Origin of the sequence: Haloglomus halophilum (genome assembly GCF_024298885.1) — an archaeon.
In the GTDB taxonomy this organism is placed as follows: Archaea; Halobacteriota; Halobacteria; order Halobacteriales; family Haloarculaceae; genus Haloglomus; species Haloglomus halophilum.
This window is the reverse complement of sequence record NZ_CP101166.1, coordinates 1236269-1347570: the sequence shown is the minus strand read 5'-3', so window position 1 is coordinate 1347570 and position 111302 is coordinate 1236269. Positions and strand designations below refer to the sequence as shown.

The 111302-nt window shown below is 70.3% G+C and carries 105 protein-coding genes and 2 tRNA genes (2 of these 107 running past the window's edge); 60 read left to right on the top strand and 47 right to left on the bottom strand.

Annotation, left to right across the window (positions count from 1 at the left end; translation table 11 throughout):
- The 6 genes from hemL to hemB form a co-directional block, all read right to left on the bottom strand.
- On the bottom strand, window positions 1-767 hold the 5' portion of the coding sequence (hemL, locus tag NL114_RS06605) for a glutamate-1-semialdehyde 2,1-aminomutase (protein WP_254823999.1). The gene continues 574 nt to the left of window position 1, outside the view; 767 of the gene's 1341 nt are visible here — the first part of the coding sequence; the start codon lies at window positions 765-767; the stop codon falls past the left edge of the window.
- Window positions 768-1424: 657 nt separating this feature from the next.
- Entirely contained in the window at window positions 1425-3167 is a 1743-nt protein-coding gene (locus tag NL114_RS06600; RefSeq protein WP_254823998.1) for an ammonium transporter, read from the bottom strand.
- A gap of 547 nt (window positions 3168-3714) precedes the next feature.
- Complete coding sequence (locus NL114_RS06595; RefSeq protein ID WP_254823997.1) at window positions 3715-4194, bottom strand: Lrp/AsnC family transcriptional regulator; 480 nt, start codon at window positions 4192-4194, stop codon at window positions 3715-3717.
- 3 nt (window positions 4195-4197) lie between these two features.
- Window positions 4198-4563 (bottom strand): nitrogen regulatory protein GlnK1, encoded by a 366-nt coding sequence (glnK1, locus tag NL114_RS06590; RefSeq protein ID WP_254823996.1) that lies wholly within the window; start codon window positions 4561-4563, stop codon window positions 4198-4200.
- The gene (locus tag NL114_RS06585) at window positions 4556-5986 is read right to left on the bottom strand and encodes an ammonium transporter (protein ID WP_254823995.1); all 1431 of its coding nucleotides are present in this window, start codon (window positions 5984-5986) and stop codon (window positions 4556-4558) included. Before NL114_RS06585 ends, glnK1 begins: the two co-directional genes overlap by 8 nt.
- A gap of 378 nt (window positions 5987-6364) precedes the next feature.
- A complete protein-coding gene (gene hemB, locus NL114_RS06580; protein WP_254823994.1) occupies window positions 6365-7363 on the bottom strand; it encodes a porphobilinogen synthase in 999 nt (332 codons plus the stop codon).
- Window positions 7364-8243: 880 nt separating this feature from the next.
- Here hemB and NL114_RS06575 point away from each other — a divergent pair.
- From NL114_RS06575 to metG, 4 genes are all read left to right on the top strand, one after another.
- On the top strand, window positions 8244-8957 hold the full coding sequence (locus NL114_RS06575; RefSeq protein ID WP_254823993.1) for a phosphoribosyltransferase: 714 nt from the start codon (window positions 8244-8246) through the stop codon (window positions 8955-8957).
- Window positions 8958-9037: 80 nt separating this feature from the next.
- Window positions 9038-10045, top strand: a complete 1008-nt coding sequence (locus tag NL114_RS06570; RefSeq protein WP_254823992.1) for a prenyltransferase — start codon at window positions 9038-9040, stop codon at window positions 10043-10045.
- A 196-nt stretch (window positions 10046-10241) separates the two neighbouring features.
- A complete protein-coding gene (locus tag NL114_RS06565; RefSeq protein ID WP_254824686.1) occupies window positions 10242-10784 on the top strand; it encodes a YqaA family protein in 543 nt (180 codons plus the stop codon).
- A 78-nt stretch (window positions 10785-10862) separates the two neighbouring features.
- Entirely contained in the window at window positions 10863-12959 is a 2097-nt protein-coding gene (gene metG / locus NL114_RS06560) for a methionine--tRNA ligase (protein ID WP_254823991.1), read from the top strand.
- A 10-nt stretch (window positions 12960-12969) separates the two neighbouring features.
- On the opposite strand, the gene NL114_RS06555 is transcribed toward metG, so the two are convergent.
- Window positions 12970-13719, bottom strand: a complete 750-nt coding sequence (locus tag NL114_RS06555) for an enoyl-CoA hydratase/isomerase family protein (RefSeq protein ID WP_254823990.1) — start codon at window positions 13717-13719, stop codon at window positions 12970-12972.
- 60 nt (window positions 13720-13779) lie between these two features.
- Here NL114_RS06555 and NL114_RS06550 point away from each other — a divergent pair, with 60 nt between their 5' ends.
- From NL114_RS06550 to NL114_RS06535, 4 genes are all read left to right on the top strand, one after another.
- Window positions 13780-14514 carry a DUF7114 family protein gene (locus NL114_RS06550; protein WP_254823989.1) on the top strand — a complete coding sequence of 245 codons (735 nt, stop codon included), beginning with the start codon at window positions 13780-13782 and terminating at the stop codon, window positions 14512-14514.
- 96 nt (window positions 14515-14610) lie between these two features.
- A tRNA-Thr gene (locus NL114_RS06545) sits at window positions 14611-14682 on the top strand.
- A gap of 52 nt (window positions 14683-14734) precedes the next feature.
- Window positions 14735-15991, top strand: coding sequence for an RNA-guided endonuclease InsQ/TnpB family protein (locus NL114_RS06540; protein WP_254823988.1), 1257 nt, complete (start codon window positions 14735-14737; stop codon window positions 15989-15991).
- A gap of 101 nt (window positions 15992-16092) precedes the next feature.
- A complete protein-coding gene (locus NL114_RS06535) occupies window positions 16093-16299 on the top strand; it encodes a hypothetical protein (RefSeq protein ID WP_254823987.1) in 207 nt (68 codons plus the stop codon).
- A 181-nt stretch (window positions 16300-16480) separates the two neighbouring features.
- On the opposite strand, the gene NL114_RS06530 is transcribed toward NL114_RS06535, so the two are convergent.
- Window positions 16481-17155 carry an apolipoprotein A1/A4/E family protein gene (locus NL114_RS06530; protein WP_254823986.1) on the bottom strand — a complete coding sequence of 225 codons (675 nt, stop codon included), beginning with the start codon at window positions 17153-17155 and terminating at the stop codon, window positions 16481-16483.
- Between the two features lie 303 nt (window positions 17156-17458).
- Between NL114_RS06530 and NL114_RS06525 the strand changes: the two genes are divergently transcribed.
- Complete coding sequence (locus NL114_RS06525) at window positions 17459-17632, top strand: hypothetical protein (RefSeq protein WP_254823985.1); 174 nt, start codon at window positions 17459-17461, stop codon at window positions 17630-17632.
- A gap of 23 nt (window positions 17633-17655) precedes the next feature.
- Here NL114_RS06525 and NL114_RS06520 read toward each other — a convergent pair whose 3' ends face one another.
- Both NL114_RS06520 and NL114_RS06515 read right to left on the bottom strand, forming a co-directional pair.
- A complete protein-coding gene (locus NL114_RS06520) occupies window positions 17656-18429 on the bottom strand; it encodes a phytanoyl-CoA dioxygenase family protein (protein WP_254823984.1) in 774 nt (257 codons plus the stop codon).
- An 83-nt stretch (window positions 18430-18512) separates the two neighbouring features.
- Entirely contained in the window at window positions 18513-19163 is a 651-nt protein-coding gene (locus NL114_RS06515) for a helix-turn-helix domain-containing protein (protein ID WP_254823983.1), read from the bottom strand.
- 226 nt (window positions 19164-19389) lie between these two features.
- Here NL114_RS06515 and NL114_RS06510 point away from each other — a divergent pair, with 226 nt between their 5' ends.
- A complete protein-coding gene (locus NL114_RS06510) occupies window positions 19390-20373 on the top strand; it encodes a ferritin family protein (protein ID WP_254823982.1) in 984 nt (327 codons plus the stop codon).
- A gap of 173 nt (window positions 20374-20546) precedes the next feature.
- On the opposite strand, the gene NL114_RS06505 is transcribed toward NL114_RS06510, so the two are convergent.
- The 4 genes from NL114_RS06505 to NL114_RS06490 form a co-directional block, all read right to left on the bottom strand.
- Window positions 20547-20837, bottom strand: coding sequence for a hypothetical protein (locus NL114_RS06505; RefSeq protein ID WP_254823981.1), 291 nt, complete (start codon window positions 20835-20837; stop codon window positions 20547-20549).
- Window positions 20838-20919: 82 nt separating this feature from the next.
- Complete coding sequence (locus tag NL114_RS06500) at window positions 20920-21213, bottom strand: hypothetical protein (protein ID WP_254823980.1); 294 nt, start codon at window positions 21211-21213, stop codon at window positions 20920-20922.
- A gap of 114 nt (window positions 21214-21327) precedes the next feature.
- A complete protein-coding gene (locus tag NL114_RS06495; protein ID WP_254823979.1) occupies window positions 21328-21984 on the bottom strand; it encodes a ribonuclease H family protein in 657 nt (218 codons plus the stop codon).
- Between the two features lie 124 nt (window positions 21985-22108).
- Entirely contained in the window at window positions 22109-22777 is a 669-nt protein-coding gene (locus NL114_RS06490; protein ID WP_350355402.1) for an HAD family hydrolase, read from the bottom strand.
- 80 nt (window positions 22778-22857) lie between these two features.
- On the opposite strand from NL114_RS06490, the gene pyrF reads away from it, so the two are divergent.
- Complete coding sequence (gene pyrF, locus NL114_RS06485) at window positions 22858-23676, top strand: orotidine-5'-phosphate decarboxylase (protein ID WP_254823978.1); 819 nt, start codon at window positions 22858-22860, stop codon at window positions 23674-23676.
- An 18-nt stretch (window positions 23677-23694) separates the two neighbouring features.
- Window positions 23695-24819 carry a hypothetical protein gene (locus NL114_RS06480; RefSeq protein ID WP_254823977.1) on the top strand — a complete coding sequence of 375 codons (1125 nt, stop codon included), beginning with the start codon at window positions 23695-23697 and terminating at the stop codon, window positions 24817-24819.
- Here NL114_RS06480 and NL114_RS06475 read toward each other — a convergent pair.
- The 3 genes from NL114_RS06475 to NL114_RS06465 form a co-directional block, all read right to left on the bottom strand.
- Window positions 24816-25028 (bottom strand): hypothetical protein, encoded by a 213-nt coding sequence (locus NL114_RS06475; protein WP_254823976.1) that lies wholly within the window; start codon window positions 25026-25028, stop codon window positions 24816-24818. The genes NL114_RS06480 and NL114_RS06475 overlap by 4 nt on opposite strands.
- 63 nt (window positions 25029-25091) lie before the next feature.
- Complete coding sequence (locus tag NL114_RS06470; protein WP_254823975.1) at window positions 25092-26108, bottom strand: halocyanin domain-containing protein; 1017 nt, start codon at window positions 26106-26108, stop codon at window positions 25092-25094.
- A 5-nt stretch (window positions 26109-26113) separates the two neighbouring features.
- Window positions 26114-27259: a multicopper oxidase domain-containing protein gene (locus NL114_RS06465; RefSeq protein ID WP_254823974.1), complete on the bottom strand. Its 1146-nt coding sequence runs from the start codon at window positions 27257-27259 to the stop codon at window positions 26114-26116.
- A 174-nt stretch (window positions 27260-27433) separates the two neighbouring features.
- Here NL114_RS06465 and NL114_RS06460 point away from each other — a divergent pair, with 174 nt between their 5' ends.
- Window positions 27434-28402, top strand: a complete 969-nt coding sequence (locus NL114_RS06460) for a DMT family transporter (protein WP_254823973.1) — start codon at window positions 27434-27436, stop codon at window positions 28400-28402.
- 70 nt (window positions 28403-28472) lie between these two features.
- A complete protein-coding gene (locus NL114_RS06455; RefSeq protein ID WP_254823972.1) occupies window positions 28473-29525 on the top strand; it encodes a lysylphosphatidylglycerol synthase transmembrane domain-containing protein in 1053 nt (350 codons plus the stop codon).
- Between the two features lie 21 nt (window positions 29526-29546).
- Here the strand turns inward: NL114_RS06455 and NL114_RS06450 are convergent, their stop codons facing one another.
- The gene (locus tag NL114_RS06450) at window positions 29547-30167 is read right to left on the bottom strand and encodes a DedA family protein (RefSeq protein WP_254823971.1); all 621 of its coding nucleotides are present in this window, start codon (window positions 30165-30167) and stop codon (window positions 29547-29549) included.
- 184 nt (window positions 30168-30351) lie between these two features.
- Between NL114_RS06450 and NL114_RS06445 the strand changes: the two genes are divergently transcribed.
- Entirely contained in the window at window positions 30352-30834 is a 483-nt protein-coding gene (locus tag NL114_RS06445; RefSeq protein ID WP_254823970.1) for a Mut7-C RNAse domain-containing protein, read from the top strand.
- Window positions 30835-30900: 66 nt separating this feature from the next.
- On the opposite strand, the gene NL114_RS21605 is transcribed toward NL114_RS06445, so the two are convergent.
- Both NL114_RS21605 and NL114_RS06435 read right to left on the bottom strand, forming a co-directional pair.
- A complete protein-coding gene (locus tag NL114_RS21605; RefSeq protein ID WP_286671101.1) occupies window positions 30901-31857 on the bottom strand; it encodes a cell division protein CdpA domain-containing protein in 957 nt (318 codons plus the stop codon).
- Between the two features lie 180 nt (window positions 31858-32037).
- A complete protein-coding gene (locus NL114_RS06435; protein ID WP_254823969.1) occupies window positions 32038-33366 on the bottom strand; it encodes a hemolysin family protein in 1329 nt (442 codons plus the stop codon).
- 193 nt (window positions 33367-33559) lie between these two features.
- Here NL114_RS06435 and NL114_RS06430 point away from each other — a divergent pair, with 193 nt between their 5' ends.
- The 4 genes from NL114_RS06430 to NL114_RS06415 all read left to right on the top strand — a co-directional run bounded on the left by NL114_RS06430 (window position 33560) and on the right by NL114_RS06415 (window position 37752).
- The gene (locus NL114_RS06430; RefSeq protein ID WP_254823968.1) at window positions 33560-35206 is read left to right on the top strand and encodes a DUF255 domain-containing protein; all 1647 of its coding nucleotides are present in this window, start codon (window positions 33560-33562) and stop codon (window positions 35204-35206) included.
- A 92-nt stretch (window positions 35207-35298) separates the two neighbouring features.
- Complete coding sequence (locus tag NL114_RS06425; RefSeq protein ID WP_254823967.1) at window positions 35299-36105, top strand: TrmB family transcriptional regulator; 807 nt, start codon at window positions 35299-35301, stop codon at window positions 36103-36105.
- Between the two features lie 73 nt (window positions 36106-36178).
- Window positions 36179-37429, top strand: a complete 1251-nt coding sequence (locus NL114_RS06420; RefSeq protein WP_254823966.1) for an inorganic phosphate transporter — start codon at window positions 36179-36181, stop codon at window positions 37427-37429.
- 74 nt (window positions 37430-37503) lie between these two features.
- Window positions 37504-37752 carry a hypothetical protein gene (locus NL114_RS06415; RefSeq protein ID WP_254823965.1) on the top strand — a complete coding sequence of 83 codons (249 nt, stop codon included), beginning with the start codon at window positions 37504-37506 and terminating at the stop codon, window positions 37750-37752.
- A 47-nt stretch (window positions 37753-37799) separates the two neighbouring features.
- Here the strand turns inward: NL114_RS06415 and NL114_RS06410 are convergent, their stop codons facing one another.
- Window positions 37800-39185 carry a glycosyltransferase family 2 protein gene (locus NL114_RS06410; protein ID WP_254823964.1) on the bottom strand — a complete coding sequence of 462 codons (1386 nt, stop codon included), beginning with the start codon at window positions 39183-39185 and terminating at the stop codon, window positions 37800-37802.
- Window positions 39186-39311: 126 nt separating this feature from the next.
- Between NL114_RS06410 and NL114_RS06405 the strand changes: the two genes are divergently transcribed.
- Complete coding sequence (locus tag NL114_RS06405) at window positions 39312-41066, top strand: glycosyltransferase family 39 protein (protein WP_254823963.1); 1755 nt, start codon at window positions 39312-39314, stop codon at window positions 41064-41066.
- Between the two features lie 71 nt (window positions 41067-41137).
- The gene (locus NL114_RS06400) at window positions 41138-42604 is read left to right on the top strand and encodes a sulfatase (protein WP_254823962.1); all 1467 of its coding nucleotides are present in this window, start codon (window positions 41138-41140) and stop codon (window positions 42602-42604) included.
- 16 nt (window positions 42605-42620) lie between these two features.
- Here NL114_RS06400 and NL114_RS06395 read toward each other — a convergent pair whose 3' ends face one another.
- From NL114_RS06395 to NL114_RS06385, 3 genes are all read right to left on the bottom strand, one after another.
- On the bottom strand, window positions 42621-44618 hold the full coding sequence (locus tag NL114_RS06395; RefSeq protein ID WP_254823961.1) for a MutS-related protein: 1998 nt from the start codon (window positions 44616-44618) through the stop codon (window positions 42621-42623).
- Window positions 44619-44771: 153 nt separating this feature from the next.
- Window positions 44772-44996 (bottom strand): hypothetical protein, encoded by a 225-nt coding sequence (locus NL114_RS06390; RefSeq protein WP_254823960.1) that lies wholly within the window; start codon window positions 44994-44996, stop codon window positions 44772-44774.
- A 57-nt stretch (window positions 44997-45053) separates the two neighbouring features.
- Complete coding sequence (locus NL114_RS06385) at window positions 45054-45239, bottom strand: hypothetical protein (RefSeq protein WP_254823959.1); 186 nt, start codon at window positions 45237-45239, stop codon at window positions 45054-45056.
- 150 nt (window positions 45240-45389) lie between these two features.
- Here NL114_RS06385 and NL114_RS06380 point away from each other — a divergent pair, with 150 nt between their 5' ends.
- From NL114_RS06380 to NL114_RS06370, 3 genes are all read left to right on the top strand, one after another.
- Window positions 45390-46574 carry an alanine racemase gene (locus tag NL114_RS06380; protein ID WP_254823958.1) on the top strand — a complete coding sequence of 395 codons (1185 nt, stop codon included), beginning with the start codon at window positions 45390-45392 and terminating at the stop codon, window positions 46572-46574.
- A gap of 37 nt (window positions 46575-46611) precedes the next feature.
- Window positions 46612-47937: a D-arabinono-1,4-lactone oxidase gene (locus NL114_RS06375; protein WP_254823957.1), complete on the top strand. Its 1326-nt coding sequence runs from the start codon at window positions 46612-46614 to the stop codon at window positions 47935-47937.
- Window positions 47938-48038: 101 nt separating this feature from the next.
- Window positions 48039-48977 carry a HEAT repeat domain-containing protein gene (locus NL114_RS06370; RefSeq protein WP_254823956.1) on the top strand — a complete coding sequence of 313 codons (939 nt, stop codon included), beginning with the start codon at window positions 48039-48041 and terminating at the stop codon, window positions 48975-48977.
- 4 nt (window positions 48978-48981) lie between these two features.
- Here NL114_RS06370 and NL114_RS06365 read toward each other — a convergent pair whose 3' ends face one another.
- Window positions 48982-49830 carry a glycerophosphodiester phosphodiesterase gene (locus NL114_RS06365; RefSeq protein WP_254823955.1) on the bottom strand — a complete coding sequence of 283 codons (849 nt, stop codon included), beginning with the start codon at window positions 49828-49830 and terminating at the stop codon, window positions 48982-48984.
- 45 nt (window positions 49831-49875) lie between these two features.
- Window positions 49876-50550 (bottom strand): ICP22 family protein, encoded by a 675-nt coding sequence (locus tag NL114_RS06360; RefSeq protein ID WP_254823954.1) that lies wholly within the window; start codon window positions 50548-50550, stop codon window positions 49876-49878.
- A gap of 209 nt (window positions 50551-50759) precedes the next feature.
- On the opposite strand from NL114_RS06360, the gene NL114_RS06355 reads away from it, so the two are divergent.
- The 6 genes from NL114_RS06355 to NL114_RS06335 all read left to right on the top strand — a co-directional run bounded on the left by NL114_RS06355 (window position 50760) and on the right by NL114_RS06335 (window position 56164).
- The gene (locus NL114_RS06355) at window positions 50760-51539 is read left to right on the top strand and encodes an SDR family NAD(P)-dependent oxidoreductase (RefSeq protein ID WP_254823953.1); all 780 of its coding nucleotides are present in this window, start codon (window positions 50760-50762) and stop codon (window positions 51537-51539) included.
- Window positions 51540-51633: 94 nt separating this feature from the next.
- Window positions 51634-52248: a DUF6735 family protein gene (locus NL114_RS06350; protein ID WP_254823952.1), complete on the top strand. Its 615-nt coding sequence runs from the start codon at window positions 51634-51636 to the stop codon at window positions 52246-52248.
- Window positions 52249-52398: 150 nt separating this feature from the next.
- Complete coding sequence (gene nucS / locus NL114_RS06345) at window positions 52399-53208, top strand: endonuclease NucS (RefSeq protein WP_254824684.1); 810 nt, start codon at window positions 52399-52401, stop codon at window positions 53206-53208.
- A gap of 81 nt (window positions 53209-53289) precedes the next feature.
- On the top strand, window positions 53290-53415 hold the full coding sequence (locus NL114_RS21600; protein WP_286671100.1) for a hypothetical protein: 126 nt from the start codon (window positions 53290-53292) through the stop codon (window positions 53413-53415).
- A 583-nt stretch (window positions 53416-53998) separates the two neighbouring features.
- Complete coding sequence (locus NL114_RS06340) at window positions 53999-55780, top strand: MutS-related protein (protein WP_254823951.1); 1782 nt, start codon at window positions 53999-54001, stop codon at window positions 55778-55780.
- 87 nt (window positions 55781-55867) lie between these two features.
- Window positions 55868-56164, top strand: a complete 297-nt coding sequence (locus NL114_RS06335) for a DUF7123 family protein (RefSeq protein ID WP_254823950.1) — start codon at window positions 55868-55870, stop codon at window positions 56162-56164.
- 48 nt (window positions 56165-56212) lie between these two features.
- Here the strand turns inward: NL114_RS06335 and NL114_RS06330 are convergent, their stop codons facing one another.
- Window positions 56213-57169, bottom strand: a complete 957-nt coding sequence (locus NL114_RS06330) for an alpha/beta fold hydrolase (RefSeq protein ID WP_254823949.1) — start codon at window positions 57167-57169, stop codon at window positions 56213-56215.
- A gap of 54 nt (window positions 57170-57223) precedes the next feature.
- The gene (locus NL114_RS06325; protein ID WP_254823948.1) at window positions 57224-58459 is read right to left on the bottom strand and encodes a hypothetical protein; all 1236 of its coding nucleotides are present in this window, start codon (window positions 58457-58459) and stop codon (window positions 57224-57226) included.
- Between the two features lie 80 nt (window positions 58460-58539).
- Here NL114_RS06325 and NL114_RS06320 point away from each other — a divergent pair, with 80 nt between their 5' ends.
- The 3 genes from NL114_RS06320 to NL114_RS06310 all read left to right on the top strand — a co-directional run bounded on the left by NL114_RS06320 (window position 58540) and on the right by NL114_RS06310 (window position 61211).
- Window positions 58540-59523 carry a VOC family protein gene (locus NL114_RS06320; RefSeq protein ID WP_254823947.1) on the top strand — a complete coding sequence of 328 codons (984 nt, stop codon included), beginning with the start codon at window positions 58540-58542 and terminating at the stop codon, window positions 59521-59523.
- On the top strand, window positions 59520-60218 hold the full coding sequence (locus NL114_RS06315; RefSeq protein WP_254823946.1) for an alpha/beta hydrolase: 699 nt from the start codon (window positions 59520-59522) through the stop codon (window positions 60216-60218). Before NL114_RS06320 ends, NL114_RS06315 begins: the two co-directional genes overlap by 4 nt.
- A 72-nt stretch (window positions 60219-60290) precedes the next feature.
- Window positions 60291-61211: a winged helix-turn-helix domain-containing protein gene (locus NL114_RS06310; protein ID WP_254823945.1), complete on the top strand. Its 921-nt coding sequence runs from the start codon at window positions 60291-60293 to the stop codon at window positions 61209-61211.
- Window positions 61212-61239: 28 nt separating this feature from the next.
- Here the strand turns inward: NL114_RS06310 and NL114_RS06305 are convergent, their stop codons facing one another.
- A complete protein-coding gene (locus NL114_RS06305) occupies window positions 61240-61692 on the bottom strand; it encodes a pyridoxamine 5'-phosphate oxidase family protein (RefSeq protein ID WP_254823944.1) in 453 nt (150 codons plus the stop codon).
- Between the two features lie 378 nt (window positions 61693-62070).
- Between NL114_RS06305 and NL114_RS06300 the strand changes: the two genes are divergently transcribed.
- The 5 genes from NL114_RS06300 to NL114_RS06280 all read left to right on the top strand — a co-directional run bounded on the left by NL114_RS06300 (window position 62071) and on the right by NL114_RS06280 (window position 66897).
- The gene (locus NL114_RS06300; RefSeq protein ID WP_254823943.1) at window positions 62071-64086 is read left to right on the top strand and encodes a NosD domain-containing protein; all 2016 of its coding nucleotides are present in this window, start codon (window positions 62071-62073) and stop codon (window positions 64084-64086) included.
- A complete protein-coding gene (locus NL114_RS06295; protein ID WP_254823942.1) occupies window positions 64083-64958 on the top strand; it encodes an ABC transporter ATP-binding protein in 876 nt (291 codons plus the stop codon). Before NL114_RS06300 ends, NL114_RS06295 begins: the two co-directional genes overlap by 4 nt.
- Window positions 64958-65776 (top strand): ABC transporter permease, encoded by an 819-nt coding sequence (locus NL114_RS06290; protein ID WP_254823941.1) that lies wholly within the window; start codon window positions 64958-64960, stop codon window positions 65774-65776. Before NL114_RS06295 ends, NL114_RS06290 begins: the two co-directional genes overlap by 1 nt.
- A gap of 11 nt (window positions 65777-65787) precedes the next feature.
- Window positions 65788-66462 (top strand): nitrous oxide reductase accessory protein NosL, encoded by a 675-nt coding sequence (locus NL114_RS06285; RefSeq protein WP_254823940.1) that lies wholly within the window; start codon window positions 65788-65790, stop codon window positions 66460-66462.
- 69 nt (window positions 66463-66531) lie between these two features.
- Window positions 66532-66897 (top strand): hypothetical protein, encoded by a 366-nt coding sequence (locus NL114_RS06280; protein ID WP_254823939.1) that lies wholly within the window; start codon window positions 66532-66534, stop codon window positions 66895-66897.
- Here NL114_RS06280 and NL114_RS06275 read toward each other — a convergent pair.
- Together NL114_RS06275 and NL114_RS06270 are read right to left on the bottom strand one after the other, a co-directional pair.
- On the bottom strand, window positions 66876-67589 hold the full coding sequence (locus NL114_RS06275; protein ID WP_254823938.1) for a helix-turn-helix domain-containing protein: 714 nt from the start codon (window positions 67587-67589) through the stop codon (window positions 66876-66878). The genes NL114_RS06280 and NL114_RS06275 overlap by 22 nt on opposite strands.
- A gap of 114 nt (window positions 67590-67703) precedes the next feature.
- Window positions 67704-67967 carry a DUF7861 family protein gene (locus tag NL114_RS06270; protein ID WP_254823937.1) on the bottom strand — a complete coding sequence of 88 codons (264 nt, stop codon included), beginning with the start codon at window positions 67965-67967 and terminating at the stop codon, window positions 67704-67706.
- Between the two features lie 267 nt (window positions 67968-68234).
- Here NL114_RS06270 and NL114_RS06265 point away from each other — a divergent pair, with 267 nt between their 5' ends.
- Both NL114_RS06265 and NL114_RS06260 read left to right on the top strand, forming a co-directional pair.
- On the top strand, window positions 68235-68621 hold the full coding sequence (locus NL114_RS06265; protein ID WP_254823936.1) for a DUF5518 domain-containing protein: 387 nt from the start codon (window positions 68235-68237) through the stop codon (window positions 68619-68621).
- A 235-nt stretch (window positions 68622-68856) separates the two neighbouring features.
- A complete protein-coding gene (locus NL114_RS06260; protein ID WP_254823935.1) occupies window positions 68857-70095 on the top strand; it encodes a PGF-CTERM sorting domain-containing protein in 1239 nt (412 codons plus the stop codon).
- 470 nt (window positions 70096-70565) lie between these two features.
- On the opposite strand, the gene NL114_RS06255 is transcribed toward NL114_RS06260, so the two are convergent.
- Together NL114_RS06255 and NL114_RS06250 are read right to left on the bottom strand one after the other, a co-directional pair.
- Window positions 70566-70964, bottom strand: a complete 399-nt coding sequence (locus tag NL114_RS06255; protein ID WP_254823934.1) for a helix-turn-helix domain-containing protein — start codon at window positions 70962-70964, stop codon at window positions 70566-70568.
- A 147-nt stretch (window positions 70965-71111) separates the two neighbouring features.
- Window positions 71112-71222, bottom strand: a tRNA-Ile gene (locus NL114_RS06250).
- Between the two features lie 187 nt (window positions 71223-71409).
- Between NL114_RS06250 and NL114_RS06245 the strand changes: the two genes are divergently transcribed.
- The 4 genes from NL114_RS06245 (at window position 71410) to NL114_RS06230 (ending at window position 77367) form a co-directional block, all read left to right on the top strand.
- The gene (locus tag NL114_RS06245) at window positions 71410-73683 is read left to right on the top strand and encodes a nitric-oxide reductase large subunit (protein ID WP_254823933.1); all 2274 of its coding nucleotides are present in this window, start codon (window positions 71410-71412) and stop codon (window positions 73681-73683) included.
- Between the two features lie 140 nt (window positions 73684-73823).
- Window positions 73824-74003, top strand: a complete 180-nt coding sequence (locus NL114_RS06240; protein ID WP_254823932.1) for a hypothetical protein — start codon at window positions 73824-73826, stop codon at window positions 74001-74003.
- A gap of 72 nt (window positions 74004-74075) precedes the next feature.
- Complete coding sequence (locus NL114_RS06235; protein WP_254823931.1) at window positions 74076-75776, top strand: sensor histidine kinase; 1701 nt, start codon at window positions 74076-74078, stop codon at window positions 75774-75776.
- A 139-nt stretch (window positions 75777-75915) separates the two neighbouring features.
- The gene (locus NL114_RS06230) at window positions 75916-77367 is read left to right on the top strand and encodes an RtcB family protein (RefSeq protein ID WP_254823930.1); all 1452 of its coding nucleotides are present in this window, start codon (window positions 75916-75918) and stop codon (window positions 77365-77367) included.
- A 724-nt stretch (window positions 77368-78091) separates the two neighbouring features.
- Here NL114_RS06230 and NL114_RS06225 read toward each other — a convergent pair.
- Complete coding sequence (locus tag NL114_RS06225; protein WP_254823929.1) at window positions 78092-78997, bottom strand: E3 ubiquitin ligase family protein; 906 nt, start codon at window positions 78995-78997, stop codon at window positions 78092-78094.
- A gap of 203 nt (window positions 78998-79200) precedes the next feature.
- On the opposite strand from NL114_RS06225, the gene NL114_RS06220 reads away from it, so the two are divergent.
- A complete protein-coding gene (locus NL114_RS06220) occupies window positions 79201-80454 on the top strand; it encodes an iron-containing alcohol dehydrogenase family protein (RefSeq protein WP_254823928.1) in 1254 nt (417 codons plus the stop codon).
- A 67-nt stretch (window positions 80455-80521) separates the two neighbouring features.
- Here NL114_RS06220 and NL114_RS06215 read toward each other — a convergent pair whose 3' ends face one another.
- Window positions 80522-80998: a hypothetical protein gene (locus tag NL114_RS06215; RefSeq protein ID WP_254823927.1), complete on the bottom strand. Its 477-nt coding sequence runs from the start codon at window positions 80996-80998 to the stop codon at window positions 80522-80524.
- A gap of 136 nt (window positions 80999-81134) precedes the next feature.
- On the opposite strand from NL114_RS06215, the gene NL114_RS06210 reads away from it, so the two are divergent.
- The 4 genes from NL114_RS06210 (at window position 81135) to NL114_RS06195 (ending at window position 84015) form a co-directional block, all read left to right on the top strand.
- Window positions 81135-82115, top strand: a complete 981-nt coding sequence (locus tag NL114_RS06210) for a VOC family protein (RefSeq protein ID WP_254823926.1) — start codon at window positions 81135-81137, stop codon at window positions 82113-82115.
- Window positions 82116-82196: 81 nt separating this feature from the next.
- A complete protein-coding gene (locus tag NL114_RS06205; protein ID WP_254823925.1) occupies window positions 82197-83126 on the top strand; it encodes a DUF8054 domain-containing protein in 930 nt (309 codons plus the stop codon).
- A gap of 78 nt (window positions 83127-83204) precedes the next feature.
- A complete protein-coding gene (locus NL114_RS06200; RefSeq protein WP_254823924.1) occupies window positions 83205-83555 on the top strand; it encodes a DUF5783 family protein in 351 nt (116 codons plus the stop codon).
- Window positions 83556-83634: 79 nt separating this feature from the next.
- A complete protein-coding gene (locus tag NL114_RS06195) occupies window positions 83635-84015 on the top strand; it encodes a NifU family protein (protein ID WP_254823923.1) in 381 nt (126 codons plus the stop codon).
- Between the two features lie 123 nt (window positions 84016-84138).
- Here the strand turns inward: NL114_RS06195 and NL114_RS06190 are convergent, their stop codons facing one another.
- Window positions 84139-84390, bottom strand: a complete 252-nt coding sequence (locus tag NL114_RS06190) for a type II toxin-antitoxin system HicA family toxin (protein ID WP_254823922.1) — start codon at window positions 84388-84390, stop codon at window positions 84139-84141.
- 159 nt (window positions 84391-84549) lie between these two features.
- On the opposite strand from NL114_RS06190, the gene NL114_RS06185 reads away from it, so the two are divergent.
- A complete protein-coding gene (locus NL114_RS06185; protein WP_254823921.1) occupies window positions 84550-88695 on the top strand; it encodes an Eco57I restriction-modification methylase domain-containing protein in 4146 nt (1381 codons plus the stop codon).
- A 17-nt stretch (window positions 88696-88712) separates the two neighbouring features.
- Here the strand turns inward: NL114_RS06185 and NL114_RS06180 are convergent, their stop codons facing one another.
- Complete coding sequence (locus NL114_RS06180) at window positions 88713-89141, bottom strand: type II toxin-antitoxin system VapC family toxin (RefSeq protein WP_254823920.1); 429 nt, start codon at window positions 89139-89141, stop codon at window positions 88713-88715.
- Window positions 89141-89395, bottom strand: coding sequence for an AbrB/MazE/SpoVT family DNA-binding domain-containing protein (locus tag NL114_RS06175; protein WP_254823919.1), 255 nt, complete (start codon window positions 89393-89395; stop codon window positions 89141-89143). Before NL114_RS06175 ends, NL114_RS06180 begins: the two co-directional genes overlap by 1 nt.
- A 145-nt stretch (window positions 89396-89540) precedes the next feature.
- On the opposite strand from NL114_RS06175, the gene NL114_RS06170 reads away from it, so the two are divergent.
- From NL114_RS06170 to NL114_RS06160, 3 genes are all read left to right on the top strand, one after another.
- Window positions 89541-91025: a DolP-mannose mannosyltransferase gene (locus NL114_RS06170; protein WP_254823918.1), complete on the top strand. Its 1485-nt coding sequence runs from the start codon at window positions 89541-89543 to the stop codon at window positions 91023-91025.
- Between the two features lie 25 nt (window positions 91026-91050).
- Window positions 91051-92523: a succinyl-CoA:acetate CoA-transferase ScpC gene (gene scpC / locus NL114_RS06165; protein WP_254823917.1), complete on the top strand. Its 1473-nt coding sequence runs from the start codon at window positions 91051-91053 to the stop codon at window positions 92521-92523.
- A gap of 64 nt (window positions 92524-92587) precedes the next feature.
- Complete coding sequence (locus tag NL114_RS06160; RefSeq protein ID WP_254823916.1) at window positions 92588-93022, top strand: hypothetical protein; 435 nt, start codon at window positions 92588-92590, stop codon at window positions 93020-93022.
- A gap of 317 nt (window positions 93023-93339) precedes the next feature.
- Here the strand turns inward: NL114_RS06160 and NL114_RS06155 are convergent, their stop codons facing one another.
- The 5 genes from NL114_RS06155 to NL114_RS06135 form a co-directional block, all read right to left on the bottom strand.
- Window positions 93340-94065: a uroporphyrinogen-III synthase gene (locus tag NL114_RS06155; RefSeq protein ID WP_254823915.1), complete on the bottom strand. Its 726-nt coding sequence runs from the start codon at window positions 94063-94065 to the stop codon at window positions 93340-93342.
- An 82-nt stretch (window positions 94066-94147) separates the two neighbouring features.
- Window positions 94148-94951 (bottom strand): uroporphyrinogen-III C-methyltransferase, encoded by an 804-nt coding sequence (gene cobA, locus NL114_RS06150; RefSeq protein WP_254823914.1) that lies wholly within the window; start codon window positions 94949-94951, stop codon window positions 94148-94150.
- Complete coding sequence (gene hemC / locus NL114_RS06145) at window positions 94948-96099, bottom strand: hydroxymethylbilane synthase (protein ID WP_254823913.1); 1152 nt, start codon at window positions 96097-96099, stop codon at window positions 94948-94950. The genes cobA and hemC overlap by 4 nt, the downstream gene beginning before the upstream one ends.
- 463 nt (window positions 96100-96562) lie before the next feature.
- On the bottom strand, window positions 96563-97108 hold the full coding sequence (locus NL114_RS06140) for a CDP-2,3-bis-(O-geranylgeranyl)-sn-glycerol synthase (RefSeq protein WP_254823912.1): 546 nt from the start codon (window positions 97106-97108) through the stop codon (window positions 96563-96565).
- A 73-nt stretch (window positions 97109-97181) separates the two neighbouring features.
- Window positions 97182-98135: a hypothetical protein gene (locus NL114_RS06135; protein ID WP_254823911.1), complete on the bottom strand. Its 954-nt coding sequence runs from the start codon at window positions 98133-98135 to the stop codon at window positions 97182-97184.
- Window positions 98136-98358: 223 nt separating this feature from the next.
- On the opposite strand from NL114_RS06135, the gene NL114_RS06130 reads away from it, so the two are divergent.
- A complete protein-coding gene (locus NL114_RS06130) occupies window positions 98359-99192 on the top strand; it encodes a proline dehydrogenase family protein (RefSeq protein WP_254823910.1) in 834 nt (277 codons plus the stop codon).
- Between the two features lie 227 nt (window positions 99193-99419).
- Window positions 99420-101558 carry a catalase/peroxidase HPI gene (katG, locus tag NL114_RS06125; protein WP_254823909.1) on the top strand — a complete coding sequence of 713 codons (2139 nt, stop codon included), beginning with the start codon at window positions 99420-99422 and terminating at the stop codon, window positions 101556-101558.
- 42 nt (window positions 101559-101600) lie between these two features.
- Here the strand turns inward: katG and NL114_RS06120 are convergent, their stop codons facing one another.
- The gene (locus tag NL114_RS06120) at window positions 101601-102662 is read right to left on the bottom strand and encodes a class I SAM-dependent methyltransferase (protein ID WP_254823908.1); all 1062 of its coding nucleotides are present in this window, start codon (window positions 102660-102662) and stop codon (window positions 101601-101603) included.
- Window positions 102659-103822, bottom strand: a complete 1164-nt coding sequence (locus NL114_RS06115; RefSeq protein WP_254823907.1) for a 60S ribosomal export protein NMD3 — start codon at window positions 103820-103822, stop codon at window positions 102659-102661. The genes NL114_RS06120 and NL114_RS06115 overlap by 4 nt, the downstream gene beginning before the upstream one ends.
- Window positions 103823-103996: 174 nt before the next feature.
- On the opposite strand from NL114_RS06115, the gene NL114_RS06110 reads away from it, so the two are divergent.
- On the top strand, window positions 103997-106222 hold the full coding sequence (locus NL114_RS06110) for a hypothetical protein (RefSeq protein WP_254823906.1): 2226 nt from the start codon (window positions 103997-103999) through the stop codon (window positions 106220-106222).
- A 15-nt stretch (window positions 106223-106237) separates the two neighbouring features.
- Here the strand turns inward: NL114_RS06110 and NL114_RS06105 are convergent, their stop codons facing one another.
- Window positions 106238-106975 carry an NUDIX hydrolase gene (locus NL114_RS06105; RefSeq protein WP_254823905.1) on the bottom strand — a complete coding sequence of 246 codons (738 nt, stop codon included), beginning with the start codon at window positions 106973-106975 and terminating at the stop codon, window positions 106238-106240.
- Window positions 106965-107750 carry an alpha/beta fold hydrolase gene (locus NL114_RS06100; protein ID WP_254823904.1) on the bottom strand — a complete coding sequence of 262 codons (786 nt, stop codon included), beginning with the start codon at window positions 107748-107750 and terminating at the stop codon, window positions 106965-106967. Before NL114_RS06100 ends, NL114_RS06105 begins: the two co-directional genes overlap by 11 nt.
- Window positions 107751-107873: 123 nt before the next feature.
- Here NL114_RS06100 and NL114_RS06095 point away from each other — a divergent pair, with 123 nt between their 5' ends.
- From NL114_RS06095 to NL114_RS06080, 4 genes are all read left to right on the top strand, one after another.
- Window positions 107874-109334, top strand: a complete 1461-nt coding sequence (locus NL114_RS06095; RefSeq protein ID WP_254823903.1) for an ATP-binding response regulator — start codon at window positions 107874-107876, stop codon at window positions 109332-109334.
- Window positions 109335-109357: 23 nt separating this feature from the next.
- On the top strand, window positions 109358-110464 hold the full coding sequence (locus tag NL114_RS06090) for an aminotransferase class V-fold PLP-dependent enzyme (protein WP_254823902.1): 1107 nt from the start codon (window positions 109358-109360) through the stop codon (window positions 110462-110464).
- A gap of 3 nt (window positions 110465-110467) precedes the next feature.
- On the top strand, window positions 110468-110923 hold the full coding sequence (locus NL114_RS06085) for a hypothetical protein (protein WP_254823901.1): 456 nt from the start codon (window positions 110468-110470) through the stop codon (window positions 110921-110923).
- A 65-nt stretch (window positions 110924-110988) separates the two neighbouring features.
- A protein-coding gene (locus tag NL114_RS06080; protein ID WP_254823900.1) for an NADP-dependent oxidoreductase crosses the window boundary here: on the top strand, window positions 110989-111302 show its 5' end (the start). 694 nt of this gene lie beyond the right edge of the window; only the first 314 of its 1008 coding nucleotides appear in the window; its start codon is at window positions 110989-110991; its stop codon lies beyond the right edge, outside the window.

Sequence of the window (111302 nt, the reverse complement as noted above, 5' to 3'; positions counted from 1 at the left end):
TCGATGTCGTACTTCCCCTGGGCGCACTGGAGGCCGCCGACCCGGAAGCCCGTGATGACCTCGTCCCAGATGAGCAGGGCGCCGTGGCCCTCACAGAGGTCCGCGACGGCCTCGTGGTAGCCCGCCTCGGGCGTGACGATGCCCATGTTCGCCTGGACCGGCTCGATGAGGACGCCCGCGATGTCGTCACCGTGCTCGGCGAACACCTCCTGCATCGCTTCCTCGTCGTTGAACGGGACCGGGAGCGTATGCTTCGCGAACGACTGCGGGATGCCGTTCGTGGACGGCCGGTGGTGGTCGGCGTCGCCCTCGACGAGCGTGGACTCCTGGGCGCCGTGGTAGCCGCCCTGCATCACGACGATCTTGTTGCGTCCGGTGATGCCCCGCGCGAGCCGCACCGCCGAGACGGTCGCCTCCGTCCCGCTGTTGACGAAGCGGAGCATCTCCACCGAGGGGACGTGGCGGCAGACGAACTCGGCGTGCTCGACCTCGATCTCGGTGGGCATCCCGTACATCGGCCCCTCGCTGGCACGGGACTGCACCGCCGCCTGCACCGGTTCGGGCATGTCGTGGCCCAGCAGCATCGGGCCCAGGCCCATCACCCAGTCGACCAGCCGGTTGCCGTCGGCGTCGATGACGTGGCCGCCGTCGCCCCGCTCGACGAAGGTGGGATACGGCTGGGGGGCCGCCCGAACCGAGCTGTTCACGCCGCCCGGCAACACGGACAGCGCACGGTCGTAGAGGTCCCGCGAGCGCTCGCGATTCATACGCCGGTCTACTGCCGGGGGGCGAAAGTAGCTTGCTCACCGCGCCCGGCGCCGGGTCGCTCTCGAACCGAGGCGTAGCCGATTCACGACGGCCGAGCCTCCCCGAACGGATGGGATTACAATCTAGCGTCTAGATGGGGAATTCTTAGACGCTCATCCATGGATGTCTCTGAGAAGTGTAGCTATTGCCTCCAATCTGGGGTATTATATGCAACCACTGCATAGGGATGGATGCGAAGCACGAGAGAACAACAAGGCAAGCAAGACAGGACAACACCTCCAAGGCGGTGTCGTATCGGCATCCGGTTCGACGCCGGGCGAACCACGGCTGGTGCCACGCGTCGTGCGTCGTGTGGCTGTTCCTTCGTTCGCGACCCCGGCCTGGCCGACCGCTCCACCCGGTCGGTCCCGTTCCTGCAGTCGGCCGGCGGGCTGCTCCCGCTGGCCGCTATCCACCATCCACGACGAGCGACTGCGCTCGAATTGGACCATCCCGAGGATTATGATGCAACTAGCTAATTCTGTCGCCAGTACTTCCGAACGATCGTAAAATATCGAAAGCAATCGAAAAACGGCACCGGTGCAACGAACCCAGCGGAAAACAGCGTCAGTGTGCCGGGGAGGCCGGCGCGGTTCGAGTCGGTGTCGCAGTCGTGGTCAGACGGCCTCGCGGCCGGTCTTGCCCGTCCGGATCTGGTGGGCGCCCTCGACCGGCATGATGAACACCTTGCCGTCGCCGGGTTCGCCGGTCTTGGCCGCGTCCGCGATGGCCTCGGCGACCTCGTCGGCGGGCACGTCCGCGACGACACACTCGACCTTCACCTTCTGGTGGAGGTCGACGGTGTACTCCTCGCCGCGCCACTGGCCCTTCTTCGCGGGCTGGCTACCGCGGCCGGAGACGTTCGTCACCGTGATGGAGGGGGCACCGACCTCGACGAGGGCGCCCTTCACCTCGCCCAGCACGTCCGGGCGGATGTACGCCGTGACCATCTTGATGCTGCCGTCGTTGGCGACGCCGCCGTCCGGGCGGATGATGCCGCGGTCGTCCTGCACGTAACCGCCGTCCGTGGCGGTCTCGGGGCGGCCGAACTCGGGGTAGGTGTCGACGCCGTGCTCGGAGACGTCCAGCCCCTCCAGTTCGTGCTCGCGGGAGACGCGGGCCTCACCGATGGCCTTCAGCGCACCGAAGACGGCCGCGGTCGCGGCGACCGTCCAGACCGTGATGACCACGACCAGCGCGATCTGTCCGACGAGCGCGTCGACGAAGAACGCGGCGTCGAAGCCGCTCGCCCAGGTGTCGGTCGCGACGAACGGGAACAGCAGCGCGCCGAGCAGCCCCGCACTCCCGTGGACCGGGAAGACCGCACAGACGTCGTCGATCTTGAGCCGCTTCTCCACGAAGCCGAAGACGATGGGCAGCTGCGCGCCGGCGATGAGGCCGACCGCGAGCGCGCCCACCCAGAGGATGCCGTCCGTGATGGAGGTGATGCCGACGAGACCGGCGAGCATCCCATTGGCGACGTACAGCGTGTCGACCTTGCCGGTCTTGTACAGCGCCATGCCGCCGGCGCCGATGGCGCCCGCGGCCATCCCCAGCGTCGTGGTCAGCGCGACGCGGCCGACGTAGTCGAACGCACCCAGCGAGAGGATGCCCTGGTCGGCGGCGGCCGTCGCGTCGAACACCGACGCGGCGGTGCCGACGTTGAAGCCGTACCAGCCGAAGGCGAGGATGAGCGTCCCCAGCACCGCGAACGTCAGCGAGTGGCCGGGGATGACGTTGACGCTGCCGTCCTCGTTGTAGCGGTCGATGCGCGGGCCGATGATCCAGGCCGCGGTGAGGCCGGCGACACCGCCCATGCCGTGGACGATGACACCGCCCGCGAAGTCCTGGAAGCCCAGTCCGATGAGGCCGTCGGAGGTGAGGAGCCCCTGGCCCGCCCAGGTGAACCCGACGACGACCGGGTAGATGACCGCGGCCAGCAGTATCGTGTACGTGACGTACGCGCGGAGCTTCGCGCGGCCCGCCACCGCCCCGGAGACGATGGTGGCGGCGGTCATCGCGAAGACGGCGCCGAACAGCCAGCTCACCCAGCCCGCCGACCCGGCGCTCCAGGTCGCGATGAGGTCACCCGGGACGAGCGCGTTCGGTCCGGTCAACTGACCAGTCACGCTCGCGACGCCCGCGCCGACGAGGAAGAACGCGATGACGCCGATACTCCAGGTGAGCATGTTCTTCGTCAGCTGGTTGGCGACGTTCTTCGAGCGGACCTGGCCCGCCTCCAGCATCGCGAAGCCGGCGTGCATGAAGAAGATGAGGAAGGTCACCGTCAGCACCCACAGCAGGTTGACCCCCTCGACCAGCGTGCTCAGCTCCGTGCCGGACTGGAGCAGTACGTCCATCACGCGCGGTCCACCTCAGGTTCCGAACGACTGTCTATTTCGAACTCGCATTCTGCAACGTTCATGGTGTCTCTCACGTCATCTCGTCAGCAGATACTCCTACATAAACGTTTGAGTTGTGAATGTCCATTTTCATACGTATGGATAGACGACTGTCCGATTTGGGGTAGAATAATATCGATATAAGGTCGTAATCCGTCCACCTCTCGGACGTTCATCGACAGTTCACTGGACGAACGTCCGCCGTGGAACTGGCCGTTCGGACGGGTTTCGGTCCGCGCGCACGACACTCGTCCACCGATCCGCCGCGGGGTGGGTCGTGTCGGTCCCGGGTTGGGGGTCGAGAGCGGCGCGTGGAGCCGTGTCGTAGGGGTCGCGGCGCGTAGGCAGTGGCGTAGGGCCGCGGCGCGTGGAGCAGTGGCACGTGCGGCTGTGGGGGCGCGGGATGGAACATGGAACGGAGATACAGCGGTGCTACCGTCGACCGTGTACGGGTGACATCTCGGCGTGTCGCCGTGCGGAACGGCGGTGTGGAGTAGGAGGTGTGTCAGTCGTCGCCGTGCAGCGCGGCGAGCGGCCCGTCCTCGACGACGGCGTGCCGGGCGACCGCGATGCGGTGGGCACGGACCCGGGGGTCACTCGCCAGCCGGGTCGCGGTTCGCTCGAACGCGGCGGCCGACGGGAACCGACAGACGGCCTGCACGTCGAACCGCCCGCTGGCCAGGTAGACCGCCACGCCGGGGCCGTCGCGGAGGTCGTCCGCGATGGTGCGGGCGTTCCCGTGGTGGGCGTCGATCCGGAGGAGCGCCGTCCGAAGCCCGAGCGCGTCGTAGTCGACGAGCGGGACGTAGCCGTCGACGGCGCCCGATTCCTCGAGCGCAGCCAGTCGGTCGGCGGTCGCGGCGTCGGCCGCGGTGACCGTCGCCCGGTCGTGCGGACCGCCCCGGGTGGCATCGACGGCCGGTTCGTCGTCCCCCGTCCCGTCCGGCTCCTCCGACCCTCCGTCGGCGGAGTCGGTGTTGGCCACGGCCTACACCGCGTCCTGTCCGGTCACCCCAGTCCGGATCTGGTAGGCCTCCTCGACCGGCGAGACGAACACCTTGCCGTCGCCGGGTTCGCCGGTCTTGGCGGCCTCGACGATGGCCTCGGCGACCTCGTCGGCGGGCACCTCCGCCACGTAGCACTCGACCTTCACCTTCGAGTGCAGGTCGACGGTGTACTCCTCGCCGCGCCACTGGCCCTTCTTCGCGGGCTGTGACCCGCGACCGGAGACGTTCGTCACCGTGATGGATGGCGCACCCACGTCCACGAGGGCGGCCTTCACCTCGCCCAGCATGTCCGGGCGGATGAACGCCGTCACCAGCTTCACGCCGCCGTCGTTGGGCGCGTCACTCATCGTCGGTCACCTCCGTGACGGCGGGCTCGATGTCGGCATCCATGCCGGAGCGGTCGATGAAGCCCCCATCCGGCCTGACCTCCGTGCCCGACCCGGGCACGCTGCCGCCGTCGGCGACCGCGCGCTCGGGGCCGGAGTCGTCCGTGAACTCGGGGTAGGCGTGCATCCCGTGTTCGGAGGGGTCGAGGCCGGTGACCTCCTCCTCCTCGGAGACGCGCAGCCCGATGACCGCGTCGACCACCAGCAGCGTCACCATCGTGCCGAGGACGGTGAACGTCCCGATGAACGCGGAGCCGGCGACCTGCATGATCAGCTGGTTGACCGAGAAGCCGGCCACGTCGAAGAACGGGATCATGATGGTCCCGATGAAGCCGGCCGAGCCGTGGACCGCGAAGACGCCACAGACGTCGTCGATCTTCAGCGAGTCGACGACCCAGCGGTAGACGATGGGCGTCTGGATGCCGCCGACGATGCCGATGACGAGGGCGCCCCACCAGGTGACGTGGGCACACGCGCCGGTGATGGCGACCAGGCCGGCCAGGAGGCCGTTGGCGCCGAACAGCGGGTCCGGCTTGCCCTCCCAGACCGCCGTGGTCAGGGTGGAGAACACCATGCCCGCGCCCATCGCGAGGGTGGTGTTCAGCGCGACACGGCCCAGCGCGGCCCCGTTGAACGAGCCGTCCGTCGTGAGGACGGTCGCCTGGGTGCCGACGTTGAACGCGTACCAGCCGAAGGCCAGGATGAGCGTCCCGATGACCGCGAACAGGACGGAGTGCCCGGGGATGGGCTGGGCGTCACCGTTCTCGTCGAAGCGGCCCTTGCGCGGGCCGACCATGTAGGCCGCGGTGAGCCCGGCGATGCCGCCCATCGCGTGGACGACGGTCGCGCCGGCGAAGTCCTTGTAGCCGACGTCGAGTGCCTCCCCGAGGAAGCCCGTCGAGGAGAGCAGCCCCGTCCCGCCCCAGGTCGACCCGGAGACGACCGGGTAGAGGACGGCCACGAGGACGAAGGCGTACACGACGTACGCCGAGAACTTCATCCGCTCGGCGATGGCCCCGGAGACGATGGTCGCGGCGGTCATCGCGAAGACGGCGCCGAACAGCCAGCCGATCCACGCCGTCGGGTCGTTGATGTGGCTGAACGCACCGGAGATGGAGAGCGCCTCCCCGGGCGAACCGAGCATCCCCGCCATCGCGGAGACGCCCGCGCCGACGAGGAAGAAGACCAGCACGCCCATCGACCAGTCGGTCATGTTCTTCATCACGACGTTGCCGGCGTTCTTGGCGCGTACCTGTCCGGCCTCCAGCAGCGCGAACCCGGGCTGCATGAAGAAGATCAGGAAACACACCATCAGCACCCACACCGCGTTGATGCTGTTCGCGATGGCGGTCACGTCACCCTGGAGCAGGATCGGTTCGATCATCACGAACTCACCTCGAACTTTGCTTCCGATTCGTCAGCGTTTCCGAAGTATTTCCACGTCATCGTGTATCTCTGCGCACTGGATGCCAGTGGTCCTCCACTACATAAGGTTTGGCTTGACGATTCCGACGATTCCTGGGAGTAAGAGGACGAACGTCGAAAATTGGGAAGGATATTAGGTGTTTAATGCGGCCGTTTGTCGGGATATCTGGGCAATCGTCACCAGCATACCGACCGTTCGTCAACCGGGATGCTGTTCGTTCGCACACGCTCAGCGGCATGCGCGGACCGTTTGGTCGGAAATTTCTGCCGGAAGGGTCCGTTCGTCAACAGCAGGTCATGGCTCCGCCGGGTCGGAGCCCCGGGTCGGAGCCCTGGGTCAGAGCTGGTCGGCCAGATCCTCGGCGAAGTAGGTGATGATGAGGTCCGCGCCCGCCCGCTTGATGGAGAGCAGCGACTCGTAGGCGGCCGCTTCGAGGTCGAGCCAGCCCTGCTCGGCGGCGGCGTGGAGCATCGCGTACTCGCCGCTGACGTTGTACGCGGCGACGGGGTGGTCGAACTCGCGGCGCACGTCCGCGACGACGTCGAGGTACGGGAGTGCGGGCTTGACCATCAGCACGTCGGCGCCCTCGGCCGCGTCGCGGGCGACCTCGCGGCGCGCCTCGCGGGCGTTCGCCGGGTCCATCTGGTAGTGCCGGCGGTCGCCGAACGCCGGCGCGCCGTCGGCGGCGTCACGGAACGGCCCGTAGAACGCGGAGGCGTACTTCGCGGCGTACGCCATGATGGGCACGTCGTCGTGGCCGGCGTCGTCCAGCGCGTCGCGGATGGCTGCGACCTGTCCGTCCATCATGCCGGAGGGCGCGATCATGTCGGCGCCCGCCTCGGCCTGCGAGACCGCGATGGAGCGGTACCGCTCCAGGGTGGCGTCGTTCCGGACCGTGAGCCGCGGGTCCTCGGCGGCGTCGTCCTCGAGGAGGCCGCAGTGCCCGTGGTCGGTGTACTCGCAGAGACAGAGGTCCGTGATGACGTAGGCCTCGGTCTCGGCAGTGATGGCCCGTGTCGCGCGCTGGACGACCCCGTCCTCGGCGTCGGCGCGCGAGCCCTCCGGGTCCTTCGACTCGGGGATGCCGAAGACGATGACCGCCTCGACACCGGTTTCCAGTACCTCGCGGACGCGCGGGACCGCCTCGTCGACGGGGACACGTTCGTGGCCCGGCATCGAGGGGATGGGCTGGCGCTCGTCCGTGGTGGCGTCGACGAAGACGGGTGCGACGAGGTCGCTGGCCTGCACGTCGGTCTCGCTGACGAGTTCCCGGACGCCGTCCGCGCGCAGTCGGCGGGGTCCGAGGCCGCTCGTGGGTGCGTCGTGGCCGCTCATGCTTGGTTGCGTGTTGGGGGTGGGCGGTTAAGTCGTGTCGGCTGTGGTACGGTGGTGTCTGTTCTGGTGGCTGCTCGGGTGACTGCGACGACGATGGAGACGGCCACGAAGCCCTCGGGCGCTCGTGACTCCGCGGCTCGCTGCGCGCCTCGCTCCCTTCGGTCGCTCGGTGCTAGCTTCGCCGGGGAGCCGACGAGCGCCCTCGCCCTTCGAGTCCACCGAGAGAGCTTGCTCCCTCGAGCTGCTCGAAAATCGAAGATTTTCGGCATGACGAGACGGCTCTGCCGTCTCGAACCACCTCGCTCGCTTCGCTCGCGAGGACACCAGGGCCGCGTGTTGGTCAGTCGGCTTCGTGAGCCTCGTACCTCCCCAGCCGACTGCGATGCTCGCTCCCTTCGGTCGCTGCGCTTCTCATCCCTCGCGCGCTGGCGGTGGCTGGCCTGCGGCACAGCCGCCAGCGCGCGCCGGTTCGACTGACGGGGACGTGAGCCTCTGCAACCACGGGCCGGGAGCGCGTGGCGAGCGCAAGCGAGCCCGCGCGACCTGGGGAAGGGCAGGGCCGTCGCGCCCGTGCCACGTTCCACGTCCCTGGTGGACTCGAAGGGCGAGCGGGCTCCGGGTCATCTGACGACGCAAGCACCGCAACGAGCGACCGAAGGGAGCGAGTGAGGAGCGCAGCGAGTCAGGGACCCGGAGCACGCGAGGGCTTCGGAGGTGTCTCTGTCTCCGAACCTCACTCTATGCGCGAACCAGTGGATTACATCTCCGAAACTCGGAATTATTCGGTATAGTGGGAAGTAGATGACATAACACCGATATAACTCAGAAAGCACAAGCCGCCCATACTTTTAGCGAGCCCTCCCCAACCACGACCTAACACATGAGCGACCTGCCGGACGAGTTCCCCTGCCGACTCCTCACCTGGGACTACGTCGACGGCCTCGCGCGGGACCTGGCCCACGAGGTACGTGGCGACTACGACCCGGACGCCGTCGTGGCCATCGCGCGCGGTGGCCTCGTGCCCGCCCGTATCGTCTGTGACTACCTCGACGTGGACGACCTCATCAGCATCAAGGTCGAGCACTACGTCGGCACCGGCGAGGCCGGCGACGGGCCCTCGGTCAAGTACCCGCTGGCCGACGGCGCCGTGGCGGACAAGGACCTGCTCGTGGTCGACGACATCGCCGACACCGGACAGACCTTCCAGCACACGGTCGACCACCTCGAGAGCCTCGGCCAGCCACCCGCACAGGTGCGGACGGGAACCCTGCAGCTGCTGCCCGGCAGCGAGGCCGAGCTGGATTTCGTGGCCTCGCATCCCGACGAGTTCGCGTGGATGGTCTACCCGTGGAACTTCATCGAGGACATGTGCGACCTCGTGCCGCGGCTGATGGAACTCGCAGAGGGCGACCGCTTCTCCGAGGACGAGCTCTACCACCTGTTCTACGACTACCACGACATCGACCGCGTCCACTTCGAGGTCATCCAGGGCGACCGGCTGGGCGAGGTGCTCGCGGAACTGGAGCGCCGGGGCGTCGTGGAGACGACGGGCCGGGGTAGCGCCGGGTCGCCCGAGTGGCGGCTCGTCGCGTAGGGGCGGCGACCTCCCACGGTCGGGTACCGGCGCTGCCGACCACGGACAGGTTGACGGCCACGCAGCCCCAGGTCCGGGTGATGGAGGACACGACGGACGGCGCGCTCGGCGAGGGCCACGACCTCGACCCGTCGACCGTCGACCCCGCGCCGCGTCGCGTCCGGGATGCCGACCTCTCGACGGTGGCGTGGGCGCTCTGGACGACGAGCCGGCCGGACCAGCTGTTGCTCGTCGTCGCCGTCTACGCGATGGGCGCGACCATCGCCGTCGCACAGGGCGCGGCGCTCTCGGCCGGGGCGGCGCTCGCGGGGCTGGCCGCCCTGCTGCCGACCGCCGCGAGCATCCACTACGCCAACGAGTACGCCGACTACGAGACGGACGCGCTGACCGACCGGACGCCGTTCTCGGGCGGGAGCGGCGGACTACACGAGGCCCGGCTCCCGAAACGGCTCGCGCGCGACGCGATGCTCGCGACGGCCGTCGTCGCCGCGCTCGTGGCTGGACTGCTCTGGGCGACCGGCGCGCTGCCGACGGTCGCGGCCGCCGTGCTGGTCGTCAGCGCGGTCCTTGGCTGGGGCTACTCGTTGCCGCCGCTGGCGCTGGCGTGGAACGGGCTCGGGGAACTCGACAACGCCGTCCTCGGCGGGCTGCTCCTGCCCCACTACGGCGCGGCGGCGCTCGCGGGCTCGTTCGAGCTGGCGGTCTGTCTCGCGGTGCTCCCGTTCACGGCGCTGGTGTTCGTCAACCTGCTCGCGACCCAGTGGCCCGACCGGCGGGCCGACGCTGCCGTCGGGAAGCGGACCCTGCCGACGCGGTGGTCGCCGGCCCGGCTCCGCGTGGCCTACGTCGCGGGTACCGTCGTCGCGTTCGGGTCGCTCGCGGCGCTGTGGGGCCGGGTCATCCCGCCGCTCGTCGCCGGGGCGACCCTGCTCGCGCTCCCGTTCGTGGCGTGGGGCGCGGCGACGTACACGCGCGACGAGTGGCCGTTCCCGACCGTCGCGGCGATGGTGGTCGCGGCGGTCGCACAGCTACTGGCATGGGCGGTCGTCGCCGGGCTTCCGGCGCGAGTCGCCGCGCTCCTGAGGTGAGGCCAGTGGTCACGCACACGGGCGCTCGACGGTCGACGATACCGGGTATCAAGACTTACACCGTGCCCCACGCTACCCGCACCCAGTGACCTCGCTGCCGGCCGTCCTCGACCTCCTCGCCCTGGTCCCCTCCGTCGCGGCGTCCGCCTCGTGGGCCGGTGCCGGCCTGCTGGCGGCCCTCACCGCGCTTCCCGGGCTGCTCCCGGTCGGCCACTTCCACGTCGGTATCTTCCGTGCGCTGGAGGAGGCGGTACGGGCCGCGACCGGGCCGTTCGGCCTGGTCGTCATCTTCGTCTACAGCTTCCTCATCGCGTTCATCCTCCCGCTCCCCAGCGAGGTCGTGCTCGCGACACCGCTCCGGCTGGGACTCCCCTACTGGACCGAGATCGGCATCATCATCGTCGTCAGTGGCGCCGGCAAGGCCGCGGGGAGCGTCCTCGCGTTCGGCCTCGGCCAGGAGGCCAAGGAGTCCGGTCCGGTCATCAGACTCCTCCGCCGCTCGCGGTTCAACGTGGTGTCGCTGGCCGAGCGCCGGACGGTCCAGCTGGCGAAGGAGTACGGCTACGCCGGCCTCGCGCTGGCGCTCTGCGTGCCCGGGTTCCCCGACACGCTCTCCATCTACGCGTTCTCCGTCCTCGAGGAGGACTACGTCAAGTTCGCGCTCGCCACGTTCGCCGGAAGCGCCGGCCGCCTCGTCTTCTTCGTCGCGGTCGTCGAGGGGGCGCTGGTGCTGCTCTGAGCCCGGTCGCCGCCGACGTACGGCGACGAGCCTCGCGGAACCGGCGGGTTTTAGCGGCCCCCGTTCCCGTGTCCGGACATGAGCCACGAGCCGTTCCCCACCGACGGGACCGCCGTCGTCACGTGTGGGCTGCCGTACGCGAACGGCGACCTCCACGTCGGTCACCTGCGGGGGTACGTCGCCGCGGACGCGTACAACCGGGCCCTGCGCAAGCTCGGCCAGCAGACCGCCTACGTCTGCGGCTCCGACATGCACGGCACTCCCATCGCCGTCAACGCCGCCGAGCAGGGCGTCTCCCCCGAGCAGTTCGCGCTGGAGTACCACGAGCAGTACCAGGAGACCTTCCCGAAGTTCGACGTCGACTTCGACAACTACGGCCACACGGACGACGAGACGAACACCGAACTCACGCGGGATATCGTCCGCACGCTGGAGTCGGAGGGGTACGTCTACGAGAAGGAGATCATGGTCGCGTTCGACCCCGAGGAGGGCCAGGCGCTCCCCGACCGCTTCGTCGAGGGCACCTGCCCGTACTGCGGGGAGCAGGCCCGCGGCGACGAGTGCGACGAGGGGTGTGGCCGCCACCTCGAGCCCGGGGAGATCGAGGACCCCGTCTCCACCGTCACCGGCAACCCCGCCGAGTACCGCGAGCGCACCCACAAGTTCTTCCGCGTCTCCGAACTGCAGGACTACCTCCAGGAGTTCATCGACCGCCTCGAGGGGACGGACAACGCGAAGAACCAGCCCCGCGAGTGGATCGAGGGCGAACTCCGGGACTGGTGTATCACCCGCGATATGGACTGGGGTATCGACTACCCCGGCGACGAGGACGAGGAGGACGCGCTCGTCCTCTACGTCTGGGTGGACGCCCCCATCGAGTACATCTCCTCGACGAAGCAGTACTCCGAGCGCGTCGGTGCCGACGCGTACGACTGGGAGGACGTCTGGCGCGACGACTCCGGCGAGGTCGTCCACGTCATCGGCCGGGATATCATCCAGCACCACACCGTCTTCTGGCCGGCGATGCTCCACGCCGCGGGCTACACCGAGCCCCGCGCCGTCGCCGCGACCGGCTTCATCACCATCAACGGGAAGGGCCTGTCCACGAGCCGGAACCGCGCAATCTGGGCCCGCGAGTACCTCGACGAGGGGTTCCACCCGGACCTCCTCCGGTATTACCTCGCCACGAACGGCGGCCTCCAGCAGGACGTCGACTTCTCGTGGGAGAAGTTCCAGTCCCGCGTCAACAGCGAGCTCGTCGGCGCGTACGGCAACTTCGCCTACCGCTCGCTCCTCTTCGCCCAGCGCAACTACGGCGGCACGCCCGACACGGAGGTGTCACCCGAGGTCAGCGAGCGCATCGAGCAGGCCGTCGACGACGTCCGCGAGGCGGTCAACGACTACTCGGTCCGGCAGGTCGGCGAGGCCGCGCTCGACCTCGCCCGGTACGGCAACGAGTACATCCAGTCCGAGGAGCCGTGGAACCTCGTCGACGACGACCCGGAGCGCGCCGAACAGGTCATCCGCGACTGCGTCCAGCTCTCGGTCGCCCTCGCGGTCCTGTTCGAGCCGCTCGCGCCCGACACGGCCGAGCGCCTCTACGACCAGGTCGGCGCCGACGGCGACGTCCACGAGGTGACCCTCGAAGCGGCCCACGACGCCCCCGCCGCGGAGTTCGCCGAACCCGACGAACTCGTCACCAAGATCGAGGACGAGCGCGTCGAGGACCTGAACGAGAAGCTCGAACAGCGCATCGAAGAGTCCGCCAGCGACGACGAGGCGGCGGACGAGACCGACGAGAGCGAGACGACCGACGACACCACTACCGACGACATGGACCTCGAACCCCTAACGGACGACCGCATCAGCTTCGACGACTTCCAGGGCCTCGACCTCCGGGTCGGGCGCATCGAATCGGCCGAGCCCATCGAGGGTGCCGACAAGCTCCTCCGGCTGGAGGTCGACATCGGCGTCGAGACCCGGCAGGTCGTCGCCGGCCTCCGACAGCTCCACGACGTGGACGAGTTGCCCGGCACGCGGGTGGTCCTCGTTGCGAACATGGAGAAGTCGGAGCTGTTCGGCGTCGAGTCCAACGGGATGGTGCTGGCGGCGGGCGAGGAGGCCGACCTGCTCACGACGCACGGCGACTCGCCGCTCGGGACGAAGGTGCGGTAGTCGCGACGGGTCAGCGCTCGGTCAGTTCGTCGGCGTACTCCGAAACCAGCGCCGCGAACGCGCGTGCTTCGCGCTCCTCCTGCACCTCCAGTGGCCGGTCGTCACGGACCCGCTCCTTGACGAGGCGCATCGCCATCGGGCTGTTCTCCGCGAGGTTCTCGCTCACCACCAGCGGGTCGTCGACGATGCGCTGGACGAGGCCCATTCGCAGTGCCTCGTCGGCGTCGATGACCCGGCCCGAGACCGAGAGGTCCAGCGCGTCGCCCTGTCCGACGATTTTCGGGAGCCGGGCGGTCCCGCCCCACGCGCCGAACAGGCCGAACGTCGCCCCGGGCTCGGCGAACGTCGCGTCCGTCGTGGCGATGCGGAGGTCGCAGGCGAGCGCGATTTCGACGCCCCCGCCACGCGCCGCACCGTCGATACCCGCGACGACGACGGCGTCGCTCTCCTCGACCGCGCGGGCCGTGCGCTGGCCCTTCCGGACGAACGGCCCGACCACGTCACGGGCCTCGTCCGGGTTCATCGGCTCGTCGTCGGCGGCCGCGTCCACCATCGTCGCGACCCGGCGGACCTCGCCGAGGTCGGCCCCGGCGGAGAACGCCGACCCCTCGCCCCGGATGTGGACCACCGGCGGCGGGTCCCGCACCGCCTCGCGGATGGCGTCGAGCGCGTCGCCGGTGAGCGCGTTGCGCTGGTCCGGTCGGTCGAGCGTGACGACTCGGACGTCGCCGTCGTCGACGACGCGGACGGGGTCGCTCATTGTCCGGGAGAGGTGGTGGTTTCCAAAGGCCTTTGCCCTCCGTCGGCGTACTTAGTGGCGATGGAGGAAGCCGCCGCGGTCCGTCGGGCCGCGACCGAGGCCGTCGGCGACGTGGTTCCCGACGCGCTCCGGTCGGACATCGAGTCCCTTCTCGCGGACGGGTCGATGGTCCCCGGAGCGCTCACGCTGCTGGCCGCGACGGTGCCAGCGGACTCCCCGACCGAGTTCGACGGTATCGACGGCCTCGTCGAGCGTGCCGCCGGCGTCCAGCTCATCTACGACGGGCTCCGGCTCACCCGCGACCTCGCCCGCGAGGACCCGTGGGCCGCCGGCGACCGTGACCGCGGCGACATGGGCATCCTCGCGGCCGACGTGCTCGTCGCGCGCGGGTTCTACCTGCTCGCCCGCACCGAGGCCGCTGACCGTGCGGTCGGCGTGGTCCGGGCCTTCGGCCGCGACCAGACCCACCGCCGGGAGGCCGACGACCCCTCGTACGACGAGCGACTGGAACGCGACGTGCTCGACCTCGCGCTGGTCGCCGGCACCACGGCGGCGGGTGGCGACGCCCCGCCCGACCGCGACTGGCTGGTCGACGCCCTCGTCGATGGGGGCGAGTCCGACGGGCGAGCCGCGTCGGACGTACAGTCCGGCGGTGAGGCGGAAGGACGAACCTCGTCGGGCGTCCAGTCCGGTGGCTTCCCGCCGGTCGCGGACCTGGGGGCCGAGTCGCTCGCGGCCGACCTGCGCCGCCTCGACGGCGGCGAGGAACCCCCCGTCGAGCGGAGCGGCGGCTGACCCCGCGCTGGCTGCGAGTTTCCACCGCGTCACCGCGTGTCTCGGACGGGGAGAAACGAAACGCCTAACAAGCGAACCGGGCTACCGACAGGCGGTGCCTGGGTAGCTTAGCGGTAAAGCGCGTCCTTGGTAAGGACGAGAGCGCGGGTTCAAATCCCGCCTCAGGCTTCTCCCGTCCCCGTCACTCATTTTTAAGTACCAGAGCGTAGCTACGGTTCCTGTGGCAGACGAGTACGTGTATCGGACTGCGATTACCCGTCTCTCAGTGGACGACGAGCAGCGCGAGCGTCTCGAAGAGACCATCACCGAGTGGAAGCGAGGGTGTCAGATCGCAACGAACCTGGCGTGGGAGCGATGTAGCGCTAAGTCCGACGTACAGTCCTTCGCCTACGATGCCGTACGCGAGCAAACCGAACTCGGGAGTCAGCACACGATTCTCGCCACACACCAGTCTGCAGAAGCGATTACCGGGTGCGTCGAGCGGCGCTCCGATGGGAAGCAAGCCAGCAAGCCCACGTTCACCGCGCCAACGGTGAGATACGACAGCCGGACGATGACGCTGTTCGAGGACGATACCGTTTCACTCGCCACGACGGAAGACCGCGTCCGGTGTCAGCTGGCACTTCCAGAGGGTGAGGACGGCTACCAGCAGCAGTTCCTCGACTCGGGTGAGTGGAGCGTGACCGAAAGCACGCTTACCACCCGTGATGGGGGATTCTTCCTGCATCTCGGATTCAAGCGACACAAGACCGATACCGAGCGGGAGACCGCCGAGGACGGAACGGTTCTCGGGGTCGACCTCGGTGTGGAGAACCTCGCGGTCACCAGCACGGCACACTTCATCAACGGACGAGAACTTACCCACCGGCTCCGTGAATTCGAGAGGGTCCGTGCTGGGCTCCAGCGAACCGGAACGCGGAGCGCCCACCGAACACTGGCTACGGCGAGCGGTCGCCAGCTCCGGTACGTTCGGGATGTGGTTCACCAGGCATCAGACTCCATTATCACCGAAGCACGGCGGTACGACTGCGACGTGATCGCGTTCGAGAACCTGACGAACATTCGCGATCGGACGAGTGGCTCTTGGGGGCACACGTGGGCGTTTCGGAGGCTGTACGAACAGACCAGATACAAGGCTGAAGCTACCGGCATCACGGTAAAACAGGTGGGCCCAGCGTACACCTCGACGCGGTGTTCGGAGTGTAGATTCACGGCTGAGGGGAATCGGCCATCCCGGTCCGAATTCCACTGCCTGGAGTGTGGATCCGAATCGAATGCCGACTACAACGCGGCGAAGAATATCGGATTGCGGTACGTCCGTCGGGGTCGACAGTCGTCTCGACGGACGGGTGACAGTCAACTCGCCCTGAAGTCCGGAACAGTGACGCCGAACGGCGGATTCACCTCCTACCCCGACGGGTTCGAGGCTGAGTTCACGGACAAACCCCGCGCCCGACCTGCGGCCACGTCGGAGTGAGACGGGGTAGTTGATATTCCGGCCTAGGCTTCATCCCCTTTTCGAACGCCGACCTGTTCGGCCCAGAACGTTTCAGTGCCACGCGACTACCGCCGCCCGCCATGACCGAAAGCGATGACCACGGCCGCGATGTCGAACTCGCGGGAGAGGAAGAAGAAACGGAGGCCGAGGACATCGAGGAGGCCGAACAGGTCCGCGAGGAGGAACAGGAGCGCATGACCGGCGAGGAGGACCTCGAACGCCGGAACGAGGCCCAGGAGCAGGAGAACGTCGACAACCATCGCGATGAGGAGCCGTTCGAGTCGTAGACGACCCTCCGCGGCTCGTTCCTCCGCGCGCCACGCCGTGGAGCGGCGGCGCTGTCGCTCGGCGTGTGAGAACGGGCCGGCAGGTGTGTGCTGCCGACCGCTGTGAAGATGCCGGGTGGGTGTGGCCACCCGGGGAAAGGGAGTGTCGTGACCGTCAGGGAGCCGTGAGAACCGAGTCGGCTTACGCGCTGACGTCGACGCGCTCGGTGACGTCCTCGGCGGCGTCCTCGAAGTCCTCGGCGGCCTCGTTCAGGCGGTCGCCGGCCTCGTCGAAGCCGTCCTGGAGCTGGTCGGCGCTGTCCTCGAAGCGCTCCTGGAAGGAGTCGAGCTGGTCGGCGACCTGCTCCTCGAGGTCGTCGCTGCGGGACTCGAACTCGTCCTGCAGCTCCTCGATGTTCCCCTGGAGGTCCTCCAGTGTCTCGACGGTCTGGTCCTCGAGGTCCTCGCTGGACTCGAGGAGGGAGTCGACCTGCTCGTCGAGGTTCTCGAGGAAGTCGGCCAGGAACTCGTCGACGGAGTCGGCGCCGTCGCGGACGTTCTCCTCGACCTGCTCGGAGATGTCGACGCGGGTGTCCGCCAGCTCGTCGAGCTGCTCGTCGATGGTCTCGCGGACATCGTCCAGGTTGGTGTCACCGGGGACCGCGGCCTCGGCGGCGTCGAGGACCGCGTCCACGCCCGTGCGGGCGAAGTCGGCGGAGCTGTTCTGGACCTCCATCACGGGGTCGATGCTGTCGACGAACGCCTCGTTCACGTCGCGCTGGATGCCGACGGCCGTGTGGATGCTGTCCTGGGTGGTCTCGATCGCGCTGCGCTGTGCCTCGAACGCGAGGCCGAACGGTGAGTTGTTGTCTGCCATTGTACTTCCACCTATGACGCCATCGGTATTAAGTCTTACCGCTCAAAACCATTCATTACCATTGTGTGTCTTCGAGGTGGGTTATCTACCAGCACACGTGAGTGCCAGCCGGGCGAAGCCGCTCTCGGGCGGCGTCCAGCGGCCGGGCTGCCGCCCCCGGGTGGAGCGGTAGCTCTCCGGGTTCGGCAGCCCCCGGTTCCCTGGCCGTTCGACGCCGATGTCGGCGGTGGGCACCGTCCGTCGATATAAGCGCCCGAACTGTTCGGGGGAACCGGCTGGGAGGCTCCGGGCATCCGGTATGGTATGGAGCAGCGAACCATCGACAGTGCCCGGGCGTCGTACCAGCACGCGATGGCTCAGGCGGAGGACCCCGCCGTGAAACGCGAGTTCCGGCGGTCGGTCGGCCTGCTGGACGCCATCGAGTCCAACCGCGGGATCACCGTCGTCAGCGACCGGCGCCCGGCCGCTGACGACTGACGGCCGCACGCGTGCCCGGCCCGCTACACGCTTCCCGGGTAGGAGTCGCCGGCCACGTCCACGGAGTCGACCCACGGCGGCCGCTCGGCCTCGGGGACGGTGAACCGCGAACGCGCGTCCATGTACATGAATATCATCGCGCGCCGCCACCGGTCGGTCGTGTTCGGCGATGTCCGGTGGGGCAACAGCGAGTGCTGGAAGAGGACGTCGCCGGCCTCCATCGGGAGTTGCTCCATCTCGCCGAGGTCCTCCGGGATGACGATGTCCGTCTCGTACTCCTGGGTCTCGTGCTCCAGCAACCCCTCCATGTGGCCGCCGGGGAGGACCTCCATGCAGCCGTTCTCGGGCGTCGCGTCGTCCAGGGCGACCCACGTCGTCACCTGGTCGTACGGACGGACGGGGTAGTACGCGGAGTCCTGATGGAGGCCCTTCTCGCTCCCGACGTGTGGGGGCTTGAACATCGCGGCGCTGCGCAGGAGCTTCACGTCGGGGCCCAGCAGGTCCTGTGCGACCGTCACGAGCCGGTCGTCGGTCGCGAGGTCGTGGACGACCTCGTCGTCGAGCAGGCCGAGCCCCTCGAACTTCCGGACGGCGTCGGCCTCGTCGACCCCCTCATCCGCTGCCTCGGGTTCGACCTGCTCGTCGAACCCCTCCACGGGCCGGTCCCCGTGCGTGTACTCGCGCAGGCGCTCGCGCACTCGCGCGACCGTGTCCGCATCGAACAGCCCGCGCTTCACCACGTACCCCTCCCGCTGGTACTGTGCGAACTCCGCGTCGGTCAGCGTCTCCAGGGCCATCAGGTGGGATTACTGGCTGATACCACTTAGGGATACGCGGTCGGCTCTTGTGCCGTCTCACGGTCGTGTCGTCTCCCGCCACATCACCGCGTCACGAGCGACGACAGCACCCGTCCCTCGACCTTGCGGAGGTGTTCGCCCACGGTGCCCGCCGAGAGGCCGACCTCATTCGCGATATCCTCGTGGGTCGCGCGGCGGGGGACCTCGTAGTAGCCCTTCTCGACAGCGGCCTCCAGCACCTCACGCTGGCGTGCGGTGAGGGTGCCGTACAGCTTGTCGGCCTCGGGGTGGTAGTCGCCGATGCCCTCGAGCGAGACGGTGACGCCGTCGGGCACGTCGTCGACGGCGCGCTGGATGGTGGCGTCGTCCCCGACGATGGTGACCCGGAGGCCGCCGCCGCGGGTACACTCCAGCGGCGTCTGGAGCACCACCTCGTTGTCCTGGATGATCTCCATCAGCTGCAGCGAGGTCTCGTCGGGCTCGATGTGGAGGTAGATGAGCCCCTCGCCCTCCCCCGACCCGTCGACCGCGATGACGGAGTCACACCCACGGAGTTCCTGGACGGCCTCGTCGATGTTCCCCCGCAGGGCGTACAGCATCACGATGGTCCCGTCGTTGAGGAGGTTCACCTGATGGACCACGTCCCGCTCGACCGCCGGCGACGCGACGAGCGCCGAATCCGCGGGGTTCAGCCCCCCCTCGCGCGGCGTGATGACGACGGTCGCGTAGCGCATACCCGGGTTCTGGATGGCAGGTGACTTTACCCCTTTCACTGCAGGCCGCGCTATTTTACTCCCGTACGGCTCCCACCGTCAGTAGAAGACACGGCGTGAGCGGCGCTGCACCGCCCGTCATCCGGTATCACCGTGATTCCGTCCCTGCCACGGCACCCTACTTAAGCGGCCCTCATATCGCCGGCGCCACTGACAGGGATTGACAGGCCACAGTAGGTGATGGACCATGAGCCGATACGCCGACGACAACCGCGACCTCAGGCTGGACCCCGACGGACGGGTCGGCGGCTACTTCCGCCACGCCGTCTACAACCACTGGGACCCCTACGAGGACATCGAGCAGGAACTCATCGAGCAGGACCGCCGACGGATGATCGAGGCCGACGAGGAGATCATCGACGAGGAGGGCTTCGACGACCTCCGGCAGACCATCGCCCTGTTCGGTGCGGGCGAGGAGGCCGTGACCGAGGACCTCGCGCCGCTGGCCATCGCCATGGACGACATCAACGACCAGATGTTCGTCTCCAGCCAGATCTACGAGGAGGCCAAACACACCGCCTTCTTCGACCGCTACTGGCGCGAGGTCATCAATCCGGTCGCCGAGCACCACGGCCTCGAGATCACCAATCCGACCGACGACCGGTACTTCATGCCGGCGTACAACCAGCTGTTCGACGACACCGAGGCGGCCATGCACACGCTCCTCGAGGACGACACCCCCGAGAACCGCGTTCGTGCGTTCTGTCACTACCACCTGGCCGTCGAGTCCGTCCTCGCACAGACCGGCTACTACGGCATCACCTCCTCGTTCTCGGACGGCGGCGGCGACATCACGCTCGACGACGTGCCCGAGTTCCCCGAGCTGGAGGGGCTCGTCAAGGGCGTCGGCTACATCCGGAGCGACGAGGGTCGCCACGTCGGCTTCGGGATGTACCACGTCCAGGAGATGCTCGCCAGCGGCGCGGTCGACGAACAGGTCGTCCAGGACGTCCTGCAGGAGCAGATGCCCAACATCGCCGGTATCGTCTCCTACTCGGATTCGGGCTTCATCGACCCCTCCGCGCTCGTGGAGTACGCCAGCGACAAGCTCACCCGGCGTATCGAGATCATCACGGACTCGGAGGCCGACATCCCGCCGGTCGACGAGCTCGTCAAGCTCGACGACGGCGAGGGCGGCAGTACGCCGTCGCCCGCCGCCGGCGACGACTGACCGACGCCCGGTCGACGCGTCTGTCCCTTCCTCCCGACCGTCCTCCTGCGCAGATACGTCTACTATCTGGGCGTTAACTCGATGAAACGACGAACTATCGAAAAATTCGGCATCATTCGATAGATATGTCCTCTCCGGTTCCGGGTCCTCCGCGACTGGCTCGGCGGGCGGTGTCAGTCGTCCTGCGTCTGCCGCTCGGGCAGCTGCGCCCCCCACAGCCGGACCCACTCGGCCAGCGGTCCACGTTCGCCCTCCACGTCGATGCGGACGCTGCCGTCGAACTCCCACTCGGCGCGCGGCGCGTCCTCCCCGAAGCGGAGCGGTACCGCCACGCGGAGGTCCTCCGCGGTGAGTTCGAGTCCCTCGTCGCGGGTCATCGCCTCGTCGAGCACCTCGTCGATGCTGTCCATCCAGGTCTGCGGGTACTCGGAGGCGTCCGGCGCCTCGCGGGGTCGGTCACTCATGACGGTTCCGTCCAGGGATTTGCTCGGCGAGACCATGACCGTTTCGACGGCTCCCGGGTGACGGGGACGGCGCCGACGGGGCTCAGTCCAGGCGTATCTGCTCCCACTCCACCTCGTCCGAGTTGTAGAACTCGATGGTCGGGTCCACCTCCGCGAGGATCTCGTCGGGCTCCCGGTCCAGCTCCTCCTCGAGTGCCGCTCGCTCTCCCTCGACCATCCGCTCCAGTACGCGAACCATCACGACCCGGTCCACCACCGATTTCTTCAGGTCGGAGATCTCCTCCAGCCGGGCGACTCGTCGCCCGTCGATCGAGATCTCGATGAATCCACCCTCGTCGAACGTCGTCGTCTCCTGCAGGTCGTCAGTGCCTGTCATCGTCGGGAGGGAGGGCCGGTCGTACTAATCATTACCCCCGGTACGGGCACGCCGTGCCACGGCGGAGAGCGAGGAACCCCCGGCGCCCCAGGGCGGGCAGTGGTGGCCGCCTCCCTAGTCGGAGGCGTGTCGGTCGGCCCGTGACGGCGGCGGTACCTGTTCGGGCTCGCTCCGACGGTTGCGGGTACCCGGCTCGTCGCGGAGGTCCGCCGGTTCGCCGGGCAGGTCGTCCGGGTCCGGACGGACCTGCGCGCCGCGGTACTGCTCGGGCGTGTTCGCCAGCGGATGTGCGGGGTTCTCTCGCGAGTTGATGCGCGCGGCCCGTAGCTCCGCGAACCGTGCGACCCGGGCGCGGATCCCCCGCCAGTGGTGGCGTGCCGCCCGTGGCACGCGATAGGGGTGTGGCGGTCGGTCACCCATCGAGGCCAGCGTCGCCCGGTTGACGTTGGCCGCGAGGTCGTCGTGGTCGACGAGGACGCCGACGCGTGCGTCGGACTCGGCGTGCTCGGCGAGCACGTCCAGCCCGAGATGTAGCGCCCGGTACTCGGCGACGTTGTTGTCCGGGACCCGGTCGGGGACCGCCAGTCGCGCGACGGTACGGCCGTCACGGGTCTCGATGAGGACGCCCAGCCCCCCCTCGCCGGATTGGCGGAACGAGCCATCGGCTGCGAGGTAGTAGTCGCGATGATGGGTGCGCGGTGGATGCGCGATGTGGGGGGTCGGGGAGTCGTCGAACAGGTTCCGCAGGGCCGGCCGACTGTACGCGGCCATGAGTACGCTACAGTGACGCGACGACTTAAATCCACGGGGTGATTGGCAACGTTTCGCGCGAGCGCGTCGGACAACCGTCGAACGGCTGTCGCCTTCACAGTTCTCTGGAGTGTTCGATAGCTCTCTATCTCTCGTCCCCGAGTGCGTCGAGGACCGTCGGGAGCCGCTCGACGAGTTCGGCCCGCTCGACGGTCGCAGCGGCCGCCGGATGCGGGTCGGGTCCGTCGTCGTACAGCACCTGCACCGGCCGGAGGCCGGCTGCGGCCGCGCCCGCGATGTCGGGCGCCGGGGCGTCACCGACGTAGGCGGTCGCCTCGGGCGGGGCGTCGAGGGCCTCGCACAGCGCCTCGAACGCCCGCTCGTCAGGTTTCGGCGCCGGCAGCGACCCCGTGACGACGACGGCGTCGAACAGGTCCGCCCAGCCCACGTGGTCGAGCTTCCGCTCCTGGGTCTCGACGGGGCCGTCCGTGAGGAGACCGACGCCGTACTGCTCGCGCAGCCCGCGGACGAGGTCGGCCGCGCCCGGGAGCGGCCCGGTCGCCGCCGTCACGAGGTCGTCGTAGGCGCCGGCCAGGGCCGCGGGATCGACGCTCGTGTCGTAGGTGGCCAGCAGCGCCGCGAAGACGGCCTCCCGGTCGGCGCCACCCTGCCGGTCGCGGTGGGCCCGGAGGTAGTCCTCGCGGGCGAGTCGCGGCGCGCTGACCCGGTCGCAGGCCGCGTGGAGCAGGGTCTCGCGGTCCCGGTCGGCCACCAGCAACGTCCCGTCGAGGTCGAACCCCACCGCCTGTAGCACGATTGTCTGTACGTGGCTGGACGGTTTGAGGGTTGCCGTCGAACGCAACCGCCTTGCCGCCCCCCGCCGAGCGCCCGCACATGAGCTTCCGCGAGGACCTCCGGGCCCGTATCGAGGCGACCGGCAGCGTCGTCTCGGTCGGCCTCGACCCCGACCCCGACCGGCTCCCCGACGCCGTGGCCGACCACGACCTGCCGCGCTGGGCGTTCAACCGCCGCATCATCGACGCCACGCACGAGCACGCGGCCTGCTACAAGCCCAACGCCGCGTTCTACGAGGACGCCGACGGCTGGCGCGCGCTCCAGGAGACGGTCGCCTACGCCCACGGGAAGGGCGTCCCGGTCCTGCTCGACGCGAAACGGGGGGACATCGGCAACACCGCGCGCCAGTACGCGACGGCGCTCGACCCCGAGGGGCTCGACGCCGACGCCATCACCGTCAACCCGTACCTCGGCCGGGACTCGCTGGAGCCGTTCCTCAGCCGGGACGCCGGCGTGGTCGTCCTCGCCCGCACCTCGAACGCGGGCGGCGCCGACTTCCAGAACCTCGAGGTCGGCAACGACAAGCACCTCTACGAGTACGTCGCCCAGCGCTGTGCCGAGTGGGACCGCGAGTCGGCCGCCGACGTGTTCCTCGTCGTCGGCGCCACGACGCCCGACGAACTGGAGGCCGTCCGCGAACTCGTCCCGGACCTCCCCTTCCTCGTCCCCGGGGTCGGCGCACAGGGTGGCGACGCCGAGGCCGCCGTCGAGTACGGGCTGGCCGACGGGGTCGGCCTCGTCAACTCCTCGCGGGGTATCATCTTCGCCGGCGAGGACGCACGGGACCCGGACAACTACTTCTCTGCGGCGGGCGACGCGGCCCGGCGGCTGAAGCGGCGGCTCGACGAGTTCAGGTGAACTTTTGCGCCCGGCGTCGTGAACGACCCACGACACCCCGGTCCGCTCTCGGCCGCCGCCGAGGCGGGCGTCCCTCCACCGATGACACCGCATCAGCCCTCCGACATCGTCGTCGCACTGCTCGCCGCCACACTGATCACCGCGGTCCTCGCTCCGCCCGCCGTGGCTGCGACGGACGCTCCCGACACACGGCCGGCGGCCCTGGCTCAGTCCGACGCTTGCGAGTTCCGGGACGACAGCGGCCACCTCGGGTATCTCTCGGCCGAGTACGACTACGCCGCCGGCCTCGCGAACGATACGGCCGACGACTGGACCGGCGGGACGGTGCTCCGCATCGGCACGAACGGTGAGTGCTCGCTGGCGGTCACGAACGGGTCCGCGACACTGACCGCCACGCGGATCGACGGCCGGACGGGCGTGCTCCGGGCGACGGTCGATGTTGGCGATGGCGGTGCCATCCGTGCCGTCGCGGACAACGACTCGGCCGCCTCGGTAGCCCTCGAGAACGTCGGCCGCGAGAACGGCGCCGCGGTCGCGGTCGTGGTCCGGCGGGCGAACGGGACGACCGTCCGGACGAACCTGACCGCGCCCTCCGGCCGCTTCGTCGACCTGGCGATGCGCTGGGAGCACGGGACCGTCCACGTCGCGGTCCGGGAGCCCGAGGAGCGGACGGTGACGGGGGCGTGGGACGCCACGGTCGCGACGGGCGCGCCGAACGCCAGCTGGACGGTGGAGCTGCGGTCCCGGGCCTACCTCGACGAGGTCGCCGTCGGGACCCGCGCGGTGACCCCCACGTCGACCGGGGGCGCCGTGGGACCGGAGCCCGGCGACGGGGCCGACGCGGACGACGACATCTTCGGCCCGACGCCACCCGGCGACGGCCGCGACGGCCCCTCCGATCAGGGGTCGGGTTCGGGCGGGCTCGTGCTGGGTCCGGTCGTCGCGCTCGCCGGCGCCGGCATCTACAGGTTCGCCTACGGACTCGCGAAGTTCGACGAACAGACGGACGCCATCGGGAGCAAGACCCGGTGGTCGGAGGTCGAACCCGCCGACTGGAACGTCGCGCTCACGAAGGGGTTCGGCGCACTCGTCGCGCTCGCCGGGGTGGGCTGGTTCCTCTCGGCGGTCGCGTCGCTGCTCTAGAACCGGTACGTGTCCACCCCGTCCGGGCCGCGCCCGTCGCGGTCCGGGCGGCCACCGCCCTCCCAGTCGCCGTCGACCTCCGCGTAGCATTCCACGCAGAGCCCGGTCCCCTCCTCGAGATGTCGCTCGCAGACGAGACGGCCACACCGGTCACAGCCGTCGACCACCTCGCGCTGTTCGCATATCTGACAGAGTCCGGAGACGCTCATGCCGGCGGCTAGCTCCCCGAGACGCTTCAACGCTCGCCCGCCGGCCGCGGTGCGCGGGGACGGCTAGCCCCGCTGGACACCTTCGGGGTCCGTCGTCGTCGCCGCACCGTCGTTGAACCGGTAGAGCCACCCGAGCGAGGCGGCGATGAGCGCGCCGACACCGCCAGCACCGGCCGCGCCCTGTGTCGTCAGTTCGCTCACGGGCCCGTCGCCGACGAGGACGACGCCGCGCATCCCGCGGTCCCCGTACTTCGAGCAGGTGTACTTCGAGAGCCCGTCACTCCCGAACTCCACCGCGTACGCGTACCCCGAGGAGGCGAGTGTCTCCGATGCCAGCCCCAGGTCCGGGTCCTGCACGTCGTACTCCTTCGGCCCGACCCACTCCCAGACGACGGTCGTCCCGGGCGAGACGTGGACGGCGGCGGGTTCGAAGGCGAACGGACCGCCGTTGCCCTCGGCACCGACCTCCACGGTCACCTCGTCCTGTCCCCGGGCGTCGACCACGTCGTCGTAGTTGTCCGTCTCGGCGAGCCAGCCGTCGAAGGTCCGGGCGGGCGGGCCCTCGCTGTCGTCACCACCGCCGTCGCCGCTACCACCGCTCCCGGCGGCCGCGGGGGTCGGCGTCGCTTTCGCGACCGTGACGGGCTGGCCGCCGGCGACGACGGCGCCGCGCATCCCCATCGCCTTGTGGGGGGCGCAGTAGTACTTCGTCACGCCCGCCGACTCCGGGGTCCACTCGAAGCTGTGGCCCTCCTCCTGGGTGAGCTTCGACTCGAAGGCGCCGTCGGTGGCGACGACGTTGTGCGCGCCGCCCTTGCCGTTCCACTCCCAGCGCACGGTCGCGCCGGGATCGACCCGGACGGCCGCGGGGCCGAAGCCCCAGTCGCCGCCGTTGGCGGCCGACCCGACCGTGACGGTGACGGTGTCCTGTCCGCGTCGGTCGACCACCTCGGTCGCGTTCGAGGTCTTCGCGAACCAGTCGGTGAGGTCGGTGCCTGGCTGTGCGGCTGCGGTGTCGACGAGGGCCGTCCCTGCCAGTGCCGCGCCCGTCGCGCCGAGCACCTGGCGTCGCGTCGGCATCGGAATCACCCCTCGTAGCCCGCGTACTTCATCAGGTCACGGAAGATGGTCGTGTTCATGGCCTCCTTGTAGACCAGCCCGGTCAGCATCCCGCCGGGGTAACTGCCCCCGTTGCGGACGTGGTCGACCTTGTGGCAGTGCATGAGGTAGATGCCGGGGTCGGCGTCCGCCTCGAACTCGATGGTGTAGCGCTCGGCGGGCGCGACGTTGAGCACGTCCTCCTCGTGGCGGGCGACCTCCGGGATGGTCGCGCCGTCCTTCTCGACCACCGTGAACCGGTGGTTGTGGGTGTGCAGGGGGTGCGCTTTGAACCCGGTGTTCACCCAGTGGACCCGGACCGTATCGCCCTGCTCGACGATCATCGGCGAGCCGTCCTCCGGGTGGAGCGTGCGCGGGGCACATTTCCCGTTGACCGTGAACACGTCCGGCCGGCGGTTCGTGATGTCGTAGCTGGCGTCGCCCCCCGCGTACTGGCGGGAGAGCCGGCTGTCCCACTCGCGGACGGTCATGAAGTACTCCTTGTCAGCGGGCTCGTACCCCTTCGGATCGACCCGGAGGATGCCGTACATCCCCATCTCCATGTGCCACGGGGTCTGGTAGTGGCAGTGGTAGATGTGGGTCCCGGGCGTGTTGGCGGGGATCTCGTAGGTGTGGGACTCTCCGGGCGCGACCGTGATGCCCGTCGTCGTCGGGACCCCGTCGTCCTTCCATGAGGTCTGTGAGCCGTGGAAGTGGATGGTGTGGGGCATCGACATCGTGTTCTCCAGGGTCACCTCGATGGTGGCGCCCTCCGTGGCCCGGAGGACCGGCCCCGGAACGCTGGCAGGGCCGTCGTCGGCCTGCCAGGCCCACACCTGCGGCAGCCGGACCGGCCCGCCCATGGTCTTCCCGGGGTGGGCATCGTGGGTCGCGGCCACCGCCTTCAGCGTCACCTCGTTGCCCCGCTCGTCCAGGTCGACGACCTCCGGCGGGTCCGTCGCCGGCAGGTCCGACCCGAGCTGCTGTCGCGTGCTCCCTGCATCGACCTCCTGCACGTCCGGGCTGCTCATCGCCGTACAGCCCGCAGCGGCCGTCGCTCCAACGGTTCCCGTGGCAGCGAGGAACTCTCGTCGTCCGATACCGTCACCCGGCGCACCGATGGTCGGCGTCATCACATCCGGTCCTGCGGGGGCCATGATAATAGCGGCCGCAGACGGTTCCCAGGCGTTGAGGACGGCTTTCGTCTGTTCTCAGCCGGTGGGAACGTCGCTGAACATCTTCGGCCGACCGCTCATGCCCCCGAGACGACTCGAAACGTTGACCCGGGCGCCGCCCGGAGTCGCGCCGTGCGCTACCGGAACGCGACGCTGTTCCTCGCCCTCGCCGCGGCCTGGGGAGCGGCGTTCATGGCCATCAAGGCCGGGCTCACGCCCGACCTGTTCGGCCCCGCCCCCGTCCTGTTCGCCGCCGTCCGCTACGACATCGCCGGCGTCATCATGCTCGGCTACGCCGCCTACGCGACGGACCACCCCCGTCCCGTCGGCGCCCGCGAGTGGGCCGCCGTCGCCGTCGGCGCCGTCTTCCTCATCGCCGGCTATCACGCCTTCCTGTTCGTCGGCGAGACCGACCCCGCCGTCACGAGCGCCGGCGCCGCCGTCATCGTCTCGCTCTCCCCGGTCATGACGACGTTCTTCGCCAGAGCGTTCCTCCCCGAGGAACGCCTGACCGCCGTCGGCGTCGCCGGCCTCCTGCTCGGGCTCGTCGGCGTCGTCCTCCTCGCGCGTCCCGACCCCGGGAACCTGCTCGCGGGCGGCGTCGTGGCGAAGGGACTCGTCTTCGGCGCGGTGCTGTGCTTCTCCTTCGGCTCGGTCATCACGCGCTGGCTCGACGCCGGTATCCCCATCGAGACGATGGAGGCCTACGCGATGGTCGGCGGCGCGCTGTTGATGCACGCCGTCAGCCTCGCCATCGGCGAGTCGCCCGCGGTCGCGGTGGACGCACTGACGGGGCCCGAGGCCCTCGCCGGCCTCGCGGCGATGGGCTACCTCTCGCTGGTCGCGAGCGCCGCCGGCTTCCTCGTCTACTTCGACCTGCTCGACCGGCTCGGCCCCATCGAGATCAACCTCGTCTCCTACGTCGCCCCGGTGTTCGCCGCCGTTACGGGGTTCCTCTTCCTCGGGGAGGTGGTCGATCTCCTCACGGCCGTCGGCTTCCTCGTCATCCTCGTGGGCTTCCTGCTGCTGAAGCGCCGGGAGCTCCGGCGCGAGCTACCCGTCCTGCGCCGGGCCATCGCCGGCGCCCGCGACGGGGACTGACACGGGCGCCGGAGCCGACACCGCACCGTACGACAGCACACTCATACGCCCGGCCCGCCTCCGGCCCGACGTGTCGACCGAGTCCGACGAGAGCCTGCTCGCGGCCGTCCGGCGGAGTCCCCGGGCCCGCCGGCTCGCCGTCGTCGCCGTCGTGCTGGGCCTCCTCGTGGGCTTCCTGCTCGCGGTCGGCCCGCGGCGTGTCCTCGCGGACCTCGCGGGTGCCGACCCCCGGTGGCTCGCGGCGGGCGCGGGCGCGACGCTGCTCGCGCTCGCGTGCTGGAGCGAGGCCCAGCGCGCCCTCTTCCGCGCGGCGGGCGCGCCCGTTCCCCCCGGCCGCTTCCTGCTCGCCTACCTCGCGGGCAACTTCGCGAAGCTGACGCTCCCGGGCGGCCGGCTCGGCGGCCCCGCCGTGATGGCGTACGCGCTCGGCCGGGAGACCCCTCTCCCGTACGAGCGCGACCTCGCGGCCGCGACGGCCGGCAAACTGGTCGGGTTCCCCGCAGCCGTGGTCGCCGCGACCGCCGCCCTCCTCACCGTGGCGACGCCCGGCGTCGCCGCGGAGGCCCGACTCCTCCTGCCGGTGCTCACGCTCGCGGTCGCGGCCGTGCTGGGGGTCGGCGCCGTCGTCGCGGTCCGGCCGCGTCCCGCCCGACGGCTCGCCCACGCGCTCGCGGGCGCCGGCCGGACGACGCTCGGTCGGCTCTCGGACCGCGTCGCGGCCACGCTCGCGCCCGACCGCGTGGACCGCGCGCTCGCGGGCGTCGGTGAGACGTTCCGGGAGATGGGCCGGGACCGTCCGGTGCTGGCGCTGGCGTTCGCGCTCACGACGGCGGGCTGGGGTGCCGCCGCGCTCGCGCTCTCGGCGACGCTGGTCGCGCTCGACCACGCGGCGGTCCCGGCGCTCGCGCTCCTGGCGGTGCCGCTGTCGAGCCTCGGCAACGCCGTCCCCCTGCCCGCGGGCGCGGGCGGCGTCGACCTCGCGCTCGGCACGGTGCTGGTCGCGGCGCTCGGCCTGGACGTGGCCGCGGCGGGCGCCGTGATACTGGCCTATCGGCTCGTCTCGGACGGGTTCATCGTCGCGCTCGGCGGGCTGGTGACGCTCGGACGGACGCTGGTGCGCTGAGGGAGCGGTGGTGGCGCCGGCTCAGATGCCGAGGAAGCTGAACACGCCCAGCGCCAGCGCCGCGAGGCCGAGCTCGAACGAGAGCGTCCCGAGCGCCGACAGCGCCACGAAGTGGTGGTCCTCCATCTCCGCGAAGCCGGCCGGGACGGTGAGCATCCCCCGTGTGAACAGCAGCGAGTTCGAGACGGGGACGACGTACGGGCCCCAGCGGTCGAACCAGCCGTCGAACCGCGCCAGACGCTCCTCGCTCACCCGGAACCACGGCCGGTCGAGCAGCCGCTCGCGGCCGCCGCGTTTCGCCAGCAGGAACAGGAGGTACTGGCCGACGGTCGCGCCGACCACCGCGATGCCGACGATGACGGCGATGTCCCGCGTCGACTGCCCGATGACCAGCAGCGCGACCGGGACGAGGCTCTCGCTGGGGGCGAAGTAGAGCAACATCGCGCCCTCCAGCACGAACAGCGCGAACATCGCCGGCATCCAGTAGCGCTCGTTCGCGAGCAGTTGCCGGGCGAACTCGGCGTCGCGAGAGAGGAACAGGTAGATGCCGGCCAGTGCGATGGTCCCGAACAGGACGAACACGCCGTAGTCGAGTACCCACCGCCGGGCGGCGACCGACCGGCCGGCCTCGTCCGTTGCCATCTGTGTGGTCGATAGGGGGCCGTTCGGCGAGTAAAGGTCTTCCGACCCGGCTACGGCGGCCCTGCCGGTTAGCGGCTGCATAGGGAAGACGACGGGGCGCTATCGGCGTGGGGGCCCGCCCCTCGCGGGAGCGCCCGGCAGGTAGCCGTCACGCTCAGCATCCCTCGCCCCCTACGCCGGACCGATGCCCGAGGCCCCCGCCGGCCCGTTCCTGCTCGACGCCATGCTGGGCAAGCTCGCCACGTACCTCCGGATGTGCGGCCACGACGCGGCGTACGCGCTCGACGAGCACCGGGACACCGAGGCCGACGACGAACTGCTCGCGGCGGCCCGCGCCGAGGGCCGGACCCTCCTCACGCGCGATGTCCAGCTGGCCGCGCAGGCCGGAGCGCACGGGTTCCTGCTGGAGTCACGCGACGTGGCCGACCAGCTCCGGGAGCTGCACGACGCCGGCCTCGCGCTCACGCTCGACGACCGGCCCGCGCGCTGTGGGGCCTGTAACGGCCCTGTCGAACGCCTCCCGGCCGGTGCCGAACGCGCGCCCCATGCCCCCGACGACGGCCCCGTCTGGGAATGCGAGCGGTGTGGCCAGCAGTTCTGGAAGGGAAGCCACTGGGACCGGGTGGCCGAGACGCTCGCCGAGATACGCCAGGATAACGGCTCGTAGGTGGAGATAACGCTATCGGCTGCCGGATAGCTCCAGAACTCTGCTAATTATCGGTGAATTCGGCCGTTACTGGTTGTTCGGGTTCCACTCCTCGCAGGCGTCCATGTCGTCCATGACCTCGCTGTGGAGGCCGCAGTAGGGCTGCATGCCCTGGTCCGTGCGGACGTAGCGGAAGTGCGAGCAGTTGCCGCAGTAGAGGTCCTGGTTGGGGTGCGGGTCGGCATCGACGCCCGAGGAGAACACCTCGGCGTCCTCGGTGGTCGTCCCGCCGTCGCTGGTGGCGCCAGCGGCATCCGTGCGGCCGGCGTGACGCTGGTTCCGGCCCGAGCCCGAACGGGCCCGCTCGGTGAGAGACTCCGCCCCGTCGCTGCTGGAGGACATGACCTCGGCCCCGCCGTCGGCGGTCGAGGCCGAGGCCGTCCCCGAGCGGGTGGAACCGGCGGTCTGGGTCTCGACGTTCCCGTCGGGCGTACTGCCCATCAGCCCGATGCCGCCGAGCTTCTGTGCGAGGCTCTGGTTCGACACCTCGACGACGCGGGTCTCGCCGCCCTCCGTGACCCGCAACTCGACTGTGCCGCCGGGGTCGTTGCGGGTCTTGAAGCTCGCGACGGCGCTGAACAGGGCCCACAGCGTCGTCATCATGCCGACGAAGTAGACCGCGACGACCGGGAACGCGTTGTCGAACCAGGCCTGGGGGTAGACCCGGGTGAACAGGACGACACCGAACAGGGCCACCGCGCTACCGAGGACGGCGGCGGCGTTGACGCGACGGGTCGTCTGTGGGAGGACGACCACGACGCCGAGGAACGTGGCCGGCAGGCCGACGCCGGCGGCGATGCCCGCGATCTCGCGGGCGCCGAACGTATCCAGGCCGAGCAGCTCGGCGACACCCGTCGAGGTGCCGACGACGATGCCGCCGACGGTGAGGGCCGCCCCGACGAGGAACAGACCCACGCCGAGGTAGAGCCGCCGCAGGTCGGGCCCCCCGGCCCCGCCCTCGTACACGTCCGTGAGGCTAGCCATACCGGGGCCTGCGGACTCCACCCACAAAACTCCGCGTCAGACGCTCGAATGACACGTTTCAGCGGGTATCGCCGCCGAAGGTGTCCGCCCCCTGGGGACGGCTCGGCGCTCTCGGGGGAGACGGCGGGGAACTCGAACGGGTCCACCATCCACGTACTCCCCACTCGGTTCGCCCCCCACTCAATCCGTCACCGGGTCATCCGTCTCACGGTGGATCCGGACCGTCGATATCCGGGTCCCCTCGACGCCCGTCACCTCGACGACGTAGCCGGCGACCTCGATGCGGTCGCCGCGTTCCGGGGCACGGTTGAGCCGTTCGAGCACCAGTCCACCGATGGTCTCGACCTCCTCGCTCGTGAAGTCCCCGTCGAGCGTGTCGTTGACCTTCGACAACGGGACGCCGCCGTCGATGTCGTGCCCCCCATCGTCACGCTGGCGGATCGAGGGTTCGTGCTCGTCCAGATCGAACTCGTCTCGCAGGTCGCCGACGAGCGCCTCGACCACGTCCTCGACGGTCGCGATTCCCTCGAACGCCCCCCACTCGTCGATGACCGCGGCCATCTGCTGCTGGTCCTCCCTGAACTGCCGCAGGAGGTCGCTCAGTGCCATCGTCTCGGGGGCGATGATGATATCGCGGGCGATATCGCCGACCGACTCGGTCTCCCCGTCCTCCACCTCGGCTCGGAGCACGTCCTTGACGTCGACGAACCCGACCACCTGGTCGGCATCGTCGGCATCGAGAACCGGATAGCGCGTATGCCCGGTCTCGAGGATGACGGACTGGAGGTCCGAGAGCGAGGCGTCCGCCGGAACGCTCACCACGTCCGGTCGCGGGACCATGACCTCCCGAACCACGGTGTCGTCGAGGTCGAAGACCCGCTCGATCATCGTCACCTCCGCAACGTCGATGTCCCCTTCCTCGCCGGACCGCGTCAGCACTCGAAGGAGTTCCCGTTCGCCGAGCGTCTCGTCCGTCTCGGAGGCGGGTGGCACGCCGAGTGCTCGCGTGAACGCGTTGGCCGCCCCGTTGAAGACGACGATGCCCGGGTAGAGGATGTAGTAGAAGAACTTCATCGGCGGGGCGAGGAACAGCGAGAGCCGCTCGGTCTGGGCGATGGCGAGCGTCTTCGGCGCGAGCTCACCGAAGACGACGTGGAGGAACGTGATGAGACTGAACCCGATGGCGAAGGCGACGAGATGGATGAGGTTCGTGGGGAGGAGCGGCGCCAGCACGGGCTCGAGGAGCGACGCGACGGCGGGTTCGCCGACCCACCCCAGCCCGAGCGAGGCGATGGTGATGCCGAGTTGCGTCGTCGCGAGATAGTCGTCGAGGTTCACCATCACCTCCTGGAGCGTCCCCGCGCCGGGGCGCTCCTCCGAAACGAGCTGTTCGACCGATGTCCCGCGTATCCGTACGAAGGCGAACTCCGCGGCGACGAAGAAGCCGTTGAGCACCACGAGTACCAGCGCGACGACGACCTGCGCCAGCGAGAGCGCGACGTTCACCATCGGAGGAGCTGGGAGCTACGGCTGCTCGATAGTCCTGTGTCCATATCCCCCCGTCTCGCCCCATCGGTAAATAACTGGCAAGGTTCCGGGACGCCGTCCCGTCGTCGAGGTGATCCGGAGCGTCGAGGGCTTCCCAACGGGACCGCACGCCCCCGAACGACACCCTTTCCACCGGGACTCCCCTCGCTCGGATATGGACGAGGCCGCCGCAGAGACGCTGGTTGAGTGGCGCGAGTGGGGTACCGACGCCTTCGACGCCGCCGACGCACGGACCTGGCCCGTGCTGCTGTCGGTGACGGCGCCGTGGTGCACCCACTGCCGGGCGATGGACGAGGAGACGTACGCCGAGCCACGCGTCGCCGCACACCTGAAGGACGGGTTCGTCACCGTCCGCGTGGATGCCGACCGCCACCCGCGGGTGCGCGAACGCTACAACGTCGGGGGCTTCCCCGCGACCGCCTTCCTCACGCCCGACGGCGAGGTGCTCACCGCCGCGGGTTATCTCGGGCTCGAGGGGTTCCGCGACATCCTCGATTCGGTGCGCCGGACCTGGGACGCGAAGGGGACGGGCGCGGGCTCTGTCCCCCGCGCACTGGACGACGAGCCGCCCGCGGGCGAGGTCACCTCGCAGGTCGAGGCGCACATGGTCGACCGCGTCACCGCCGGCTTCGACGAGGAGTTCGGCGGCTGGGGTGAGGGGGCGAAGTTCCCGCTCCCCCGTGCGGTCGAGTTCGCGGCCAAGCGCGAGCGCACCCGCGACCACGCCACACGCACGCTGGAGGCCATCCACGCCCACCTGCTCGACACCTACGACGGCGGCTTCTACCGCTACGCCGACAGCCGGGACTGGTCCGGCCTCCACCGCGAGAAGCTCACCGACGAGAACGCCGCGCTGGTCCGTGCGTTCGCGGCCGGCTACCTCTACACCGGCGAGGAGACGTACCGCGAGGCCGCCGAGGCCACCGTCGACTACCTCACGACTGACCTCTGGGTCGACGACGCGGGCGAGCGCGGCGCGTTCGCGGGCAGTCAGGCCGGCGGCGACTACTTCACCCTCTCGGCGAGCGCCCGCGAGGACGCCGACCCGCCCCACGTCGACGGGACCGTCTTCGCCGACCGGAACGGCCTCGTGGCCGACGCGCTCCTCCGATACCACGCCGTCACGGACCACTCCCCCGCCGCACGCTACGCCGAGCGCGCGCTCGAGACGGTGCTCGACGAACTCGTCGACGACGGCGAGGTCACGCACTTCCCGCCGGCGGCCGCGGACGACGGCGAGACGGTCGAGGCCGGCCTGCTCGTCGACCAGGCCCGCCTCCTCACCGGACTGACGACGGCGGCGCAGGTCCTCGGCGGGGACCGCTGGCTCGACGCTGCCCGCGCGGTCGCCGACGCGATGCTCGACCTGCAGGACGACACCGGCGCGTTCCGGGACGGTCCCGCCGAGGGGCCGGGCCTGCTGGACCGCCCGCTCCGCCCGCTGGACACGAACGTCGAGGCCGCCGACGGCCTGCTGGACCTCGCCGTGCTCACCGGCGAGGCCCGGTACCGGGAGGCGGCCGCCGCCGCGCTCGAAGCGTTCGCGGGCGCCGCCGGCCGGATGGGTGTCGAGGTGGCGGGCTACGCGACCGCCTGCGCCCGGCACGTGAACGACCCGCTCGTGGTCGAGACGCCGCCCGCCGGGAGCGACCTCCACCGCGCCGCGCTCCGCGTGGCCGACCACGAGAAGGTCGTGGTTCCGGGCGACCGCGAGGACGCGGTCGCACACCGCGGCGAGTCGACCTCCGAGCCCGCGAGCGAACCGGCCGAGATGGCGGCCGTCGTCGCGGAATTCGACTGACGGTGCCCGGCTCGGCGCCGGAATCGAGTAAACAACTGACGAGACGGGTAAACTTCCTCGGTGTTTATAGGTGTCGCCGTTCAGCAACGGGTATGGCGAGTCTCAGGGACCTCGGACTGTCGGAGTACGAGGCACGGGCCTATCGGTCGCTACTGAAGACGGGCCCCACGACGGCGAAGGAGCTGTCACGGGTGAGCGACGTGCCGATGGGGCGCATCTACGACGTGCTCAACAGCATCGAGCAGTACAACCTCGTCCGGTCCCAGTCCGCGAGCCGGCCGAAGAAGTACGTCGCCGTCGAGCCCGAGACGGCGCTGGACCGGCTGCTGGAGGACAAGAAGCGCGAGCTCGAGGAGAAGGCCACCCAGTACGAGTCCATCGTCGACGAGCTGGAGGGGGAGCTGGAGACCGCGGAGCCGGTCGAGGAGCGGTTCTGGACGGCCGCGGTCGGCGCCGACGAGGCCGCCGACCTCCTGCTCGAACGTATCGCGGCCGCCGACTCGCGCATCGTCATCGTCCTCTCGACGTACACGGAGCGCTACTTCGACATCCGCGAGGTCGGCAACGCGCTGCTCGACGGCCTGCAGGAGGCGCTGGAACGTGGCGTGGATGTGGACTTCCTCATGAAGCCCGCGCTGGTCCCGACGCTCCCGCCGGAGTTCGGCGACCGCTACCGCGAGACCCTCTCCGAGTACGACGGCTTCGAGGTCCGTACCGTCGAGGACGTCTCCGGCACGTTCACGCTCGTCGACCGGAACGAGGTCGTCATCGAGGTGCCACACCCGCTCCAGTCCGAGGAGGTGTTCGCGATGCTGAACCTGAAGGACCGCGAGTTCGCCGGTAGCGTCCGCGAGGAGTTCCACCCGCGCTGGGAGGCCGCCGAGGAACTGGTGCTGTAGCGGGCCTCCGGCTGGCTCGGGGCGGCTCCGGGAGTTATATCCCGGGCCCTCTCAATGCCGACCCGGGTACAACATGGTGTCGCTGACCGTGCTGACCGTGGCCGGAATCGTCGTGGCCGTGTTCGTGGGGTTCAACATCGGCGGGTCCTCGACGGGGGTGGCGTTCGGCCCGGCGGTCGGGTCCCGGCTGGTCCGGAAGGGGACCGCGGCGGCGCTGTTCCTCGTGTTCGCCTTCCTGGGTGCGTGGACGGTCGGCCGGAACGTCATCGCGACGATGAGCAGCAGCATCGTGCCGGCGATGCAGTTCACCCCCCTCACGAGCGTCGTCGTCCTCTTCTTCACGGGCCTGTCGCTGTTCATCTCGAACCTCTACGGCGTCCCGGCGTCGACCTCGATGACCGCCGTCGGTGCCATCGTCGGGCTGGGCCTGGCCACGGACTCGCTCAACCAGGCGCTCATGTTCGTCATCGTCTCGGCGTGGATCGTCGCACCGCTGCTGAGCTTCACCGTCGGCGTCGTCGTCGGTCGCTACGTCTACCCGTATCTCGACCGCTACGTCGCGTTCACGAAGTTCGACCTCCATCTCGTCCAGTTCGACCGCTCCGGGCGGGTGCCACGCCCCCGGTTCAACCGGAACGCCTCCCCCCGTGACGTGGTCGGGTCGCTCTCCGTGGTCGTCATCGGCTGTTACATGGCGTTCTCGGCAGGCGCGTCGAACGCGGCCAACGCCGTCGCGCCCCTCGTCGGCGCACAGGGGCCCCTCACCGTCGACCAGGGCGTCCTGCTCGCGGTGTTCGCCTTCGGGCTGGGCGGGTTCACCATCGCCCGGCGCACACTGGCGACGGTCGGCGACGACATCACGGAACTGCCTATCCTGGCCTCGCTCATCGTCTCCGTGGTCGGGGGCACGGTCATCACGGTGCTCTCCCAGTTCGGCATCCCGGCGAGCCTGGCGGTGAGCACCACCTCGACCATCATCGGGCTGGGGTGGGGCCGGGCGAGCCGGGCGGCGACCCTGGCCGAGCTGGCGACCCCGACGCCCGAGCGCCCGGACATGGAGGTCTCGACGGGGGCGCTGGTCACCTCGCGTGTCGAGGAGGCCCCCACCGGCCCGACCATCGGCGACATCGCACGCCACGAGGAGCCGGCGGAGCCGCCCGAGGAGGTGCCGGACGTGCCGGAGGTCGGCGCGGAGGGGCCCGCGGACCTCGACGAACGGAGCCTGTTCGACGCCGGGGCGGCCAAACGCATCGCCTCGATGTGGGTGCTGACACCCGCGCTCGCGGTCACGGCCTCGTATCCCGTGTTCCTGCTGATCCTGTGAGCGGACCGTTCGGCTAGCCGTTACACCCAAACCATTCGCGGTCCAATCCTAGATATCGGCGAGATGTGTCGCCCATGACCACACCCGACGCCGAGTCCTTCCCAGCACCGAGACCGTGGTATCGGTCGCGAACCGCCGAGACAGTGCTGGGTGTCGGGCTCTGCCTGGCCATCGCGGCGATGTACGCCGTCCTGCGGTACACGGAGGTCCCGTGGTTCGTCAACCGCACGGCGGCGCTGATACTGTTCATCTCCATCCTCGGGATGGTCATCGTCTCCGGGCGCGTCGTGACCCGGACCTTCGGCCGACGGCGGAACTACTAGCTCGGCATCCCCCGGACCGAGCCACCGCGAAAAAGTTCGGACTCGTGCTAGTCGTCCGTCGTCGGCGAGTGCTCCGGGTCGGGTTCCTCGGGCGCGCCCGACCGCGAGGTCGTCACGTACACCGATTCGGTGTCGAAGACGAACTCGTCGAGGAAGGCGACGACGTAGACGATGCTCTGGAAGAAGAAGTAGAACCAGAGCGTGAACGCTGCCAGGTACTCCGCAGGGTGGTGCGAGTAGCCCTCGCGCCAGTCCCGCGCGAAGATGAGATACGAGCAGACGACCGGTCCCAGGCCGATGGCGGCCCAGAGGTAGTCGTCGTAGGGGAGCCAGGTCGAGGCATCGAGGACGAACCGGTCGAGGATGAACAGGGGCGCCACGAGGACGAGGAGGACCGGGAGGAGCGCGTAGCCGAAGGTGTAGGCGGCGTCGGCGCGCTGGCGGAGGTTCAGCGTCCCGTTACGCGAGAGCGGCAGGAGATGTCGGACCGCGACCTGCATCCAGCCGCGGGCCCAGCGCGAGCGCTGGCTCCACCAGCCCGACAGGGTGGCGGGGTTCTCCTCGAACGTGAGGATGTAGGGGTCGACCTGGAGGCGCTTGCCGTGGGCGTGGATGCGTGCCGACATGTCGATGTCCTCGACGAGGACGTCCTCGTCGAACATGCCGAGTTCGTCGAACATCTCGGCCCGGAAGAACGCCTGGCCGCCGCCGAAGATGGTGAAGCCGCCGAACACCTGCCGGCCGAACAGGTCGGCCAGCTCGGCGATGTGGCGCTCGACGGTGGCGTGGAGCGCGAGCAGCGAGTCGGTCGGGTTCCGGCCGAAGCAGCGACCCTTCACGCACCAGATGTCGTCGTCGCTCTCGAACCACCGGACCGCACGCGTGACGGCGTCGGGCGCGAACTCGTGGTCGGCGTCGATGGAAGCGATGAGGTCACCGGTGGCGTACTGGAGCGCGTAGTTGGTCGCCTTGGCCTTGCCGCCGCCGGGCTCGTCCCGCTCGACGGCCTTGACGGCGTCGTGCTCGGCGCCGTAGCGCTCGGCGATCTCGCCGGTGCGGTCGGTCGAGTCGGCCTCGTAGCAGACGACGATCTCCAGGCACTCGCGCGGGTAGTCGAGCGCCAGCGCGGCCTCGATGGTGTCCGCGAGGACCGGCTCCTCGTTGTACGCCGGGATGACGACGCTCACGAGCGGCAGGTCGTCGGGTAGCCCGCCCGGCGGCTCGGTCCGTGCGAACGCGAGCAGCGAACTCAGGTAGGTTCGTCCCACCAGTCCCAGCAGCAACACCAGCAGGACCGTCCGGAGGGTCCGCTCGTAGGCGACGGAGACCAGCGCCGGGAGGGTGAGGGCGCCGACCAGCAGGGCCGTCGTCACCCCATATATGAGGGCCTTGCGGAGGGAGACGCCGGCCGCATCCGCCGTCTTGACTTTCATTGGGGTTGTTATCCCGGTGCCTGCCCATAGTGGTTTTCATACGTCGCCGCGAGCAGTTGCACGAACAGGGACATCGTATTCGTCCGCCTGGAGCCTTCCGACCCGGCTCGAGACCGTTCCGGGCCGTTGATACGCCCCGACCGTCTCGTCCCCGTCGAGATGGGCCGCTCCGCGCTCCCTCGTGCCCTCCAGCGGCGACTCGCGCAGCGGTGGCGCCGGACCGCTGCCGTCGTCCGTGCGCATCCGCGCCACGCCCTCGCGGTGACGCTGGTCACGGTCGTCGGCGTCGCCCTGCGGCTGTACGGACTCGGGACCGAGAGCCTCTGGGTCGACGAGGCCATCACCGCCGCCCTGCTCCGGCGGTTCGGCACGCTGGAACTCGTCACGGCGATCCCCCGGGAACAGCCACACCTCCCCACGTACTACGTCCTGCTGGACCTCTGGGCCGGGGTCGTCGGCCGCGGTGACGCCGCGCTCCGTACGTTCTCCGCCGTCTTCGGCGTCGCCGCGCTCCCGTTCGTCTACGGGCTCGGCCGCCGGCTGTTCGACCGCCGCGTCGGCCTGCTGGCGCTCGCCGTGACCGCGTGCTCGCGCTTCCAGCTCTACTACGCACAGGAGGTCCGGATGTACGCGATGCTGACCGCGCTGACGGTGGCCTCGTACTACTGCCTGCTCAGGCGCGAGGAGCTACGATGGGCGGCCGGCTACGTCGTCACGGCGGTCGGCGCGGCCTACGTCCATCCGTTCGGTGGCCTCGGGGTGCTGGGTGGCCTCGCTTACCTCGCGCTCGCCGCTCGCCTCGACAGCCGCGGCCTCGACACGGACGGCTGGCCGGGCGTGGCCGGCGACCGCCGGGCGCCCGCCGTCGTCGCGCTCTCGCTCGTCCCGCTCGTCGTCGCGGCGGCCCGCGAGTTCGCCAAGGGCGTCCCGTTGAGCTACCTCTCGCGCCCCGGGCTGGATGAGGTCGCGCGCTCGCTGCTCGCCTTCTTCGGCGCGTGGCCCACGCCCGGCGTCGGTGTCGCGGTCGGTGGCCTGCTCGCGCTCCTCGGCGTCGCCGCACTCGTCCCCGCCGCCGCGGCCGCCACGGGGCGCCGGCGCGTCACGCGGGGGACGGGTTCGACCCTCCTCCTCGCGTGCTGGGCCGCCGTCCCGGTCGTCGTCCTCGTGGCCGTCTCCTACCTCATCACGCCGGTGTTCTGGTATCGCTACGCGCTCCCGGCCGCGCCGGCCTGCTACCTGCTCGTCGCCCGCGGCGGCGTCGGGCTGGCGGACCGTGTGGCGGCGTGGCTGGATGCGCGGCGGGCGACCAGTACGGGGTCGCCGGCGGCGGCCGATGGGGGTGGACGCGGCAGGGACGGTCGGCGCGACCGCCTCGCACTGGCACTCCGGGTCGCGCTCGCGGCCCTGCTGGTCCTCGCGCTGGTCCCGTCGGTCGCGGCGTACCACACGACCGACGGGAAGGACCAGTGGGAGGAGGCCGTCGGGACCGTCGAGTCGCGCGCCGACCCGGGCGACCTCGTGCTGGTCGACGGCTGTCTCACGATGGTCGCCTACGACCGCTACCGGGACCGCGAGGACCTCGCGGTCAGGGGCGTCATCGACGTGCAGTCGGCGATGGGGGTGTCCCCGACCCCGCCCGATGTCATCCGGCGGGCGGTCCACAATCGCTCGACGGTCTGGACGGTCCTGGCACACATCTCCGACCGCGAGGAGCGCCGGCTCCGCGGCATCGTCCGGGAGACCCACCGTCCGGCGCGGAACCGGTCGTACGTCTCCATCGAGGTGACGCGCTACGAGCGCCGAACGGCCGCCGAGCGAACGGCCGCGAACGGCTCGATCCCGTCGCGGTCGGCGTTCGACTGCCGGAACCACCTCCTGTGACGCGCCCGGCGCCGCCCGTGGTGCCCGGGCATTCGCCGGGACTAATGGCTCGCCCCGCCTCGGGTCGGCCGATGCGCGACGTGCTGCTGATCACCGTCGACTCGCTCCGGGCGGACACGGTCGGGTTCATGGCCGACCGGGCACCTGCCACGCCGGCGCTCGACCACCTCGCTGCCCATCCGGCGACGACGGTCGCGGCCCGCGCGTTCTCCGTCGGGAGCTACACGAAGATGGCGTTCCCGGGTATCCTGACGGGGACCAGTCCGCGGGCGTACGCCGGCGAGGAGTCGCTCGCCGGGCGGCCGCACGTCGCCGAACTGTTCGCCGACGCCGGCTACCGGACCGGCGCCTTCCACTCGGCGGGCTACCTCTCGCTCGGCACCGGCTACGAGCGCGGCTTCGACCACTTCGACGACGGCATCCACGACCCCGCGGCGGTCGTCGGACGCCACGGCGCGGGCGATGCTGGCGACGGGTCGGCCGACGGCGGGGACACGACCGCCCCCGACGCGGCCGAAACGGCCGACGGCCCCGTCGCCCGGCTCAAGCGACTCGCCCGGCGGCTGCCCGACGACTCGGTGCCGGCCCGCACCCTCCGGCGTGGCTACGGCGAGGCCCGCTGGCTCTCGATGTGGGCCGGGAGCGAGCCGTACACCTCGGCTGCCGACCTGACCGACCGTGCGCTGGACTGGCTCGGCCGCGCCGACGGCCCGCGCTTCGCGTGGTGTCACTACATGGACCCGCACGTCCCCTACCTCCCGCGCGAGGGGACCGTCTCCGAGGGCCTCTCCCGCCGGCGTGCGGTCCGGCTGATGCGCCGTTCGGAGGGGAACGACCCCGACGCCATGAGCGCCGCAGACATGCGTGACTTCCGGCGCCTCTACCACGGCGAGACGGAGTACCTCGACCGCCACCTCGGGCGCCTGTTCGACGGCTTCGACGCGCTGGACGACCCGCTCGCCGTCCTGTTCTCCGACCACGGCGACGCCTTCGGCGAGCACGGGCTGCTCCGGCACGGCGGTCCGCCGCTGGGCTCGCTCGTCCACGTCCCCTGTCTCGTCCACGACCGGGGGAACGAGGAGCCCCGTGACCGCATCGAGACGGCCGTCTCGGCGGTCGACCTCGTCCCGACGCTGCTCGACGGGGCCGGCGTGGCGGGCGACGACCGGCTCGTCGGCCGCTCCGTCCGTGACCTCCCGACCGACGGCGACCGGTCGGTGTTCGCCTACCGCGGCAACCCGGAGGCGACGCCGTACCACGTCACCGCCATCGACGGCGACCGGCAGGTCGTCCGGCGGCTGTTCGCTCCTGACGGGAGCCGTGACGGGACGGAGACGACCTACCGGCTCGGGACGAGTACCGCCGAGGCGGTCGACGAGGCGGCACCCGAGCTCTCGGCCGCCATCGACGACCACCTGGCCGACCTCGCCGCGACGACCGAGAGGACGACGGCGACCGACGACGCCGAGCGGCACGAGCCCGCCGCGGCCGTGCAGGAACGGCTGGCGCGGCTCGGCTACCGGGACCGCGACCTCTGAGCCCGGTGTGGTCGCCTCATTCCTCGGATTCGAACTTCGCGAGCAGGTCGTCGTAGAACGCCCGTTCCCCTCCGTTCTCGCCGTTCTGGGCCAGCTTCTCGACGATGAGTTCGGGCGTCGAGCGCGCGAGGTGGTCCTTGCGCGGCGACCGCTCGACCACCAGTTCGCCGTCCGCCAGCCCGACGGCCTCGATGCCGTCGACGGTCACGTCGATGGCACACTCCGCGCGGATCTCGGCGGCGAGGTGCGAGACGAAGACGGCCGTCGAGTCCCCCTCGGCGAGCGCTTCCAGGATGCCGGCGATGATGACCGCGCTCGCGCCCGGTTCCGTGATGGACTCCAGCTCGTCCACGAGGACAAGCCGGCGGTCTCCACCGGTCACGAGGTCGCCGAACTCGCGGAGCGTGGCCTCGAACGCGCCGGCGTCGAGCGTGCCCTGCGATTTGGCCTGGTAGTGGAGCGCCTCGAACCGCTCCAGCTCGGCCGACTCTGCCGGGACGGGCAGGCCCATCTGTCCGAGGATGACGACCAGCCCGACGAGGTCGAGCGTCGAGGTCTTCCCGCCGGAGTTCACCCCCGAGAGGAGCGCCACGCCCGCGACCCCGTAGTCGACGGGTTCGACCGCGTCGAACGGCACGTCCAGCAAGGGCGAGCGCCCGCCCTCGATGGTGAAGCCGTCGCCGTCCTCGACGAACGCCGGCATCGTACAGTCGAAGTCGCGGGTGAAGCGTGCGACCGCCAGCTCGACGTCGAGTTCGAGCGCGTCGTCGACGAGTTCGTTGGCGGGCTCGCGCAGGTCCGCGAGGTCGGCCGCGAGGTCGCGCTTCCTCGCCGTGGCGCGACGGTCGCGCGCGGCGGTCAGCTCCTCGCGGAGCCGCGAGACGGCGCGCTCGTCGTGCTCGACCGGGAACGTGGGTTCGTCGCCGAACGCCCGCCGGGCGAGGTCGGCGTAGTCGTCCAGTCCGAGTGCGTCGACGAGGTGGTCGCGGGCGGCGTCGACGGCCGCGGCGTACTCGTCGGCCAGTTCACGCTCCAGCAGCGAGTCCACGCCCGCGCCGCGCTCGACGAGCGAGAGCAGGTCCGCGCCCTCGACGGTCACGTCCTGGTCCTCGATGGCCTCCCGCAACCGGTCGTTGGCGACGCTCTCGGCCATCGAGACGGCGGCGTCGAGGTCGTCGACGGCGTCGGTCAGCTTCCGGAGTCGCTCGTCGCCGGCGACGGTGCCGTCCTCGTTGAGTTGGGCGAGCGCGTCGTCGAGGCCGTCCGGGTCCAGCGGCGCGTCGAGGTCGGCCGCCCGGGCGACGGCGGCGGCGGCCCGGAGCGGGCCGCGGTTGCGCGCGAAGAACGCCAGCGTCCGCTCGGGGACGATGCTCGCCGGGTCATCCAGCGCCCGCGGCTCGACCCGCACGTCGCCCTCCACCTCGACCCCGGCGAACTGCTCGTCCAGCACGACGACCGTCGAGTAGCCCCGCGCGAGTTCGGCGATGGCGCGGGCATCGTCGACGAGTTCGACGCTCAGCTCCGGGATGGCGTCGCGTGCGGCCGAGTAGGTCTCGGCGTCGCTCGTCGCGAGACAGCGGTCCCGGACCCGCACGTCGCCGGGCTGTTCGAGCGGTTCGACACCCGCCAGCGCCTCCAGCACCTCCGGTTCCGGGTCGCGAGCCATCGCGCGCTCGGTGAACTCCCGCGCTTCGGCGATGCGGGACTCGCTGGCCGACGGGTACAGCGTCTCCAGCCGGCGGGCGGCGTAGTCGGTGACGGCCCGGTCCTGCAGCAGGTCGAGCGCGTCGCGGTACAGCTCCCGGGCGCGGTCGGTCGCGAGGAAGTCGCCGTCGTCGCCGTGGCGATGGCGGATGGCTGCGCGGGCGATGCGGGCGGCACGGCCGTCGCTGATGCCCGGCGCGCGGGCGATGGCGGCCACGTCGCCCGCTTCGAGGGCGGCCTCCGGGTCGTCCAGCTCGGCGAGGCGGTCGGCGGTCTTCTCGCCGACGCCCGGCACCTCGCGTACGTCCATTGGGCGTCGTGGGGAGTGGACGGCCCAAAACGGTAGCGGGTCCGACCGCTCCCGGCTATCCGATGGGAACAGCGAATTATGCCGGAAGTCGAGGTGTAGTCTGATAGTATCTGAATTTAGATACTTGTGGGCGATGCTCGGACGGTGTCTGGGCTATTCGCCACGGGATTGGGCGTCTCCGCCGTCGCTTGCCCGGAGCGCAGGTGCGACCAGCCCGACGAACACCAGCAACATCCCGGCCGTGACGACGTAGGCGCCGAGACTCGCGTCGCCGCCGGGGTCGTTGTACCCGAGGACGGCGTGCTGGAGGTCGTAGAAGCCGCCGTAGAGGACGAGTGCGATACCGAACAGCTGCAGGCGGAGGGCGGTGGCGGACATCGGTTCGCGGTGGGGCCGCCCGTCACTCGTAGCTGACGGAGTCGAACCGTCGCCGCGTCAGGACTCCAGTGCGCGCCCCAGGTCGTCGTCCGCCGAGGAGAGACAGGAGGCCAGGCACTCCTCGGGTTCGTTGTCGATGCGGCTGCTCCAGTCCTGCCACCACTCCCGGTCCAGCGTCCCTGCCAGGGTCCCGTCGACGTACACGCTGACCGCTGACTCCCCGACCTCCGTGTCGATATCCATGCTATCTGGTACCATTGCCCTTGCACACTAAGCCTTCCCGGTCCCGGCAGCCCTCGCGTGGCGGCCCCCACGCCTGGGCGGTGCGTCACACTTGACGGCCCGTTCATTGTGGGGGAAACCAGTAGGGGGTCCGGTACCAACCGACGGGACGTGCAGACGTACGACGCGTACCGGACGGCGCTGGCGGACGTCCCGCTCCCGGCGGCGTTCGTCGACCTCGACGCGCTGGAGGCGAACATCGAGACGGTGCAGAACCGGGCTGCCGGGACCCGTGTCCGGGTCGCCTCGAAGTCCGTGCGGTGTCGCGCGGTCCTGGACCGCGTGACCGACGCGGCCGGCATCCGCGGGCTGATGTGCTACACCGGGCGCGAGGCCGCGCACCTCTACGAGCACGGCTTCGACGACCTGCTGGTGGCCTACCCCGTCCTCGACCGGGCGGAACTGGACCCCGCGGCCGACGCAGTGGCGGCGGGTGCGGACGTGACGCTGATGGTCGACTGCGACGAGCACGTCACACGCGCGGCGGCCGCCGCACGTGACGCCGGCATCGAGTTCGACCTGTGCATCGACGTGGACATGTCGACCGAGCACCTCACCCAGTGGTTCGGGGTGAAGCGCTCCGGCGTGCGTTCGCCCGAGACGGCGCTCGACCTCGCGGCGACCATCGACGCGGCCGAGGGCGTCGACCTGGCGGGCATCATGGGCTACGACGCGCAGATCGCGGGCCTTCCGGACCGGGACCCGTCGAACTCGGCGGCGCTGAACGCCGTCATCCGGCGGCTGAAGGAGCGCTCGAAGCCCATCCTCCGCAAGCGCCGGCAGGACGTGGCCCGCGCGCTCGACGACGAGTACGGCATCCACCTGGTCAACGGCGGCGGCACGGGGAGCGTCGAGTTCACCGTCGCCGACCCGTGGGTGACGGAGGTCACCGTCGGGAGCGGCTTCTACGCCCCCCGGCTGTTCGACTGGTACGACCGCTTCCAGCACGACCCGGCCGCGGGCTACGCCATCGAGGTGACGCGGGAGCCCGACCCCTCTATCTACACCTGTCGCGGCGGCGGCTACGTCGCCAGCGGGCCGCCGGGCGAGGACAAGACGCCCGCGCCCGAACTCCCCGCGGGCGCCGAGTTGCTCGACGAGGAGGGTGCCGGCGAGGTCCAGACGCCCGTCCGCTACGACGGGCCCGTGGAGCTGGACTACGGCGACCCCGTCGTGATGCGCCACGCGAAGGCCGGCGAGCTCTGCCGGTCGTTCCGCGGGCTCCACCTCGTCCGCGGGGACGAGGTTGTCGAGACCGTGCCGACCTACCGAGGTGACGAGACCTGCTTCCTATGACCCGAGACAGCGACGCGACGGACGAGGTGACGCACCGATGATGGAGTGGTCCAACTGGTCCGGCAGCGCGACCTGCCAGCCCTCCTCGGTCCACTACCCGCGGACGCTGGCCGACATCCAGCGTGCGCTCCGGGCGGCCGGCCCCGAGGACACCGTCCGCGTCGTCGGTGCGGGCCACTCCTTCCCGCCGGTCGCCACCAGCGACGACGTCCTGCTCTCGCTGGAGGAGTACACCGGCCTCGTCGACGTGGACCCCGACGCCGGGACCGCCACGGTCCGGGCGGGCACGAGCCTCCACGACCTGAACCGCGCGCTCGCCGAGCACGACCTCGCGATGGAGAACCTGGGCGACATCGACAAGCAGTCCGTCGCCGGCGCGCTCGCTACCGGCACGCACGGGACCGGCGACGAGTTCGGCGTCATCGCGACGACCGTCGAGCGACTGCGTCTCGTCACCGCCGACGGCGGCACGCGTGAACTGACACCCGACGATGGCGATGCGTTCCGCGCGGCCTGTGTCTCGCTCGGCACGCTCGGCGTCGTCACGGAGGTGACGCTGTCGGTGCGACCGGCGTACAAACTCGCGGAACACAACTTCACCGCGCCCATCGACGAGGTGCTCGCGGACGTGGACCGCTACCGCGCCGAGCACGACCACTTCGAGTTCTGGTGGTTCCCGCACACGGGGACGGCGTGGGTGAAGACGCTGAACGAGGTCGACCCGGACACGCCCGACGAGCCCACGCCCGCGTACGAGGAGCGCCTCGAGAACCTCGCGTGGGAGGGCATCTGCCGGCTCGGTACCGCGCTCCCCCGGGCCGCGACGCCGTATCTGAACCGCGCCACCGTCGCGACGTTCGACGAGCACCACGCCGTCGGGCCCTCGCACGAGGTGTACGCGACCGAACGCGACGTGCGCTTCAACGAGAGCGAGTTCGGCGTCCCCGCCGACGACGCCGTCGACGCCTTCCGCGACCTCCGCGAGACCGTCCTCGAGCATCGCGTCCAGTTCCCCGTCGAGTTCCGCACCGTCGCGGGCGACGACCTGCCCATCTCCCCGGCGTACGGCCGCGATTCGGTGTTCCTGGCCTGTCACACCTTCCACCGGAAGCCGTACCGCGAGTTCCTGGAGGACTGCGCCGCGACGCTGGAGCCGTACGACGCGCGCCCGCACTGGGGGAAACATCACTGGTACGGCGCCGACGACTTCGCCGACCTCTACCCGGAGTGGGAGACGTTCCAGCGGGTCCGCCGCGAGTTCGACCCCGAGGGCCAGTTCCTCAACGACCATCTCGCCGACGTGTTCGAGGGGGATGGTGACGCCGTGACCGACTCCACCGTCGCGACCGCGACCGACGACTGACCGGGAACGTGAGTGGGGGACGTGACGAGGATAGCACTCGGGAACACCATTAAGCACGCTCGTCGATGACAACGACCGATGACCGACAATGGGGTGGAGCCGTGACGGACATCGACGCCCTGGACCTGACGCCGGCGGAAGCGGCCACGCTGGAACGGGTCGAAGAGCACCCGGAACGGCTGACCGCGGACAACGCGACGGCGCTGTGGGACCTGCTCGCGGGCAGTGATGAGTCGACCCGGGAGGGAGTGCTGCTGGTGCTGACGCGGGCCGACCTCCCGGTGGACCCGCTGCCCGACATGCTCGAGCACGACGACCACGGTGTTCGGGCCGCGGCGGCGACCGCGCTCGGACACGTCACTCTGGAACCACCCGGTGACGAGGCCGTCGCGGTGGTCGATGGCCTGTACCGGGCGCTATCAGACGACCACCACGAGGTCCGGCAGGCGGCCGCGACCGCTATCGGTCGGTTCGCCGCCGGCACCGACACGGCGTACGGCCCGGATATCGAGGAGCGGCTGGAGGAGCGGCTCGACGGCCGACCTGCACACCCGATAGCTGTGCGCCTCGACGACCGTACGAACGTTGCCGTCGCGGCCGGCTTCGCCGTCTTCCGGACGGGTACCGTCGACCACGACCTGCGGGCGAGCGCACGGGAGCGGCTGCGTGAAGGGCTTGCCGAGCAGGAGCGACCGCTGCTCACGTCTCGCCTGGTCGCGGAACTGGCCGCCAACGGTCCGGTCGTCCATTCGATGATGCGGAAGACGTTCTACGACGATGATGTCGACGGGGACCCCGCTGTCAGCGATCTCGTCCCGGATCTGGTCGAACTGCTCGACCGGCCCGACGGTGACGTGCGACGCCACGCGTGTCGGGCGCTGGGCCACCTGGATTCCACGGCCGCGACGGCCGACCTCGAACGGGTCGCGGAGCGGGACAACCAGGCGGATGTCCGGATTGCCGCCGTGGAGGCGCTCGAGCGCATCCGGGGGACCGAGCGGGCGACTGACGACACTCCACGCCCGTCTTCGGACGAGTGAGCGGTTACTGCCGCCGGTTCGGGTGTGACGGGCGTGCCGACGACAGCACGCCGGGATAGTCCGCGATGATGCCGTCGACACCGAGTGCGGCGAGCCGGTGTGCCTCGTGCCACTCCTGGACGGTCCAGACGTTGACGGCCCAGCCGTGGTCGGCCGCCGCGTCCAGCACCGCGTCACGGGTGTCGGGCACGCCCGCGGCGTCGCCGGTCGGGTCCACGCGCGGGTCGTCCGCGAGGAGCGCCTCCACCGGCGGGTGGATGGCCGCGCAGTCGTGTCGGCGGGCCACGGCGATGCCGTCCGCGACGTTCGTCAGACAGAGCGCGGCCGTCGGGTGGGCACCGCGCTCGCCCGCGACCGCGAGCGCGGCCTCGCAGAACGAGGAGAGGAGCACGCCGGCGCCCGTACAGTCGTCGAGCACGCGCTCGACGAACGGGGCCCAGACCTCGCGCTGGGTGGCGAGCGCGCCGTCGTCCAGTTTCGCCCCGGGACGGATGCCGTGCGTGCCGGGGTTCTTCAGCTCGACGTTGAGCCGGACCTCGCCGGGGCAGGCCTCCACGACCGCCGCCAGCGTCGGCACCGTCTCGCCCGAGCCGAGTACCTCGGCGGCCGTCACCTCCGCGAGCGGCGTCTCCCAGACGACACCCTCGCGGTCGGTGAGCCCCGGGCCGCCGTCGGGGGCGGTCCCGAGGTGGCTGTCGTGGAACACCACCGGCGTCCCGTCGGCGGCCGGCTGGACATCCACCTCGACCATCCCTGTCTCCGGGTGCGCACCGGCCCGCCTGACGGCGTATGAGGTGTTCTGTGGGAGGCTGCCGGCGAATCCCCGGTGGGCGACGAGCGTGGGGCTGGGCATCTACCTGGGCGGGCGGCCCGTGGCCACTTCAACTACAGTGCCCCGTCAGAAGCGCTGGTCGGCCACGTAGACGAGCCCGACGACGGAGGCGGCGACGAGGCAGGTGGCGATGGCCAGTCCCGCCGCCGCGGGCGGAAGCGTGGTCGAGAGCAGGACGTAGATGATCGCCGCGACGAGCATCACGACGGCCCCGAGTCCGAACGCGATGGCCGGGTCGTCGGGGGTCAGCCCGCCGCCGGTCGTCGCCGGGGGCGCGTCGGCTGGTACCGCGGCGTCCGTACCGGCCGCGTTGGATGCCCCCGGCCGCGGGAACTCCCCGTCGTCGATCTCGTCGAGGAGTGTGCTCGGGTCCACGTCGTCGAGGTCGGGGTCGATGCTGGTGCCGCCGGTGTCGCCGTAGTCCGCCTCCATCCGGGACCAGCCCACGGGGACGGAGGCGCTGGCGCCGGTCTCCACGTTCGCGAAGTTGACGGCCGTCGCCGCGTCGACGGGGTCGTCCGCCCCGTCGTCGCGCTCGGGGGCGGGGTCGTTCGGCTCCGATTCCGGCTCCGTTCCAGGTTCCGGTGTGTCGGTCGGCTCCGGGGAGTGGGTCGGCTCGGTCGCGGAGACCGACGCCTCCTCGGTCGCCCACTCCGGGAGGTCGTCGTCATCGAGTGCGTCGAAGTCCACGGTCTCGACGCCCCCGTCGGCCCGTTCTCCCTCGCCGTCGTTGTTCGGCATCCGGATATCCTCGTTGCTCGGTTTCGGTGGCCCACCTTCAATAATCCGTCGGCGCCCCGAACACCCGGTTTCCGGTCCGGAGGCCGGCCATCGACGGTGACGAGGGCTGCCTTTCCGGCGTCCCCCGGGGCCACGGGACCGCCCGACAGCACGCGGATTCATGCCGTATGTAGGGACCGATTTATGACGGCTCCGGGATACGACGACGTATGGCATCCGCACGACTCGCCGACAGGACCGTCCTCATCACGGGGGCGGGGTCGGGTATCGGCCGCGAGACCACCATCCGCTGTGCCGAGGAGGGGGCGAACGTCATCGCTACCGACGTGGACACGAACGGCGGCCAGGAGACCGTCGACATGGTCCGCGAGGCCGACCCCGACGGCATCGTCGAGTTCGAGAAGCTGGACGTGACCAACAAGGAGCGGTTCCAGGAGGTCGCCGACGAGACCGCGGACCAGTACGGGCTGGACTGTGTCGTCAACAACGCCGGCACCGGCCACCCGCCCGCCAACGTCGAGGACGTGAGCGACGGCACGTTCGAGTACGTGATGGACGTGAACCTCCGGGGCGTCTGGAACGGCTGTCACACGACGCTCCCCCACCTGAAGGAGGGCGACGACGACGCGGCCATCGTCAACGTCTCCTCGCTCGCGGGCTTCCTCGGCTTCCCGCAGCAGTCGGTCTACTCGCTGACGAAGGGGGCCGTCCTCAACTTCAGCCGCGCCGTGGCCGCCGAAGCCGGCTACGCCGGCGTCCGCTGTAACGCGGTCTGTCCGGGCTTCACGGATACGCCGCTGGGCCGCCAGTACTTCGAGACGAAGGGCGACCCGGAGAAGGCGATGGAGAAGGCCGCGAAGCAGTACCCGCTGAAGCGCCTGGGCGAACCCAACGAGATCGCCGAGCCCATCCTGTTCCTGCTGAGCGAGGACGCCTCCTGGATCTCCGGGCACGGCCTGGTCGTGGACGGCGGGTTCTCCATCACGTAATCGACGCGTCGGCGGTCGAACCCCTCCGTTTCCGGTCGAACTCATTGTTCGACGCTCACGAGTGTTCAAACCGGAAGCCGCAGCAACGCCGCCGATGAGCGAGCGCGCCCTCGTCGCCTACGAGCGTCCCGACGGTCGGTACACCCTCCACTACGCCCACCGGAGCGACGGCCTCGCCGACTGCCTCGCGCCCGCGACGCCGTTCGGCGGCGCCGACCCCCGCGCCGAGTGGGCCGCCGCCCTCCTGCGCGACCTGCTGACCGCGACGGACCCGCCCGAGTCGGTCCGCGTCCCCGACGATGCGGTCACAGCCGTCGACCCGCGGCCGCTGGCCGTCGCCGTGCCGTGGGGTCGGCTCCCCGGCCACGTCGACTTCGGCGCCCACGAGGCGCTCTACGTCGTCGACCGTGCGTTCGCCGTGGTGGCGTACCTCGCGGTCCCGTTCGACCTCGCGCCTCACGCCGACGCCATCGGTCGGGCGAGCGTCGACCCGGCCCGCGGCGGCGTGCTGGTGCCCGTCGAGGGGTCGCTCGACGCGCTCCGAGAGCGTGCTGCGGGCGCGCGAGAGGCCCTTGGTGCCGCCGTCGACCGCGGGTTCGCGCCCGCAGCGGCCCGGCGGGCGGTGCGCGAGACGGCCGCGCGCTGGGTCGGGCCCGACCGCCTGCTCGTGGCCGAGTGCGCGCCCGGGCGGAGCGACGCCGGTCCCTGACCGCGTCGCGAGCGCACCGGGGCTGCTTGCGACCGTAACGGGGTTGTCCGGGGCGGCGCTACCGACGCGGCAGTGACCGACGAAGCTGCCGACGATGCCGGGGGCGGGGCGGACGAGGAGCCACCGGCGCCGCCGGTGCCCGAGAGCGCGATGGCCGGCCGTGGCGTCGAGACGGTCGTGGCGCCCACGGCCGCGGACGCGCTCGCGGTCTGCGAGCGCGCGCTCGCCCGTGACGCGATGCTGACGGTGTTCGGCCGGTGCAGCGTCGAGTACGAGGGCCGTGCGAGTTCCTCGCTCGGTCCCGGCGACCGTCTGCTCGTCTGCAAGCCCGACGGGAGCGTCCTCGTCCACACGGACGAGGGCCAACAGCCCGTGAACTGGCAGCCGCCCGGCTGTACCGTCGAGCCGTCGCTGGTCGAGGCCGACGGCGACGCGGACGATGGCGACGCGGAGGGGGGCGATTCGGAGGGGGGTGCCGACGATGTCGAGCGCGAGCCGACCCTGCGCGTCCGGAGCGAGCGGACCACGCCGGCCGAGGAGCTGGTGGTGACCTTCGACCGCGTCGCGCAGGTGTCGGCCTACGACGCGGTCGACCCGGAGGACCTCGCGCTGAGGGGGACCGAGGCGGACCTCCGCGAGCGCATCCTCGCGGACCCGGACCTCGTCGAGCCGGGGTTCACGCCGCTCGCGACCGAGCGGCAGACACCAGCGGGCGCGGTCGACGTCTACGGCGAGGACGCCGACGGCCGGACGGTGGTGCTCGAGCTGAAACGCCGGCGTGTGGGCCCGGACGCGGTTGGCCAGCTCTCGCGCTACGTGGACGCGCTGCGACGGGAGCTGCACGAGGATGCCGCGGTTCGGGGGGTGCTGGTCGCGCCCTCCGTGACCGACCGGGCGCGACAACTGCTGGCCGAGGAGGGGCTGGAGTTCGTCTCGCTCGAACCGCCAGATGACTCATGAGTCAGGGGTAATGGACATATCGGGCGTATAGGTGTCTAATATCTCTATTACATTGATAATCGTGGTACTAAAGCACAAATAATGGCTGCGGGAGATAACGACACCTACGAAGCCCTCGCGCTCTCGACCAGCCGCGGCTCGTTGCGCTCCTCGCTCCCTTCGGTCGCTGCGGTGCTCACGGCTTCGCCGTTCGCTCGGGGCGCGTAGCGCCCCGCTGCTTACGTCGCCGGGGCTGGATCGAGAGCGCTCGCCCTTCGATTCCACCAGGACCTCTGTTTCGAGTCGAGTGACGCGCGTGGTGGTTCCAGCGGAGTGCTAGTGTCCCCATACCTCCCCGCGCGAGCGCCGCAGTGTTCCAGCACGCTCGCTTCGCTCGCGGCTTCGACTGTGGGGCGCTCGCGCGCTTCCTGGTCCCGGAACCGGCTAGCCGACCAGTCCACGGGCCGGGAGCGCGTGGCGCAGCGCGGACGCGCAAGCCCGCGCGACCCGGGGAAGGGCAGGGGCGCCGTGAGCCTCGATAGCCGGTATCGGGTGGGACTGAAAGGGGCCGGCCGCCTCGACCCTGCCCGGACGACGCAAGCACTGGACCGAGCGGCGAGCCTGCGAGCCGTGAGGGAAGCGCGCAGCGAGGCCCGGCAGGTCGAGCGGCCGGGGGCTTTCTGGGCTGTCCGGTCGTGGTGTGGTGCGGTCTCGTTCTGGTCGATATAGCCGTCTCCCTGCCAACTGCCAACGCCGTCTCGCCAGCCCCATCCCGGCAGCCATAACACCCGTCCGCGACTCCCCTCCACCGATGCGACTGGAGGACTACTGGGGCGTCGGGCCGAAGACGGCCGCCCTGTTGCGCGAGGAACTGGGCGAGCAACGCGCCATCGAGGCCATCGAGTCCGTGGACTCGCGCACCCTCGCCGAGGCGGGGCTCTCGCGGGGTCGCGCGACCCGAATCCTCCGCCGGGCCGCGGGCGGCGAGGGGCTGGACCTGCTCGCGACGCGTGACTCCCGGTCCGTCTATCGGGACCTCGTGGCGCTCATCGAGGAGTACGCCGTCACCGAGAGCGCCGCCGACCGCGTCCGGGTGCTGACGCCGCTCGCGAACCGCGAGGCCATCGCCGACCGCCTCGCGGAGACGATGACCGCCGTCGAGTCCTGGCGGGCGCTCGACGAGGACACGCGTGAGGCCGTCCTCGACGCGTTCGACGACCACGCCGGCGCCGGCGAGGTCGACGCCGCCGAGACCGCGCTCGCGCTGCTCGATGCGGGCGTCTCCGAGGGCGTGTTCGCGCCGCTGGCCGAACTCGACCGCGACGCGCTGGCCGACGCGACGCGGGCGCTCCGGGCGCTGGGCCACGGCTCCGACGCCGAAGCGAGCGGCACCGGCCGGCGCGTCGCCCGTGGCGCCGACGACGAACTCGACTCGCTCCGCGACGCGCTCGGGCGCGCGGAGGACATGCGTGCGGACGCCGACGCGGTCCTCGAGGCGGTCCGCGAGGAGGCCCGCGACGCCAGCGAGTTCCGCGGGGCGCTCCGCCGGCACGTCGTCCGCGAGGCCGACGTGGACGACGCGATCGTCCAGGCGGCGCTACCCGACGATGCGACGGCGGCCGACACCTTCGTCATGGAGTCGTTGCGCGCGCTCGTCGCGGAACTGCGCGAGCGCGTGGACGAGCGCGAACGCGAGGTGCGCGAGCGCCTCGAACGCGACCTCGAAGCCGGGCGCGAGGCCGTCGACACCGCCGTCGCGGCCGTCGACGACGTGGCGCTGGATGTCTCGCTCGCCCGGTTCGCGGTGGCGTTCGACCTCCGGGAACCCGAGCTGACCGAGGGTGAGACGGAGACGACCCTCGCGGTCGAGGGGGCGCGCAACCTCGACCTCGTGGCGGCCGACGTCGACGTCCAGCCCGTCGACTACGGGCTGGGGCCGCACACGCTCGACATCGACGCGCCGACCGAGGACCGCGTGGCGGTCCTCACCGGCGCCAACTCCGGCGGGAAGACGACGCTGCTGGAGACGCTCGCGGGCGTCGCCCTGCTCGCGCACATGGGCCTGCCCGTCCCCGCCGAGCGCGCGCAGGTGACCGTGGTCGACCGCCTCGTCTTCCACCGTCGGCACGCCTCGTTCAACGCCGGCGTCCTCGAGTCGACGCTCCGCTCCGTCGTGCCCCCCGTGACCCAGGAGGGCCGCACCCTGCTCCTGGTCGACGAGTTCGAGGCCATCACCGAACCCGGAAGTGCGGCCGACCTCCTCCACGGCCTGCTGACGCTCGCCGTCGAAAGAGGGGCGCTGGGCGTGTTCGTGACCCACCTCGCCGAGGACCTGGAACCGTTGCCGACGCCCGCGCGCACGGACGGTATCTTCGCCGAGGGGCTGACGACGGATCTGGAACTGGAGGTCGACTACCAGCCCCGCTTCGGGACGCTCGGGCGCTCGACGCCGGAGTTCATCGTCAGTCGGCTGGTGGCCGAGGCCGGCGACCCCGTCGAGCGTCAGGGCTTCGAGACGCTGGCGGCCGCCGTCGGCCAGCAAGCCGTCCAGCGGACGCTCGCGGATGCCGAGTGGAGCGAAGGGGCGGAGTAGTCCCGGTCGGCCGCGACCCTCCGGACTCAAACGGCTCTTTGAGTTTACAGAAAGCCGTTGGAAAGGGCCCCCCTTGGTCAGACCACGATGAGTGTCCACGCGAGTGCGGATGCGGAAGCGGAAGCGGAATCGGACGCCGACCGCCTGGAACGCTACCTCCGGCAGCGCGCCGCGGACGGTGAGTTCTACTGCAAGAGCAAGTTCATCGCCGACGACGTCGACATGTCGGCCTCGCAGATCGGGAACCTGATGCCGGACCTCGATGAGACCGCCGAGGGCCTGACTGTCGAGCGCTGGGCGTACACGAACGCGACGACGTGGCGGGTCGCCCTCGAATCCGGGGTCGAGGCGAGCGCCGACGCCGGCCAGGCCTCCGCCGACTGACGCCGCCTCGGCCGATACGGCTCACTGCCGGAGCCAGTTCCGCTCGGCCTACCGCCGGAGCCAGTCCACGATGGCGGGTTTGTTCTCCTGGACGACGGAGACGTGGCCGTAGTCGGGGTAGAAGTGCGCCTCCGCGGTCGGAACGTGTCGTTCCAGGTACCGCCCCGCGTCGACCGGAACCAGCCGGTCCGCCCGGCCGTACCAGAGCCCGACGGGCACGTCGATGGTTCCGAGGTCGAAGCCCCAGTCCGTCGCGTACAGGTGCAGGTCCGTCACGAGATGCTCGTTCCCGTGCCCCTGCCGGGCGGCGACGGCGGTCGCGATGAGTAGCTCGCCGGCCTCGCTGCGCCAGTAGTCCGCGTCGTACTCCGCGGCGGTGGCCGCGCGTCGCTCGATGAGCTTCTCGGGGGCGTACCGTTCCGCGAGTTCCTCCGCGCGCAGGTATGCCCGGATGACCCCGGGCGCGTACCTCGCGACGGTGAACGGGCCGCGCGCCGCCGGCGAGACGGCCTGCATCGGCCCGACGCCACAGCCCACCGCCACGCGGGGCGTCCGCTCGGGTATCTCGGACGCGCACGCCAGCGCGTACGGGCCGCCGCCGGAGACGCCGAGCACCGGCGCCGACTCGATGCCGAGGTGGTCCATGAGCGCGGTCACGTCGGCGGGCCAGTCGGTCAGCCGCCGGCCGGGGTCCGGGTCCGAGATGCCGAAGCCGGGGCGCTCGGGGGCGATGATACGGAGGCCGCGCTCGCGCCCGATAGCGTCGAACGCGGCCGCGAACGTCCGGCAGTTGGGCCAGCCGTGGAAGAGGAGCCCCGGCTCCCCGTCGGGGTCGCCAGCCTCGGCGTAGCCCAGGTCACGCCCGTCCGGCAACTCGATGGTTCGCGGGTTCTCGAATATCTCGCGCCCGACCGCCAGCGGGCCCTCGGTCGCGCCGTCGAAGAACGGCGGGACGGCGTCGCGCCCCTCGCGGAAGCGCCGTACCGTGTCGGTGAGTCCTGTCACGGTATCGCTGTCGCGGGGCGTCGTCGTAACGCTTGCTCCGGGTGGCGACCGGCACTACCGCGGGTCGAGTGGGTCCCGGAGCCGCCAGCTGTCGGCCGTCGGGTCCAGGTTCGAGGGTTCGGCGCCGCGCTCGGCCAGCAGCCCCGCGTGGTACAGCATCGCCTTCAGCTGGAAGACGGTCGGCGAGTGATACACCGACCCGTCGTGGAGCGCGCGCTCCCGCAGGTCGCCGTCGGTCGTCAGCACGCGCTCGCGGGCGTCGTCGCTCCCGCGGACGAACAGCTCGATGGTGAACGTCGGGTGGTGTTCGTGGAGCCACCCCACGAGGTCGACCAGCGTCGGGTCACCGACGCCGTCGGTGTGCATCGTCTGGAGCTCCGTGATCAGCAACTCGGTCGCAGGGTAGTCGTAGACGACGCGTCGGGCGAGCTGGCCCCACGCCGGGTCGAGGTCACAGAAGCGCCGCCCGGAGCCCTGCCAGTCCTCGAACCGCTCCAGCGTGGCCGCCGTCGACCCCTCGTGGCGGGTCGCGAAGCGGACGACCTCGTGACCGAGCCCGGTGAGCCCGGGGCCGCGCGGCGTCTCCTCGATGAGTCCCAGGAACGCCGCTCCTCGCCGCGCGTCGGCGACGGCCCCGACGACGTGCTCGTCGACCAGCGCCGCGGTGTCGCCGTCGGCGTGGACCGCGACGGCGTAGCCGAGGTAGTTCTTCGGGTGGTTCAGTCCGAACGAGCGGTCGGTGACCCCCTGCGCGCTCGCCTGGAAGCGGATGGCGCCGACCTCCGTGGTCGTCCGGTTCCCGACGACGCGGGCGGGCTCCAGCGGCTCGACGGCGCCCTCCGGCTCGACCGCGAGGACGCCGACGTTGAGGTCGCGTGCGAGCGTCCGGTTCGTGTTCGTCACCGCCTCGGCGGGCGCAGCCACGAACGCGACGTTCGCCTCGCCCAGCCGGTCGTGGGCCTGCACGATACCGCGCTCGACGTCGACGGTCCCACCGGCGTACCCCTTCGCCTCCACGGCGACGAGCGGTGGGTCACCGAAGCGGTCGACCGAGAGCAGGTCGGTATCCAGCGTCCGGACGCCGACGAGGTCCGGGTAGCCCGAGCCGACGCGAACGTGGTTGAACGGCGCAAGCGCCTCACGGACCTCCGCGGGGACCGGCCGGTCCTCCAGCCAGCGGTCGGTGGCGAACTGCGTGTCGGCCACCGCGTAGCCGTCCTCGCCGTCGTCGGGGAACAGACGCCGCTTCGTGTGCGCGAGCACCTGGGGCTCGGGGAGTGCGGTCGGCACGAGCTGGCTCTCTCGGGCGGGCGCTATGTCAGTTGTGCCGCGGCGGTGGGCCTATGCCACAGCCCACGGAACGCGCCGCCATGGTCAGCGACACGCCCGGCATCCACCACGTCACGGCGATGGTCGGGGACGCACAGGCGAACCTCGATTTCCATGTCGGGGTCCTTGGGCTGCGGCTGGTCAAGCGGACCGTCAACCACGAGGACGTCCTCCGCTACCACCTCTACTACGGCAACGGGACCGGCGACCTCGGGACCGTCTACACCTGCTTCCCGTATCCGGAGGAGCCGCCCGGGCGCCGCGGCGTCCCGCAGTGGGCTGCCGTCTCGTTCGCCGTCCCCGAGGGGTCGCTCGACTTCTGGGCCGACCGCCTCGCCGACCACTCCGTCGAGACCGAGCGCCGCCAGCGGTTCGGCGGTGAATCGTTGCTCCGGTTCGAGGACCCCGCGGGCACCCGGCTGGAACTCGTCGCCGCCGACTCGGCCGTCGAGCCGTGGCGCGAGGGGCCCGTCCCCGCGGACGTTGCGATCCGGGGCATCCACGGGGCGACCGCGCTCCCGGCCGACCCGTTCCGGACCGCCAGCGTGCTGGAGACGCTCGGCCTCGACCACGTCGGGCAGGACGGCGACCGTGTGCGCTACCGCGCTGGCGGCGACCACGGGACCGTTCTCGACCTGCTGGACCGCGGCGCCGGCTCGGGGTCGGCGACGGAGCACGAGCGCGAGTCCGTCTCCGGCTTCGGCCGCGAGGGGCCGGGTACGGTCCACCACGTCGCCGTCCGGGTGCCCGACGACGACCTCATGGACTGGCACGACCTGTTCCGCGAGCGCGGCGTGCAGGTCTCGCGGGTCCGGGACCGCCACTACTACCGCTCCGTCTACGTCCGGCCCGGCGGTGGCGTCCTCGTCGAACTCGCCTCCGAGAAGCCGGGCTTCACCGTCGACGAGGCGGTCGACAGCCTCGGCGAGTCGCTCGTCCTCCCGCCGTGGGCCGAGGACGACCGCGAGATGGTCGAGGGGCAACTGCCGCCGGTCGAGGTGCCCGCCGTCGAGGACTGGCGATGACCGGCGCCGGGGGCGACGGCCGGACCGACCCGACGGCCGACGTTCCGGGCCCGCACGGCGGCTGCCGGGTCGTGGCCGCGGGCGCCCCCCGTGGCGCGGCCGAGGCCGCCGTCGTCGCGCTCCACGGCCGCGGCGCGACCGCGCAGGGCGTCGTCAACCTCCTCGAACCCGTCCACCGCCACGGGGTCACCGTCCTCGCGCCCGACGCCGAGCGGAGTCGCTGGTTGCCCCACGCCGCCGATGCGCCCCACGAGCGGAACGAGCCACACCTGTCGTCGGCGCTCGCGGTCGTCGAGGCCGTCGTTGCGGACGCCGTCGACCGGCTCGGCCTCGACCGCGAGCACGTCGTCCTGCTGGGGTTCTCGCAGGGTGCCGGCATCGCGGCCGAGTACGCCGCTCGGAACCCGGCCCCCTCGCCCGTGGTCGTCCTCAGCGGGTCGCTGCTGGGTCCCGACATCGACCCCGAGCGGTACGTGGGCGACGACACGGCCGACTGCGCGGGTGCGCCCGTCCTCCTCGGCGTCGGCGCCGACGACCCGTACGTCCCCGTCGCGCGGGTGCGAGCGACCGGCGATGTGTTCCGGGCGCTGGGTGCCGACGTGACCGAACGCGTCTCCGAGGGTGTCGGCCACGAGGTGACCGACGACGAGTTCGCGTGGGTGGACGCGCTGCTGGCGCGGCTGGTCGAGGCGTGACCCCACCGGCTGCTGTCTGTCCGTACGCCGGCTGGCCGAAGACCTATGTCGGGGTGTTCCGCAGCCTGCCCCATGAGCCACCACTCCGACGACCGCACGGCGACGGAGGCGTTCGAGACGCTGGCGGACGCGACGCGGCTCGACATCCTCCGCGAGCTCGGACGGGCCGAGCCCCACGGCGCGCCGACCTCGCTCTCCTTCTCGGAGCTCCGGGCCCGTGTCGGCGTCCGGGACAGTAGCCGGTTCAACTACCACCTCCAGAAGCTCGGCGACACCTTCGTCGGCCGGTTCGAGGAGGACGACGAGCGCGAGGGCTACTACCTCACCTACCCCGGCTACACCATCTACCGGCTGCTCGTCCGTGGGGTCTTCGCCGGGAGTCCGCCCGTCGAGGCCCGGACCGAGGAGTGGGACTGTCCCGAGTGCGGGTCGGCGCTCACGGTCGCCAGCCGCGGTGACGGCGTGACCGACGTGGACTGCCCGGCGTGTGGGGCGGACTACCTCCACTACGAGTTCCCGCCGCACGGTGCCGCCGACCGGAGCGACGACGCCGACGCCCTCCTCCGGGCGGTCGACGCGTGGGCGCGGAGCCAGCTCCTCCTGTTCGACCGTGGGGTCTGCCCGTGGTGTGGCGGCCGCGTCGACAGCCATCTCACGACCGACCCGGACAGCCTCCCGCACGACGTGGACGAGGACGCGCCCGCGTTCGTCCGGTACGTCTGCGGGGGGTGTGGCGGCGGCCCCTCCGTCGAGGTGGACTACACCGTCCTCGACCACCCGGCACTCGTCGCGTTCTGCCACGACCACTCCGTCGATGTCCGCGAAGAGCCCATCTGGTACGTCGTCGACCGCCTCGACGTGGCTGTCGAGGTGGGGGACGAGGCCCCCGACGGGCCGGTGGCGGCGGTGTCGATGACCACCAGTGGGGAGCGCCTCCGCCTCCGGGTCGACGCGGACGCGCGTGTCGGCGACGCCGAGCGAGGCCCGGTCTGACGGGTGCGCCGCTGCCCGCCGCTGCCGTTCAACCGTTCGTCGGTGTCGTCGACTCGACCCGGGTGGTCAGCTCGTCCGGTACGAGCCGGTGGAACTCGAACGCCACCTCCGACGGCGGCCGCTCGAACACGTCGTGCAGTGGGATGTGGACCCGCCGAAGCCCCTCCATCGCGTCCGTCCCGATTCCCTTCTCGTCGGTCGGCTCCAGCCGTCCAGACGCCACCACGCTGCGGTAGCGGTCCGTCTCCCCGTGGGTGACGAACGTCACCGCCCGCCCCGCGAGGTCGGATTTCTCGCCGCCCGGCCCGACGGCCAGCCGGAAGTAGAACGTCTCCTCGGCCGCGTCGTAGCCGTACGACACCGGGACGGCGTACGGTGGCTCGTCCCTCGCGCGTGCGTAGGAGATGACGCCCGTTCCGCCGGTGCCGAGGAACGCGTCGCGCTCGTCCTCATCCATGGTTACGCTCTCCGTGTCGTCCATGCGCCGTGCTAGGGGCCCACAGACCAAATACCGTGTGTCCCTTCCCGGACTCCGGGATACCGGTTCGTCTCACGTCCGCGTGACTGACGGTCGCGGACGACGGCCGGTCGAGGCCCGTGCCTTGCGGGCTGCCGGTGAGCCCGGACTCACCTTGTCGCTCGACAGGTCAGCTATCATTGCTGTCCGCGGCGAACGCTCTCACATGGGTGATACAGGATGGATCGGGCGACACCGGCAGGTGTGATGCGGCCGCCGGACCGCTCGCGGTGGCCATGCCGGGTGAGTACGCCCTGACCGAGCGCGGCCGGTCGCTCCGGCCGACGCTTCCGAGACGACGCGGGTCCACATGTAGGTAACCGAGGCACGACCCTCTCGCACATGCGATACGAACTCGCCACCGCCGTGATTCTCGCCCTCGTCGTAGCCATGAGTGGGTCGTTCGCGGTGGCGGGGACCGGGACTGGCAACGACGACCCCGGTGCGTTCGAGGACCTGCTGAGCGTCGGGATGACGCAGGTCGAGGTGTCGGAGGCGGACCGGGTCGGGGCCGTCATCCCGCGAGCACAGGTGTACTACGCCCGCTTCGAGTTCGGCGTCGGCTACTACGGCGTCGAGAGCCTCGTCGCGCGGCTCCAGCGCCCGGGCCACGAGGACCGTTACGGGCGGCCGCTGGTCGTCTACGTCTCCGACTTCGCCGGCGAGGGGGCGAACCGCACCGCGGAGGGCTACCTGACGACGGACGCGCTCGGGGAGCCGGACTGGGTCCGGGCCGAGGACGCCCACTTCGTGGTCGGGAGCGAGGCCCGGCTTCCCGCCGGCCCGACCGTGGTGCCGTTCTCCTCGCGGGCGGACGCCGAGCGGTTCACCGAGCGGTTCGGCGGCCGGATCGAGCGGTGGGAGACCGTCCGAGAGCTGCCGGTCGCGGACGACGGCCGGTCACCGGCGGCGTGGCGGGAGACGGTGCGCCAGCGGGCGGCGTGGGCCGATGGGACGGTGACCGCGACCGACCCGCTGCTGGACCGGCCCGTCGCGGCCACGGTCGACCCGGGTGAGTCCGTCGCCGCGGCGGTCCAGCGAGCACCGCCGAACACGACCGTCCGGCTCCGGCCGGGCGTCCACCGGGTCCGGAACCTCACCGTCCGGAAGCCGCTGACCCTCCGCGGTGCCGGGTCAGAAACCGTCCTGCTCGGTGATGGCAACGGGACCGTCGTCGAGTTCCGGGCGCCCAGCTCGGCCATCTCCTCGCTCCGGGTCGCGGGCGTCGGTGACCGACAGGTGGGCAACCTCTCCCGGGCCGAGAACTGGAGCGAGCGCATCCGACTCGCGTACGCCGTCGCCGACGCTGGGGTCCGGTTCGTCGATGCGAACGGGTCGCTGGCCCACGATATCGGTGTCCGGACGCCCGCCAACGGCATCGTCTTCATCGAGAGCGACGGCAGCGTCGCCCGCGAGGTCCGGGTCGTCGGCGACACCCCGTGGTCGGCGGGGTTCATGGACCTGCTCGCGTTCCGGTCGCGGGTCGTGGTTCAGGACTCGCAGTTCCAGGGCGGTCGGGACGCCGTCTACACCCACCGGGCCGACGGCCTCGTGGTCCGGAACAACACGATGGAGGGGGTCCGGTTCGGCGTCCACGAGATGTACACCTCGAACGCGCTGGTCCGGGACAACGACGTCCGGAACACCGCCATCGGGGTCGTGGTGATGACCCGGCCGACGGGGAACGCCATCGTCGGGAACGCCGTCCGCGACAGCGCCGGCGGCGTGAGCGTGGCCGGCAGCCGCTCGTACGTCGCCGACAACGTGCTGTTCGACAACCGCTACGGCGTCCAGACGACGAGTTCGGGCAGCTACTACGTCGGCAACCTGCTGGCGCGCAACGAGGACGGCGCCCGGACGGGGACGCTCCTCCCGACCAACCGCGTCACCCGGAACGACTTCGTCGACAACGGGGAGCACGCCCGTGACCGCTCGATGGGGTCGCTCCAGGTCTGGACGGTCGACGGCGTCGGCAACTACTGGACGGGCGCGCCCGGCTACGACCGCGACGGTGACGGCGCCCTCGACCGCGCGTTCCGCCCGACCGGGCCGGTGGACGGCCCCGCCGCCCGGACGACCGGTGGGCCGGCGCTGGCCCGCTCGCCCGCGGTGGCCCTCGTCCGGGCCATGCGGACCAGCGTCCCCGGCTTCCGGCGCGCGGGCGTGCTCGACACCGCGCCGCTGACCGCTCCCGCTGGCACGGACCCGGCGTCACGGCTCGCCCGGGCCCGCGAGCGGACCGAACCGCTCCCGGACCCGCTGGTTGCGCCCGTCCCGGCGAACGCGGGGAACACGACGGTCGGCACGACCAGTCTGACGACCGACACGGCGGCTACGACACGGAGGACGAACCCATGACGGACACGACCCAGCCGGGCGCGGCGGCCGCGGACGGCAAAAAGATGATGACGAACGGAGCGACGGCCCGGAGCGACGGCCACCGGTCGCCGCCCGACGCCGGCGAGCCGGTGCTGACCCTCGAGGGAGTCGAGCGGGGGTTCGGCGACCTGACGGTTGTCGACGGGGTGTCGACGCGCCTCCGGGCGGGGCAGGTGGCCGCGCTCGTCGGGCCGAACGGCTCCGGGAAGACGACCCTGCTCCGGGTCATCGCGGGGCTACTCCCGGCCGACGCGGGCGAAGTGTCGGTCGCCGCGGAGGGGCCACGCGCGGTCGGATACCTCCCGCAGGCGCCCCGGTTCCGGTCCCGGCTCACGGTCACGGAGACGCTATCGTTCTACGCCGACCTGGTGGAGGGGGGCGTGAGCGTCGACGAGGCGCTCGAGCGGGTCGGGCTGGCGGAGCTCCGCGACCGCCGCATCGAGGCGCTCTCGGGCGGGATGGTCCGGCTCGTGGGGCTCGCGCAGGCGCTGCTCGGCGACCCTGCCCTGCTCGTGCTGGACGAGCCCACGAGTAGCCTCGACCCCGCGATGACCGAGTACATCTACGACGTCATCGCCGACCTCGCCGCCGATGAGGGAACGGCCGTACTGCTCTCGACGCACGACCTCGACGTCTCGCGGGTCGCCGACCGGGTGCTCCTGCTGAACCGGGGGCGACTGGTCGTCGACGACACACCCGAGGCGGTCTGTGCCGCCCGCGACGCCGAGACGCTCACGGATGCGTTCCTCGCCGAGGTGGGCCGGGGCCGGACCGTCCAGCCCGGGTCCGGGACCGTCCAGGATGAGGAAGCCGGCGACGACACCGCGGCCGCCAACGGGGGTGATGCGTGATGGCGCCGTCAGTCGACCGCACGGCGTTGCGGGCCGTCGTCCGCCGTGAGCTACGGACCCTGACCCGCACGCGCGTCCACCTGCTGCTGGCCGGCGGGTTCGTGCTGGCGGTGGTGGGGCTGGTCTGGGTGAGCGGGAGCACCGGCTTCGTCCCGACCGTACTGTCGCTGCTGACGCCGCTGGAGGTCCTGCTCCCGCTGTTGACCGCCGCGTTCGTCTCCCGGGCGGTGCTGGGCGACCGGGAGCGCGGCGAGCTGGCACTGGTCCGGACCTACCCGGCCAGGGTCCGGACCTACGTCGCCGGCGTCTACCTCGGCCGGGTGACCGCGCTGCTCGGCGCCGTGCTGGTGCCGTTGCTGGTCGTGCTGGTGATGGTGGCGCTCGGCAGCGTCGAATCGACGTTCCTGGTCCAGCACAGCGGTCTCGACTCGCCGGTCCTGTTCGTCCGGTTCGTCGTCCTGACGGCGCTGTTCACGGCGGTGCTGACGGCCATCTTCACTGCGCTCTCGGCGGTCGTCCGGGTCGTCCGCCGAGGGGTCGCGGTCGCGGTCGCGGTGGTGGTCCTCCTCGTCGTCGGACTGGACCTCCTCATCATCGCCGGGCTGGCGACCGACCTGTTGCCCGAGTCCGCGCTCCCGGTCGTGTTGACGCTCACCCCGAACGGAGCCTACCGGAGCCTCGTGCTGGAGACCGTCGTCGCGCCGGTCGTCACCTCGCCGGTCAGCGCCGGTGCCCCCCTCCCGGCGGTGCTGGCGCTGCTGGCCTGGGGAATCGGCTCCCTCGTCGTGGCGACGCTCGCGATCACCGGCATCGACTGACCCATCAACCCATGACTCGAGACATCACGGACACGACGGACGCACCGACCCCGACAGATACCACCCGGACGGACGCATCGAATCGAGAACCGCATCGCGGGACTCACGTCCCGCCGCCGCTCTCTCGGCGGGCGGTGCTGCGGGCTAGCGGCGCCGCCGCGGTCGCCGGCCTGGCCGGGTGCTCGTCGCTCACGGGCCAGGACTGCACCCACGAGACGGACCCGGCGGCCATCGCACTCTCCGGGACGAAACGCTGTGACGAGTGTGGGATGGTCATCGAGCGCCACCCCGGCCCGGTCGGGCAGATATTCTACTGCGACAACGAGCCCGAGAACCACGCGAACCCCGCGTGGTTCGACGCGCTGAACCCCTGCCTGTTCGACTACCACTTCGCGAAGGACGACGCGGGCTGGTCGCCGACGGCCATCTACGTCACCGACTACTCCGCCGTCGACTGGGAGGTGTTCAGCGAGGGTGGCGACCAGTTCGTCTCCTCGCACGTCGCGGCCGAGGCGTTCGGGCCGGCCCGCGAGATGACCTACGTCGCCCGTAGCGACATCAAGGGAGCCATGACGACAGCCATCGTCCCGTTCTCCGACTCGGCCGACGCGGAGGCGTTCCAGTCGGAGTACGGTGGTGAGCTGCTGGCGTTCGAGGACATCACGCCCGCGCTCGTCCGTGGATAGGCGATTCGTCGTGCGCCAACCGACGAGCCATGGGGTCGGCTCACCAACACCCGACGGAGGCGATTCCTGATGACGACCGCGGGGGACGGGACCGCCGGCCGGCGGCGGTGTGACTGGTGTGGCGAGCCCATCGGCCGGAGCGAACCGGTGACGGAGCTACGCGCGCTCGCCGACGGCCCGGGAGATGGCGTGCTGCCGGGTCCGGTGGCCGATGCCCGCGTCCACGCGACGGTGTGCCCGGACTGCTACGCGGCCGCGTTCGACGACCCGGGGTTCGAGCCGGTGGCGGTCGAGCGGGCGGCTGACCGGCGGCTGGTCCTGCTCGCGGACCCAGCGCAGGTCGGCCCGGTGGACTGTCGCTACGCGGCGGCGCCGGCAGCCGACCGGTCGCCCCCGTCTGACGGGCCTCCGGCTCACAGCGTCTCCGAGAGGTAGTACTCGACGAGCTGTGCCTCCGCCCGGCGGAGTCGGTACGAGGCCGTCGAGCGCGGCAGGTCGAGCCGGTCGGCCACCGCGTCCAGCGTCGTCTCGCTCGGTGTCTCGTAGTAGCCCATCTCGGCCGCCGTCGCCAGCACCTCGTGCTGGTCCGGCGGGATGGTCAGCGAGGTGAACATGTCCGCCGCCCAGCCGCTCGCGGCGTCGAGGTGGCCGAACTCGAACGTCAGCCCGTCGCGGAGCGCCGCGCTCAGGGCGTCGTACAGCAGCCCGACCTTCTCGTCGTCGCGCATCAGCAGTTGCCAGCGCTGTTCGCTCCCCTGCCGGGCCAGGCGGAACAGGACGCCGCCGGGGAGATACCGGGTCGCCAGCCGCGGGACCGTCTCACAGCGCGTGATGTCTGACAGATACGTGTAGACGACCCGGTGGCCGGGACCCGCGTCGAGCAGGTCGACGTAGTGCTCCCCGTCGCACGGCCGGCCGCTGATGGACTCCCCGCCCGCCGCGAGCAGCCGGTCCTCGATGCGGTCGAGCGCTGCGCTCGGGCCGACGACGCGTTCCAGCCGCCACGACTGCTCGCCGTCGAGCGAGCAGAGGAACGCCTCCGAGCGCGCCCCTGGCGCCTGCATGAAGGCGTCCATCACCCGGTCGACCCCTGGCTCGAAGTGGAGGGAGAAGGCGAACTCTCGCACGGCCACGTCTTGTCGTGCGACAACCTTAAGCTCACTCTGGTGCCTGGTCCGGCGGCAGCGCTCCGGAATCCGGCATGTGTTTCCGGATCTCTGTCATAGGACAACTCCATCGGGTCAGCGCCCACCGTGTTCCCGGAACCAGACACGCTCGCCGACCGGCTCGTCGGCCGCGAGCCGGCGGCAGACGAGGTCGCGGACCGCGACCGTCACCACGAGTTCGACCGGCTCGGTGCTGTCCGGGTTGGTGCCCCTCTCGTCACCGTCCGGCCGGACCGTGAAGACCGCGTGGCCGTCACGCTCGGAGAGGTCCGTGACGGTCCCGAGCCACCAGTTCTCGGGGTCGTGGGGCAGCCGTGCGTGGACGCGGTCGTGGGCCATACGCGCCGTTGGCGCCCCGATAGCACGGGCGTTCCGGTCGGGCGGTGACGGCCGCCCCGTCACGTGTCGCCTCCACGACAGCCACGACCGCCTCGGCCGGCTTCAGTCCCGGCACCTCGTTCGTCGCATGGCCGACCGTAGGATGCCCTCATAGGACGCCCTCGCAAACGTCCCGTGCGCGCGCTCTCCCGTGTATGTCCGTGTCTGAGTGAAAGCGGCGGTTGAGCTACCCATGGCTTGATACCCTCGGCGGTGGCCCTCACGGATATGGGAGACGGAGATACCCTGCTCAACGCGGTCATCGGCGCCCTCGTCACGGTGGTCCTCTCGTTCACCGGCTTCTCGCCGCTACTGGGTGGTGGTGTGGCCGGCTATCTCCAGCGCGGTGACCGGAGCGAGGGAGCCCGTGTCGGCGCGCTCTCGGGCGCCATCGCCACCGTCCCGTTCGTCCTCCTCCTCATGTTCGTGGTGGGCATCTTCGGCCTGTTCCTGGCGGGCGGCGGGCTCACGGAGGCCGGGCTCGGGCTCGCCTTCGGCGTGGTGGTGTTCGTCTTCGCACTGGCCTGGAACGTCGCTCTCGGGGCGATCGGCGGCTACCTGGGCGTCTACGTCCTTGCGGAGTTCGAGGACGGTCGCGCCGATGCGACCCGCTGAACGGCCGGGGGACGTGACCTCACGGCCGGATGTACAGGTTCGGTCACTGGTGTACGTCGCGCGAGCGCTACCACCTGGTTGTGTGACGACTCACTGACAGCAACTCTTGCCGTTCGGCGATACGTTCTGGTAGCTCCGGTTATACGGGCCGCTGATTGCCGGATAGTGTCGTGTGTCCGTTTCACATGACTGGCCAGCAAGCTTATACAAACCCACGGGATAGCGGCGAGGCAGCATGAACTGGAAAGCACTCGTGGTCGCGGTCACCCTGGTCGTCTCCGCCGTGGGGACGCCGGTGGCTGCCGCCGCGACGACGAATGCGGCCAGCGGGCAGTCCTCCGCGCAGGCACAGAGCGGTACCTACGTCTCGTTCGAGACGGCCGACAGCGCGGTCGTGGACTACACGGTCAACGGGAAGACGGTCGTCGACCGGCTGAGCGTCCAGTCCACGTCGGAGGCCAAGTCCCAGACCGGTGGTGAACTCGGGCTCAGCGGCGATGCCGGGTTCTCCGGCGCGGGCCTGAGCCTCGCCAGTAGTTTCGATGCCAGCACGAGCGCTACCATCCAGTCCGAGAGCGGCGCGGAGCTCGTCGCCCACGACAACGACCGCGGTATCGTGGTCGTGAAGGCGAACGGAGAGAGCCACGTCGCACGCTTCAACAGCTCGGACGGCTCCGAGGCCGAGCAGGCATCCGAGAAGCGCGCGGTCATCACGAGCGACGACGGCGCCACGGCGACGGTCATCGTCGTCGGTGACGGGAACGTGACCGTCTCCGACGGCGGCAACGTCACGGCGATGGCCGAGGAGAACAGCCGTGTCGTCTACCGCCAGTACGAGGGCGAGCGCAACGACTCCGAGAAGCAACAGGAGCGCATGATCGCCAACGGCACCGCGGTCGCCGAGGTGTACGTCCAGGCCGCCGGTGACGCCGCGAGCGACGCCGACGCCGACGACAGCGACGACAGCGACAGCACGCCGACCGCGACCGACTCGCCGACCGAGGACTCCAGCGAGGAGGCCAAGGAACGCAGCGCCGACGTCGTCCGCTACAGCGAGGACACGACGGTCGAGGTGACCGAGAACGCGGCCGGCACGTTCAACGCGACGGTCGAGCGGAGCCAGAGCGAGGGGAAGGTCGTCATCATGAGCGTCTCGGAGGCCGCCTTCGAGAACGCCGAGGACGCCGAGGTGTACGTCGACGGTGAGGCCGCGGCCGAAGCCTCCTCGTACTCCGAGGTCCAGAGTGCGACCAACGACGGCGAGACCTCGAAGTACCTCGTGCGCTCCTCGAGCAGCGCGCAGGCCTCGACGGACGTGGTGGTCGGTATCAACCACTTCTCCGCCCGTGAGGTCTCGATGCAGTCCGGCGGTGACGGCGGCGGCGCAATCAGCGGCGGCCAGCCCGGCTTCGGTGCCGGCGTCGCTGTCATCGCGCTCGTCGGCGCGGCTCTGCTCGCGCGTCGCCAGGCCTGACCATCGGAATCGCAGCTGACCGACACGGGCACCCGCGCCCGTGACCACGGTTCGAGCGGCTGACCCCCCGGGGCGCCCGGGGTCCGTGCCCTTCTCCGTTCTCTCTGGTCGGCGTCGACGGCCGTTCCGTCGCAGACGGATTCCGCCGCGGCGGCGACGGAACCGGCCGGTACGAGCCCGGGCTTCTCGTCGCCCGCGATGTGCGCGCCCTCGGTGGCGCCGGCCCGACGCGAACCGTCTCTCGGATATCGGTGTCCGACTCCCGCTCCGCTCCGAGCACCGGATCGCGATGGAAGGCGCGACGCATCGACCAGACCGAGAACAGGAGATGGTCTATCCAGCTGTAATACCTGTCGAAGAATCGGTGGGGATGAGATATCGTTCCGGTTCTCGGTCGAGGGCTACTGACCGGGGAACAGCTGACCGACCCCGGCCGACGAAGTGATGATTGCGGTTGTAACTCCGAGCGGTCAGGAGAGGAACCGTCGGTGGACGTGGGCGGTGGAGTACTCGACGCCGAACTCCTCGACGATCCGCTGCTGGAGTCGTGGTGCGGTCCATTCCTCGGCGTCTTCCGGTGGGTCGGCCAGCCAGGACTCCACCTCGGTGCGTTGTTCGACCGTGAGCTTCGGGGGGCGACCCGGACGGTGCTCGTCCTCCAGTGCCTCCTCCAGTCCCCGCTCCTCGAAGCGGTCGAGCCAGTAGTAGACGGTCGACTTCGGGATGCCGTATCTGGTAGAGAGCACGTCGGTGCCGACCCCGTCCTTGTAGGCCAGCGCCACCATGAGCCGCTTCGCGCCCTTCGCCGACGTTGCCTCCTCCAGGGCCGCCTGTAGCTGGCCCACGCCGAGCCCTTCGAGCTTGCCCATCGTCTCGCTGTAGCCGACCAGCAGTCTAAATACCTTTGTCGAAGTGTTCCAACCACCCGCAGAATATCGTCCCGGCGGAACTCCTAATCGGCCCGACAGCGTGCTGGAAGGTCACCCTCGCTGAACAGGAAACGCGAGAAGCCTGGATGGGCCCTGCCGGATTCGAACCAGCGCTCACCCGGTGTCTCACAGTGCTCGACAAAGTGTCGAGGAACTGATATGAGCCGGGGGCTTTAAACCAGACTAAGCTAAGGGCCCTACCCGGGATACTACCCTAGGCGCCCAAATAGCTGTCTCTTCCCGCACTCGTGTGTGTGTGGTCCGGGCCGGTGTCTCCCCCCGGCCGAGTTCCGCATATACGTGCATCCGAACACCTTCGCCCCCGGTTCCCGTCGCCCGGGCAATCGCCCCGAGATACTTCCCCGATGCCGTGTCTGCCGCCCACATGCAGGTCAGTCGTCGAACCATCGCGAGACTGCTCGCGTTCGCGTTCATCACGAACCTCGTCGTGATGGGGGCCGGGGCGCTGTACTCCTACGAGAACGCGCCGCCCATCCCCCGCGAGTTCGAGGGACCCGACGGGGGGACGGTCGCGACCGCCGAGCAGGTCCGGGCCGGGAAGGTACAGTTCCAGCGTAACGGGCTGATGAACCACGGCTCCATCCTCGGGAACGGCGCGTACTACGGCGTCGACTACACCGCCGACGCGCTCGACCTGAAGGTCGGGGCCATGCGGGAGTTCTACGCCCGCGAGCGGTACGGCGGCGACTACGACACGCTCGACGGGCCCGAGCAGGCCGCCGTAGACGACCGTGTCGAGTCGGACCTCGCGAGCACGGACACGACCTCGCCCGTGCAGCTGTCGGCCGCCGAGGCGTACGCCCACGAGCAGGTGCGCGAGACGTACGTCGAGCGGTACCACGAGGGCGACCGCGAGCGCGGCGTGCCGGCCGGGATGATCGCGACGGCCGAGGACGCCCGCCGGTTCGCCGACTTCGCGCTGTGGACCGCCTGGATGGCTCACACGGAGCGCCCGGGAACCGAGCACACCTACACGAACGACTGGCCGTACAACCCGGTCGCGGGCAACGCCCCGACGGCGGCCGCGATGACGTGGAGCGTGCTCGCGATGGTGCTGCTGGTGGCCGCAGCGGGCGGGGGTATCTGGCTCTACCGCTCGCTGGACCTCCCGGACCCCGAGGTCGAGGGCATCTCGGTGCCGGAGCCGGACGCGGTCGCCCTGCTCCCGAGCCAGCGGGCCGCGACGCGGTTCATCCCGGTCGCGGCCGGGTTGTTCGCCGCACAGACCCTGCTGGGCGGGTTGCTGGCGCATTTCTACATCGAACGTGACGCCTTCTTCGGGCTGGGGGCGCTCGTCGGCGTCGACATCCTTCAGGTCATGCCGTTCGCCATCGCGAAGACCTACCACATCGACCTCGCGGTGCTGTGGATCGCCACGCTGTGGCTCGGCGCCGGACTGTTCCTCCCGCCGCTGTTCACCCGCGTCGAGCCCGCGAACCAGACCCGCTACGTGAACGTCCTGCTGGGTGCGCTCGTGGTCGTCGTGGTCGGCGGGTTCGCCGGCATCTACCTCGGCTCGAACGGCTACCTCGGGGACTGGTGGTGGCTGCTCGGCAACGAGGGGCTGGAGTACCTCGAAGTGGGCAAGGTGTGGCAGTTCGGCCTGCTGGTCGGATTCGGGCTGTGGACCCTCCTCGTCGCGCGGGGCTTCCGGCCGCTACTCGCCGACGAGCCCCGGTACGGACTGGCGCACATGATCCTCTACGCCGGCGGCTCCATCGGCCTCCTGTTCGTCGCCGGGATGCTGTACACCCCCCAGACCAACATCGTGATGACGGAGTTCTGGCGCTGGTGGGTCGTCCACATGTGGGTGGAGGGTGCCTTCGAGTTCTTCATCGTCGCCGTCGTCGGCCTGACGCTGGTGTCGATGAACCTCCTCCGGCGCGAGTCCGCCGAGAAGGCCGTCATGGTCGAGGCGCTGCTCGTGATGGGGACCGGCGTCATCGGTGTCTCGCACCACTACTGGTGGATCGGCCAGCCCGACATCTGGGTGCCGCTGGGGAGCGTCTTCTCCACCCTCGAACTCATCCCGCTCGTGTTCATCCTGTTCGAGGCCATCGCGGAGTACCGCACCCTCGGGCAGGCCGGCGAGTCGTTCCCGTACCGCCTCCCGTTCGCGTTCATCGTCGCCAGCGGGGTTTGGAACTTCGTCGGCGCAGGCGTGCTGGGCTTTTTCATCAACCTCCCGCTGGTCAACTACTACGAGCACGGCACCTACCTCACGGTGGCCCACGCCCACGCGGCGATGTTCGGGGCGTTCGGCTTCCTCGCGTTGGGGCTCGCGACCTACATGCTCCGGCTGACCGTCGACCCCGGTCGCTGGACCGAGCACCGGCTCCGGTGGGCGTTCTGGTGCTGGAACCTGGGGCTCGCGGTGATGGTGTTCGCCTCGGTCCTGCCCGTGGGCATCCTCCAGCTGGAGGTCGTCTTCACGCAGGGGTACGACGCCGCCCGGTCGCTGGCGTTCTACAACGGCGAGCTGGTGCAGGCGCTGTTCTGGGCACGCCTGCCGGGTGATACGCTCATCATCATCGGGACGCTGCTGTTCGGCTACGACGTGGTCCGCAAGCGGTTCCGGCTCCGCGCGGTCACGCCCGAGGACGAACGTGCGGAGGAGGGCGTCCTGGCTGACGACTGACGCGTCCTGGCCGGCTGCCCCCCGCGCCTGCCGACCCGTGGGCGGCCATCCACGGGCGACAACGGAATACACGTTTAACTCCGCCGGCCACTGCTGCCGGAAGGCCTTCACCCGCCGAGCCCGTACCGCAGACACCGACCATGCCCGAAAGCACCCTCTCGCCGCCCGACGACTCGGCACGCGCCCCGGAGTCCATCTACGCGTGGCTGGCGTGCCCCTCGTGTGGCTCCCGCGAGGTTGTCCGCGGCCCTCGGGCCGCCGACGGTACCGTCGAGATCCGCTGCGAGGACTGCGGTCTGACCGGCCGCTACGGCCTCTAATCGCGCCGAACCCGGTCTGCGGTTGGGAATCACCGGAACCTGTTTGTATCTCAACTGCGTCGCGGCCGCTAGGTGCTCTCCACACTGGGCGTCACTGTGTCACTCCCCCTGCTGGTCTACGTCGGCGTGTTCCTAGCAGCGGCGCTGGCCTGCATCGCGAGCCTCACCCGGCTGTCGACCATCGAGGACGACGACACCCGTCGGGGGATGGCGGGGCTACTCGTCGCGAGCGGCCTGTGGGCCATCTCCCACGTGGTCTTCCTCGTCGTTCCGGTGACGGCGGTCCGGCTCGCGGCCTACTACGTCGGTCTCGTCGTCGGCTTCGCCGCGGTCGGTGCGTGGCTCTACTTCTGCTCGGCCTACACCGGCCGGGCCCTCCACCGGAACACGACCTATCGCCGCATCGCGGTCGCCATCTTCGTGGTCGTGGTGGCGGTGAAGCTCACGAACCCGATCCACGGGCTCTACTTCACCACGACGGCAGCTACGTCGCCGTTCCCCCACTTGGCTGTCGAGCACCGGCTGTTCCACTGGCTCGCGATGGGGCTCTCGTACGCGCTCGCGGCCGTCGGCGGCTTCATGCTGCTGGAACTGTTCACGCTGACCGGCTACGATGCCCGGGCGCTGACGTTCTTGCTCGGGCTGACGGGCCTGCCGCTCCTCTTCGATATCCTCGGCCGGCGGAGCGCGGTACTGGTCGACATGACCTACGAGCCGCTGGGAGTGGCCGCCTTCGCCGTCGGGGTGCTGTTCGTCTTCTCCGAGCGCTTCCAGGCCGTCCGGCTGGCGGGCGATATCGCGGACCCCGTCGTCATCCTCGGTGAGAGCGGGACCATCCGCGACGCGAACGAGGCCGCCGTCGAGCTGTTCCCCGAACTCGAGGGGGCGGTCGGTGACCGCCTCGAGAACCGGGTGCCCGTGCTCGCCGGGGAGGTGGCGCAGAGCGGCGAGGTCCTCGAACTGGAGCGTGACGGGGAGCCCCGGTACTTCCACGTGTCCACCAACCCGTTCACCGTCGGAAACACCCGCATCGGTCGGATGGTTCTCGTGAACGACATCACCCGTGAGGAGCGCTACCGGCGGCAGATCGAGCAGCAGAACGAGCGACTCGGCCAGCTGGCTGGCGTCATCTCTCACGACCTGCGGAACCCCCTGAACGTGGCATCCGGGCGGCTGGAGATGGCACGCGAGCAGCACGACAGCGAGAACCTCGCGGCCGTCGCGGGGTCGCTCGAGCGGATGCAGCGGCTCATCGAGAACCTGCTGACGATGGCCCGGCAGGGGCTGGACGTCGGTGACAAGCAGCCCGTCTCGCTGGCGACGGCCGCCGAGAAGGCGTGGTCGACGGTCGGCACGGCCGAGGCCGCCCTCGTCGTCGAGGGTGACATGACCTTCCGGGCCGACCCGGACCGGCTCCGACAGGTTCTGGAGAACCTGTTCCGAAACGCCGTCGAGCACGGTGGCAACGCCGTCACGGTCGGCCCACTCGACGAGGAGCCGGGCTTCTTCGTCGCCGACGACGGTCCCGGCATCCCGCCCGAGCGGCGCGAATCGGTCCTGGAGTTCGGCGAGAGTGGCGGCGACGGCAGCGGTCTCGGGCTGGCCATCGTCGACACCATCGCCGAGGCGCACGGCTGGTCGCTCACCATCACCGACGCCGTGGACGGCGGGGCGCGCTTCGAGTTCACCGATGTCGAACTCACTCGGGCCGATGAGGGCGGCACGGCCCCGACGGACATGTGGGGGGCGGCCGGCGGGGAAGCGGACAGGTGACCGCGCCGCGGCTCGGTTCACGACTCCGTGCGGGAGCGACGGCCACGGGGACGTTCTCAACTCCCCCTGCTGGCTCCCTGTGGTCCGCTCACACCGGTGCGACAGCTTCAACCCCGTCACCCGGATACGTTCCGGCGAGATGCCCATCGAACTGGACGGCGAGTACACGACGGCACGGGTGATGGTCGAGGACGAGTCGCTGGTCGGGGAGGGACTCCTCGACCAGGTGCAGGAGTTCATCGACCACCCCGCATTCACGGAGCCGGTCGTCGTCCAGCCCGACGGCCACTGGGGAATGGGTGCCCCGGTCGGGTTCACGATGCCGCTCCCGGACCGCGTGGTCCCGAACGTCGTCGGGGTGGACGTGGGCTGTGGGATGACGGTCACCCACCTCGGCGACTCGCTCCCGCTGGCCCACGCCGAGCGCGAGCGCCGCGTCCGCGAGGCCGTCCCGATGGGCCGCAACGTCCACGACTACGACGATGCGGTCCACCTCGTCGACGAGTTCCCGTTCGCGCGGGCCAACGAGCGGTTCGAGCGGTTCGACCGCTCGTTCCGCGAGCGCTTCGGCGAGCCCGTCGCCCCCACCTTCGAGTTCGATGGCTACGACGGCGACTACTTCGAGGCGCTCTGCGAGCGCGTCCTCTCCCGGCAGCGCCAGGGGATGGGCCACGTCATCCGCTCGGCCGGCACCCTCGGCGGCGGCAACCACTTCGTCGAGTTCGCCCGCGCTCGCGAGTCGGGTGACTACTACCTCGTGGTCCACAGCGGCTCGCGCTACCTCGGGAAGGCCGTCGCGGAGTTCTGGCAGGCCCGCGCCACCCAGCTCCGGAACGCCGACCGGGTCCGCGAGCGCATCGACCCCGACGACCGGCGCTTCCTGAAGTTCGACCCCGACGACGTGAGTGACGAGGAGCTGTTCCGCTGGGTCACCGGCGGCATGGGCGAGTCCCACATCCGCAAGGAGCGTCTCCGCGAGGAGCTCGATGGGAAGGAGATCGAGCACACCTTCGCCCGGCTGGGCGACCTCCAGCCGCCCTCGGGCGACGAGGGCCGCAACACCGACCTCGACCCACTGGTCGGCCGCGAGGCCCACGGCTACTACGTGGACATGCTGTTCGCCCAGCAGTACGCCCGCTGGAACCGGGAGCTGATGTCGGGGGCCGTCTGCGACGCGCTGGGTGTCGCGCCCGAGGAGACCTGGCACTCGGTCCACAACTACATCGACTTCCACGACCTGACCATCCGGAAGGGCGCCACCCCGGCCCGCGAGGGCGAGCGCCTCCTGATTCCGTTCAACATGGCCGAGGGCGCCGTCATCGCCCGCGGGAAGGGCAACGACGACTGGCTCCGGACGGCACCGCACGGCGCCGGCCGTCGGATGGGCCGGCGCGACGCCCACGACCGCCTCTCGATGGCCGACTTCGAGGCCGCCATGGACGGCGTCTACTCCGAGTCCGTCGTCGAGGGCGTGCTGGACGAGGCGCCCGCGGCGTACAAGCCCGCCGACGCCATCGAGCGTGCGCTGGAGCCGACGGCCGAGGTGGTCGAACGGCTGGAGCCCGTTCACAACCTGAAGGCGACTGATTAGTCCAATATTTTCCCGATATCAGGTTTATTCTCGGAACATTCAATCAATTCACCATCGACAGCGAACTGCTTCCGGAGCCCTCGCCCGCTCGGAAGTCCGCCAGGAACGTGGGTCAGTCAGCAGCTGTGAGCCTCGTTCCTCCCCAGCCGCCTGCGGTGCTCACTGCGTTGCGCTCCTCGGCCCTCGCGCGCTTAGAGACGGCCGACGACAGCCGGGGGCTCGCGGCACAGGGCCGTTCGCAGGGGCAGTCGTCGGCCGCCAGCGCACGCCCGCTCGACTGACGAGGCCGGCACGCACCAGTCAGGCGGCGGGTCGCCCGGCCGGTTCCGTGTACAGGAAGCGCGCGAGCGCCCTCCCGACGAACCCGCGACCGCGGGGAGCGTGGTGAGTCGTCTGCGGCGCTCGCGCGGGGAGGTGTGGGGACACGAGCACTCCGCTGGAACCACCACGCGCGAACGCTCGGTGCGACAAGCAGCAGGGTGGGACTGAAAGGGGCCGCCCGCCTCGACCGTTCCCGGGCGACGTAAGCACCGCAGGGAGCGAACGAAGTGAGTGACTGAGGAGCGCAGCGAGCCCCGGAACGTCGAGCGGGCGGGGGCTTTCAACAGGTATCCGTCGTCCCTGTTGCCGTCACGGAGAGTGCGGGCGGGGGCTTTCGAGGTTGTTCTGTTGTGGGTGCCGTCGTAGTGAGAGCGGGCGGAGACGTTCGATTCACCTACTCATCTCACGGAACCAGTTGCATGGTCGCGGCGAGCGCGAGCGCGAAGCCCAGCAGGAGGACGACGCTCCCGGTCAGGTAGAGGCGGTGGCCGTCGGCGCTCTCGTCGAGGAGCAGGCGTTTGTCGCGCGTCGAGACCAGCATCCGGGTGCCGTCGACCGGATGGGTCACCACGGCTTCCTGGGTTGGGAAGCGGTCGTCGTCGCCGCCCGTCAGCAGCTCCGAGGAGCCGCCCGCCCGCCCCGTGTCCCGGCGGGCGTAGCCGAGAACGTACACCTCGTCGCCGGCCTGCAGCGTCGTCTCCTCGTAGGTCCGGTTCTCCAGCCCCTCGTTCGCCCGGAGGTGCGGGGAGTCCTGTACCCATCTGGTCAGGCGGTCGCCCGCAGCCGTCCGGGCGGGGACGAACACCTCCGCGTCGAACCCGCCGAGGTCGACGGTCGCGCGGGCCGTGCGGACCGTCGAGGCGGGCGCCCCGAGCTCGCTGTCGAACTCGAAGTCGCGCGTCGCGAGGCTCCCCGGGTCGACGAGGACCCTGCTGCGCCCGTCGTCGACGTAGAACGGGACCGAGCGAAAGCCCGTCGCGACCCGGCGCGTCCCCGCGATTCCCGTGCCCCCCTTCCCGCGATTGGCGCGCCAGGCCGTCAGGACGGCGTTCTCCGTCCCCGAGACGGGGGCCGTGAACGTCCCGTCCGGGTCCGGCTCCACCGTCCGGACCGGCGCGTCCGGGGCGGGGACGACCGTCCCCGTCAACTCGACCAGGCCGCGCTCGGTCGTCCGGCCGGTCCCGGCCGGGATGGTGGTCGCCAGCCGCGAGTGGCGCTTCCGGCGGCGGTCCCCGGCCCGCCCCAGCATGAACCCGGCCCCCATCACCACGACGCCGGCGACCGTCAGCAGGATGTGAACCGTCGCCATCAACCATGGAGGGGAACGCCCGGGGGATAACGTTGCGCCCGTCGGTTACCGGGGATACACGAGTGGTGGGCGGATGCGTGGTCCCACAGGTGGCGGCGGTCCCGCTCGGCCGGCACCTCCAACGAGCAGCGGCGGTCCCACTCGGCCGGCACCCCTCGAGATCGGTGGCGGGTTTCAAGCCGCGGCCGCGAGTAGGCCCGCGCGTGCATCCCTTCCACGAGCGCGGCGACGCGTCCGGGGTCGCCACGACCGACGGCGGGACGGCGGCGGGCTTCCGGTTCGCCTACGAACCGGGGACCGTCGTCTACGGCGAGGGACGGGTGAGCGACCTGGAGCGTGAGCTGGCTGCCATCGGTGCCGAGCGGGGACTGGTGGTCGCCGGCGAGACCGTCGGCACGACCGACGCCGTCGTCGGTCCCGTCCGTGAGGGACTGGGCGACCGGCTCGCCGACGTCTTCGCCGGGACGACACCCGAGAAGCGGCTGGCACAGGCCGCGGCCGCCGCGGACGCCTACGCGGACGCGGACGCCGACGCGTTCGTCGCGCTCGGCGGCGGGAGCAGCCTCGACGTGGCGAAGGTGGCGAGCGCGATGGTCGCCTCCGGGCAGCCCTACGAGGGCGCGCTGAACGACCTCGAACGCGCCGGGACCGTCCCCGTTCCGGCCGGCGAGCTGCCCCCCATCGTCGCCGTCCCGACGACGCTCGCGGGCGCCGACCTCTCGGTCGTCGCGGGCATCACGGCCAGACGCGACGACGGACCGGTCGTCCGCGGCGGCGTCTTCGACGGCCGACTGATGCCCGCGGCGCTGGTCTACGACCCCGACCTGTTCCGCACCACGCCGGACGGCGTCCTCTGTGCGTCGGCGATGAACGGCTTCGACAAGGGGCTGGAGACGGTCTACGCCCGGAACGGGACCCCCGTCACCGACGGCACGGCCCTCCGGGGGTTGCGGCTGCTCGCGCGGGGGCTCCCGGCGCTGGGTGCCGGCGACCGCGACGCCGACACCATGCACGACGCCATCGTCGGGACCATCCTGGTCCAGTACGGCGCCTCGCGCGGCGACGGGACCACGCTGTCGGTCATCCACGCGTTCGGCCACGGCCTCGCCCGCGGCTACGACCTCCAGCAGGGCGCCGCCCACGGCGTCATCGCGCCCCACGCCGTCCGGGACATCTTCGACGCGGTCGACGGCCGGCGCGAGGAACTGGCCGAGGCGCTCGGCGTCGCTGGTGGCGACGACGGACCCGAGACCACTGCCGCCGCCGTCGTCGACGCAATCGACGGCATCCGCGAGTCGCTCGGACTGCCCGGACGACTGCGTGAGACCGCCATCCCCCGCGAGGACCTGCCCGACATCGCCCGCGCGGTCGTCGACGACGGGTTCATGCCCAACCGCCCGCGTGGCTACGACCCCACGGCCGAGGACATCGAGGCCGTGCTGGAGCGGGCGTGGTAGTTCCCACGTTGCCTGTGATGTGTCGAATCCGGTGGATGGGGGCGTGCCGTGCCCGCTCCACTCCCGCTCAGCCGTTCTTCTTCCCCCGCCGATATGTCCAGACCAGCAGGATCAGTAGCCCGGCAAGCGGCGTTCCGTCGATATCGGCCCCGTTCTGGGCTCCGAGAACGGCGATGCTTCCGTATCCAAGGAAGAGAAGCAGGAGGATCGGGAAGACGACCTTCTCACCCCTGGTGAGGCCGTCCCAGAACGACGAGGAGCCGGAAGGGGTGGACTGGGTGGTCTCCGGCGGAGCCGCTCCTGACCCTGTCGGCGTCGACTGCGAGCTAGTCGCTGAGGACCCACAGTCGGAGCAGACGACTGGATCCCCTCCGAGATCCTGGTATCTTGACGGCCTGAGTCGGAGTCCTCCCTGACATCTCTGACATCGGGTATGGATCAGGCAGTCTTCGCAGTAGAAATCGTCCCCGAAGACGCGAAAGTACGTGGAATCGATTCGTTCGGTCACCCCACAGCGCCCACAGTCCGCTTCCACCCTACTCATGGCCTCTCTTCCCAACAAACTACTATAAACATCCATGCCATGCCGCTCTCTGCGGCGCTTCTTCCGGTAACGCCCGTGCCACCCGCTGACGCGTGGGTCCACGGAGGTATATGCCGCCGGCGCACCTCCCTCAGGCATGGTCGAGACGACGGGAATCCATCACGTGACCGCCATCGGCGGGGGCCCGACCCGGAACGCCGCGTTCTACGTCGAGACGCTCGGGCTCCGCCTCGTCAAGCGGACCGTCAACCACGACGACACCAACACCTACCACCTCTACTTCGGTGACGGCGCGGGGACGCCCGGCACCAACATCACCTTCTTCCCGTGGACCGACGACGGCCGGCAGGGCGAGTTCGGCGCCGGACAGACCCAGTACACCGCGTTCTCGGTACCCGAGGGCTCGCTCTCCTACTGGGCCGACCGCCTCGCCGACCACGAGGTCGACGCCGAGCGGCTGGAGCTGTTCGGCGAGGAGCGCCTGCGCTTCACGGACCCCGACGACATCGGCCTCGAACTCGTCGCCGAGGCCGCCGAGCGCCCGGGTCCCGCGTGGGACGCCTCTCCAGTCCCCGAGGCACACCAGATTCGCGGGCTCGCCGGCGTCACGCTCGCGCTCGCGGACCCGACCGTGACCGCCGGCGTGCTGGAGTCCATCGGCTACGGACGGGTCGCCGAGGACGACGACGGGGCCACGGTCACGCGCTACGACACCGGCGCCGACGGCATCGGGACGTGGGTCGACCTCGTGGCGACGGACGCCCCGCGCGGGCGGATGGGCGTCGGGACGGTCCACCACGTCGCCTTCCGTCTGGCCGACGAGGCCGAACAGCACGCGATGCAGGAGACGCTGGAGGCCGTCGGGATGGACCCGACCGAGGTCATCGACCGGACGTACTTCAGGGCGATCTACGCCCGGGAGCCCCAGGGGGTCCTGTTCGAGTTCGCCACGATGGGACCGGGCTTCGACGCCGACGAACCCGTCGAGTCGCTGGGTGAGCGCCTCGCGCTCCCGGGGTGGCTGGAGGACGAGCGCGAGGCAATCGAGGCCGCCCTCCCCGAGTTCGATGCGCCCGACCCCGACCCCGCAGCGAGCGAGGCCGGCGTGGACGACTGAGCGGCACGCACCACACGCTTCCCGCCCCTCGCCGGTTCTCACAGGCAGCAGAGATATACCCCGGGCGACGTAGCCACCGGTATGTCCATCGTCGAGCGGGTCCGCCAGCCGGAGTACACCGGCGAGAACCGCTGTATCCCCTGCACGCTCGCAAACGGCGTCATCGCGGTCGTCCTGGCGGCGGTCGTCGGGGCGGCGTGGTGGACGCTGGTCGCTCCCGGCGTCGGGGCGGCCGTCGCCGCCAGCGTCGTGCTCGTCGCGAGCGCGCTCAGTATCTGGCTCCGGGGGTATCTGGTCCCCGGGACCCCCGAGCTGACGAAGCGCTACTTCCCCGACTGGGTGCTGGCGAAGTTCGACAAGGGGCCCGCTACGGCGGGTGGGATGGCCGCCGGCGCCGGTGCCGGAGCGGAGGCCCCCGGTGACGAGGCCGGTGCCGACCGCGAACTCCAGGGGCAGGTGAACCCGGAGGCGGTCCTGCTGGAGGCGGGCGTCGTGGAGCCCTGTGCCGACGAGGACGACCTCTGCCTGGCGCCGGAGTTCCGCGGCGCGTGGCGCGAGCGGATGGCCGTCATCCGCGACGAGGGTGCCGAGCGCGACGAACTCGCGGCACAACTGGACCTCGACCCCGAGGAGGTCCGCTTCGAGGAGCACGGCGGCGCGTTCGTCGCGTTCTACGACGGCCGCCGTGCCGGGCAGTGGGAGTCCCGTGCGGCGCTCATCGCCGACCTCGCCGCCGCACGGGTCCTCCCGGAGTGGGTCGCCGAGTGGGACGACCTCGCCATCGGTGCCCGGTCGCAACTCCTGGGCGGCCTCCGCATCTTCATCGAGGAGTGCCCCGACTGTGGCGGGCCCGTGGTGGCCGGCCGCGAGACCGTCGAGTCCTGCTGTCGCTCCCACGAGGTCGTCGCAGCCAACTGCCAGGAGTGTGGCTCGCGGCTGCTGGAACTGCCGTACGAGGAGCCTGCCGAGGGCGCGGGCGGGCCGGGCGGTGACCCCGCCCCCTCCGATTGACCGTCCGCGCCATATCCGGACTGACCTGCCCGCTCGACACCCGTCCCGTTTTACCCCCGGGCGACCCCACGACCACGTATGCCCGAGTTCGACGCCGACCGCTTCGCCGAGGCGAAGTACGTCGACTACCTGACCGACCTGCAGCAGGCGTACAAGAACGCGTTCGACCGGATGAACGACCGCTACGACTCGCAGCTGGTCCACGCCATCGACCAGGAGGTGCTCAACGAGTCCGAGCCGTTCTACGAGGGCGACGGCCGGTTCCGCCTGGAGGTGCCCGACGACCCCGCGGACCGGGTGACGAGCGTCGTGGTGGGCGAGGAGAAACTGACGGGCGTGCTGGAGGCGTATCAGGAGACCGTCGAGCGCGAGATCGCCCGGCAGTTCGGCTTCGACCCGGACGAGGGGTCGGCGACGGCCGCCGAGTGAGTGCGGGCTCTGCCGGCGCGACCATCACACGGCGTGCACAGACCAAAGGTCTAAGCGCCGTCGCCGCCAACCCCGGTACATGAGCACCCAGAGCGAGGACGGCGACACCGAGGACGAGCTGCGCGAGCGTATCAGCAACTTCCTCCGCCGGAACTTCCCGCAGATCCAGATGCACGGCGGCAGCGCGGCCATCCAGAACCTCGACCGCGAGGAGGGCAGCGTCACCATCATGCTCGGCGGCGCCTGCTCGGGCTGTGGTATCTCCCCGATGACCATCCAGGCCATCAAGTCCCGCATGACCAAGGAGATCCCCGAGATCAACACGGTCCACGCCGAGACCGGCATGGGCGGCAACGAGGGCATGGCCGGCGGCGCCGGCGGCGGCAGCGGCATGTCTCCCTCCTTCCCCGGCGAGTCCTCGTCTGAGGGGTCGGACGAGGGCCCCGAAGCGCCGTTCTGAACTCCGTTCGCCGCGTTTCTCGCTGCTTTTCCTGTTGGCGTTGCGAGCGACCGCGTTCTCCGAGCGAGGCGGTCCCGCCCGCGGCCGACTGCGGTGCTCCTCGACCCGTCGCGGTCGGGGCTGTCAGCGATTCGCGTCGATCCACTCACACCGGGCGTGGAAGTCCTCGGCACCGCACTGGCACGCGATGGACTGGAGCGTCCCCGTCGGGATGTCGTCGGCCGGACCCATCGGCACCGGTACCACCCGAATCTGGTCGGTTTCGGGGTGCCCGTACCGGAGTTTCAGGTGACTCCCCGTCCGCCTGACCGGGCGGAAGCAGTGACCCCGGAGGACGCTCGCGATTTCGCGACCGGAGAACGAGATCCGCACCACGCTACCGCATGAACTCGGGGATGAACTCGACGCCCTCGCGCTGGCCGTCGGTCCCTTCGGAACGCGCCATCTCGCGTCGGTGCTGGTAGCTTCGGTCATAAGGCTTCGCCCCGGTCGCAGGAACTTATTTCACCGCCGCCCTCGCGTGTCGGAGTCACGATGAGTCAGGCGACGCTGGGGGGAGTCTATCGGAACTCCAACCTCTTCTCCAACTACTATCTGGACGAGAAGGTATACGCGCTCGACGCGTGGGACTGCGACGAGGCGGCACAGGACGCGTTCGACGCCCTGCAGGAGCTCTACACGACGGAGGGAGGGACCGTCGCGGACTACGACGAGGACAACCTCCGGTCGCGGTGGATCGATGAGGTGCTGGAGGTTCTCGGCTACGCGACGCTCAACGAAGCGTCGATGCCGGAGGGTGGCGGCGCGGTCGACCGACTGCTTCTCGAATCCGACGACGACGCACTCGACGCGGCCGGACGCCAGCGTGACGGTGACCACGCGGGGATGTACAACCTCGGGCTGGGTATCCTGGAAGCGAAGCGGTGGGGAGCGGACTTCTCGCAGAAGTTCAGCGAGGGGCGCAACTACCACGACGCCTCGAACCAGATCAAGTACTACCTCGACAAGACACCCGGAAGCATCCGCTGGGGAATCCTCACGGACGGGAAGAAGTGGCGCCTCTACGGGACGAAGGACTACGAGACGGAGACGTACTACGAGGTGGACCTGCAGGAACTGCTCGAATCGGGCGACCTGGAGGCGTTCAAGCGCTTCTTCGTCTTCTTCCGGGCCGATGCCCTCCGGGAGACGGGTGGCACCACCTTTCTCGACGAGGTGTGGTCCGAGTCCGAGACCGCGGCCGAGGAACTCGGCGAGGACCTGCAGGACGACGTGTTCACCGCGCTCCGCATCGTCGGCCGCGGGTTCATCGAGTACAACGACCTCGACATCGACTCGGACGACGACGCGGCGCTGGACGAGCTGAAAGAGCAGTCGCTCGTTCTGCTGTACCGGCTGATGTTCATCCTCTACGCCGAGGGGCGTGACCTCATCAACCCGGACGACCCGGACGCTCGCGAGGCGTATGAGGACGACTATAGCCTCGATACGCTCCGGCAGGACATCCACGAGGGCCTCGACGGCACCGCGGACTACGAGCGGGAATTCAGCACCCGGTCCCCGAGCATGTGGGACCGGCTCACCCGGCTGTTCGACCTCATCGACACGGGCAACGAGAAGCTCGGCGTCCCCGCCTACAACGGCGGCCTGTTCGACCCCGACGAACACGCCTTCCTCGAGGAGAACGACCTCCCGAACCGGCACCTCGCCGAGGCCATCCACCGCATCTCTACCACGACCAGCGAGACGGGCGAGGTCGTCCTCGCGGACTACGCCGACCTGAACACCCGGCACCTCGGAAGCATCTACGAGGGCCTGCTGGAACATCAGTTCCGCGTCGCCCCGGAGTCGATGGCTGCGGTCCGCGAGGACGGCGCGCAGGTGTGGCAGCCCGCCGACGAGGTGACGGTCGCGGATGCCGTCGAGTCCGTCGAGCGTGGCGACCTCTACGTCGTCAACGACGACGGCGAGCGCAAGGCCACGGGCGCCTACTACACGCCCGACTACGTGGTCTCCTACATCGTCGAGGAGACAATCGACCCGCTGCTCGACGACATCCGCGAGGCGGTCGACGCCGGCACGTTCCAGAGCGATGCCGCCTACGTGCAGGAGTTCATGAAGGAGGTGAAGGAGCTGAAAATCCTCGACCCGGCGATGGGGTCGGGTCACTTCCTCACCGCGGCCACCCGCTACCTCACCAAACAGGTGATGGACGAGGCTCGCGAGCGCGAGGTGACGGTCCTCGACGAGAGCCACATCCGCCGCACGCTCGCCAAGGAGTGCATCTACGGTGTCGACATCAACGAGATGGCCGTCGAACTCGCGAAGCTCTCGATGTGGCTGGAGACGCTCGCCGCCGACCAGCCGCTCGCCTTCCTCGACCACCACCTCAAATGCGGCAACTCGCTGGTCGGTGCGGACATCGAGGAGATAGAAGAACTGGAGTCCGACGCCTCCGCCGAGGACTCCGACCAGTCCTCGCTCGCGGAGTTCGGCGCGACCCGACGGGGCACGATGGAACACCTGATGGATGTCTATCAGGAGTTCCTCGCCATCGAGAACGAGGACCTGGAGGACGTGAAGGCGATGGAGCGCAAGTACGCCGAAATCGAGAACGACGAACTCCGGCAGCGGCTGGTGGCGATGGCGAACGTACGGGTTGCGGAGGATTTCGGGGTAGATGTTCCGAGTGGGGCGTACGAGCGGATGGCCGGGGCGTTGGATGATGGAGAGGAGTGGAGAGAGGTTGAGAAACAGGATTGGTTCAAAACAGCGAAATCAACCTCACGAGATACGCAAGCATTTCATTGGAGACTCGAGTTCCCCGAGTCATTCTACACACCATCTGGGAAAAAGAGGGAATCACCAGGATTCGATGCAGTAATTGGGAATCCCCCCTACGTAAAAATACAGAATATATCGGATATATTCAAAAAAGGGTACGAGAACCTGTTTGAATCATCAAAGGGGCGGTATGATTTGTATTCGCTATTTATTGAATTAGGAAACGAACTATCTGCAAAACGCACCGGGTTAATCGTCCCAAACAAGTTTTTTGAATCAAAAGCAGGTGAAGCCTTACGCACCTATTTGACAGACAGACATGTTATCGAATCTATAGTGGATTTCAGCCAATATCAGATATTTGATGGTGTATCCACATATACATGTCTCTTATTTTTGTCTTCAGATGTCGAAGTCGAAGATGAGACAAAATATACCATCATAAGAGAGGCCCCCGAGAGAGAACTTGAGAGTATTCAGTGGAATAGAACTGAGCTTGGGCACGAAGGATGGAGGCTTTTGAGTGAGGAAGAACAGAAAGTGCTGAAGAAGATCGAGGAGCAAGGGAAAGATTTCACAGCGGTGGCTGAACAGATTTTTGTCGGTATACAGACCAGCGGGGACAAGATATTCGTCTTGACGGATTGTGAGGTCAAGGACGAAATCATTAGAGGATACTCACAAGCAAGCGATGAACAGGTAGAAATTGAAAAAGAGATTGCACACCCGTATGTTGGTGGTGACGAAGTGTCGCGGTACGGGCCTATAGAAACAGATTCATATTTGATATATCCATATACTAATGATGGCAATTTGTTATCTGAGGATATATTCTCCAATGAATATCCGAATGCGCATCAATATCTAAGCAACCATTCTGAATCTCTGAAAAGTAGGGGTGGCGAAAATCAAATATTCGAATCGTGGTACGCTCACTGGTGCCCACGGCACCCGAGTAAATTTGCCCGTGACAAGATACTAATTCCTGAAATAGTTAAACAAGGTGAGGCAACTTACGACCAGTCTGGAGATATTTATCATTCTACTACAGTCTATAGCCCTATATTCAAGGGGAACTACGCTAATTATGATAAAGAAGTTCTTGGAATATTGAATTCGGATCTGGTATGGTACTATATTTTGCGTACAGGTACCGTACTCCGTGGAGGCTATTATAGATATAAAACCGATTATATAAAACCAATCTCTCTCCCGATAAACAAATTTGAGGGCGAGCTAAGAAATAATGTTGGGGATATTATAGAATTAACTGGGGAGCGGAACCGCCTGAACCTCCACCTCCCGGACTACCTCGGCACCTACGACGACGGCCCCACGCTGGCCGACCTCGGCCCCATCCCTCCTGAGGGCCGCGCCGACTCGCTCATCACCAAGACCGAAGACACCGCAGAGGGCCTCCAGAAGCTCCGCATCGCCGACGTGACCGTCGAGCGCGACGGCGACACGCTCACCCTCAGCATCGTCCCGTACGTCAAGCCCGAGGATTCCGACGAGTACGACGGCGAGCCGAACCAGCACGGCTACCTGACGCTGGACCCGGAGCCGGCGATGCGCTTCGTCGGGCTGGACGACGCACAGGCCGACCTCATCGAGTCGTTCGTCCCGTACGCCGTCGACGAGGCCGGCGGCACGGCGGGCTTCCGGGACAACGCGACCAGCACCATCTCCCCGCTGGACCGGCTGGAGGCGCTCACCCTCCCCGCGCTCGCGGACGTTCGCGACGGGCTGGAGACGTACCGCGAGCAGGTCGCACGCGCGGCGGAGTTGGACGAGCAGATCGAGCGCACCGATGCGCTGATCGACGAGATCGTCTACGACCTGTACGGGCTGACCGACGAGGAGATCGCCATCGTGGAGGATGCCGTCGGGGACTGAGCCCGGACGACCCTCCGTCAGGCGAACGGGTCGTCCGGGGTGTCGAGCCGAGTCACCCAGCCGAGCCGGTCGAAGTCGTCGTCGAACGAGTAGAGGTACTCGATGCCGGTGCGCTCCATGTGTGCGGCGATAGTCGCGTCACCGAACGCGAGCTGCTCGTGGTCGTCGAACAGCTCCACGGCTCGACGGTAATCCTTCTGCGCCGAGTGGACGAGTTCGAACCCGGCCGAATCGGTGAGTCGCCGTCGGAGGTCGGCCGCGATGTCGTGGCGCTGACGCTCGTGGATCCAGTTCAGTGTCTCCAGAACGACGTAGTCCGTGACCCGGGCCGTCGGGAGGTCACCGCTGTCGACGCCCCGGACCAGCGATGCCGCCGTCTCGTGGCGGCTGCTGCTCGTATCCTTGTAGTCGATCAAGACGTTCGAATCCACGACGACGGCCGGCATCAGAGCGCGTCCTCGTGTCCCGATAGGTCGTGCGTCTCGAGCCCGTCACCACCGAGGTCGGCCTGCAGGTCGTCGTCCTCGAACGCCCCGTAGCGCTCCCGGACGACCTCGACGGAGAGGGTTCCGTCGTCCTCCGTGTGCCAGCGGAGCTTGTCGCCGGGCTCGATGTCGAGCCGGCGCCGGATGCTCGCGGGGACCGTGACGACGCCGCTGTCGCTCACCTTGGTCTCCTCGGGTGTCTCTTGTGTCGCCATATCCCGCAGTACAGACGCCGGACGCATACTTGTTGCGCCACTTGTGGTCGCGGTCCCCATCCGTGTCGTGCTTGTGGCTGTGGGCGACGGGCTGGCAGGACGGAGCGTGCCGCCCCTTTTTCTCGCGGCCCCTGCTTCCGCGAGTATGGCTCCCGACGAGGCCCTCTCTACCGAGGCCCGGCGATACGCCGCCGAGGCCCGGACCGCGCTGCGGTCGGCGGGCGCGTGGCTCGCCGCCCGGCCGCCGGTCGCCGCGGCCCTCTTGGCGCTGCTGGCGCTCGGGTACGCCGCCGCCCGCCTGTTCACAGCGCTCCCCGCCGGCACGTGGCCGTGGCTGGGTGACTCGGTCATCTTCGAGTACGTCGGCTGGTTCCTCGCCGAGGGGAACCGCCTCTACATCGATGTCTGGGAGGTGAAGCCGCCGCTCGCGTTCGAGGTGACGGCGGTGCTGGCGGTGCTGGCGGGCGAGCACGTCGCGCTGTATCACGTGCTCAACCTGCTGGTGAACGCCGTGGCCATCGCTGTCGGGGCCGCGGTCGCTGCGGGCCTCGTCCACGACCTGACCGGCGACCGCCTCGCGGCGGTGGTCGCGGGCGCCGCACCGTTCGCGCTGCCGATGTACTTCTACCGCGCGCTCGTCGGGTTCAAGCCGAAGTACCTCGTCATCGCGACGGGGCTGGGCTGTCTGTGGCTCGGGTTCCGCGAGCGCCCGCTCGCGGCCGGCGCCGTGAGCGCGGCGGCGGTCGGGTTCTGGCAGTTCGCCGTCGTGTTCCCGTGCTGTGTGGTGGGGCTGTGCTGGCAGACGGGCGGGCGCCGCGCCGCGTCACGGGCGGTGGCTGGCGGGCTCGGGGCCGGCGTGGTCGTCCTCCTGCCGGTACTCTACTGGGGGGCGCTGCCCGCGATGGTCGCCGAGACGGTGCTGGCGCCGCTGCTGTTGACCCGCGGCCAGCCGCTCCTCGCGCGGGTGTCGGACATCGGGTGGGCGCTGGGGTCGTGGGCGCCGGTGGCGCTCGTCGGGGTGGCCGGCATCGTCCGGCACAGCACGGCGGGGCGGCTGGCACGCGAGTGGCCGCTGCTCGTCCTCGTCGCCTGGTTCTCCATCCAGCTCGCCGCCCTCGACTACGACAACCCACCCGACCTGTTCCCGTGGCTCGCGGTCGTCTCGCTCGGCGTCGGGCTGGCGGTCGCGGACCTGCGGGGCTGGTCGGATGGGCTCGCTGCCCGGATTCCCGCCGACAGCGCTACGCTCGCGCGGACGCTCGCGGCCGCGGTGCTGATGCTGGCGGCGGTCGCCGTCGCCACGATGGGCGGGTTCGTCACCGGCCCGCCCCGGACCGACCCGAAGACGTACGATACCACCCAGGAGCGCGCGCTGAACGTGTCGGGCCCCGACGACCTTGACGGCGTCGAACGCCAGTACGTCTACTGGAACCGGGTCCCGATAGCCAACTGCCGGGCGTTCGGCGCCGCCAACCAGCAGCGGCTCGTGCGGCGGCTGGGCCTCGCCGAGGGGCAGCGCTGGGAGACGGCTCCCTGCGGGCGGCTCGGTCCGACCTGGCGTGCCGTCCGGAGCGAGTACGGGCCCGGCGGCGGGAACGCCACGCGTGTCGGCCACGACACCCAACGCTAACTACCCGCCCGCCCACGGTCGGGCCATGACAGACGACGGGACCGGCGGGCGCGTCGCGGGCGATCTGCCGGTCGAGACGGCCGCCGCGGCCGCGGCCCGTATCGAGTCCGGCGCCGTGCTGGGTATCTCCGGGTTCGGGAGCGTCGGCTACCCGAAGCTCGTCCCGGAGGCACTGGCAGACCGCGACGATGCCGCCGCCCTCGACCTGACGGTCATCAGCGGCGGGAGTGTCGGCCCCGAAGTGGACGAGGCCCTCGTGGAATCGGGTGCGATGGCGCGGCGCTACCCGTTCGTCGGCCACGAGGCACTGCGCGAGGCCATCAACGACGGTGCGGTGGCGTTCCACGACCGGCATGTCGCCGACGTGGCCGACGAGGTCCGCTCTGGCGGCCTCCCGTCGCCCGACTGGGCCGTCGTGGAAGCGGTCGCCGTGGGCGAGGACTGGCTCGTCCCGTCGCCCTCGGTCGGTTCGACGCCGGCGCTCGTGGCCGCGGCCGACCGCGTCATCGTCGAGGTGAACGCGGCCCAGCCCCGCGACCTGGAGGGGCTGCACGACCTGCTCGTGCGGACCGCACCCCCCGAACGCGAGCCGCTCGCCCTCGATGCCGTCGACGCGCGTATCGGCTCGCCGCGTGTCGAGTTCGAACCCGAGGAACTCGCGGCTGTCGTTCGGACGGACCGCGCCGACACGACCTACACCTTCCGCGACCCCACCGCGGCCGACCGCGCGCTCGCGGACGAACTCGCGGGCTTCCTCGACGCCGAACTCGACCGGAACGCCGCCTTCGACGAGGCGCTCAACCTCCAGTTCGGCGTCGGGAGCGTCGGGAACGCCGTCGTCTCGGCGCTCGACGCCGTCGAGGTGGGCGACCGCGACGTGGCCTACTTCGGCGAGGTCCTGCAGGATGCCGTGCTGGACGCGCTCGACGACGGCACGCTCGCCTCGGCCAGTGCCACCTCGCTCGCGCTCTCCAGCGAGGGCCAGGCGCGCCTGTTTGCGAACCTCGACCGCTACGGCGAGCAGGTCGTCCTCCGCCCGGTCGATGTCTCGAACGACGCCGGCCTCATCGACTCGTTCGGCGTCGTCGCGGTCAACGGCGCCGTCGAGGTCGACCTGACGGGGCAGGTCAACTCCACGCATATCGGCACCGACGTGGTCGGCGGCGTCGGCGGCTCGGGCGACTTCTTCCGGAACGCGCTGTGCTCGGTCGTCGCGCTCCCCTCGACCGCGGCCGGCGGCGACGTTTCCAGGGTCGTCCCTCGTGTCGCGCATGTCGACCACACCGAACACGACGTGGACGTGGTCGTCACCGACCGGGGCGTCGCGGACCTGCGTGGCCTGTCGCCCCGCGAGCGGATGGCGGCGATGCTCGATGTGGCCCATCCGGACTTCCGCGACGCGCTCGCGGACTACCGCGAGCGGGCGCTGGAACGGGGCGGTCACACGCCCGGTGGATTCGACCTCGCGGCCGACTGGCCGCCCGACGCGACGGAGTGACGCTCGTTCCTCGCCCCCGGGAATCGCACGGGGACATATCCACGGGGACGGCCAAGGGGCGCCCATGAGAGGCACCGTTCGGCTCGCGAACGACTCCGACCAGGCCCTCGCCTGGGTGGCCCTGACGTTCGCGTCGGTCATGCTGGTCGTGGAGGGGCTGTTCCAGGGGTCCCCCTGGCGGACGGACCTGTTCGCCGGATGGCAGTTCCTCGTCTGGACCGCGACGGCGCTCGTCGTCGCGATGGCGGGGTTCGCACTCCACCACCTCGCTAGCGGGGACCGGACCGTCCCGGGGCGCCTGCTCGCGCTCCTGGCGCTGCTCCACGCGCCGGTCCACGCCGTGCTGGTGTTCGGCCTCGCCGACGCCACGACGATGCGTGAACTGGGGGCGCTCGCCGCGTGGGTCCTCTACCCCCTCCTCGTGTTCCTCAGTGCAGTCGTCATCCTGCGCCCGGTGCTCCGGCGACGGCTGGCGCTGACGCCACACGAGGAGCGGTGACTCGATCGTCCTCGGCGCTGTGCCACGTCGTTACGTGTCGGCGACCTGAATAAGTGTGCAACACTCGAATTCCTTCGATTATGCGTCTGGCATTCTGGCTAAGGTTCCTTCTGTGTCTTATATGGTTCTTCTGGCCGATTATCGATTCGCTCTCCAGGGAGCCTCCACCTGGCGGATAAACCACCGAGCACGATACGGAACTCGCCCGAGCGCTCCCTCGCGGGCCACACCGAACGGGCCGGAGACGGGACGCTCCGTTCTGCTATCGGGTGCTCGAAGCAGAAACAGCCTCGACGATGCCGGCTCGGCGGCAGCGCTCAGCGGTCGCGTGCCTGCTCGACCACGGCCTCGGCCAGCGCTTCGAACGAGGCGACCTCGGGCACGACATCGACCTCGATACCCGCGCGCTCCGCGCGCTCGCGCGTCGGCTCGCCGATACAGCCCACGACGGCATCGTTCAGCCCCGCGACCGCCGGGGCACGAACCCCTCGCTCGTCCGCGCTGGCAAGGAAGTTCTCGACGGTCATCGAGGCGGTGAAGCAGGCGCCTGCGAGCTGGCCGCGGGCGGCGAGGTCGGCCGACGACCCCGCACCCTCGGGCCGGACGAGCCGGTAGAGGGTGGTCTCGTGGACGTACGCGCCGGCGTCCTCCAGCCCGTCCAGCAGCACGGCGCTGCCGTGGTCCGAGCGTGCGACCTCGACGCGGACCCCGCCCACCCGGTCGGCGAGCGCCTCGACCAGTCCCGCCGAGGAGTACTGCTCGGGCACGACCTCGACCTCGTACCCGGCCTCGCGGAGCGCCTCGGCCGTCGAGGACCCGATGGCACAGACCGTCGTCTCGCCCGCGCTCCAGCCGGCTTCGGCCAGCAGCTCGACGCCCGAGGTGCTGGTGAAGACGGCGATCTCGGCGTCCTCGCGGGGCCGAGCGCCGGTCGGTTCGACGGCGAGCATCGGGTCGAGCACCGGCTCGGCGCCCAGGTCGCGGACGGTCTCGGCTGCGGCGGCCGCACGGCCGTCGTCCGGCCGGAAGACGGCGATCTTCATGGGGCCACCTCCGTCCGGGTGATGGTCGCTTCGGCCGGGTTTGGTATCGTCATCCGCGGTTTATCGGCGCCCTGTCCCCCGGTCATGCTTCGCCCCCGTACTCACCGAGTTCGCCGGCGAGGAACGCCTCGACTCGCTCGCGCGTGCCCGCGACGCCGCCGATGACGGTGATGGCGGGCGGTTCGATGCCCTGCTCGTCGCGCACGTCGACGATGGTGTCCAGGGTGCCGGTGGCGACGCGCTGGTCGGGCCAGGTGGCGCGCTCGATCAGCGCGACGGGTGTGTCGCCGGCCCTCCCCGCATCGCGGAGCGCCTCGGTGTAGGCCGGGAGCTTCCCGACGCCCATCAGGACGACGATGGTGCCGCCGGTCGCCGCGAGCGCCTCCCAGTCCACCATCGATTCGTCCTTGGTGGGGTCCTCGTGGCCCGTGACGAACGACACCGAGGAGGTGTGGTCCCGGTGGGTGACCGGGATTCCGGCGACACCGGGGCCGGCGATGGGGCTGGTGACGCCGGGAACGTACTCGAACGGGATGCCGTGTTCGGCGAGGTGTTCGGCCTCCTCGCCGCCGCGGCCGAAGACGAACGGGTCGCCGCCCTTCAGCCGGACGACGGTCTTGCCCTCGCGGGCGAGTTCGACGAGCCGGTCGTTGGTGTACTCCTGGGAGGTTCGCTCGCCGCCGGCGCGTTTGCCCACGTCCTCGCGCTTCTCCTCGGGGATGGAGCCGAGGATCTCCGGGCCCGGGAGCTTGTCGTGGAGGACCACGTCCGCCTCCTCGAGCAGGCGCTTCGCCTTCACCGTCATGAGTTCGGGGTCGCCGGGGCCGCTCCCGACGAGGTAGACGGTGCCCACGTCATCCTGTTCCCCATCGGTAGCCCCGCTCATCGGGCTCCCTCCGTTTCCTCGTGCTCCTCGGCGGTCTTGCGAGCTTCCGCGACGAGCTCCGCGCCGCCGCGGTCCGCGATGTCGGCCGCGAACGCGCGCGCGGCGTCGGCGTGGTCGTTGGCGGGCAGATCGCTCGTCTCCCGGATGGTCTCCTCGCCGGCACGGTCCAGCACGCGCGCGACGACGTGGACGTACTCGCCGCGGACGGTGGCGTGGACGCCCAGCGGCGCCACGCACCCTCCGCCGAGCTCCTTCAGGACCGTCCGCTCGACGGTCGTCTCGACGCGGGTCCGCGGGTGGTCGACGGTCTCGCGGAACGACGCGGCGTCGTCGGCGAGCGCGGTCACCGCGATGGCTCCCTGACCGGGGGCGGGGACGAACTCGTTCGGGTCGAGGCGTGCGTGGGGAACGTGGTGGAGCAGGCCCATCCGTTCGAGGCCGGCCTCCGCGAGGACGATGGCGTCGTAAGCGGTCTCGACGGGGTAGCGCGCCAGCGCGTCCTGCTCGAGGACCGACAGCGACTCGAACCACTCCTCGCTCGACTGGTCGAACGTCTCGTTGGGGTCCTCTTCCTCTTCGGCAGGGCGGGACTCCGTCCCGCTTGCAGACGGCGAGTCGAACTCGCCGTCGGCGGCGACGCGGCGGTCGTGCTCCTTCCCGACACTCGTCGCGAGCAGCTTCTCGACGCGCGTGTCGACGTTCCCGCGCAGGGGCTGGACGTCGAGGTCCGGTCGTTCGGCCAGTAGCTGGGCCTGCCGCCGGAGGCTGGAGGTGCCGACCGTTGCGCCCTCCGGGAGCTCGTCGAGGGTCCGACCACCCGGGGTCAGGAGCACGTCGTTCGCGGGCGCGCGCTCTGGGATGCCCGCAACGACCAGTTCGTCCGGGAAGTCCGTGGGTACGTCCTTCATCGAGTGGACGGCGGCGTCGACCTCGCCGTCGATGACGCGCTCGTCCAGCGCCCGGACGAACGCGCCGGTCTTGCCGAGCCGGTGGATGAGCTCGTCGCGGATCCGGTCGCCCTCCGTCTCCACCTCGACCAGTTCGACCTCCGTGTGACGGTCCTCCAGCTGCTCGGCGACGGTGGCGGCCTGCCGCAGCGCCAGGTCCGAACCCCGTGTCGCCAGCCGGACCGTTCGTGTCTCTCGCATACGCGTGCCTCCGCGAGCGGGCGTGAAACCGCTGTCGGGTTGGGGAAGGGGAGTTCGGGGCTCCTCGCGGATAAACTGTATACCACGATATCGAATTTCGGTCCAGGGGTTCCGGGGAGTGAGAAGGCAACAGTCCAAGTACTAGGGCTCGTTCGAAGTACTTCGCATATCTGGAAAATATTGGTTAGAGATGAGAAATAGACACAACTTATCTGAAATGGTGTCGCGTAGAGTTCCAGTCGGCAGTCGAGCCGGTACCGGTGGTCCGACAGCACATGCGTACGTTCGGGGGCAGGACGGTTCGATGCGAGGCTCCACCGTGTCGCGAGCCTCCCGTTTCGACCGACAGGGGACGCGACGGACACGCGGACGCGACGCTGTGGGTGCAGGCTCTCGTTCTACGGAGGGACCCCGTCGGTCACGGCGGGGAGGATATCACCGGCGAACGCCGGCCGACGCCCGGTCACCAGGGTTCGTCCTTCAGTCCGAGTACGTAGGCCCCGGCGTTGGTGAGGAGGTGGAGCGCGGGCGTGGCGATCGCGACCACCACCAGCCGGCCGGGCGTGAACGTCTCCCGCGTCCAGTTCGGGACCACGACGGCGGCGAGCGCCAGCGCCGCCGCGACGAAATCGAGCTGGTCGAGGACGGGGAACGCCGCCCCCCGGTCCCGTCCCGTCCGGCGCTTGAGGAAACTGGCGAGGATGTCACCCAGCATCGCGCCTGCCGGGAGCGCGACCGCCGCAGCGGTCGGGAACGACGGGAGCGTCACGCCGAACGCCGCGCCGGCGCGCTCGCGGAGCACGTTGAGCAGGCCCGCGAGGAGCGTGCCGGCGGTGATGCCCGCGATGGTCCCGCGCCAGGTCTTGCCGTCGCCGAGGATGCGTCGCTCGCCGAGGTTCCGCCCGCCGTCGAGCGGTCGCCCGCCGCCGAACAGCACGGCCGCGTTGTTCGGGATGTAGGCGGGGAGCATCGCCCACAGCGCACCGATCACCGTTCCGAGCAGCGACATGCGCGGGGATGTGCGGCCGCTCGGCTTAACGGCCGGGGGTTCGGGGTGGCTCGGCTCCCGCCGCCTCCAGGCCTCACCGCCCGGGTGGGAACAGCTGCAGGTGGACCAGATAGACCGCCTCCTCGAAGCGGACGAGGTAGGTCCCCGAGCGCTCGCCGGTCGGGGCCTCGTCGCCCTCCCCCTGGGTCGCCTCGCGTACGTCGGTGACATCGCGGAACCGTTCGGCCAGCGACCGGAACGGCGTCCGGGGTGTCCGCCCGCGCGGCACCTCGTACACCTCGGTCCCGGCGGCCGTGCGGAGGAGCTGTGCCTCCGCCTCGGGCACGTCCGAGAGGTCGACGGCGTACCGCTCGCGGAGCCGCCGGCCGTACGCGGCTGCCGGTTCCAGCCGCTCGGCAGTGTACCGCCGCGTCACCAGCGCCGCGTCGCGGCTCTCGTGGCGTGAGTCGAACAGCCCCTTCCGGTCCGGCCCCCAGACGATGACCGTCTCCGCCGGCGGGACCAGCTCGGAGTCCTCACGGGCGCTATCGGGGTAGACAAGCTGTGTACCGATGCCCAGCCCGTCGCCGTCGGCGAGCCCGTTCTCGCGGAAGATACGCCGGTCCACGGCGGGGAGGTCGCCGAACCGGACCCGTTCCGCGCCGTCGCTCGCGTGCACGCCCTCGTACGAGAGGTCCTCCAGCATGATGGGATACACCGTCGCTGGCTGCCGGCTCTCGACGGTCGCGGTCAGGCGATAGCGGGTCTCCCCGTTGACGAGGGTGCCCGCGCGGAGGCGCGGGCGGATGGAGTCCCGGGTCGCACTCCCGGCTTCGAGCACCTCGTCGAGCAGTGCCGCACGGGCGCCGTCGCCCTCGACGTGCCGGTCCATCCGGCGGGCGATGTCGATGTCCTCGACGGCGGTCGCTCGGAGGCTCGCCCGGGGGGCCGTCGCGGCGGCCCCGTCACCCATCCCCGGCAGACTCGTACAGCCGGCCGCGGTCGCCGCCAGCGCCGCCCCCGAGAGCAGTAGCGAACGGCGGTCCATGCCCCGACCTGGGTGGCCGGACGGATGTCACCGCCGAGATTCCACGCGTGAAAACTACCCGGAACGGCGATAGACGGAACGCTCGGACCGCCTGCGGGCCGTTCCTCGTGCTCGATGGGGTCCTGCGGCCGAGTGGATTCTGTATCGCGGCATGTGGTTTATCGGCGCTCGTGCCCGGGCGGCCGGGACCACACTCAAATACGCTCCAGGCGCTAGTTCCGGTATGATTCCGCCCGTCGCGGACCGGTTCGTGGCCGGCGAACACCCCGCGCAGGCGCTCGAGCACGCCCGGCGGCTGAACGAGCGCGACGTGGGGGCCCTCCTCAATCTGCTCGGCGAGCATTACCACGAACGGGACCCGGCAGAGGCCGACGCGGCGACCTACCGGCGCCTGCTGGACGACATCGGTCGGTCCGATCTGGACTGCTGTGTCTCGGTCAAGCCCTCGCAGGTCGGCATCCAGGTCGACGAGGACGTGTTCCGGAAGAACCTCGGCGATATCGCCGCGCACGCCGACCGCCGGGACGCCTTCGTCTGGGTCGACATGGAGGACCACACGACCGTCGACGCGACGCTCGACGGCTTCTGTGACCTCGTGGCGGACTACCACGATATGGGCCTGTGCCTCCAGGCCAACATGAAGCGGACACCGGAGGACCTCGGCCGGCTCGCCGACCTGCCGGGGAAGGTCCGGCTGGTGAAAGGTGCCTACGAGCCGCCGCGCGATATCGCCTACCGGGAGAAATCCCGCGTGAACGAGGCCTATCGCGACCTGCTGGAGCAGGCGTTCCGGACGTTCGACGGCGGTGTCGCCGTCGGGAGCCACGACCCCGCGATGGTGGCGTACGCCCGCGACCTGCACGAGACGTACGGCACCGACTACGAGATACAGATGCTCATGGGCGTTCGCGAGGGCGCGCAGACAGAGCTCGCGCGGTCGGTGCCCGTCTACCAGTACGTCCCGTACGGCGGGAAGTGGCTCTCGTACTTCTACCGGCGCGTGAAGGAGAACACCGGGAACGCGGCGTTCGCGCTGCGGGCCATCGTGAGCGGGTAGCGGCCCCACGACGCCGATATCTGGACGCCGACGGTCGGGCGCTCCGACCGGGCACTGCCGTGGCCGACGGCTCCGGTCGCACCCCTGATGTCGCCCAGTGGTGCCGGACCCGTCGCCTGAACGACGCTACCCGAGCTTTTCGAATCCGGCAGATACCTTTTGCTGTAGTGAAGATTTGATTACTGATTTAGACAATCTTAACAGCCACAAGCCATAACCACCCCAGTATGAGCAGGTCCAATCAAGACTGGTGGCCCAACCAACTGAACCTCGAGATCCTCGACCAGAACGCCCGTCCGGTCGACCCGAGGGGCGAGGAGTTCGACTACGCCGAGGCGTTCGAATCCCTCGACTTCGATGCGGTGAAGGCAGATATCGAGGACGTGATGACGACCTCGCAGGACTGGTGGCCGGCGGACTACGGTCACTACGGCCCGCTGTTCATCCGGATGGCGTGGCACAGCGCCGGCACGTACCGCACCACCGACGGGCGCGGTGGCGCCTCGGGTGGCACCCAGCGGTTCGCACCGCTCAACAGCTGGCCCGACAACGCCAACCTCGACAAGGCCCGCCGGCTGCTCGAGCCGGTCAAGCAGAAGTACGGCCGCAAGCTCTCGTGGGCCGACCTGATCGTCCTGGCGGGCAACGTCGCCCTGGAGTCGATGGGGTTCGAGACGTTCGGCTTCGCCGGCGGTCGCGAGGACGTGTTCGAGGCCGACGAGGCCGTCGACTGGGGGCCCGAGATGGAGATGGAGAGCTGGGACCGGTTCGACGAGGACGATATGCTCCAGGGGCCGCTCGGCGCGACCGTGATGGGTCTCATCTACGTGAACCCCGAAGGCCCGGAAGGCGAGCCGGACCCGGAGTGGTCGGCCGAGCGCATCCGGCAGTCGTTCGACCGCATGGCGATGAACGACAAGGAGACGGCCGCGCTCATCGCCGGCGGCCACACGTTCGGAAAGGTCCACGGCGCCGACGACCCCGAGGAGCACGTCGGCCCCGAGCCCGAGGCCGCACCCATCGAGGACATGGGCCTGGGCTGGGAGAGCGACTACGGCTCCGGGAAGGGTGACGACACCATCACGAGCGGCATCGAGGGGCCGTGGAACAGCACACCGACGATGTGGGATACCTCCTACCTCGACAACCTGCTCAACCACGAGTGGGAGCCCGAGAAGGGCCCCGGAGGCGCCTGGCAGTGGCGCCCGGTCGACGAGGACGAGATCGACGACGCGCCGGCCGCCCACGACCCCGAGGACGAGCAGACGCCGATGATGCTGACGACCGACGTCGCGCTGAAGAAGGACCCGGACTACCGGGAGATCATCGAGGAGTTCCAGAACGACCCGATGGAGTTCATGGACGCGTTCTCGCGGGCCTGGTACAAGCTGCTCCACCGGGATATGGGCCCGCCGGAGCGGCTCCTCGGCCCGGAGGTTCCCGACGAGGAGATGCTCTGGCAGGACCCCATCCCCGATGCCGACTACGGAACCATCGGCGAGAGCGAGGCCGAGACGCTCAAGCAGGACCTCCTCGCGTCGGATCTCTCGCGCACCCAGCTGGTCAAGACCGCCTGGGCCGCGGCGTCGACGTACCGAGACAGCGACAAGCGCGGCGGCGCGAACGGCGCCCGCATCCGGCTCGAACCCCAGCGGAGCTGGGCGGTCAACGAGCCCGAGGAGCTGGCGACCGTGCTGGAGACCCTGGAGGGGATCCAGGCGGAGTTCAACGACTCGCGCTCGGACGGGACGCAGGTGTCGCTCGCCGACCTCATCGTGCTGGGTGGCAACGCGGCCATCGAGGCGGCGGCGGCCGAGGCCGGCTACGACGTGACCGTTCCGTTCGAGCCGGGACGTACGGACGCCAGCCAGGAGCAGACCGACGTGGAGTCGTTCGAGGCGCTCGAACCGGATGCCGACGGCTTCCGCAACTACCTCCCCGACGATGTCGACCACGAGCGGCCGGAGGAACTGCTCGTCGACAGGGCGGACCTCCTGGACCTGTCTGCCGACGAGATGACGGTCCTGGTCGGCGGCCTGCGCACCCTGGGTGCGACCTACGGGGACTCGGACCGCGGCGTCCTCACCGACGACCCGGGGACGCTGACCACCGACTTCTTCGACACCCTGCTCGATATGACGTACGGGTGGGAGCCGGCCGGTGACGGCGTCTACGAGGGCTACGACCGCGAAACCGGGGAACTGGAGTGGGAGGCCACCCGCTTCGACCTCATCTTCGGGTCGAACGCCCGGCTCCGCGCCATCGCGGAGGTGTACGCCGCCGAGGACGGCGAGGAGCAGTTCGTCCAGGACTTCGTCGACGCGTGGCACAAGGTGATGACCAACGACCGCTTCGACCTCGAGTGAACGACCGCCTCGACCTCGGGTGAACCAGCGGCCGTCCGGCCGCTACTCGATTCTCGCGTCCACCACGACGTGCTGGACGCCTTCGGCGTAGCTCTTGACCTCGCGCACGGCCAGCACCTCGCACGAACGGCCGGCGTCCGCGACCGCTGTCTCCAGCCGCCCGACCGGGCGGTCGGGGAGTTCGGCTTCGGGTGTGGCCTCGTGGAGATGTATCGTCCCGCCCTCGCGCAGGGCAGCGACACCCGCGGGTAGTCGTTCGTACGCGTCGTAATGGCCCATCACCACGCGGTCGACCGGCTCCAGCTCGACATCGGCACAGTCCGCGCGCACGGCCCGGAACCGGTCGGTCACGTCGTTGAGGACGGCGTTCTCGACGAGATACTGGTACGTGGTCGGGTCGAGTTCGGCGGCGGTTACCGCGGCGCCGGCGCGGGCCATCGGGAGCGCGAAGTAGCCGACGCCGGCGAACATGTCGAAGACACGCTCCTCGGGACCGGTCACGTCGCCCATCCGCGCGCGCTCGGCCTTGTTGCCCGGCGAGAACATCGTCGTCGCGAGGTCGAGCGCGTAGCGGGTACCGTACTCGGTGTGGACGGTTTCGGTGTCGCCCACGCCCGCGACGACGGTCACGTCCGGGTCGCGGGTGCGGCCCGCGATGCCGCCGCGGTCGAGAACGGTGTCGGCCTCGCCGTGGAGTTCCAGCAGCGCGTCGCCGACCTCGCCCGGCCGCGGGCACCCCTCGAAGTCAGCGAGGACGACCGTCCCGATGACGGCCCAGCTTCCGGGCACGGCGTCGATCTCGGCCTCGGTGAACCCGCGTGCCCGGAGGCGGTCGGCCAGCGTCGAATCACGCGAGGGGAGGTCGTACGCGACGACCTCCTCGACGGCGGCGACTGCGGCGACGGTCCCCTCCCGGTCGGCGGGGACCTCGCCGACGACCGGCAGGGCGACCCGTTCGTCGTCGTAGGATTCGATACCCCGGCTGTCGTCGTAGACGCCCAGTGCCGACAGCTCGCGTTCGGCGCGCTCGGCGGCCGGCTTCGGGACCAGCGCCGCGAGCCCGGGCGCCCGGTCGGGGTCGGCCGCGCCGCCAGTCTCGGTCATCGCTCCCCGGGCTCCTCGTCCTCGTCCGCGCCCGCGTCGCGCTCCGGCAGGACATGAAGGCCCGCCCGCGAGCGCAGCACCGGCACCTCCTCGGCGTCGGAGTCCATGTAGTTGGGCCGCGGTATCGTGCGGGCCTCGTACGTTTCGGGGTCGAGCACCTGCACGGCGTGTGCGTCCTCGACGGTGACGAGGGTCGTGCGCTGGCCGTCCTCGCGGGTGCCCAGCCGCCGCGCGTCGGGGTCGATACCCTCCTCGTAACTGGCCTCGTAGCGCTCGCCGGTCGTCAGGCGGACGCCCTTCAGGTTCCCGTGCGCGCTCGTGACGAGGACGGGCCCCTCGTCGTCGGCCGGCGCGATGATATCGCCCGGGGTGTACGGCGGCAGGCGCGCGACGAACGTGACGCGGTAGAGTTCGTTCCCGTCGGAGTCCTCCGTGGCGAGCGTCTCGGCCGCGGAGACTTCGCCGCCGAACTCGCGGACGATACGGTGGGCGATGGCCTCGCCGAACTGGTTCGCGCTGAGCTTCATGTCGACGCCACTGTCCGTGCGGTCGACCGAGGTGATGAACGCGTTCCGGTCGCCCTTGTCCTCGCGCTCGGCGATGTACGCCTCGGCGATCTCGGTCGCGCGGTCGCACTCGTCGTCGGTCGGCGTGCGCTCGGTCGCGCGGACCTGTACCAGCGCCTCCCAGTAGTCGCCCGCGATGCGCCCGCAGCGGTCGCAGGTGCCCCGCGAGATGTAGACGGGCACGGTGACCTCCTCCTCGACCGGCGTCCCGCGGATGACGCCGGTGAACATGGTGTGCATCCGGATGGTGTTCTCGTCGACCTGCTCGGGGTCGACGACCCATTCGACGGCCTGCGCGTCGACGTGGACGCCCAGCACGCCGGTCACCTCCTCGATGGCCACGTCGGTGTAGTCCCGCGCGCCCACGTCCACCCAGCGGTTCCCCCGGTGGACCGCGCCACAGTCCGAGCAGACCTGGACCTCCACCCGGTCCGGGGCGTCCACGAGGTCGAAGTCCTCGAAGTAGCAGGCGTCGCACAGCACCGCGTCCCTGGCGCTGGGGCTCCCCGGCAGGTCCACACCGGGCGGCCGCTCGATGGCGTCGCCACAGCGCGGGCAGAACCCTCGTTCGCCCCGTTCCTCGGAGTCGCTCATTACTCCTCCGTGGGTCGTTCCGACGGTTAAATGCCGCGTCCGGTGACCGCTGGCCGCGCCCGGCTTACCGTTTCTATACGGGGGTACTTGTAGCGTATTCCAACAGAGATATTTAAACCACGATGAATAACCGGCAGAACGCTGTACTGAATGTTCTGTCAGGAAACGGGATAGATGAGTTCGAATCGGCTCAGGTCACGGGTGGCGGCGGTGGTACTGGCGCTGGTCGTCGTTCTCTCGGTGCCGGTCGCACCGGTCGCGGCGGACGACGACGACGGGGGACTGTTCGACGGTGATTCCTCGGACGACGGCGACGACGTGTCCGTCGTCGGCACGAACGGAACGAACCTCGAAGTCGGCGGAAGCAAGGGCGTCTCCATCGGGGCCGACGGCGTCAGTGTCGGCGGCGAGTCGGGCATCGACGCGGACCCGACCGAGGGTGTCAGCGTCGGCGGCGACGACGGTGTCGCCGTCGGTCGCAGTGGTGTCAGCGTCGGCGGCGAACAGGGCATCGATGCCGACCTGGAGGACGGCGTCACCGTCGGCGGAACGAGCGGCGTCCAGGTGAGCGCCACCGAGGGAGTCAGCGTCGCTGACGGCGATGTCGTACAGGTCGCGCCCGACGGGGCACAGGTTCTCGGCCAGGGATACACCGCCGAGGAGGGGGTCACGGTCGGGGAGTCACCCGTCGCGGTCAACGGCACCAACGTCGAACTCGGTGGCGGCGACGGTATCTCCGTCGGGTCGGATGGCCTCACCGTCGGCGGTGACGACGGTGTCGGCGTCGGCACGGAGGGTGTCGAGGTCGGTGAGGGCGTCGGCGTCGATGCCAGTGACGGCGTACAGGTCGGCTCCGACGGCATCGGTGCGGGCCCCGACGACGGCGTACAGGTCGGTGGTGGTGACGGCATCCGCCTCTCCACGACCGATGTGGGCGTCGGGGATGCGAGCTACGACCCGACCACGGAGGGCGTCTCGTTCAAGCGTGAGGTCCCGCTGGGAGAGCAGGGGAAGCTCTACGTCTCGCGGCAGGGACTCGGCAACGTGTACCTGCGGGCCACGTCGCCGGAGGGCCCCCAGGGTGTACAGAGCGATTTCCTCTACGCCTCCGAGGCGGGTGGGGACGGCTTCAAATCTGCGCTCCAGTACGCCGTCGAGAACGACGAGACGACCTACTTCGAGGTGGACTCCGAGGGCGACCTCACCGAGCGGACGGGACTGGTCATCGCCCCACAGGTCTCTGCTGGCGACGGTGAGCGGACCTACCTCGACCTCGGGACCAACATCACCGCAAGCGAGGCGGGCATCGACCGCGCCGATGTCGCGCTCTACTCGGTCAACGAGTCCGGTGTGACCATCACCGGCGAGGTGTCCCGGGACTACATCGAGACCCGGCTGCAGGCCGAAGCGGCCGGCGAGCCGGTCGCGTTCGTCAACGCGAACCACGCACCGTTCACGAAGCGCGGGAACCTCGGTGCGGGCGTCTTCCCGGGGACGGGAACCGACGCGCTGCCGGGGATTCCGGTTCTGAAGCCCGCGCTCCAACAGGTGCTCCCGGGGCGGCTGGGAGCCGGCATCGAGTGTACCGGTCAGGAGTGTCTGGTCGGCACCGAGGGTGTCAACGAGACGATTCCCAGCACCCCGCTGACCGACCCCATCAAGAAGTACTACCCGCTCCCCCAGCGGGTCGATACCACGGGGTACGTCCTCCCGTGTAACACGGTCGTCGGGCCGGAGGACCTGCCCGAGGAGGAGCTGCCCGGGCTGACGGACCTCCCGCCGGACCTGGTGCCGGGACTGCCGACGCAGATTCTGAGCAACGAGGCGGTGCTCGGGCTGGCGTACGGCGTCGTGCCCGCCCCTTGCGACGTGAGCAAGCCCCTGCTGGAGCCGGTCGCCGACCCGGCGACCCCGTACGAGGAGTACCAGGGTGAGCCGACGTTCGAGACGGATGGCGCACAGAGCTTCCAGAACGGCATCAGCGCGCTCCGGACGTTCGAGGCTGGCCTGTCGAACGGCGGCCCCGGACTCGACGGGACGTTCGCGACCGTCCTCGACCGGGAGAAGCAGGACGGCGTCCTCGAACTCTCCGCCGGAGACGAGGAGTACGAGTACGCGCAGGCGAACGGCCGACTGACACAGCAGGACGGTGTCGTGACGGGTTCCCTCGGACTCTCGCTCCGTGGCGACGAGAGCCCGAGTCTCCTCGGCGTCGATGTCGAGACCCGGAACGAACTCGGCGTCGGGAACAGCAGCCGGTCGGTCACGGTCGACCTCTTCGGGTCTAACGTCGGTGTCAGCCTCGACTGCGACGCGACGACCTGCCAGCCCGATTACGACGGGCTACCGAAACTCGGCGCGCTTCCGGAGATCCCCATCGTCCCCGGCGGTGGGAACTGACCCGGGGGCCTCCGTTCACCCCTTCCTGTTCGGCCACTCGCCGGGAGCGTCGTGTCCCTCGTCGGGTCGCGGCCCCAGCCGTTCCCCCCGGTCCGGCGGGTCCCAGTCGGTCGTCAGGTCCAGCAGGGTCCGCACGATGAACCCGGTCAGCCCCCATACAACGTGCCCGTCGACGCGGAAGAAGGGCAGTCGCGCGGTCCCGCGGTCGGGGTGGCTCCGGGTCTCGTTCTCGTAGACGCCCGGTGCGGTCAGGTCCGACACCGAGATGACCACCACCGCCGCGACCTCGCGCTCGTCGGGGTCGTAGACGCGGTCGGGCACCCGCGCCACGAACGGCCGGACGACGTGGCCGTACGGCCCCGGCAGGTCGTCAAGCGGGCCGACCACGTCGGCCGTCATCGGTTCGAGGCCGATCTCCTCCCTCGCTTCGCGGAGCGCGGTCGTCTCCAGGTCGCCGTCGTCGGCCTCGTAGCCACCCCCCGGGAAGCTCATCTCGCCGGCGTGGTTGCGCATGTCGGCCGCGCGCTCGGTGAACAGGAGGTGGTGGTCGCCTCCGCGCTCGATGACCGGGACGAGGACGCCCGCCCACTCGGCACGTTCGACGCCGGCCAGCTCGCGGGCCCGGTGGGCACGGACGGCGTCGAGGTCGAGGCGGGAGACATGGGGCGGGCCCGCCTCGTCGTCCGTCCGCGGGCCCGCGGCCGCGTCGGGTTCGTACGGGCTCTCGCCGTCGGGGGTCTCCTCATCCGTCATCGTCCACCTCGTCGAAGAACGCCGTCAGCGCGTCGTTCACCGGCCGCGAGCACTCCACGTGGGCCAGCCGGCGGCCGGCGATGGCCTCGAACCGCCCGCGCGGGAGGTCCTCGGCGAGCCGTTCGGCCGTCCGGCGGCCGACGGCCGGGTCGCCGGTCCCCTGGAGGACGAACGACGGGGTGGTCAACTCGTACAGCGGTTCGGGCTCGAAGTCGAGCCACGCATCCACCTGCGCCCGGCGCGCCCGCGGCGGGGCGTCCTCGGCCCGGCGCCAGTCGACCACCCGCTCCAGCAGGGACGGGTCGGCGTCGCGGAACGCGTCGGAGAACAGCGCGGGCAGCGTCGCACGAACGGCGGCCTCGTCGGCCCCGGCCGGGTAGCAACGCGCCAGGCCGTCCTCGTCGATGTCGCCACCCGCACAGGTCCCCACGAGCGCGAGCGAGCGGACGCCGCGGTCGCGCGCGTAGCGCATCGCCACGGCGCCCCCCAGCCCGAAGCCGACGAGGTGGGCGGGCTTGGCGTCCGCGGCCGCGAGCACCGCGCTCAGGTCGCCCACCAGGGTGTCGATGTCCGTCGCCCCCCCGGCGCCGGAGTCGCCGGTGCCGCGGTGGTCGTAGGTGACGACGCGACGGCGCCCCGCCAGCGGCTCGTGCTGCCAGCCCCAGGCCCACGCCCCGAAGCCGGCGTCGTTGACGAGCGCGACCGGCGGGTCGGCCCCCTCGCCCGCCACGGCGTAGCGCAGCGTCGTCCCGTCGTCGGCGGTTGCGGTCGGCACGCCCGTACGGTGGGCCGGTCGGCACATACCGCTTGCGGGGGTGCCACCGCCTCGGCTGTCTGCGTCATCTGCCTCATATAGAGGGGGCATTTATCAGGTGCCGCGGGTAACCTACAGCCGTTCGTGGCAGGAGACGACCTTCAGGTGCTCTGTGTGGCCGCCGACTCGACCCAGCTGGCGCTGCTGGAACGGGCGTTCGGGCGATACCGTGTCGATGTCGCGACGGCGACCAGCGGCGCAGCCGCGCTGTCGACGCTCTCGGATTCGACGGTCCACTGCGTGGTCTGTACGGACGCGGTCGACGACGAGTCGGGGCTGGCGCTGCTGGACCGGGTACGCGAGTCACACGCCGAACTTCCGTTCGTCCTGTTCGCCGCCGAGGGCGACGAGCGGCTCGCCAGCGAGGCGCTCGGACGTGGCGCCACCGACTACCTCCGCCGCAGCGGGACGAACCCGTTCGCGCTACTGGCCGGCCGCGCGGTGGGCTACGCCCGGCGCTACCGGGAGCGGGCCGCGCTCGAACGGGGTCGCGAGCGGTACGAACTCGCGGGGCGGGCCGTCTCGGACGTGGTCTGGGAACGCGACCTCGACACCGGGACCGTCCGGTGGGGTGCCGGCGTCGAGGCCACGCTCGGGTACGACCGCGACGGCGACTACGACCGCGAGTGGTGGCTGGAGCAGGTCCGTCCGGCGGACCGCGCGGCCGTCGAGGAGGCCTGGCACCCCGCCGAGGCCGGCGAGGCGGACACGTTCGAGTGTCGGTACCGCGTCCGGCGTGCCGACGGGTCGTACGCGAGCGTCGTCGACGGCGGGGAGGTGGTCCGCTCGGGCGGGGAGCCGGCCCGGCTGGTCGGCGCCCTCCGGGACGTGAGCGACCGCACCGAGCGGACCGCCGAGCTGGAGCGGCGCAACGAACAGCTCGACGAGTTCGCCACCGTCGTCAGCCACGACCTCCGGAACCCGCTCAACGTCGCCCGTGGCCGCGTCGAACTCGCCCGCGAGACCGGCGACCTCGACCATCTCGACGACGCCGAGACCGCACTCGAACGGATGGACGACCTCATCGCGGACCTCCTCACGCTGGCCCGGGAGGGCCGGGCGGTCGACGAACTGGAGCCGGTCGCGCTCGGGTCGCTCGCCGAGGACGCCTGGGCGACCATCCCCGGCCGGGACGCCGCCGACGCGACCCTCTCGGTGGAGACGGACTGCCGGGTCCTGGCCGACCCCCCGCGGCTCCGACAGCTGCTCGAGAACCTGTTCGCCAACGCGGTCGAGCACGCGATTACCGACAATCCGGTGGTCGCCGCGCCCGCCGGGCTCGTCGTCCGGGTCGGCTGCCTCGACGCGCCCGACACCGACGGCTTCTACGTCGCCGACAACGGCCGGGGCATCCCCGCAGAGCGCCGCGCGTCCGTCTTCGACCTCGGCCACTCGGAGGCCGAGTCGGGTGACGGGGTCGGGCTGGCTATCGTCGAGGAGATCGCCACGGCCCACGGCTGGAGCGTCCACGTCGTCGACAGCGAGACCGGCGGGGCCCGCTTCGAACTCCGCGATGTCGCGGCGCCCGACGGGCCGGCTTCTTGACCCACCCGCTCGAACCGTCGCGTATGGAACCCGCCGACGTCGCCGCCGACATCGACCTCGACGGCACCGCCTACCTGAACTGGGGCGCCAGCGGCCCCGCGCCCGAGCGCGTGCTCGCCGCCGCTCGCGAGGAACAGCGCCGCCACGAGCGCCACGCCCACTCGGTCGCGGACCCGTACGAGTACGCCGGCGAGCAGTTCGGAGCCACGCGAGAGGCCGTCGCCGACCTGCTGGACACGTCGGCCGAGCGGATCGCGCTCACGGACTCCACCTCCGACGGCATCAGCAGGGTCGCCAACGCCATCGACTGGGCCGAGGGCGACACCGTCGTCCGGACCGACCTCGAACACCCGGCCGGCGAGCTCCCGTGGGACCGCCTGCGCGAGGCGGGCGTCGAGGTCAGGGTGGTGCCCTGCCCGGACGGTCACTTCGACCGCGACGCCTACCGCGAGGCCGTCGACGGGGCGACCCTCGTCTGCTTCAACAGCATCTCCTGGTTCCACGGCACCCACCTCGATGTCGAGTGGGCGACTCGTGTGGCCCACGACGCCGGCGCGGCGGTGCTGGTCGACGCGGTGCAGTCCCCCGGGCAGGCGGCGATGCCCGTCGAGGACTGGGATGCCGACTTCGTCGCGGCGGCCGGGCACAAGTGGCTCGCGGGCGTCTGGGGCGCCGGCTTCTGCTACGTTCGGGACCCCGAGCGGTGGCGCCCCCGGCACCTGGGCTACTACGCGGCCGAGCAGTACGATGCCGAGGCGGGCGCGCTGTCGTACCACGCCGACGCCCGCCGCTTCGAGATCGGCACCAACTCCCTCGCACCCTACGCCGCGCTCCGGGAGACCATCGACCTGCACCACGAGGTCGGCCTGGACACCATCCGCGAGCGCCAGCGCGGCCTCGTCGAGCGGCTGCAGGACGGGCTCGGCGACCGACTCGTCTCCCCCCGTGACCCCGAGTCCGGCCTCGTGACGTTCGACCTGGGCGACGAGGCCGCCGCCCGGGGCCTCGTCGACCGCGCGAACGACGCGGACGTGGTCATCCGCTCGGTCCCGCGCGACGGCTGGGTCCGGGCCTCGGTCCACGCGTTCAACACCGAGGCCGAGGTCGACCGGCTGGTCGACCTGCTCTGAGCGATGCGCTGGGGTCTCCGTGCCGCCCTCGTCGTCTGCCTCCTCCTGGCGGGCTGTGGCGGGTTCGCGGGCTCGACGCCCGACTGCACGACCACCCCGTCGCCGACGCCGCGCGCCGAGCCACCGGTGTACGTCGTCATCGACAACGAGGGCACCGGGACGCACGCGCTGGACATCCGCGCGACCCACCTGCGCACGAACGGGAGCCGGACCGTGCTGTTCAACTCGACCGTGGGGCTGGCCCCCGTCCAGCATCTGGAGACGCGGGCGACGTTCCCCTCGCGAGAGGGCCGCTACCGCGTCCGCGCGACGGTCGGGAACGTCACCGGCCGGGAGACGTTCACCGTCCCCGGAGGTCGACTCCGGGCGGTCCGGGTCCACATCGTCGTCCACGGGCGCGAGGCCCCCGAGCGCGTGACAGTGAACGCGACGGTCCGCCGTCCGACGCCGGGCTGTTGACCCGCGGAATCGGGTGGCGCCGCCGGCGCCCCAACGGTCAAGCCGCCGCCGGGCGAGGCTACCCCATGGCAACCAACAGACAGTGGCACCTCGCGGAGCGCCCGACCGGCGAACCCGACCACGACACCTTCGAACTCGTCGAGGCCGACGTTCCCGAGCCCGAGCACGGCGAGGTCCTCGTCCGGACCATCTACCAGTCCGTGGACCCGTACATGCGCGGGCGGATGCGCGACGCCGAGTCCTACGCCGAGCCGTGGGAGCCGGGCGAGCCGATGAAGGCGGGCGTCGTCGGCGAGGTCGAGGCGAGCCGCGACGACCGCTTCGCCGAGGGCGACATCGTCACGGGCGACCTGCTGTGGGCCGAGTACGCCGCCGCCGA

What these genes read in the sequence shown, in the direction of transcription:
- NL114_RS06245 (WP_254823933.1), top strand. Translation starts at nt 71,410, where the DNA reads ATGCAGGTCAGTCGTCGAACCATCGCGAGACTGCTCGCGTTCGCGTTC.
- NL114_RS06300 (WP_254823943.1), top strand. Translation starts at nt 62,071, where the DNA reads ATGCGATACGAACTCGCCACCGCCGTGATTCTCGCCCTCGTCGTAGCC.
- NL114_RS06180 (WP_254823920.1), bottom strand. Translation starts at nt 89,141, where the DNA reads ATGCCGGCCGTCGTCGTGGATTCGAACGTCTTGATCGACTACAAGGAT.
- NL114_RS06270 (WP_254823937.1), bottom strand. Translation starts at nt 67,967, where the DNA reads ATGGCCCACGACCGCGTCCACGCACGGCTGCCCCACGACCCCGAGAAC.
- NL114_RS06295 (WP_254823942.1), top strand. Translation starts at nt 64,083, where the DNA reads ATGACGGACACGACCCAGCCGGGCGCGGCGGCCGCGGACGGCAAAAAG.
- NL114_RS06240 (WP_254823932.1), top strand. Translation starts at nt 73,824, where the DNA reads ATGCCCGAAAGCACCCTCTCGCCGCCCGACGACTCGGCACGCGCCCCG.
- NL114_RS06285 (WP_254823940.1), top strand. Translation starts at nt 65,788, where the DNA reads ATGACTCGAGACATCACGGACACGACGGACGCACCGACCCCGACAGAT.
- NL114_RS06390 (WP_254823960.1), bottom strand. Translation starts at nt 44,996, where the DNA reads ATGTCCGCCACCGCCCTCCGCCTGCAGCTGTTCGGTATCGCACTCGTC.
- NL114_RS06410 (WP_254823964.1), bottom strand. Translation starts at nt 39,185, where the DNA reads ATGAAAGTCAAGACGGCGGATGCGGCCGGCGTCTCCCTCCGCAAGGCC.
- NL114_RS06230 (WP_254823930.1), top strand. Translation starts at nt 75,916, where the DNA reads ATGCCCATCGAACTGGACGGCGAGTACACGACGGCACGGGTGATGGTC.
- NL114_RS06195 (WP_254823923.1), top strand. Translation starts at nt 83,635, where the DNA reads ATGAGCACCCAGAGCGAGGACGGCGACACCGAGGACGAGCTGCGCGAG.
- NL114_RS06265 (WP_254823936.1), top strand. Translation starts at nt 68,235, where the DNA reads ATGGGAGACGGAGATACCCTGCTCAACGCGGTCATCGGCGCCCTCGTC.
- NL114_RS06120 (WP_254823908.1), bottom strand. Translation starts at nt 102,662, where the DNA reads ATGACCGAGACTGGCGGCGCGGCCGACCCCGACCGGGCGCCCGGGCTC.
- NL114_RS06290 (WP_254823941.1), top strand. Translation starts at nt 64,958, where the DNA reads ATGGCGCCGTCAGTCGACCGCACGGCGTTGCGGGCCGTCGTCCGCCGT.
- scpC (WP_254823917.1), top strand. Translation starts at nt 91,051, where the DNA reads ATGACAGACGACGGGACCGGCGGGCGCGTCGCGGGCGATCTGCCGGTC.
- NL114_RS06115 (WP_254823907.1), bottom strand. Translation starts at nt 103,822, where the DNA reads ATGAGCGACTCCGAGGAACGGGGCGAACGAGGGTTCTGCCCGCGCTGT.
- NL114_RS06575 (WP_254823993.1), top strand. Translation starts at nt 8,244, where the DNA reads ATGAGCGACCTGCCGGACGAGTTCCCCTGCCGACTCCTCACCTGGGAC.
- NL114_RS06385 (WP_254823959.1), bottom strand. Translation starts at nt 45,239, where the DNA reads ATGGATATCGACACGGAGGTCGGGGAGTCAGCGGTCAGCGTGTACGTC.
- NL114_RS06310 (WP_254823945.1), top strand. Translation starts at nt 60,291, where the DNA reads ATGAGCCACCACTCCGACGACCGCACGGCGACGGAGGCGTTCGAGACG.
- nucS (WP_254824684.1), top strand. Translation starts at nt 52,399, where the DNA reads ATGGCCGGCCGTGGCGTCGAGACGGTCGTGGCGCCCACGGCCGCGGAC.
- NL114_RS06365 (WP_254823955.1), bottom strand. Translation starts at nt 49,830, where the DNA reads ATGCCCAGCCCCACGCTCGTCGCCCACCGGGGATTCGCCGGCAGCCTC.
- NL114_RS06425 (WP_254823967.1), top strand. Translation starts at nt 35,299, where the DNA reads ATGGCGAGTCTCAGGGACCTCGGACTGTCGGAGTACGAGGCACGGGCC.
- NL114_RS06550 (WP_254823989.1), top strand. Translation starts at nt 13,780, where the DNA reads ATGGAGGAAGCCGCCGCGGTCCGTCGGGCCGCGACCGAGGCCGTCGGC.
- NL114_RS06470 (WP_254823975.1), bottom strand. Translation starts at nt 26,108, where the DNA reads ATGCCGACGCGACGCCAGGTGCTCGGCGCGACGGGCGCGGCACTGGCA.
- NL114_RS06430 (WP_254823968.1), top strand. Translation starts at nt 33,560, where the DNA reads ATGGACGAGGCCGCCGCAGAGACGCTGGTTGAGTGGCGCGAGTGGGGT.
- NL114_RS06185 (WP_254823921.1), top strand. Translation starts at nt 84,550, where the DNA reads ATGAGTCAGGCGACGCTGGGGGGAGTCTATCGGAACTCCAACCTCTTC.
- NL114_RS06320 (WP_254823947.1), top strand. Translation starts at nt 58,540, where the DNA reads ATGGTCAGCGACACGCCCGGCATCCACCACGTCACGGCGATGGTCGGG.
- NL114_RS06520 (WP_254823984.1), bottom strand. Translation starts at nt 18,429, where the DNA reads ATGGCCCTGGAGACGCTGACCGACGCGGAGTTCGCACAGTACCAGCGG.
- NL114_RS06445 (WP_254823970.1), top strand. Translation starts at nt 30,352, where the DNA reads ATGCCCGAGGCCCCCGCCGGCCCGTTCCTGCTCGACGCCATGCTGGGC.
- NL114_RS06500 (WP_254823980.1), bottom strand. Translation starts at nt 21,213, where the DNA reads ATGACAGGCACTGACGACCTGCAGGAGACGACGACGTTCGACGAGGGT.
- NL114_RS06600 (WP_254823998.1), bottom strand. Translation starts at nt 3,167, where the DNA reads ATGGACGTACTGCTCCAGTCCGGCACGGAGCTGAGCACGCTGGTCGAG.
- hemB (WP_254823994.1), bottom strand. Translation starts at nt 7,363, where the DNA reads ATGAGCGGCCACGACGCACCCACGAGCGGCCTCGGACCCCGCCGACTG.
- NL114_RS06335 (WP_254823950.1), top strand. Translation starts at nt 55,868, where the DNA reads ATGAGTGTCCACGCGAGTGCGGATGCGGAAGCGGAAGCGGAATCGGAC.
- NL114_RS06530 (WP_254823986.1), bottom strand. Translation starts at nt 17,155, where the DNA reads ATGGCAGACAACAACTCACCGTTCGGCCTCGCGTTCGAGGCACAGCGC.
- NL114_RS06090 (WP_254823902.1), top strand. Translation starts at nt 109,358, where the DNA reads ATGGAACCCGCCGACGTCGCCGCCGACATCGACCTCGACGGCACCGCC.
- NL114_RS06155 (WP_254823915.1), bottom strand. Translation starts at nt 94,065, where the DNA reads ATGAAGATCGCCGTCTTCCGGCCGGACGACGGCCGTGCGGCCGCCGCA.
- NL114_RS06225 (WP_254823929.1), bottom strand. Translation starts at nt 78,997, where the DNA reads ATGGCGACGGTTCACATCCTGCTGACGGTCGCCGGCGTCGTGGTGATG.
- NL114_RS06130 (WP_254823910.1), top strand. Translation starts at nt 98,359, where the DNA reads ATGATTCCGCCCGTCGCGGACCGGTTCGTGGCCGGCGAACACCCCGCG.
- NL114_RS06415 (WP_254823965.1), top strand. Translation starts at nt 37,504, where the DNA reads ATGACCACACCCGACGCCGAGTCCTTCCCAGCACCGAGACCGTGGTAT.
- NL114_RS06535 (WP_254823987.1), top strand. Translation starts at nt 16,093, where the DNA reads ATGACCGAAAGCGATGACCACGGCCGCGATGTCGAACTCGCGGGAGAG.
- NL114_RS06525 (WP_254823985.1), top strand. Translation starts at nt 17,459, where the DNA reads ATGGAGCAGCGAACCATCGACAGTGCCCGGGCGTCGTACCAGCACGCG.
- NL114_RS06360 (WP_254823954.1), bottom strand. Translation starts at nt 50,550, where the DNA reads ATGCCGAACAACGACGGCGAGGGAGAACGGGCCGACGGGGGCGTCGAG.
- NL114_RS06170 (WP_254823918.1), top strand. Translation starts at nt 89,541, where the DNA reads ATGGCTCCCGACGAGGCCCTCTCTACCGAGGCCCGGCGATACGCCGCC.
- NL114_RS06570 (WP_254823992.1), top strand. Translation starts at nt 9,038, where the DNA reads ATGGAGGACACGACGGACGGCGCGCTCGGCGAGGGCCACGACCTCGAC.
- NL114_RS06210 (WP_254823926.1), top strand. Translation starts at nt 81,135, where the DNA reads ATGGTCGAGACGACGGGAATCCATCACGTGACCGCCATCGGCGGGGGC.
- katG (WP_254823909.1), top strand. Translation starts at nt 99,420, where the DNA reads ATGAGCAGGTCCAATCAAGACTGGTGGCCCAACCAACTGAACCTCGAG.
- NL114_RS06355 (WP_254823953.1), top strand. Translation starts at nt 50,760, where the DNA reads ATGGCATCCGCACGACTCGCCGACAGGACCGTCCTCATCACGGGGGCG.
- NL114_RS06110 (WP_254823906.1), top strand. Translation starts at nt 103,997, where the DNA reads ATGAGTTCGAATCGGCTCAGGTCACGGGTGGCGGCGGTGGTACTGGCG.
- NL114_RS06215 (WP_254823927.1), bottom strand. Translation starts at nt 80,998, where the DNA reads ATGAGTAGGGTGGAAGCGGACTGTGGGCGCTGTGGGGTGACCGAACGA.
- NL114_RS06585 (WP_254823995.1), bottom strand. Translation starts at nt 5,986, where the DNA reads ATGATCGAACCGATCCTGCTCCAGGGTGACGTGACCGCCATCGCGAAC.
- NL114_RS06465 (WP_254823974.1), bottom strand. Translation starts at nt 27,259, where the DNA reads ATGACGCCGACCATCGGTGCGCCGGGTGACGGTATCGGACGACGAGAG.
- NL114_RS06555 (WP_254823990.1), bottom strand. Translation starts at nt 13,719, where the DNA reads ATGAGCGACCCCGTCCGCGTCGTCGACGACGGCGACGTCCGAGTCGTC.
- NL114_RS06495 (WP_254823979.1), bottom strand. Translation starts at nt 21,984, where the DNA reads ATGGCCGCGTACAGTCGGCCGGCCCTGCGGAACCTGTTCGACGACTCC.
- NL114_RS06205 (WP_254823925.1), top strand. Translation starts at nt 82,197, where the DNA reads ATGTCCATCGTCGAGCGGGTCCGCCAGCCGGAGTACACCGGCGAGAAC.
- NL114_RS06315 (WP_254823946.1), top strand. Translation starts at nt 59,520, where the DNA reads ATGACCGGCGCCGGGGGCGACGGCCGGACCGACCCGACGGCCGACGTT.
- NL114_RS06350 (WP_254823952.1), top strand. Translation starts at nt 51,634, where the DNA reads ATGAGCGAGCGCGCCCTCGTCGCCTACGAGCGTCCCGACGGTCGGTAC.
- NL114_RS06085 (WP_254823901.1), top strand. Translation starts at nt 110,468, where the DNA reads ATGCGCTGGGGTCTCCGTGCCGCCCTCGTCGTCTGCCTCCTCCTGGCG.
- NL114_RS06340 (WP_254823951.1), top strand. Translation starts at nt 53,999, where the DNA reads ATGCGACTGGAGGACTACTGGGGCGTCGGGCCGAAGACGGCCGCCCTG.
- metG (WP_254823991.1), top strand. Translation starts at nt 10,863, where the DNA reads ATGAGCCACGAGCCGTTCCCCACCGACGGGACCGCCGTCGTCACGTGT.
- NL114_RS06160 (WP_254823916.1), top strand. Translation starts at nt 92,588, where the DNA reads ATGAGAGGCACCGTTCGGCTCGCGAACGACTCCGACCAGGCCCTCGCC.
- NL114_RS06280 (WP_254823939.1), top strand. Translation starts at nt 66,532, where the DNA reads ATGACGACCGCGGGGGACGGGACCGCCGGCCGGCGGCGGTGTGACTGG.
- NL114_RS06475 (WP_254823976.1), bottom strand. Translation starts at nt 25,028, where the DNA reads ATGAGCGTCTCCGGACTCTGTCAGATATGCGAACAGCGCGAGGTGGTC.
- NL114_RS06255 (WP_254823934.1), bottom strand. Translation starts at nt 70,964, where the DNA reads ATGGGCAAGCTCGAAGGGCTCGGCGTGGGCCAGCTACAGGCGGCCCTG.
- NL114_RS06420 (WP_254823966.1), top strand. Translation starts at nt 36,179, where the DNA reads ATGGTGTCGCTGACCGTGCTGACCGTGGCCGGAATCGTCGTGGCCGTG.
- NL114_RS06450 (WP_254823971.1), bottom strand. Translation starts at nt 30,167, where the DNA reads ATGGCAACGGACGAGGCCGGCCGGTCGGTCGCCGCCCGGCGGTGGGTA.
- NL114_RS06515 (WP_254823983.1), bottom strand. Translation starts at nt 19,163, where the DNA reads ATGCGCTACGCGACCGTCGTCATCACGCCGCGCGAGGGGGGGCTGAAC.
- NL114_RS06305 (WP_254823944.1), bottom strand. Translation starts at nt 61,692, where the DNA reads ATGGACGACACGGAGAGCGTAACCATGGATGAGGACGAGCGCGACGCG.
- glnK1 (WP_254823996.1), bottom strand. Translation starts at nt 4,563, where the DNA reads ATGAGTGACGCGCCCAACGACGGCGGCGTGAAGCTGGTGACGGCGTTC.
- NL114_RS06260 (WP_254823935.1), top strand. Translation starts at nt 68,857, where the DNA reads ATGAACTGGAAAGCACTCGTGGTCGCGGTCACCCTGGTCGTCTCCGCC.
- NL114_RS06510 (WP_254823982.1), top strand. Translation starts at nt 19,390, where the DNA reads ATGAGCCGATACGCCGACGACAACCGCGACCTCAGGCTGGACCCCGAC.
- NL114_RS06505 (WP_254823981.1), bottom strand. Translation starts at nt 20,837, where the DNA reads ATGAGTGACCGACCCCGCGAGGCGCCGGACGCCTCCGAGTACCCGCAG.
- NL114_RS06200 (WP_254823924.1), top strand. Translation starts at nt 83,205, where the DNA reads ATGCCCGAGTTCGACGCCGACCGCTTCGCCGAGGCGAAGTACGTCGAC.
- NL114_RS21600 (WP_286671100.1), top strand. Translation starts at nt 53,290, where the DNA reads ATGGCTGCGGGAGATAACGACACCTACGAAGCCCTCGCGCTCTCGACC.
- NL114_RS06105 (WP_254823905.1), bottom strand. Translation starts at nt 106,975, where the DNA reads ATGACGGATGAGGAGACCCCCGACGGCGAGAGCCCGTACGAACCCGAC.
- NL114_RS06400 (WP_254823962.1), top strand. Translation starts at nt 41,138, where the DNA reads ATGCGCGACGTGCTGCTGATCACCGTCGACTCGCTCCGGGCGGACACG.
- NL114_RS06375 (WP_254823957.1), top strand. Translation starts at nt 46,612, where the DNA reads ATGATGGAGTGGTCCAACTGGTCCGGCAGCGCGACCTGCCAGCCCTCC.
- NL114_RS06395 (WP_254823961.1), bottom strand. Translation starts at nt 44,618, where the DNA reads ATGGACGTACGCGAGGTGCCGGGCGTCGGCGAGAAGACCGCCGACCGC.
- hemC (WP_254823913.1), bottom strand. Translation starts at nt 96,099, where the DNA reads ATGCGAGAGACACGAACGGTCCGGCTGGCGACACGGGGTTCGGACCTG.
- NL114_RS21605 (WP_286671101.1), bottom strand. Translation starts at nt 31,857, where the DNA reads ATGGCTAGCCTCACGGACGTGTACGAGGGCGGGGCCGGGGGGCCCGAC.
- pyrF (WP_254823978.1), top strand. Translation starts at nt 22,858, where the DNA reads ATGAGCTTCCGCGAGGACCTCCGGGCCCGTATCGAGGCGACCGGCAGC.
- NL114_RS06435 (WP_254823969.1), bottom strand. Translation starts at nt 33,366, where the DNA reads ATGGTGAACGTCGCGCTCTCGCTGGCGCAGGTCGTCGTCGCGCTGGTA.
- NL114_RS06135 (WP_254823911.1), bottom strand. Translation starts at nt 98,135, where the DNA reads ATGGACCGCCGTTCGCTACTGCTCTCGGGGGCGGCGCTGGCGGCGACC.
- NL114_RS06140 (WP_254823912.1), bottom strand. Translation starts at nt 97,108, where the DNA reads ATGTCGCTGCTCGGAACGGTGATCGGTGCGCTGTGGGCGATGCTCCCC.
- cobA (WP_254823914.1), bottom strand. Translation starts at nt 94,951, where the DNA reads ATGAGCGGGGCTACCGATGGGGAACAGGATGACGTGGGCACCGTCTAC.
- NL114_RS06175 (WP_254823919.1), bottom strand. Translation starts at nt 89,395, where the DNA reads ATGGCGACACAAGAGACACCCGAGGAGACCAAGGTGAGCGACAGCGGC.